We start from the raw sequence: 115,343 nt of genomic DNA on the forward strand, positions 1-115,343 counted from the left end.
CGGAGGGGAACCACGCGTACCCATCTCGAACACGACCGTTAAGCCCTCCAGCGCCGATGGTACTTGAACCGAAGGGTTCCGGGAGAGTAGGACGTTGCCAAGCAGACGAACAAAGCCTTGCTGCATAATGCAGTGAGGCTTTTGTTGTAAACTGCCAGGAAAGCTGGCTTGACATAAAAATTGTGCGTTTGATACTATTGCATATAATATCCGTTCAGGGATGTATCCTGAACTAACGCACAGCAACGAATGGAGCGTCTCTCTGTAGGGTGGACATGCCATTTTTGTAAAAGGTCGATAATAGAAGAGAACATTCGACTAAACCATCATGATTGTCTAAGGGAGGATACGGAAGTGTGGGAGACGAAATTCGCAAAAGAAGGGCTGACGTTTGACGACGTCTTGTTGGTACCCCGCAAATCGGAGGTGTTCGGGGCGAAGCAGGTCGATGTTTCGACTCGCCTCGGCAAGCTGAAGCTAAACATTCCCATGCTTAGCTCAGCTATGGACACCGTAACAGAGGCTGCGTTAGCCATCGCCTTGGCCCGTGAAGGCGGCATTGGCGTCGTTCACAAGAATATGAGCATCGCCCAGCAGGCCGAGGAAGTGGACCGGGTGAAGCGGTCCGAGAGCGGCGTCATCACCAATCCGTTCTCCTTAACCCCGGAGCATCATGTCTACAATGCCGAGGAGCTGATGAGCAAGTACCGGATCTCGGGTGTGCCGATCGTGGACGAGCACAACAAGCTGGTCGGGATTTTGACTAACCGGGATCTGCGGTTCGTGCATGATTTTTCGATTCAGATCAAGGACGTCATGACGAGAGAGAATCTGATTACGGCACCAGTCGGTACGACGCTGGAGCAGGCTGAAGAGATTCTGCAGAAGCATAAGATCGAGAAGCTTCCGCTTGTCGACGAGAACAATGAGCTGAAAGGCCTTATTACCATTAAAGACATCGAGAAGGCGATTCAATTCCCGAACGCGGCGAAGGACGAACAGGGCCGCCTGGTGGTAGGCGCGGCAATCGGCGTGTCCAAGGACGCCATGGAGCGTGCGACTGCACTGGTGGACGCGGGCGTCGATCTGATCGTCGTGGATTCGGCACACGGCCACCACATCAACATCCTCAATACGGTTCGCCAACTGCGGGAGATGTTCCCCGAACTGCTCATCGTGGCCGGCAACGTCGCGACCGGTGATGGAACACGCGACCTGATCGAAGCGGGTGCTTCCGTCGTGAAGGTAGGCATCGGACCGGGCTCGATTTGTACGACCCGGATTATAGCCGGTATTGGGGTACCTCAGATGACAGCGATCTACGATTGCGCATCGGTAGCTCGCGAATACGGCGTTCCCATCATCGCAGACGGCGGCATCAAGTATTCCGGCGAGATTACCAAGGCGCTTGCGGCAGGAGCCGACGCTGTCATGATCGGCAGCCTGTTCGCCGGCACGGAAGAGAGCCCGGGCGAATCGGAGATCTATCAGGGCCGCCGGTACAAGGTGTACCGAGGCATGGGCTCCATCGGCGCCATGAAGGAAGGCAGCAAGGATCGTTACTTCCAGGAGAATGAGTCCAAACTCGTACCGGAAGGCATTGAGGGCCGGGTCGCCTACAAAGGACCGCTCAAAGACATCGTGCATCAAATGATTGGCGGTCTGATTCAGGGAATGGGCTACTGCGGTACCCGCACGCTCACGGAGCTGAAGAACGATACGCAGTTCGTACGCATCACGAATGCCGGTCTGCGCGAAAGCCATCCGCACGACGTGCAGATTACCAAAGAGGCTCCGAACTATTCTCTGTAAGCCGAATAAGCCAAACATGGAACAGGGCGAATCGTCGCCCTGTTTTTTTGTGGCGATTTTGAATCAAATCTTTTCAATAAATTGTAGAAAGTTTCCGGCCATCTGGCTTCTTTTTTGTTGTGAGGAAGCGCTTTGTGTTAAAATGAGACGAGTATATCCATGGGAGTGTGAGAGGTGAAGATTCATTTGGCAATGAGGGGAAACAAGTTGGCATCGGCTCGTAAACAAAAATGGAAGCCCGTCCTGGTGGCGGCATTAGCCTTGTGGATGATCCCATTCTCGCTGCTCGGCAGCAGCGCTAAGGTACAGGCCGCGGAAGCGGTCGATTTGAAGCTCGACGTTCGATCGGCGGTTCTGATGGACGCCTCGACGGGGCAGATTCTCTATGACTTCAATGGAGACGAAGCTCTTCCGCCGGCAAGTATGTCCAAGATGATGACGGAATACATAGTGCTCGAGAAAATCAAAAGCGGCGAGTTGAAGTGGGACGAACAGGTCCAGGTCAGCCAGTATTCGGCCGATGTCATTGGCTCAGGCGACCTGCTTGCGTTCGGTGAGCAGCTGTCGGTCAAGGATATGTTCTCGGCCATGTCCATCTATTCGGCTAACGACGCAACGGTCGCGCTGGCCGAGAAGATCGGCCATACCGAGGAGAACTTCGCCAAGATGATGAATGAGGAAGCCAAGAAAATGGGACTGAGCAAGGATGCGTATTTCATCAACGCGACCGGTCTCACCCGTGGCGATCTCGGCAAATACGCGCCGAAGGAGCTCCAGGGCGAGACGAAGATGTCGGCTAAGGATTCCGCCAAGCTCGCGTATACCATTTTGAAGGAACACAAGGAAGTGCTGGACTTCACGAAGATTCCTGCCCAGAAGCTGAGAGCGTCCGACAAGGCTCCGATGATCAACTGGAACTGGATGCTGGAGGGCAACAAGGATGTCCTCAACTTCAAAAAATACGCTTATCAAGGACTGGACGGGCTAAAAACCGGCCATACCGACGAGGCCGGTTACTGTTTCACGGGAACAGCGGAACGGAACGGCATGCGCCTGATCAGCGTCGTCATGGGCACCAAGTCGGAGCCTAAGCGGTTTGAAGAAACCCGCAAGCTGCTCGATTATGGCTTTAACGGCTTCGAAAAGAAGGTGTTGGTCAAAGAAGGCGGCGAGGTTGCAGCTCTTCCGACCGTCAAGCTGACCAAAGGGGTAAGCAAAACGGTCAAGGCCGTGACAGGCTCCGAGCTTTCTCTCGTTGCGAAAAAAGGGGCGAAGGATGAGGAATTCGTCCAGGAAGCGCAGGCCATCGAGCCGGCCAAGCTGGTGGCGCCGCTGAAAAAAGGGGACAAGGTCGGGACTGCCACCGTCAAGTATAACGATCAGGCGTATACCGTCGATTTGGTAGCCGCCGAGGATGTCGAGAAGGGCAGCTTCCTGCGTTTGTTCTTCCGCGGAATCGGAGAGTTCTTCGCGAACATCGGAACAAGCATTAAAAACCTGTTCTAGCTGGAAAAGCTATTGTATAATTAGTGTTCGTAAGCTTGTACAACATCTGGTAATGCTAATTGACGATATATAGGAGGATCAAGCAGGTATGGAAACAGGAACATCCCGCGTCAAAAGAGGTATGGCTGAAATGCAAAAGGGCGGCGTCATCATGGACGTCATGAATGCGGAGCAAGCGAAGATCGCGGAGGCGGCCGGAGCGGTAGCCGTCATGGCGCTGGAACGCGTTCCTGCGGATATCCGCGCGGCGGGCGGCGTTTCCCGGATGGCAGATCCGACAATTGTAGAAGAGGTCCAAAAAGTCGTATCCATTCCGGTTATGGCCAAAGCACGGATCGGGCATTTTGTCGAAGCTAAGGTGCTCGAGGCGCTGGGCGTTGATTACATCGACGAGAGCGAAGTACTGACGCCGGCCGACGAGGTTTATCATATCAACAAGCATGACTTCACCGTTCCGTTCGTTTGCGGTGCACGCGATATCGGAGAAGCGCTCCGTCGTATCGGCGAGGGTGCCTCGATGATCCGGACCAAGGGCGAGCCGGGAACAGGCAATATCGTCGAAGCCGTGCGTCATATGCGCATGATGATGTCCCAGATCCGCAAGGTGCAAAGCATGTCCAAGGACGAGCTGATGGCCGAAGCGAAGAACGTCGGCGCTCCGTATGAGCTGCTTCTTCAAGTTCACGAAACCGGCAAGCTGCCGGTCGTCAACTTTGCAGCGGGCGGCGTAGCAACTCCATCGGATGCTGCCCTCATGATGCACCTGGGTTCGGACGGCGTTTTCGTCGGGTCGGGGATCTTCAAATCCGACAATCCGGAGAAATTCGCGAGAGCGATCGTGGAAGCTACGACTCACTATACCGATTTCGATCTCATTGCCAAGCTCTCCAAGAACTTGGGCACGCCGATGAAAGGCATCGAGATCTCCAAGCTTGAAGTGACCCAGCGCATGCAGGAACGCGGCTGGTAAGAGGAAAGAAGGTCAAGACGATGAACATCGGGGTACTTGCCCTGCAGGGTGCAGTGGCGGAGCATATCCGGATGGTGGAGCGTGAGGGAGCGGCGGGGGTCGCCGTCAAGCGGACGGAGCAGCTCGCCGACCTCGACGGGATCATCATTCCAGGCGGAGAGAGCACGACGATCGGCAAGCTGATGCGTCTCTACGGCTTTCTAGAGGAGCTGCAGGCATTCGCCAAGCAAGGCAAGCCGATCTTCGGCACATGCGCAGGATTAATCGTGCTGGCCAAAGAGATCGAGGGGCAGGAAGAAGCGCACCTCGGTCTCATGGATATTACGGTTATCCGGAATGCGTTCGGCCGGCAGCGCGAGAGCTTTGAGGCGGACCTGCCGATCAAGGGAGTCGAGGGAGCCGTGCGGGCTGTCTTTATTCGCGCTCCACTGATCGGCCGGGTCGGCCCGGAAGTCGACGTTCTCTGCACGTACCAGGACCAGATCGTGGCGGCGCGCCAGAGCAACCTGCTCGTAGCCTCGTTCCACCCGGAGCTGACCGACGATTCCCGTATGCATGCCTATTTTTTGGATATGGTAAGAGAAGCCCGCGCTTGATCAGCGGGCTTGTCCTATCTTACTGAACTGTTGAAAATTGCCCTCTTAGGGAGGAATACCTTTTGTTTGATGCCAAATTGCTAAGACATGATTACGATCGAGTCGAACAGGCGATGGCCAACCGGAACAAGCCGTTGGACGATATCCGACGGTACACCGGCCTGGATGCCAACCGGCGCGCTCTGCTCCAAGAGGTGGAGCAGCTCAAAAACCGCCGCAACGTGGTGTCGCAGGAAGTGGCCGCCAAGAAAAAGGCTAAAGAGGACGCCGAGCCGCTCATTCTCGAGATGCGCGACGTGTCGGATCGGATCAAGCAGCTTGATGAGGAGCTTCGCGGCATTGAGGAAGAATGCAATGCGATTCTGCTGAGCCTGCCGAATCTTCCGAATGAAACCGTTCCTGTGGGGGCATCGGAGGAAGAGAACGTGGAGGCACGGCGGTGGGGAGAGGTACCGTCCTTTTCTTACGAGGTTAAGCCCCATTGGGATATTGCAACCGATCTCGGCATTCTCGATTTTGAGGCTGCTTCCAAAGTAACCGGCTCGCGCTATGTGTTCTACAAAGGAATGGGAGCACGCCTCGAGCGCGCACTCATCAACTTTATGATGGACCTGCACAGCAATGAGCATGGTTACGAAGAAATGCTCCCGCCTTACCTGGTCAACCGCGACAGCCTGACCGGCACGGGACAGCTGCCCAAGTTCGCTGAGGATGTTTACAAGGTGGAGGACAGCGACGTTTTCCTGATTCCGACTGCCGAAGTGCCGGTGACCAACTATCACCGCGACGAGATTCTGACGGTGGACGACCTGCCGAAGTATTATGTGGCGTTCAGCGCCTGCTTCCGTTCCGAAGCGGGAGCAGCGGGCCGGGATACGCGCGGATTGATCCGCCAGCACCAATTCAACAAGGTAGAGATGGTGAAGCTGGTCAAGCCGGAAGAGTCCTACGCCGAGCTTGAAAAGCTGACAGCCGACGCGGAGCAGGTGCTCCAGCTGCTGAAGCTGCCCTATCGGGTCATGACGCTTTGTACGGGAGACCTTGGCTTTTCCTCGGCCAAAACCTATGATCTGGAGGTTTGGCTGCCGCACAGCGGGACGTATCGGGAAATCTCGTCCTGCAGCAATTTCGAGGACTTCCAGGGCCGGCGCGCGAACATCCGATTCCGCCGCGACGCCAAAGCGAAGCCTGAGTTCGTGCATACGCTTAATGGTTCCGGATTGGCGCTTGGCCGCACGGTAGCCGCCATCCTGGAGAACTACCAGCAGGAGGACGGGAGCGTCGTCATTCCGGACGTGCTCCGGCCGTATATGAACAATGCGGCAGTCATCCGCAAAAAATAACATTGTTGATGTAGAGTCACCTATGCTAATATAAGAGGTGGTTCTTTTGATCACTATCCCTTAGGGGATTGGACCAAGAGGAACCGTCCGCTTGGGCGGATTCCCTTTTTTGGTCGCTTTGGAGAGGTGGTCGAGTGGTTTAAGGCTCTGGTCTTGAAAACCAGCGAAGGGGCAACCCTTCCGTGGGTTCGAATCCCACCCTCTCCGCCATACATAGCCTTATTGCAGATCCAAGCTGCGAAGAGAGTTGCTCTCTTTGCAGCTTATTTTTTGTTTCACATGGAACATTTTGGAAGAAGCCACAGTCTTGAAAGTAAGAAGAAACGTTCCGAGTTCAGGGGATAGGAAAGGATCAAGCGGTTTAGGGGGAGGATCAAGCGTTGTAGGAGCGGAGGCTTGTTCTGAAAAGTATGTGGATGAGCGCTGTCATGTGAAGCCGAGCGCCGCGCACTGGGAGTTTCAGACGAAAGCAATTGGTAAGGAAATGAAGGAGGGAAAATGGAAATGAAGCCTTGGTGGGTGATCGGGCTGCTGGGCCTGATGATCGCAGGAACGAGTGGAGAGACGGAAGAATGGGCCGGAATGGGAGGAAGCTCAGGAAGCATTGGGAAAGGATCATCGGCGCAGGAGGCACCTTTGGACACAAAATCGGGCGACGCGAAGGACCCTTCATCAGCGGGTCACCCGGTCAATATGGACTTAGCGAGAGAGCTGATGGAGCGATCACACGATTATATGGCGGGCGAGGAACCGACTGCGGAGGCATTGGCCCGAATGGCCTCGGATCCAGATCGTCAAGATTACGGGAAGGTGATCGAGGCCTTCAATAGGTCCCGGCTGCACAAGACACTGCTTTCCTACCAAACCGTCAGCACCTCCACGAATCCGCGCTCCGTTCTGGTGGCGACTCGGGAAGGGACCTATTACTTGCTCTTTCTGCAGAAAAATTACCGCTACGGAGGCATTTGGCTGGTGACGAAATACAGTGAGGCGAGCCTGCCGGCGGATGGGCAGGGTCTATATCCCCTCTACCGGACGCTATCCTGGGAGGAAGCGCCGGACGCCGTCCAGAATTGGGCGAAGCCGCTGCAGGCTGAGGGAAGCTGGAAGCAGGAGTGGACAACGTCCGAAGGCAAAACGTATTTGCTGCTCACCACCACTTCCTCCGCCACCGATTCGATTGAGCTGGCTGGTCTTCAGGTCCATGCAGGGGAGTTGTACGTTCAGTACCAGACATTCGTCTATTCGGAAGCAGAGACGGACCTCATTCAGCCGTATGCTTTGGTGGAGGTGGACTTTGCCGATCCCTTCTCAGTTACGTTCACGGAGACCTATTCCACGCTGCGCTAGAGGCGTTTTCTTGCGCTTGATGCAGGGATGATTGGATATTGAGTCATCAGCCGTTCTGGCGCTGCGAAGAGCCGCATAAAAGCATCCCTCCAATCGCATGTTAAGAACGGAGGTGTTCGTAGATGGACAACACGGAATTTCCCTCGCTGCAGGCGGAGAGGCTGAGTGAGGCGTGGCAGGAAGCTCTGCCTAGCGTTCTAAAAGACGGGGACCGCGCGACTGCCCGCGCCGACGAGGCGAACCCCAATGCCGTTCGTGTGACCATTGAGTCTGCCGGCCGTACGGGCTACTCGTTCGACTTTTGCTGCACGTATGTGGATTCCCGCGAGATCAAGGTGGACTTGATCGATGTGGAGAACGACAACCGGCATATCGATGAGCGCAGCGAGCTGGTGCAGCAGCTGACGGACGATTATGTCCGCCATCTGCACGAGTGTGCCCAGAGCCTGCAGCCGCAGACGCACAGTTAGGAGGAGCCGCCATGACCAAAGCCAAAGGTGTCGATAAAAATCTGCAGAACACGGTGAAGGAGCTGGAAGCCGAGGCGGTCAACAGCCACAACGCCCAACAGCTGCAACAGGATAAAAACGACCGCCGCCATCAGGATGCGCTGAACCATGATGACGGTATGAGGGGGATCGGCCATGCCGAAAAATAAAGCAACGCCTGTTAACCCGCCCAGCGGGCCCAACCGCCAAGATGATCGGGAAGGGCAGCCGCAGCAGCCGCTGTCCGGCTCCAAGTCGGTCAAGAATCGCAATCATTCCCGCAGCAATCACGGGGAAGGCAGCTAAGCGTCCGCGACGAAGGGATGGAAGCCAATTTGTAATCCTAAGTAATACTTAGCATTACTTATTAAGTATCATGGGAAGATGACTGCTAGCCATCGGTCTCTCTTACCGACAGCTGATTCTGGTCCCACGCTGCATCTCCCTAAATACGCAAAGGCCGAGGCACTGCCGCCCCGGCCTTTCCCTATATTTAGTCCTGGTAATTGGACTGGTCCTTTTCGGGTATCTAACAGTCTTTCCTGTAGCAATTCACCGGCTCTTCCCGGTATCCGAGAATTTGGCGAGCTTCGCCAGCAGCTTGTCCGCCGACATGTTGGGGACACCGGCGTGAACCCGCACGAATTCGCGTCCGTTTTGTGTATTGATCCCATCGTTGATCGTGGAATAGTACTGAATTCCGGCCTCCCGGGCAATCTCAAGCACGGTTTTGTTGTAAGCGCCAAAAGGGAAGCACAGGATGCTTTGCTCATTGCCCAGCTTTTCTTTTAAAGTCTGTTCGGCGAGCAGCAAATCTTCCTTAACCCGCTTCCGGTATTCCTCCTCCGTCTCCAGCCGGTTCTCTTTATCGAGCCATAGGCGGTTTGTGAGGGCAGGAACCGGTTCCTTGCCGCCATTGGATTTTTTGATATGCAGGTTATACGTATGCGAGTAAAAGCTGAAGCCGTCCTTCTTCATCTCCTGGATCTGGTCCCAGGTCAAATAGGGGAGGCTAGGATTCGGCATATCCACGTAGCTGACGATGACGAAGTTCGTGCCTGTAAAGCCATGCTTCTTCATCTCGGGATAAGCAAAGCGGTAATACGATTCATATCCATCGTCGAAGGTAATAACGACCGCGTTAGGAGGGACGGGCTTGTTCTCTTTCATGAAGCCGATATATTCTTCCATCGAGATGACTCGGTAGCTGGCGTCCTCGAGGGCTTGCATTTGCTGGGCGAAGCGCTCCTGCGTTATCGTAACCCCTTCCTCATTGGGGGAGATATGATGATACATCAGCATAACGACCTTGTCGGTGTAACGAATGTCCGACGGCTTGAGAGCTGGGCGCGGTGTGGGAGTGACGGCAGCTTGTCCCCGTGGTTTATCCTCAGCCGATGAAGAGGGCTGTTGTCCGGCAGCTGTAGGAGAAGCTTCCGGCTTAGGGCTGTTAACGGCCGAAGCCAGAGTTGGCTGCCCTTGTGTTCCTCCACCGGCAGTGACGATGCCCGCCTTGGCCTGGGCGGCCTGCTCGCCGGATGGCGATTCGCTGGGAGGAGCCGACTGGGGGCTGGTGGACGGTGAATAGGTGGGTGAAGTTTCGGCAGACTGAGGCAAGAGAGGGATGGGGGACGTCTGCCTGTCCTTAATAGAGAGTCCGACAGCCGTTACGGCGGCCAGAACAATGCAAGCGGTTGCAAGTCGGGGAATGCTGAATTTCAAATGGCTCCTACTCCTTTTGTGTAGATACGAATTGGGGTAGGTAAATTATACTAGGGGCCCTGCAAGTCCGCTATTGTTTTTTTGGAAAAAACCAGAAAAAATCAACAAAAAAACAGGAACAAAAGTCCTGTTTTGAAGGGCGGAAAAATAGGATTAAGGTCAAAGGAACCGGACTAATGCGTCCGGTCCAACGCTTTGCGTGCGAAGGCCCCGACCACTCGGGCCATCTCCTCAGTTTCCTCGAACATTCCCATGTGGGCCGAATGAGACAAAACGGTTTGCACGCCTGAAGGAGCGGCTGCCGCGAATGCCTTGGCGGGAGGCGCAATGGAATCTCCTTCGCCGGCAATGAGCAGAACGGGGAGAGCAGCCCGCTCGATCACCTGGGAACGGTCCGGCCGGGCTTTCATGCCCTGCAGAGCCGCAATCGCCGCTGCCGGAGACGTCCGCTGAGCCACCTCGGTCATCGCGGCGACCGATTGAGGATTATCCTCCCGATAGGCTTCCGTGAACAGATTCGGAATAAGCCCTTCCGCGAAGGTCTCCATTCCCTTGGAGCGGATCGTCTCGATACTGGCGTCCCGCTTAGCCTTGCCGGCCTTGTCGTCGGGCAGCGGAGTCGAATGAACGAGACCGAAGCCGGCTAGCCACTTAGGCGTCTGTTCCGCAAAGGCAAGCGTGACGTAACCGCCAAGGGAATGGCCGAGCAGGACGACCCGCGTCAGGCCGAGCTCCTCGAAGAGGAGGGCCAAGTCCTCCGCCATTCCTTCCATGGAATACGGCCCTTCGGGAGCCGAAGAATCCCCATGTCCGCGCAGATCGGGGACCAGGACGGGCAGCTCCGGGGGAAGATGGGGGAGAACCGGCTCCCAGTATGCCGAACTGCCACAAAAGCCGTGCAGCAGCACGAGCGCTTCGGAGCCCTCTCCGCGTGTGAGGTAAGCAAGCTCGGTTCCGTTCTTCAGCCCTCGGTTCTTCTTATTCATGCCATCAAGCCTCCTATAGGGGATTTCGGGATATCCGGGTGCGTTCAGTATGTGCCCATTAGCGAGCGATCATCCCGTCAAGCGGGGAGCCGGACGTTCCTCTCCGACGGGGAGATCGCTTATAGAAAGGTACGGAGCGGCAGAGGAGGAGCGGCTTAACCGGACTGAACGCTCAGTCGTTTGCTGCTGCCGGGTCTCCCTCCATGCCCGGGGCACGGAATGAAGCGGCCGCCTTCCGGTAAGCTTCACGGCGCTCCTCCATTCGCGGTTGGGTAGTCCAGAAGATAATCTGGTGGAACTGCGTATCGGTGGCCACAAGCGTATACGCGTAGGCGATCCGGACCTTGTCCACCTCGCCCTTCACTTCAATTTGAAGCGCCTCACGGCCGCCAATTGACGTCTCCTCCGGCTCGGACAGGTCGGCATGCCGGACTACCTCGGACAGCTTCCCTTGCTGAAGGAGGGCCCAGTACTTTTGCAGGCTGGTCCCGGTGGGAAACAAGGCTTTGTTCTCGGACAGCACAATCATGAACTCTTCCTGGGTCCGGTCGGCCGCCTGCAGAGCCGCCTGCTCGTTAAGCGTCTCCTCCTGCTTCCACGAGGAGGGGAGCTCGATCCGCAGCAGGCCGTCGCCGCTCGCCAAAACAGCTGACGGCTCCCTAGAAACAGCCGCCGATGCCAGAGACGCAGGAAGGGGCTTGGACCGGGCAATAGCAGCCGCGGCCAGCATTTCGTTCCAGGCGGTTTCGTCATCCGGCGACCAATTGGCAGGAACCTGCATCGTGACGATGTAAGATGCGTCTGGACCGGGGAGGACCGCTATGTAGCCGATATTGCTGCCGATCGGAACCTTAGCCTGCAAAGCCGGACGGGAGCCGGTAACCGTTCGTGAACGAAGCACCGGTGCAGGTGTCTCGGTCAATGCTTCCTCTCCATCGTGAATGGCCATCCCTTGCCAGGCCAAGGTTACCAGATCGGCTGGCTGGGTGTCTGGAGCCAGCTCTTCCTTCTCGTGCCGCTCAACCGTCAAGCGAGCGCCGCTTTCTCGGTGATTCAGGGTCAACAAGGCGGAAGCGTCCTCCAGCTGCGTCTCTGTCCATCCCCGCCCGTCCAGAGCGGCAGGCTCGGCACTCGGGCTTCGGCCTGCGGAGACGAGGAGGGGCGGGACAGGCATGTCCACAACCGGCCTCTCGGGCGAGCCCAAGGCGGCCTGTTCGCCGGACGACAGGGACGAACAGCCAATCAAGGCGGGCAGCAGTAGGGCCGTCAGAAGGCCCTTCTCGAAGGGACGAATGAAAGGCAGCATAGGGCGATCTCCTCTCCGATCTTATCAAGCGGCACACAGGATGCAGCTTGTTTGACGCCAGGCGTCAAAAGCACCACTACTTACCCATAACGAAGCGGAGCGAAACCAAAAAAAGGAACGGACGCGAAGATCCGTTCCTTTGCCGCATTCCCTTGGCCGCCTTGCCACGGCTCCTTAGCCGACTTGGTTGCGCAGCGCTCGCATTCGTCTCCATTCGGGATACGCAATCCCAGCGAGAATGACGGCGACGCCGATCCATTGCAGCCCGGACACATGCTCCCGCAGGACGAAGCCGGACATGAAGACGGCGGTCGGCAGCTCGGCCGCGCTCAGGATGGTCGCCAGCCCCCCGCCGATGTGAGGGACACCGATGGCGAAGAACAAGGTCGGAATGATAGCCCCGAACAGAGCCAGCAAGAGCGAGAAGGGGAGCAGCCCGTTCAGCAGAGCCCCGTTCGTCAGAAAGACGGGCGGGTAAACGAGCATCACCGTCAGGGCACCTCCGGTCGTCATGATCGCGCTGCGGGTCAAGGAAGGCAGACGGGTCGCCGTCCGGCCGCTGAAGACGATGAAGAGCGTGTACGTCAACGCGGCGAGAAGGCCGAGCAGCACGCCCTTGAGGGGATAGCTCGCGGCCCCCTGGCTGAGGATGTTGCCTGCTAGAACGGTCCCGGCCAGCAGCAGGAGGAGGGACAGGAGCTTATCCTTGCCGGGCAGCGTGCGGGTCAGCAGGGCCTCGAGCAGTACGCCCATCCAGGTGAACTGGAACAGGAGCAGGATGCCGACGGAAGCGGGGACATGCTGGAGAGAATTGTAGTACAGCATGCCTGTCATGCCCGTTGCGCAGCCGACCGCCAGGAGGAGGAGCGTCTCGCGGACGGTAGGCCGCTGCTTCGGAGTTCCCCCGGCGACTGCGCCGCCGCGTCTGCGGGCTATCAGCGCGACGGTCCACATGAGCAGGACGCCCAGCAGCATCTGGCTTCCGCTGACCTCATCGACCGTAAAGCCCCGGTCGTAGGCGATTTTGACAAAGGTGGACAGGATCCCATAGCTGCAGGCTCCCAGAAACACCAGAACAGCGTATCTCATCAAGCTTTCGAATCTCCTTTCGGCGGCTGTTCTCCCTCCGGTGTCCCGGCGGGAGAAGCGGAAGGCCCTTTCTGACCGACTGGGATGGAGGGGAACAGGAGCACGAGCAGCAAGCTCAGGCAGGCGAAGCCGAACACGCCCCAGTAGACATTATGAAGCGATACCACCAGCCCTTCCTGCACGAGCGACACCAGCTGTGGGTCGAGAGCAGCCTTCTTCACTGGATCGAGCAAATCGTTGGCCAAGTCCAGATGGAGAGAGAGGCCGGTCCGGCTCTCCGTTTCGGCGAGGTAAGCGGTCATGCGGCTGTTCAGCAGCCCGCCCAGCAAGGCGGCACCCACCGTATTTCCGAGTATGCGCATGAACATATGGGAAGCTGTCGCCACGCCGCGCTCGGTCCACTGAACGCTATTCTGAATCGATACGATGAATGTGGTGGCGGTGAGCCCCATGCCGATGCCGAGGATGAACGAGCCGATCCCCGGAAAGAGAGGGCCATAATCCGGCTTCATGAGCAGGAAGAAGACGGAGCCCGCTGTGAGCAGAATGCCGCCGGCGACCGCCATGCGGCGAAACCCGATTCGGAGCACCCATCGGCCGCCGAGAGTGGCGGCAAGCGACCAGCCGATCGACATGACGGCGAGCGTAAAGCCGGCTACCGTCGGCGAGCGGTCCATTACCCCCTGCACATAGGTGGGGAGGAAGGTCGACAGGCCGATCAGCAGCGCTCCGGTCGTAAAGGCCGCGGCGTTCGCCGTCGAGATGATGCGGCGCTTCCAGAGATAGAGCGGCATCATAGGCTCGGGAGCCCGTTTCTCCTGGAAGAGGAAAGCGGTGAATCCGGCCGCGAAGAGGACGGCCAGCACGCCGATCGGCCACGATGTCCACGACCAGAGAGAGCCGCCGCCGATCAGGAGCAGCATAAGCGCCCCGACCGAGACGAACAAAAGCAGCGATCCGGCGTAGTCCACCTGCCGCCGGGTCGGCTTCACCTCTTCCTTCAGGAAGAAGACGATCAGGAGGAGCGAGAGGATGCCGATCGGCACGTTCATCCAGAAGACCCAGGCCCAGTGCGTGAATTGAACGAAGAAGCCGCCGAGAGCCGGACCGATGACCGAGGAGACGCCCCACACGCTCGCGAGGTAGCCCTGGATTTTGCCTCGCTCCTCCATTGTGTAGATATCTCCGACGATCGTCGTCGAGATCGGCTGGACCGCGCCGGCGCCAAGACCTTGCAGCATACGGAATAGAATAAGGGCGGTCATGGATTGGCTGAAGCCGCAGGCGATGGAGCCGATCAGGAAGAGCAGGACGCCGATCGCAAAAACAGGCTTGCGCCCATACAGATCGGCAAGCTTGCCGTAGATCGGGATGGTGATCGCCTGCATGAGCAGGTAGCCGGAGAATACCCAGCTGAATACGGCAAAGCCGCCGAGATCGGCGACGATGCTCGGCATGGCGGTGGCGACGATGGTCGCCTCGATGGCCGACATGAAGCCGGCGAGCATGACGCCGGCCAGTATGAACGGCCGTTTGCGGACCGCGGCGCGCGTCTGGGGCTGGGACATGTCCCTCACTCCTTCCTCTGACTGAACAGCATCCGCACTCGCTCCCGCCTCCGGAAGCGTCCCCCCGGCTGTCCGCGGCAAAGCGGCTCGGCTATAGGGTTCCCGAAAGAGGGGGAAGAACGGCAAAGCAGCATGGATCGAAAGCAAAAAAAGGGACCCGCCAAGGAGTCCCTCATAAATTATGTAGTGGTCGAGACGACAGGATTTGAACCTGCGACCTCTTGCTCCCGAAGCAAGCGCTCTACCAAGCTGAGCCACGTCTCGATGATTCTGACTGATTACCCGAACAACCTGCGATAGAAAATGGCGCGCCCGATACGATTCGAACGTACGACCTGCAGTTTAGGAAACTGTCGCTCTATCCTGCTGAGCTACGGGCGCAACAGCAAGATTTATTCTAGCACCAAGTCTCCGTGTATGCAAGAGGGCGGCAAAAAAAAGTTAGTAGAAATAATTGGGACGCCCGCTTATCCGGCAGAAAACAAGCCGCCTGACACGGACAAGCTGCCGGGCGGGGAGCTAGCGTAGCGATCAATTCCATACTCGCATGACTATGTGCGTTTCCGAGTATATTAGCGCAGTGCGGCGGTCCATCGAACTTAGTTGGGGTGCTTTCGTCTAGGCCTCCAACCTCTACTTGGCGGAAACAGGCTGACGCGGTCAACCCTTGCGCCTCAAGTTGCGGAAAAAGTCCGAGAGCAGCGCGCCGCATTCTTCGCGCAGGACGCCGCTAACGATGTCCACCCGGTGATTGAACCGGTCCTCCTGCAGCAGATTCATAAGTGTGCCTGCGCACCCAGCCTTCGGGTCCGGCGCCCCATAGACGACGAGGGGGATGCGGGCCTGGACGATTGCTCCGGCGCACATCGGGCAAGGCTCCAGCGTGACGTACAAGGTGGTATTTAGCTGCCGCCAGGCACCGATGCGCTGGCTCGCCTCGCGGATCGCGATCATTTCCGCATGCGCGGTCGGATCGTGGCCCGTCTCCCGCAGATTGTGGCCCCGGCCGATGATTTCGCCGTCCCGGACGAGAACCGCCCCGATCGGCACTTCGCCGATAGCCTCCGCCTTTTTCGCCTCCCGGATCGCTTCCCGCATCCAATCAATATGCTCTTCCATGCGAATCCTCCCTATCGGATGGTGAAACCGGGCCCAAAACCCGAACATTTATTCCTTGTTAACATGATGTGGATAATACTGTGGATAAGTGTATAAATTGTGGATGGAGCTGCTAATCCATTATACTAAATCAAATTAACTTGCCAACTGGACACAGAGTTATCCACAATTACAGCCGGCAAGACATCGCTCACGGTTTTTGCGGGCGGGCCTTTGGGTATAAATGTGGGAAAGGCTACGGGAGAGGAGACGCCGAGCGTGAAGACCATAACATGCAGGGACAAGCGGCTGAACAGCGCGTTATGCCAGTTTGTATTCCCCTATTCGATCAAGGAAGATGCAGATGTGGACTTCAAGAAGCAGCTGTTGCGCGACGGCTACATTCCTTTTCACTTGAACAATCTGGACCAAGAGACCGCGTACTATGGAGAAGGCTACAAGGTATCGCACCCGAGTATGGAACGGTACTACCTGCCCTTTACAAACGAGGTGCTGTTCCCGCGGAGGGACAACCCCGACTCCTTCCTCCGTTTCTCCAAAGCATGGAAGCTCGAGTGCATCCTGCATGTATACGACGTGAAAATTCCGTTTCGCGTGCACTCTGTCGACCTCATTTTGTGTCCCTTCAATTTGGGATTCATGACGATTCGGACAGAGCTCATGAACGACCAGCTGACCTTGTCGAAAGCATTGGAGTTCGCGGACCGGTTCCGTGTGCTGCAGGATATCAAGATAAGGGACGAGTCGACTTTTTTGGAGGTGGACGGCAAGGTCTACGAAGAGACGGAGCAGTTCATCTTTCAGATGCTGGTCCATAGCGTGCGTCCGTATCTCGACCAGTCGACGATGAAGGGAGCTTATTTTGAGACGCTGCCGTTCTTCGTTGACGAGCGGATGTATGTGCAGGCCACCTATCAACTGGCGGAGGGAGAAGAGTCCGAGCCGTGCGACCTGTACCGGGCCGTCAATCTCAACGGACTGACCGAGCGGAAGCTGCCGAAAATCAATGCGGGCAACCAGGCTTATGTGGAGCATTATCTGGAGCCGATTACCTACACCCGCTGGGCCCCCCACACGTATTTTGTGACCAACGAGCACTCGTTTTGCTGCGTCACCTCCGAGACTGAGGAGGCGGCCGTAGAGCTCGCCAATCATATGTACGGCCAGTACTATTATGGTCTGCTCCTCAATTTGTTCCACAAAATCGCGCTGCTCAAGCTGTCTAACCGGTATTCGAGCGTGCAGATGGAGCAGGATAACCAAGAGATAGAGGATTTGATCCGGGACATCACCAAGTTCTCGTCCAAATATTTTTTCCGCGAGCTTGTCTCGCAATCGCAGGGCAAAGAGATCTTCATCCAGCTGCGGACCGTTTTCGGCAACAGCGAGCTGTTTCAAGACGTCAAGCAGACGCTCAGCGACCTGCATCGATATAAGCAGAATTTCTCGTCGCGTCGGCGGAATTATCTGCTGATGATCCTGACGATCTATACGGTCATCAGCGGCATCTACGGCATGAACCAGGTGATTGACGACCTCGGGAAGCCCATCAATTGGGAGGCGATGACGGACTATTCTCTGTTTGAATATATAGCGCTCTTCGTCATCATGAGCGGGATCGCGGTCGCTTTCACGCTCGCAGGCAACGTCCTGTACAAATTCGCCCGTGAGAAGATAAGAGAATATAAGTACGATAGAGCATGGAAAAGGAGAGCGCAAAGTGATCCGGAATTTGGCTTTTACGAAGAAGGGGACGATTAGGAGGAATCTTCCACTCGAGCATTTAGAGGACGAGGAGATCGCCTGGTACTGGGTCGATTTCCATACCCCCGACGAGGGAGAGTCCAGTCTGCTGGACAGTCATTTTCATTTTCATCCGCTGGCGATCGAGGACTGCCTCCATTTGCTGCAGCGGCCCAAGCTGGAGCATTACGGAGACACCCATTTTTTCGTCGTGCACGCGCTGACCGACGATATCGACGAGGCCGAAGAGGTGAATCTGTTCCTGACGGAGCGGTTCCTCGTCACCTACCACAGGGCCGGGGTGCCGGAGCTGGAGGAGGCGTGGAAAAAGGTGGCGGCCGAGCAGGGGCTCGCGGAGAAAGGGCCGCTGCTCGCGGCCTACACCGTCATCGACAAGCTGGTGGACGGGTATTTTCCGCGTGTCTATGAGCTGGAGGACCGGCTGGACGAGATGGAGAGCAACGTTACGAACAAAACGATCGAGACGCTCATGAACGAGGTATTCGCAGTTCGTTCGAGCCTGCTCAAGCTGCGCCGCACGATTGTACCGATGCGCGACCTGCTGTACCGCATCATCAATTCCCAGCGGATCCGAAGTCTGGAGACGCACCTGTACTACTTCACCGACATCTACGACCATCTGCTGAAGCTGACCGAGATGGTGGAATCGAACCGGGAGATGACGGCGGAGCTGAGGGACAGCTACCTGTCGCTCAACTCCAATCGGATGAACACCATTATGAAAACGCTGACCGTCATCACGACCGTGTTCATGCCGCTTTCGTTTCTGGCGGGCGTGTACGGCATGAACTTTGCCTATATGCCCGAGCTTCAGTGGAAGGGCGGTTATTACGCAGTGCTCGGCATTATGGCGGTGCTGGGCGGCGGAATGATCATCTGGTTTTTACGTAAAGGCTGGTTCCGTTAGCGGACGTTTCACGTGGAACGAAAGGGGAAGCAGCTGTGTATCGGGAGCGGAGGACTATTCTTTTCTCCTTATCTTTGGTATAATATCTTGATGATCTATTAAATACCTGTGGCAGGAACGTCCGTGGACGTTGACTATAGAGAATCGGTAAAGGGAGTTGTCCAATCCATGGCTTTGAAGGCGGGAATCGTCGGTTTGCCGAACGTGGGAAAATCGACTTTGTTTAATGCAATTACTCAGGCGGGTGCAGAATCGGCCAACTATCCGTTCTGTACGATCGATCCGAACGTAGGGGTCGTCGAGGTGCCCGACGAGCGGCTGCAGCGGTTGGCCGAGATCGTCACGCCGAACCGGATCGTGCCGACCGCGTTCGAATTTGTCGATATCGCCGGACTCGTCAAGGGTGCGAGCAAGGGCGAGGGACTCGGCAACAAGTTCCTCGCGCATATCCGCGAGGTGGACGCGATCGTGCACGTCGTCCGCTGCTTCCAGGACGAGAACATTACGCACGTATCGGGCCAGATCGATCCGCTCGACGATATTGCGACCATCAATCTGGAGCTGATCCTCGCCGACCTGGAATCGGTCGAGAAGCGTATCGATCGCTCCCGCAAGAACATGAAGGGCGGGGACAAGAAGTACGCCGCTGAGGTCGAACTGCTCGAGCGGATCAAGGAAGCGCTGCTGGACGATAAGCCGGCTCGCAGCCTGGAGCTGACCGACGACGAGAAGCTGATCATGCGCGATCTCCATCTGCTGACGATCAAGCCGGTGCTGTACGCGGCGAACGTGAGCGAGGACGAGGTAGCTAGTGCGGACGAAAACCCGTTCGTGCAAAAGGTACGGGAGTTCGCCGCCGGCGAGGGCGCCGAGGTCGTGCCGATCAGCGCCAAGGTCGAGGCGGAGATCGCCGAGCTCGAGGGCGAGGACAAGCAGCTGTTTCTTGAGGAGCTGGGCCTGGAGGAATCCGGCCTGAACCGCCTCATTCGGGCGGCCTACAAGCTGCTCGGGCTGTACACGTATTTTACGGCCGGGGTGCAGGAAGTACGGGCCTGGACGATCCGCAAGGGGATGAAGGCGCCGCAGGCGGCGGGCGTCATCCATACCGACTTCGAGCGCGGCTTCATCCGTGCCGAGGTCGTCGCTTACGAGGATCTGTCCGCGGCCGGTTCGATGAACGCGGTCAAGGAGAAGGGCCAGCTTCGCCTCGAAGGCAAGGACTATGTAGTGAAGGACGGCGACGTCATGCATTTCCGGTTTAACGTGTAGCGTAGAACCGGCGTACGATGGGGAAGGAGGAGGGTGGACTCTCCGCCGTCCCCGTCTTGGCGAGCGGCCCCTTCGGGCAGGCCGCGATGCGAGCTTGAAACGAACCATCAAGAGCGCTGTGCGCTCTGCAATATAGAAGGCAAGACCGGAGGCAACCCGCATGTGGCTGCCTCGTGGCGGACGGCCCGCAGGGGACGCCACCGCCGTTGATGCAACAACCGCGTCCCGACCGGACGCTACTTTAACCATTAAGATAAGGGGGAAACCGCCATGTTGGACCGTTTGCAAGCGCTGGCGGACCGCTACGAGAAATTGAGCGAGCTGCTGTGCGACCCGGACGTCGCGAACGACGCGAAGCGGCTTCGGGAGTATTCGAAGGAGCAGTCCGATTTGCAGGAAGCTTATGAGGCCTATACGGAATACCGTTCCGTGCTGGAGCAGCTGGACGCTGCCAAGGCGATGCAGGCCGAGAAGCTCGACGACGAGATGAAAGAGCTCGTCAAGCTGGAGGTCGAGGAGCTGACAGGCCGCAAGGAGGAGCTTGAGGAGCGTCTCAAGGTGCTGATGCTGCCGAAGGACCCGAACGACGATAAAAACGTCATCGTCGAAATCCGCGGAGCCGCGGGCGGCGACGAGGCGGCTCTGTTCGCAGCGGATCTGTACCGGATGTACACGCGGTATGCGGATACGAAGGGCTGGAAGACCGAAGTGCTCGAAGCAAGCCTGAACGATCTGGGCGGCTTTAAGGAAGTCATCTTCATGGTGTCCGGCAAGGGCGCCTACAGCAAGCTGAAATACGAGAGCGGCGCCCACCGCGTCCAGCGGATTCCGGCGACGGAATCGGGCGGCCGCATCCACACCTCGACTTCGACCGTCGCGGTCATTCCGGAGGCGGAGGAAGTCGAGGTCGAGATTAAGGAGAGCGACATCCGCGTCGATACGTTCTGTTCGAGCGGCGCCGGCGGGCAGTCCGTCAATACGACCAAGTCGGCCGTGCGCGTCACGCACTTGCCGACGGGCATCGTGGCGACGTGTCAGGACGGCAAGTCGCAGAACTCCAACAAAGAGAAGGCGCTGCAGGTGCTGCGCGCCCGGATCTACGACAAGTTTCTCCAGGAAGAGCAGGCCAAGTACGATACCGAGCGGAAGAGCAAGGTCGGAACCGGGGACCGCAGCGAGCGGATCCGGACGTACAACTATCCGCAGAGCCGGGTTACCGATCACCGCATCGGGCTGACGCTTCACCGGCTGGACAGCGTGCTGAACGGCGACCTCGAAGAGGTGGTCTCCGCGCTGACCGTTGCGGTACAGGCGGAGCTGCTCGAAAAGGGAGAGTAATCCATGACCACAATGAAGGAAGCCTATCTGCAGGCTTCTTCTTTTTTAGAAAAGCAGGGCGTGCCGGAGGCGGCAAGCTGCGCTGAGCTGCTGCTGCAGCATCTGATGGGCTGGTCCCGTACGGCGTTTTTGCTGAATCTGGAAGAGCCGTTCCCGGAGGAACGGCACGCAGAGTGGACGGGCCTATTGGCCCGCAAGGCCGCGGGGGAGCCGGTGCAGTATATCATCGGAGAGCAGGAATTCTACGGACTGCCGTTCGCCGTCGACCCATCTGTGCTTATTCCCCGGCCGGAGACGGAGCTGCTCGTCGAGGAGATGATCCGCCGGGGCCGCCGGCTCTGGCCGGACGCAGGCACCGATTCGGCATCCACGGGTGGAAGCGGCTGCGCCCCGGCTCCCGTGGCGGCCGACATCGGAGCGGGAAGCGGCGCGATCTGCGTGACGCTGGCGGTCCAGTGTCCGGCTTGGCAGGTGCATGCGGTGGATCTATCGTCCGCTGCGCTGCAGACGGCCCGGCGCAATGCCGAGCGGCTCGGCGCGGACCGGATCGTCTTTCACCACGGCGACCTGCTGGAGCCTCTGATTACCAGCCGGATTGCCGTGGACATACTGGTGTCCAACCCGCCGTATATCCCGTCGGGCGAGGTGCTAGGGCTGCAGCGGGAGGTTGCCGGCCACGAGCCTCATTCGGCGCTTGACGGCGGACCGGACGGGCTTGACCTGTACCGCCGGATGGTTCGCCAGCTGGAGGAGCTGCCGCGGTATCCGCGTCTCATCGGCCTCGAGGTCGGAATGGGCCAGGCGGAGGCCGTCCGCGAGCTGCTTCAGCGGTCCGGGCCGTGGCGGGAGATCGTCATCGTGCCGGATCTGGCGGGCATCGGCCGGCATGTAGTGGCGGAAGCTTAGAAGCTTTAGCACTTCTAGCGGCGAGCGCCAGGGAAAATGATAGATTGCTAGGTTTGCCTCCTCGTCTCTCTGGCCATACTGGTCATTAGAGAGGTCAAGGGATGGGGAGGCTTGAATTTATATGGTCAAATCGGTTTCATTCCGCACTTATAGCCGTTATGCGTATGTGGCGTTTGCTCTTGTCATGCTGTTGCTTTGCTGGGAAATGAACAAAATGAATACGGCGCTTGCGACGGCCGGCATCCCCGAAGAGGCGATCCGGCTGCGCATTCTCGCCAATTCCGATACGGTACAGGACCAGGCTGTCAAACGGCTCATCCGCGACGCTATCGTGGCGGAGATAAGTAGCTGGGTGGCCGGCCCGGCCTCGATCGAGGAGGCACGCGGGCAGGTACTCGCCCATCTGCCGGAGATTCACCTGCTGATTGCGGAGCTGCTCGAGCAGAAGGGCTTTGCCTACACGTTCCAGGTGGAGCTCGGGCAGGCCGATTTTCCGACGAAGCTGTATGGCAGCCGGGTTTATCCCGCAGGCAGCTACGAAGCGCTTAAGGTGACGCTCGGCGGCGGTGAAGGGCAAAACTGGTGGTGCGTCCTCTTCCCGCCCCTGTGCTTCGTGGACGCGGCATCCGGAGAAGCGGTGGCGGACCCGGCGGATAACGGGAAGCAGGCTGCGGTGCAGGCCGGCGAAGAGAACGGGCAGGCGTTTCCACTGCAGAAGAAGCAATACCGGTTCTTCCTGGCGGACGCGCTGCAGGGTCTCATTAGCTCGATCCGCTCCCTGTTTTGAAGCGGATGACGGCAAGCGTCAGCAGTGGCGGGGGCCGCTGAACCGAGAAGCTAGACGAGCGCTCAGGGAGCGGGCCCGCTCCGGGATATGGGCGGGACGGCAATATCAAGGTAAGGATGATGAGAATGACGAATCATTGGAAGGTGCCTCCGGCCGTCGGTCCGGAGGACCCTGGCATCCTCGAGGCGGCGCGCCTGATCCGGGCGGGCGGTCTCGTCGCGTTTCCGACCGAGACGGTATACGGGCTCGGCGCGGATGCCCGGTCCACGGCGGCGGTCGAGGGAATATTCGAGGCGAAGGGCCGGCCTTCGGACAACCCGCTGATCGTGCATATCGCGCAGCGGGAGCAGGTGGATGAGCTGACCGAGGGCGCCGACGAGCTGTCGCGCCGGCTCATGGACGCCTTCTGGCCGGGCCCGCTCACGCTCGTGCTCCCGGTCAAGCCGGGCGCCGTGTCGCCGCGCGTAACGGCTGGCCTCGCCACCGTCGGCGTGCGCATGCCGGATCACCCGGCTGCACTCGCGCTCATCGCCGCGGCGGGCTGTCCGGTGGCGGCACCGAGCGCCAACCGCTCGGGCCGGCCGAGCCCTACGACGGCGGAGCACGTCCTCGCTGATCTCGCGGGCCGCATCGCCGGCGTGGTCGATGCCGGCCCGACCGGCGTCGGCGTCGAGTCGACCGTCGTCGAGGTCGCCGGCGGCGACGTCCACGTGCTGCGCCCCGGAGGCGTAACCGCCGCCCAGCTGCGGACGGTGGTTCCCCGGGTCTCCGCGCCGCACGAAGACGCCGCGGACGGCGGCAGCCCCGCCGCTGCAGCCGAGGAACCGGACCATGCCCCCAAGGCGCCGGGCATGAAATATACGCACTACGCGCCGCAAGGGCGGCTGACGCTGGTGGACGGCGACCCGGAGCGGACGGCGGCCTGGATCCGCGAGGAGCTGCGCCGCGCCAAAGCGGCCGGGGAGCGCACGGGCGTGCTGGCGTTCGACGAGCATCTCGCGCTCTACGATGCCGACGTCGTGCTGTCCTGCGGCAGCAGGGAACGCCCGGAGGAGGCCGCCCGCCGTCTGTACGCGGCGCTGCGCACGTTCGACGAGGAGGGAGCGACGTTCCTCCTCGCCGAGGCGCCGGATAGCCAAGGGCTCGGCTCAGCAGTGCTGAACCGCCTAATCAAAGCGGCCGGGCACCGGCTCGTCCAAGTGTAGCGTCCCGCCCTCGCCTCAAGGCGGGTTGTCCGTTCGGAGGGACGACCGTCAGCATGTTTCCCCCTTTGTCCGCATATCTTGGTGGAGAGTGATGGACAGGGGGGAGACGGATGGAGTTAGCCTCCGCGCAGTGGGGACAATTATTGGCGCTGGTGCTGATGGCAGTGGCGCTCGGGGTGGACGCCTTCTCCCTCGGCATCGGACTCGGGCTGAAAGGGATTCGGCTGCTTAATATTCTGAAGGTGAGCAGCATCGTCGCTTTGTTTCATGTGCTGATGCCGCTGATGGGCATGTTCACCGGCCATTATGTCGGGGAGCTACTGGGCGACGTGGCGACAGCCGCCGGCGGGGGGCTGCTTGTCCTGCTCGGCGCACACATGATCTACAGCTCCATGAAAGGAGACGCCGTTTCCTCGCTGGAATTCCAAACGTTCTGGGGGCTTGTGCTGTTCGCACTCATGGTCAGCATCGACTCGTTCTCGGTTGGCGTCACGATGGGGATCGTAGCGTCCGATCTGCTGCTGACCGTGCTTTTGTTCGGCTTTTTCGGCGGACTGATGTCCGTCTGCGGCCTTCTGCTCGGCCGTCATGCGGGGCGCTGGGCGGGAACCTACGGCGAAGCGGCGGGAGGGGCGATTTTGCTCGTCTTCGGGATACAATATTTGTTATAATGCTACCAAAGACGCATGCTTCCCTTCGGCGAAGCAGTGAGTAAGAAAGCGCCGGCTGCGGTACGCTAACCGGGACTCCGGAGAGAACGGAGAGCGGAAGCCGCAGGACGGCAGCCCGCTTCTCCCCATGGGAGAGCGACCTGAGAAGGAGGAGACGACACGGCCATGAAGCAGATTTTGTTCGTTTGCACAGGGAACACCTGCCGAAGCCCGATGGCGGAAGGACTCCTGCGGACGATGGCGGAACAGGAGGGGATCGACCTCTCGATTCGTTCCGCCGGACTGGCGGCAGTGGAAGGCTATCCGATCTCCGCCTACTCCCTTCAGATTTTGCGGAGCAAGGGGATGAAGGACGACCTGTCGTCGCAGCCGGTATCGACAGAATCGGTCGAATGGGCCGATCTCATTCTGACGATGACCGCCGGTCACAAGCGGTCGCTTGTCCGGCAATATCCGGACGCGGCTGACAAGATCCATACCCTCAAGGAATTCACCGAGGACGACCCGGCCGTGCTGGAGGCGCTCCGGGAGAGGGGGCAGCTCAGCGCCGAGCTGGAGATCAAGCGGGCGCTTGGGCAGCCAATCTCCGACGAGGAGAAGCAGCGGCTCGCCGACCTCGACCGGTTCGCCATGGAATACGATACCGATATCGACGATCCTATCGGCGGGTCGCTGGAGGCTTACAAGTGCTGCGCGGACGAGATTGAGGACTGCCTGGCTAAGCTCCTGGCTTACCTGCGGGGTGAGAACGGGAACAAATAGAAGCGGCGCTTCCAGGGAAAGCCCGTTGGACACACACTTTTGACTGCCGGGCGGCAGGGCCGGGGAGGTCTCGCTCCCGCTTAACCGGGACGCCGCCCTGTTTGGACGCTTCCTCTTTACACTCGGGAGGCCGTAGGGTATGATAAAGGAAACAACAGACCCGATGTAACTGGCGACGAGTGGATCCAACCACAAGGGAGCATCGGGATAACGGCCGGTCGCCTGGGCAAAGAGCAAACGACGTGCGTGCTGCACGCGTCTGCTCTTTTTCTGTTTTCCGGGGATAGGGTATACTGGGGGAGGAAGATTGTCTCATTCAATCGACTTCACTAGAACAACAGCCAAAGAGGCGTTGCCCTCGCCGCAGCTGGCGGCGGCGCACGTCCCGGAAGGAGGAAGAGGTAGGCATGAAAATCGCAATGGGGTCCGATCACGGCGGGTTCCGTCTGAAGAACGAGATCAAGGCCATGCTGGAGAGCATGGGGCACGAGGTAGAGGATTACGGCTGCACCTGCGCCGATTCGGTTGATTATCCGGATTATGCGCTGGAGGCTTGTGAGCGGGTGGCGTCCGGAGACGCGGACCGCGGCATTCTCATCTGCGGCACGGGCATCGGCATGTCGATCGCGGCCAACAAGATCCCCGGCATCCGCTGCGCCCTCGTGCATGACATGTTCTCCGCCAAAGCGACGCGGGAGCACAACGATACGAATGTGCTGGCCATGGGCGAGCGCGTCGTGGGCCCTGGACTCGCACAGGAAATCGTCAAGATCTGGGTCGAGACGCCGTTCTCCGGCGAGCCGCGCCACGAGGGGCGGATCCGCAAGCTGAAGGCGATCGAGGACCGGTTCACCGTTCATCCGTAAGCAGACTGACAAGGAAGGCGGGGATGGCGATGCCAGAGGAGAAGCGGGAGGAGGTTCCGGTTAACATCCCCTTGGCGGGGGGCGCGGCCGGCAGTGAGGCCGACGAAACCGGGACTATTCACACGATTGCGGAAGCAGTCGAGTCCATTCTGCTGGAGCTGACCGAGGCCGGCCGAATTAGGCCCGGACAGATTGTCGTGATCGGGACGAGCACAAGTGAAGTGGCGGGCCGGCGAATCGGCACGTCGGGCATGAGTGGAGTAGCCGAGCGCATCTTTGAGGGTGTCCGGCTCGCGCGGGAGCAGACGGGCTTCTATCCCGCCTTCCAATGCTGCGAGCATCTGAACCGGGCGCTCGTGGTGGAGAGGGAGCTGCTGGACCGTTATCCGCTGCTCGAGCCGGTGTCCGTCGTACCGGCGCCCAAGGCGGGCGGCTCGATGGCCGCTTACGCCTACCGGCAGTTTCACGATCCGGTGGTGGTCGAGACGATCTCCGCGCACGCCGGGCTCGATATCGGCGAGACGCTGATCGGCATGCATCTGCGGAGGGTGGCGGTGCCGTACCGCCCTTCGATCCGGCAGATCGGCCGCGCGCGGGTCACCGCCGCGTTCACGCGGCCGAAGCTGATTGGCGGCGAGCGGGCCGTCTACCGGCTGGAGCCGGCTCCCCAGACGGAGGAGACCGGCACTTGCGAGTAGACGCTTCAGGCAGACAGGAAGAGGATCGCCCCGCCGGGGCGGTCCGGTGGAGCAGGAGATTATTTCAGGGGACCGAGAGTGTCCGATTAGGAGGCCGATTGGAATGGAACAACTGAGGAAACAAGACGAGGCGATACTGAGCGCAATGAGCCGGGAGCTCGGCCGTCAGCGCGACAAGATCGAGCTTATCGCTTCTGAGAACTTTGTAAGCGAAGCGGTTATGCAGGCGATGGGTTCGGTACTGACGAACAAGTACGCCGAAGGCTATCCGGGCAAGCGTTACTACGGCGGCTGCGAGTATGTCGACGAGGTGGAGACACTGGCGATCGAGCGGGCCAAAGAACTGTTCGGAGCCGAGCATGCGAACGTGCAGCCCCACTCGGGCGCGCAGGCCAACATGGCCGTGTACCTGGCCGTGCTTAAGCCGGGCGATACCGTTCTCGGCATGAACCTCGCACACGGCGGCCACCTGACGCACGGTCATCCGGCCAACTCCTCGGGGGTCCTTTACAACTTCGTGGCGTACGGTGTGGATTCCGAGACGTTCCGCATCGACTACAACGAAGTCCGCAAGGCGGCCTTCAAGCATCGGCCGAAGCTGATTGTAGCCGGTGCGAGTGCCTATCCGCGCACGATCGACTTCGAAGCCCTTGCCTCCATTGCGAATGACGTGGGCGCGCTGCTCATGGTCGACATGGCGCATATCGCCGGTCTGGTAGCCGCTGGTCTCCATCCGAGCCCGGTGCCCCATGCGCATTTCGTCACCACGACGACGCACAAGACGCTGCGCGGACCGCGCGGCGGCATGATCCTGTGCCGCAAGGCTTGGGCCAAGGAAATTGACAAGGCGGTCTTCCCTGGCTCCCAAGGCGGTCCTCTCATGCACGTCATCGCGGCCAAGGCCGTGTCGTTCGGAGAAGCGCTGCAGCCTTCGTTCAAGACCTACAGCGAGAACATTGTGAAGAACGCCCAGACGCTGGCGGAGACGCTCATGAGTGAAGGTCTTGACGTCGTGTCCGGCGGCACCGATAACCATCTGATGCTCGTCGATCTGCGCAGCATCAACCTGACCGGCAAGGAAGCGCAGCATCTGCTGGACGAAGTTGGCGTTACGGTGAACAAGAATGCGATTCCGTTCGACACGGCTAGCGCCTTCGTCACGAGCGGCATCCGGATCGGCACGCCGGCGGTCACCTCCCGCGGCATGGATCAGGAAGCGATGAAGACGATCGGCCAGATCATCGCCTTGACGCTCAAAAATCCGGAGGACGCAGCGGTCCACGAGCGCGTCCGCGGCATGATCAAGGAACTCACCGACCGGTTCCCGCTCTATCCGGAGCTTGTATACTAATCGGCTGGCTTGCCGCCAGCTTGGCGCCCTCTGCTTCCCTTCGCCCGGGACGGAGGGCTTTTTTACGGGTTGGGGAGGGCGGAATCCAGGCAGTCCATCGGGAAAACCGCGTCTTTTCTTCGTCCCTGAAGGAGCTCCGCCCGCCATACCGAAGGCTGTCCGGCACTCAGCCGGACAAAGCCTTTTTAGGTGCCGCAGAGGAAGGAAAAATTGCCGGGAGAGACTTTCCGGGCGATACGTGTATCGTTCGGATTTTGTGGTATAATGTACAGGGTTTGTGGCAAAAGTGGTGAGAGATAGACCACTTTCGACATTATTCAACGGAATATGCCGCACGGCAGTTTTCTCTAATCACCTGCAATGGGAGGGCACACAATGGGCAGGGTTTTCGTATGCGATCATCCTCTAATCCAACACAAATTGACATTCATACGGGACGAAGCCACTAGGACCAAAGATTTTCGCGAGCTGGTCGACGAAGTGGCGACGTTAATGGCGTACGAAATTACGAGGGAGATCCCTCTGGAGAACATCTCGGTCAAGACCCCGGTCGCGACCGCCGAATGCAAGATTATCTCCGGCCGGATGCTCGGCCTCATTCCGATTCTCCGCGCCGGTCTCGGCATGGTCGACGGCGTACTGAAGCTGCTCCCTGCGGCCAAAGTGGGCCATGTCGGCCTGTACCGCGATCCGGAGACGCTGCAGCCTGTCGAATACTACACGAAGCTTCCGACGGACGTAACCGAGCGCGAGCTTATCGTCATCGACCCGATGCTGGCGACGGGCGGCTCGGCCAACGCGGCTATCGACGTTCTAAAGCGGCGCAACTGCACGCAGATCAAGCTGATGTGCCTCATCGCGGCTCCCGAGGGAGTCAAGGCGGTGCAGGAAGCGCACCCGGACGTCGACATTTACGTAGCGGCTATCGACGACTATCTGGACGAGCATGGGTATATCATCCCGGGGCTCGGAGACGCGGGAGACCGGCTGTTCGGCACGAAGTAACGAGAGAGTAGGAACGGGAGAGAAGGGGGAGACCGGAAGTGAAACGCTTGAAGGTCATGACCGTGTTCGGGACGCGTCCCGAAGCGATCAAGATGGTGCCGCTGATCGAGGAATTGAAGAGGCATCCCGAAGAGATAGAGTCGCTGGTCTGCGTAACGGCCCAGCACAGGGAAATTATGGACCAGGTGCTCGAGACGTTCCAGATCAAGCCGGATTACGATCTGGACATCATGCGGGAGCGCCAGACGCTCAATGAGCTGGCCGTCCGTGTGTTGTCGGGTCTGGACGGCGTGCTGAGGGAGGCCAAGCCGGATATCGTGCTCGTGCACGGCGACACATCCACCACGTTCCTCGCCAGCTACGCGGCGTTCCTGCAGCAGATCAAGGTCGGACATGTCGAGGCGGGGCTCAGGACGTGGAACAAGCTGTCGCCGTATCCCGAGGAGATGAACCGCCAGCTGACCGGCGTGTTGTCCGATCTGCACTTTGCCCCGACCGACTGGTCCGCAGGCAATCTGCGCAAGGAGAACAAACCGGAAGAGGCCATTTTCGTCACCGGCAACACGGTTACCGACGTGCCGCAATACACAGTGCGCGACACCTATACCCACCCTGTGCTCGACTGGGCCAAGGGCAGCCGCCTCGTGCTGATGACCGCTCACCGGCGCGAATCGCAGGGCGAACCGCACCGGAATATTTTCCGGGCCGTCCGCCGAATCGCCGACGAGTACGAGGATATCAAGATCGTCTATCCCGTACATCCGAGTCCGGCCGTTCGCGAACCGGCACACGAGATGCTCGGCGATCACCCGCGGATTAAGCTGATTGAGCCACTGGACGTTATCGATATGTATAACTTCTACCCGTATACCCACCTGATCGTTACCGACTCGGGGGGCGTGCAAGAAGAAGCTCCTTCTTTTGGAATACCGACTCTTGTCTTGCGTGAAACTACGGAGCGTCCCGAAGGGATCGAAGCCGGAGTTCTCGAGCTGGTCGGCACGGACGAGCAGTATGTCTACAGCCGCATGAACGCGCTTCTTTCCGATCACGAGCTGTACGACAAGATGAGCAAAGCGGCGAATCCTTATGGCGACGGGCAAGCCTCCAAGCGGATCGTCCAGGCCATTTTGTACCATTTCGGTCTCGCGACCGAGCCGCCTGCACCTTTCGGCTCCTAGGACTGGACGGGAAGTGAACACCATACAGTTTCGCTGTCTGGTTTGGATCTCGAAAAAAGCCAGGGAATTCAAGGGTTTTTCGAGATCCGTTCACATAATGTTTGGATTTATTACAATTGACAAACCTAACATTCCTTTATTAAAATGAATGAGGATTTATAGCAGAATAGTGGGCATATTTTGTCCCCTGGCACTAGTTTCCTGCCACCCGTTTTTTGGTGATGGCGGTTGATTGCGGATCGCTTTGCACACGCTCCCGATTAAGGAGGGGGTTATGAAGAAGTCCGGATTTGACAACAGTCCCTGGCGGGCCGCGGGCCTGGTCGGCGCCGTAGGTATCGACATCGTCGTCTGCATGCTGCTCGGCTATTTCGCCGGCTCCTGGATGAGCGGGTACATGGGAGGAAACAAGCTTTGGATCGCCGGAGGATTGCTCGCCGGTCTTTTTATTGGAATCCTCAATGTCATTTTCTTGATCAAGTTTTTCCTGGAGGAAACGAATGAATGAGTTGTCTGCCTATGTCAGGCGGATTGGCCGGGTTGTCCTGCTGATCGTGGCAGCGGAGCTGATGGTATATGCACTGTGGCCTGAAGCGAAAGCCCTTGCAGCCGGTCTGCTGCTGGGGACAATCGTCAGTTTCCTTAACGCTCTGCTTCTTCGACTGCGAATCGAGCGTCTGTCCGAGCTGATGGCTGGCATGCAGCCCGGCAAGAAACGGCCCTCGCTTGCTTTCGTCTCCAGAATTTGCATGAGCCTGCTGGCTGTCATGACAGCGGTGAAATTTCCCCAATTCGATCTTGTGGGCACTATTATCGGATTGTTTATCGTACAGTTTGTTGCTTTGCTAGGACTCGCCTTTGTCAAAAAATGAGTCATCGGAAAGGGGTGAATTTAGAAGATGCATGAATACCCGATATGGGAAGTAGGGCCCTTTAACATTGATCTCTCGACCTTCCTGGGCATTATCGTAAGCTTCGTGGTTGTGTTCGTATTAGCGAGACTTGCCGTCCGCAACCTCTCTGTCGACAATCCATCCAGAATGCAGAACTTTATGGAATGGGTCATTGAGTTTGTTCAGAACCTGGTGGCAAGCACCATGGATCTCAAGAAAGGCAGACCTTACATTGCGCTTGGGATTACGCTGATCATGTTCATTCTCGTTTCCAACCTTCTCGGCTTGCCGTTCGCTATCGTGACGGGACACCAGGAAGAAGTTACGTTGCTGGGCTACCCGGTTGTGTCCGAAGCGACCATCAGCGCCGCTCACGGCGAGCATGGAGCAGAGGTGGTATGGTGGAAATCGCCTACCGCGGACCTTTCCGTTACCTTCGGGCTAGCTATCATGGTGTTCGTCTTGACGAACTTCCTTGGGCTCACCCGGAACACGAAGCATTATCTGAAACACTTTGTTGAGCCTTACCCGATTTTCCTTCCGCTGAATATCATCGAGCAGCTGGCCAAACCTTTGACACTCGGCCTTCGTTTGTTTGCGAATATTTTTGCGGGCGAGGTCCTGATCGCCACGATTGTTATGGCCGGTTGGTTCGGCATACCGCTGCTTGCCGCATGGCAGGGCTTCAGTATATTTGTCGGCGCCATCCAGGCGTTCCTGTTTACCATCTTGACCATGGTGTACATAGCGCAAGCGAGTGTGCACGAGGAGCATTAAGGAAGTTATGATCGACCTGCGTCCGGGTTTGACGGAAACGAATAGCCTTCTGGACGGGATCAAATAAAAATTCAGAACGAATCTTGAGGAGGATTTCACTAATGGAATTTTTAGCAGCAGCTATTGCAATCGGTCTGGGTGCCCTTGGCGCCGGTATTGGTAACGGTCTGATCGTCAGCAAAACCGTAGAAGGCATCTCCCGTCAGCCGGAACTTCGCGGAACCTTGCAAACCACCATGTTTATCGGTGTTGGTATCGTCGAGGTCGTTCCGATCATCGCGGTCGTTATCGCGTTCCTGATCTACTTCGGCGCTTAATTTCCAATAGGACCAGGTTTGGCGGGGAAGGCCTAAGCCATCCACGCCTTACTTTTGCTTTTCCTAACCTATAGCAAGGCTTTCCAGGAGTATAGAAGGGAGTGACACCGTTTGTCTTTTCATTGGGAATCGTTAGTATTTGCGATGCTCGCGTTTCTGATCCTTTACTGGTTGCTTAATAAATACGCGTTCGGCCCTCTCTTCGGCATTATGGAGCAGCGCCGGAAGCTTGTGCAGGACCAACTGCAATCCGCAGAGCAAAACCGTACCCAATCCGAGCAGCTTCTTGCCGAGCAGAAGCAGGCGATTGAAGAAGCGCGCAAGGAAGCGTACAGCATTATCGAACAGGCGAAGCAAACGAGCACGCGGCAGGCGGACGAAATCATGTCTGCGGCAAAAGCGGAGGCGAACCGCCTGAAAGAAGAAGCTGTCAAAGAAATCGAGAACGAGAAGAACAAAGCGGTCGGTGCCGTTCGCAGCCAGGTCAGCGGTCTGGCCGTTATGATCGCATCGAAGATTATCGAGAAGCAGGTTGACGCCAAGGCGCAGGAAGAGTTGATTGACCAATACCTGAATGAGGTAGGGGGCAAACAATGAGCGGCGAAGCGATCGTAGCGAAACGTTATGCCAAGGCGCTGTTCGATGTGGCTCTGGGCCAGCAGCAAGTCGCCCAGGTGGAGGAGCAATTGAAGCTGGTTGCGGATTCGCTGAAGAGCAATCCGGAGTTCGATAAGCTTCTGCGCCATCCGAACATCGACACGTCCGCCAAAGTCGACATGCTGCAAGCCGTGTTCCAGAATGGCGTATCGGAATCCGTTCTGAACACCATCTCCCTGCTGATTGAGAGAGGCCGTGCCTCTATCCTTGCTTCGCTTACGGACGAATATATCAAGATTGCGAACGAGGCGCTCGGCCAAGCGAAGGCCGTCGTCACGTCCCCCGCTCCGCTGACGGAGCAGGAGCAATCGGAAATCGCCGCCCGCTTCAGCCAATTGACCGGCAAGAAGATCGTGCTCGAGAATGTCATCAACCCGGCACTCATCGGCGGCCTGCAGGTACGGATCGGTGACCGCTTGTATGACGGCAGCTTGTCCGGCAAGCTCACCAGGCTCAGCAAATCGTTGTCTGCTTCTCAAGCACTATAGATAGGGGTGAACGTAGTTGGCTATCAGACCTGAAGAAATCAGCACTCTGATCAAGAGTCAAATTGAACAATATAAATCGGTCGTTCAAGTCGTGGACGTAGGCACCGTTATCCAGGTAGGGGACGGAATTGCGCGCGCTCACGGTCTTGAGAACGTCATGGCCGGAGAGCTTCTCGAGTTCTCCAACGGCGTCATGGGGATGGCTCAGAACCTCGAGGAAGATAACGTAGGTATCATCATCCTCGGACCGTACCAGGACATCCGCGAAGGCGACCAAGTCAAGCGGACTGGCCGCATCATGGAAGTTCCAGTCGGCGACGAGTTGCTCGGCCGCGTTGTGAACCCGCTCGGCCAACCGGTAGACGGTGCAGGTCCGATCAACACGACTCAGCTGCGTCCGATCGAATCCCCGGCTCCGGGCGTTATGGACCGGAAATCGGTATTCGAACCGATGCAAACCGGCATCAAGGCGATTGACGCGATGATCCCGATCGGCCGCGGCCAGCGGGAACTCATCATCGGCGACCGCCAAACCGGTAAAACCCAGATCGCTATCGATACGATCGTTAACCAAAAGGGTAACGGCGTTATCTGTATCTACGTAGCGATCGGCCAGAAGCAGTCCACCGTCCGCGGTGTTGTTGAGACGCTCCGCCGCAATGGCGCCCTCGACTACACGATCGTCGTAACGGCGAGTGCTTCCCAGCCTGCTCCTCTGCTGTTCCTGGCTCCTTATGCAGGCTGCTCGATGGGCGAATACTTCATGTACCAAGGCAAGCACGTCCTCATCATCTATGACGACTTGTCCAAGCAAGCTGCCGCATACCGCGAGCTGTCCTTGCTGCTCCGCCGTCCTCCGGGCCGCGAGGCTTATCCGGGCGACGTCTTCTACCTGCACTCCCGTCTGCTCGAGCGCGCAGCCAAGCTGAGCGACAAGCTCGGCGGCGGATCGCTGACCGCTCTGCCGTTCATCGAGACCCAAGCCGGCGACATCTCGGCTTACATCCCGACGAACGTTATCTCGATTACCGACGGCCAGATCTTCCTGGAGTCCGACCTGTTCTACTCCGGACAGCGTCCGGCGATCAACGTCGGAAACTCGGTATCCCGGGTAGGCAGCTCGGCTCAGATCAAGGCGATGAAGAAGGTAGCCGGTACGCTGAAGCTGGACCTGGCTCAATACCGGGAGCTCGCCGCTTTCGCCCAGTTCGGTTCCGACCTGGACAAAGCGACCCAAGCGCGCCTGAACCGCGGCTTGCGTACTCTCGAACTGCTGAAGCAGGGCGTTAACGTTCCGCTGCCGGTCGAGAAGCAGGTTGTGTCGATCTATACCGTAACCAAAGGCTTCCTCGACGAAATGCCGGTGGAAGATATCAGACGCTTTGAAAGTGAATTCCTCGACTTTGTCGATGCCAACCATCCTGAAATTTTCGCATCGATCCGTGACACGAAGGACTTGACTTCGGATAACGAAAATGCCCTAAAAGATGCGATCCATAAATTCAAAAAATCGTTTGCCACTTCGGCCTAACAGAAGGGGTGGTGAAACAGCATGGCAAAAGGAATGCGCGAGATCAAGCGCCAAATAAAGAGCAAGCAGAATATGAAGCAAATCACCAAGGCCATGGAATTGGTGGCTGCTTCGAAACTGAGACGTGCCCAGGAAAGCGCGGAAGCGGCTCGTCCCTATGCCGACAAGATTAAAGAAGTGATCGGAAGCATTGCGGCCGGTACCAAAGGGGTCCAGCATCCGATGCTTCAGGCAAGAGAGATCCGCAAAACCGCTTATCTGGTCATCACCTCCGACCGCGGACTTGCAGGCGGCTACAACGCGAACGTGCTGCGGAAGCTTGTTGCCACCATCCGTGAGAACCACCGGTCGGAAGACGAGTATTCCGTATTCGTGATCGGCCGCAAAGGCCGGGATTTCCTCCGTCAGCGGAAGATTCCGATTGTCGAGGAAGTGACCGGACTGAGTGATTCCCCCAAGTTTTCCGATATCAAGGCGATCGCAAGTTCTGTCGTCTCCAAATTTGAGGATGGCACGTACGACCGGTTATACCTCTTGTATAACCAGTTCGTGAATGCCCTGACACAAATTCCGGTGATGAAGCAGCTGCTGCCGCTCGCCGATATGGAGCAGACAGGGGCCGTCGCGAATTACGAATACGAGCCGTCGCCGGAAGGCGTGCTCGACGTACTGCTCCCGCGTTATGCCGAGACGCTGATCTTCAGCTCCCTGCTGGAAGGCAAGGCGAGTGAGTTCGGTGCCCGGATGACCGCCATGGGCAGCGCGACGAAGAACGCGACGAAGATGATCAACAACTTGACGCTTGTCTACAACCGTGCCCGCCAGGCGGCCATCACGCAAGAAATTGCGGAGATCGTCAGCGGAGCGAACGCACAGCAATAATAGACCATGCGGCAGCCCGCGCTTGCGGGCAGCCGGCCGCATGAAGGCAGCACAATCTGTAAGGAGGGACAGGAATGAGCAAAGGGCGCGTAATTCAGGTAACCGGTCCGGTCGTCGACATCGAGTTCGAACGCGGTCATTTACCTGAAATCTTGAACGCTATTACAATAGAACGCAAAGCGCAGGCAGCCGGTGAGCGTGACATCAATCTGACGGTGGAAGTGGCCACTCATCTGGGTGACAACCAAGTCCGCTGCGTAGCTATGTCCAGCACCGACGGTCTTGTCCGCGGCTTGGATGCAATCGATACCGGTGCTCCGATTACTGTACCGGTAGGTCCGGCAACGCTGGGCCGGGTTTTCAACGTACTGGGGAATCCGATCGACGAGAGGGAAGACGTGGACCGCACGCACACGAACCCGATCCACCGTTCGGCACCGGTCTTCGAAGAACTGTCGACCCAGCAGGAAATGCTGGAAACCGGCATCAAGGTTATCGACCTGCTCGCTCCGTATGCACGGGGCGGTAAAATCGGCCTGTTCGGCGGTGCCGGCGTAGGGAAAACCGTAACGATGCAGGAGCTCATCAACAACATCGCCCAGGAACACGACGGGATCTCCGTATTCGCAGGCGTCGGCGAGCGTACTCGTGAGGGGAACGACCTGTACCACGAGATGAACGACACCGGCGTTATTAACAAGCTGGCGATGGTGTTCGGCCAGATGAACGAGCCGCCGGGCGCACGTCTTCGCGTCGCTCTGACAGGCCTGACGATGGCGGAATACTTCCGTGACGAAGAAGGCAAGGACGTTCTTCTCTTCATCGACAATATCTTCCGCTTTACCCAAGCGGGTTCCGAGGTTTCCGCCCTTCTCGGCCGGATGCCTTCGGCGGTAGGTTACCAGCCGACGCTGGCTACCGAGATGGGTCAATTGCAAGAGCGGATCACCACCACCAAGAAAGGTTCGGTTACCTCGATCCAGGCGATCTACGTTCCTGCGGACGACTACACCGACCCGGCTCCGGCAACGGCGTTCGCTCACTTGGACGCAACGACGAACCTTGAGCGGAACATCGCGGCAATGGGGATTTTCCCGGCGGTTGACCCGCTTGCATCCTCGTCCCGTATCCTTGCTCCGGAGATTCTCGGAGATGAGCATTACAATGTAGCCCAAGGCGTTAAGCAGATTCTGCAGCGCTATAAGGAACTCCAGGACATCATCGCCATCCTCGGAATGGACGAACTGTCCGAGGAAGATAAAGTAACGGTTAACCGCGCAAGACGGATCCAGCTGTTCCTGTCCCAGCCTCTGCACGTGGCAGAAGCGTTCACCGGACAGCCTGGCATCTACGTGCCGGTTAAGGAAACCATCCGCAGCTTCAAGGAAATCCTCGAAGGCAAGCACGACAACCTTCCGGAACCGGCGTTCCACAACGTGGGAACCATCGAGCAAGCGGTCGAAAAAGCCAAAACGTTGGTTTAATGGCAACGCGGCATGAGCCTGCATAGGAGCTCTCTCCGAGAGCTCCCTGCATGGTTGACGAAGAGAGTTTCCTGACGCAAGCTCCGTCCCGGTTTGCCGAGGCGGACTTGCCCGGGAATTCTTAGGAGGTATCGGTGTGAGCACATTTTTATTGGAAATCGTTACCCCGGAGCGGAAAATGTACGCGGAGCCCGTGAACATGGTCAGCGTGAAAGGGGTCGAAGGGGAGCTGGGCATTCTGCCTAACCACATTCCGTTGGTTACTCCTTTGAAGATCGCCCCGGTTACCATTAAAAAAGGGAATACTTCGGAAGTGCTGGCTGTCAACGGCGGCTTCATGGAAGTCCGGAAGGACAAAGTCGTGATTCTTGCCGAGAGCGCAGAATTCCCGCAAGACATTGATGTGGAGCGGGCGCAAGCGGCGAAGCAGAGAGCGGAAAGCCGTCTGAAAGCCAAGCAGGATGAGTATGACTTCCGCCGGGCGGAACTGGCGATGCAGCGGGCAATGAACCGTTTGGACGTCGCAAACCGGTAATCGAAAGCGTAAGGGAACCGATCCCTTGCGCTTTTTTTGTTGTCGGTATATTGTCGCAAAATAGGAAAAAATGCCGGTTAAGCCCCTATCTTCCGAAAGCCCGTCAGGTCAGGCGGGACAAGCCTGACAACGCTTTCTTTTCGTGGACATATTTTCCCATCGTTGTTATAATTGTGAAAGATTTGAACACCACAGCGAGGAGGGGGTCCAGCGATGATGTATACCAATAATTATGTCATTGTCGCCATCTTTGCAGCGTTGGCCGTTTTTCTTCCGGTCGCCGCTCTGACGGTAGGCAAGCTTCTCCGGCCAAGCCGGCCGCTCGAGGAGAAGCTCACTACGTATGAAAGCGGTAACGAGCCGGTAGGGGAAGGACAGGTGCGGTTCAACATCCGCTACTATCTGTTTGCGCTGATGTTTGTTGTGTTCGATGTGGAGACGGTGTTCCTGTATCCATGGGCGGTCGCTTATAACCAGCTCGGGTTGTTCGCCCTCGTGGAGATGTGTATTTTTGTATCACTTCTGATTGTCGGTCTTCTCTATGCCTGGAAGAAGAAGGTGCTGCAATGGACCTCAGTTTAGAATCGATCTCTCCGGAGGAGAGACAGGAGCTTGACCGGAATGTGTTCATGACGACGCTGGAGCAGCTCAAGGCTTGGGCAAGGAGCAATTCGCTCTGGCCGCTCACGTTTGGGCTTGCTTGCTGTGCCATCGAAATGATGGGGACAGGAGGCTCCCATTACGACCTCGACCGGTTCGGCGTCATCTTCCGGACCTCGCCCCGTCAGTCCGACGTAATGATCGTAGCGGGAACGGTAACGAAGAAGATGGCGCCTCTGCTGCGCCGTCTGTACGAACAGATGCCCGAGCCCAAGTGGGTCATCGCGATGGGCTCCTGCGCGACGGCTGGAGGGCCCTATGTGAAGTCGTACGCCGTCGTCAAGGGAGTGGACCAGGTGGTCCCGGTCGATATCTACATACCTGGCTGTCCGCCGAATCCGGCGGCGCTGATCTACGGCATCAACAAGCTGCAGGAGAAGATTCGCTACGAAGCGAAAACCGGGAAGCAGGTGACGAGCCGATGAGCGACGAGCGCAAGGACGTCACGCCGCCGCCAGGCGACGCTGGTGAGGATGTGACGGAGGAGAAGCACAGCGAGAAGACCGCTGCCGAATCGTCCGCAGCCTCGGCGGGTGCTTCGGCTGCGGGCGCGGACGCGGAGGAGCAGGCAGCCAAGGAAAAGGCTGCTCAGGCAGGAGGCGCGGCAGAGGCAGGCGAGCCCGCGGCAGATGCGGCGCCGGCCGAGGGAGCAGAGCGTCCCCGGCGGGTCGAGACGCCGGAGGAGAAGGAGGCCCGCCGGGCAGCGGCGCGAGCGGCCCGTGATGCCGCCAAGGCGCAGGCGGCCAAGGAAGCGGCCGCCCAGGCGGGAGGCGCGGCAGAGGCGGGCGAGCCCGCGGCGGATGCGGCGCCGGCCGAGGGAGCGGAGCGTCCCCGGCGGGTCGAGACGCCGGAGGAGAAGGAGGCCCGCCGGGCAGCGGCGCGAGCGGCCCGCGATGCCGCCAAGGCGCAGGCGGCCAAGGAAGCGGCCGCCCAGGCGGGAGGCGCGTCAGAGGCGGGCGAGCCCGCGGCGGATGCGGCGCCGGCCGAGGGAGCGGAGCGTCCCCGGCGGGTGGAGACGCCTGAGGAGAAGGAGGCCCGCCGGGCAGCGGCGCGAGCGGCCCGCGATGCCGCCAAGGCCGGAGCCGGCGGCGGTGCTGCTGGCGCTGCGCCGGCGGCCAAGCCGGAAGCCCCCGCTGCGCCGAAGGAGCCGTCGCCGAACCAGCCGCTGCTTGACCGGCTGGTTGCCATCATCGGCGAGCGGGTCGGAGCGGATGCGGTAGAGGAAGCGTTCCTCAACGAGCGGGACGCCGACGTACCGACGGTGATCGTCAAGCCAGCCCATTGGCGGCAGACGGCGGAGGTGCTCCGGGAGCATCCGGAGCTGAAGCTGGACTACCTGCGCAATGTGAGCGGGGTCGACCAGGAGACGCATCTGGAGGTCGTTTATCATCTGATCTCGTTCGTTTTGAAGCAGAATTACTGCTTCAAGGTGAAGACAGACCGGGAGACGCCGAGCGTCCCGTCGATCACACCTGTCTGGGAGACGGCCAATTGGAACGAGCGGGAGATATTCGATCTGCTTGGCGTCGATTTTCCGGGCCATCCCGATCTGAGACGGATCATGATGCCGGATGATTGGGTCGGTCATCCGCTTCGCAAAGACTACCAACCGATTGACCCGGAGGTGTAGCAAGTGATACGGACCGAAGAGCTGCTGCTGAACGTAGGCCCCCAGCATCCGAGTACGCACGGTGTCTTCCGCATTGTCGTAAAGCTGGACGGGGAGATCATCATCGAGGCGGACCCCGTGATGGGGTACCTGCATCGGGGGACGGAGAAGCTGGCCGAGGAGCTGACCTACACTCAGATCATTCCCTATACCGACCGGATGGACTATGTGTCGGCGATGACGAATAACTATGTGCTAGTGAATGCCGTCGAGAAGCTGATGCAGATCGAGATTCCCGAGCGGGCGCAGTTTTTGCGGCTTATCGTCATGGAGCTCCAGCGGATCGCCAGCCACCTCGTCTGGTGGGGCACCTACCTGCTCGACATCGGGGCGATGAGCCCGTTTCTGTTCGCCTTCCGCGACAGGGAGATTATCATTAATCTGTTCAACGAGCTGTGCGGCGCCCGGCTGACCTACAATTACATGCGGGTAGGCGGCGTCAAGTGGGATGCTCCGGACGGATGGCTCGACAAGGTGAGGGACTTCCTCCCCTATATGCGCAAGAAGCTGGATGAATACGACACGCTCGTGTCCGGCAACGAAATCTTTCTCGCCCGGATTAAGGGAGTCGGCGCTTATGATGCAGACACCGCCATCCAGTATGGGCTCAGCGGAGCCAATCTGCGCTGTACCGGCGTCGATTGGGATCTGCGCAAAGCGCAGCCCTACTGCATCTACGATCGGTTCGAATTCGACGTCCCGCTCGGGCGGAGCGGCGATTGCTACGATCGTTATCTGATCCGTCTTGAGGAGATTCGCCAGTCGATCCGCATACTCGAGCAGGCGCTCGAGCAGTTCCCGGAGGGCGGCGAGACGATGGGCAAGGCCCCTCGGGTGCTTCGGGCTCCCGAAGGGGAGATCTACTCGGCTATCGAATCGCCGCGCGGCGAGATCGGCTGCTACATTGTTTCACGTGGAAAAGATAAGCCCTACCGGCTGAAGTTCCGCAGGCCGTCCTTCGTCAATTTGCAGATTCTCCCGAAGCTGCTCGTCGGCGAAACGATGACCAACCTGATTACGATTCTCGGCGGCATTGATATTGTAGTCGGGGAGGTAGATTGCTGATGACCGATTTGCTGCTGGAGGATTTGACCTGGCGCAGCTTTTCGCTCTTTCTGCTGGCCGGCGTCCTCATGCTCGTGCTGATTCTCGGGTTCGTCACGTACGCGATCTATTTCGAGCGCAAGGTTATCGGCTGGATGCAGATGCGCATCGGCCCGAACCGGACAGGACCGCTCGGGCTGCTGCAGAGCGTAGCCGACGTCACCAAGCTGCTGATCAAGGAAGACACCATTCCGAAGAAAGCGGAGCGTACGCTGTTCATCCTGGCGCCGGTCATTACTTTCATCCCTTCGTTCATGGTGCTGGCGACGATCCCGTATACGCCGAGCCTACATTTTGCCGACCTCGATGTCGGAATCCTCTATTATGTCGCGCTGTCCGGCGTCTCGACGATCGGCATCGTGCTGGGAGGCTGGGCATCGAACAACAAGTACGCGCTCCTCGGCGGCATGCGCTCGGCCGCACAGATGATCTCCTATGAGATCCCGTTCGTCATCTCGGTGGTCGGCGTCATCATGCTGTCGGGCAGCATGCAGCTGTCCACGATCGTCGAGAACCAAGGCGGCGGATTCTGGCATTGGAACTTCCTGCCGCAGATCATCGGCTTCGTTGTATTCGTCATCGCCGGCGTATCGGAGCTGAACCGTACCCCGTTCGACCTGCCGGAGGCGGAATCGGAGCTGGTCGCGGGCTATCACGTCGAATACAGCGGCTTCCGCTTTGCGTTCTTCATGCTGGCGGAATACGTCTACGTCTTTGCCATCGCCGCGCTGACCACCGTGCTTTTCCTCGGCGGCTGGCACGCGCCGTTTCCGTTTTTGGACTTTATTCCGGGCATCATTTGGTTTTTGCTTAAGTTTGCTTTCAACGTCTTCTTCCTGTTCTGGATCCGCGCCACTCTGCCGCGTGTCCGGGTCGATCAGCTAATGGGTCTTGGCTGGAAGGTGCTGCTGCCGTTGTCTCTTCTCAACATTTTCATAACGGCGGTCTATTACGAGCTGTTTATCCGATAACGCGAGTAACGCGAGCAAAAGGGGGGAACGGGATGAAGGGGATTTTCAAAGGAATGGGCGTTACGTTCAAGAACATGACGTCCCCCAAGGTCACCTATGCATATCCCGACGTTCCGCTCGAAATGCCGGACCGCTTCCGCGGCATTCAGCATTTCGACCCGGACAAATGCATCGTCTGCAACCTGTGCGCCAAGGTCTGTCCGACCGACTGCATCACGCTGACGGGCAAGCCGAATCCGGATCCGGAGAAGCGCGGCAAGGTCATCGACACGTACGACATCAACTTCGAAATCTGCATCCTGTGCGACCTGTGCACGGAAGTGTGCCCGACCGAAGCAATCGTCATGACGAACAATTTTGAGCTCGCCAGCTACAGCCGCGACGACCTGTTCAAGGACAAGGAATGGCTGACAGATAACAACACGAACGTCCGGCAGGAAAACAATTCGGCGATGCCGAAAGGAGGCGCGAAGAAAAGTGCTGAGTAATCTCGCCTCCTTTTTTTCCAGCGGCGCGAATCTCGTCTTCTTTGTCTTCGCCTTGCTCACGATCGGTGGGGCGGTCTTCATGCTCAGTTTCACCAAGGTCGTCCATATGGTGCTTTCTCTGGCGTTCACCTTCATCAGCCTGGCGGGACTCTATGTGCTGCTCGAGGCGGAGTTCGTGGCCTTCGTCCAGATTCTCATCTATGCCGGAGCGGTGACGATTCTAATGATCTTCGGCATCATGATGACGAAGCACCGGGACGGGCAAGGGGAGGAAGCGCCCAAGAAGCCGGTCCACAACCTGCTTCTCGGCATCGGCGTGCTCTGCCTGTTCGGCATTCTGTTCTATGGGATCCAGACTAGCACGTTTCCGGGCACGACCGAGCCGCTCGCAGAGGACAACTCGCTCGAGATCGGCAAGCTGCTGTTCAACCGCTATGTCATTCCGTTCGAGCTCATGTCCGTGCTGCTGACGGTAGCCTTCATCGGTGCGATCGTCGTGGCGAAGAGAGAGGAGGATTAGCGTGAGCAGCATCGTCTCTCCTTATTTGACACTAGGCGCCATTCTGTTCTGCATCGGCCTGTACGGCGCGTTATCCAAGCGCAACGCCGTCGTCGTGCTGCTGTCGATCGAGCTGATGCTGAACGGCGTCAATCTGAACCTGATCGCATTCTCCAAACTGGGCGTCAATCCATCGCTGACCGGCCAGATCTTCTCGCTGTTCACCATTACGGTGGCAGCGGCGGCGGCGGCGGTCGGCATCGCGCTGCTGATTGCTCTCTACCGCAACAAGGGGTCGGCGGATGTCACCGAGATGGATTCGATGAAGCACTAAGCAACGCCAGTCTGGGGAGGTTGTACCCCGGCAGGCGATAAGGAGGATCAAACATTCCCATGGGTTCGGACTTCTCATCCTACGCGTGGATCATCCCGCTGTTCCCGCTCTTCGCCTTCCTAGTGCTGATCTCGATCAGCCGGCAGACAAAGGCGGGTCCCGTGCTCGGCACCCTGGCGGCCGCCGTTTCGCTTGTCCTCTCGCTGCTCGTCTTTGTCAGCCGGCAGGGGGCGGAGACGGAGAGCTATATCGGAAACGGAATACAGTGGCTCAAAATCGGCGATTTCACCCTCACGATGGGCTACGAGGTGACCAATCTCAATGCGCTCATGCTGGTCATTGTCACCTTGGTCAGCCTTCTGGTGAATCTGTACTCGATCGGTTATATGCGGGGCGACGAGCGGATCAACGTATTCTTCGGTTACGTAGCGCTCTTTACGTTCTCCATGCTTGGCCTCGTCATCTCGGTGAATTTGCTGGAGCTGTACATTTTCTGGGAGCTGGTCGGCGTTTGCTCGTTCCTGCTCATCGGCTTCTGGTACCAGAAGCCGGAGGCGCGGGCTGCGGCCAAGAAGGCCTTTATCGTGACGAGGGTTGGCGACGTCGGTCTCTTCCTCGCCATTCTGCTGCTGTTCTGGTACATGCCGGGGCATGCGCTGGACTTCTACTCCATCAGCAAAGTGTTTGAATCGGCGAACCCGGGTATCGGCCCGGGGATCATTACTCTGATCGCCATCCTGCTGTTCGTCGGCGCCATGGGCAAGTCCGGGCAGTTCCCGCTGCATACGTGGCTGCCGGACGCCATGGAGGGTCCGACTCCGATCTCCGCCTTGATTCACGCCGCGACGATGGTAGCGGCGGGCGTGTATCTGGTCGCGCGGATGTATCCGGTCTTCCTGGCGTCGCCGGATGCACTGACCGTGGTCGCGATTGTCGGAGCGGTTACCGCGCTCTTCGCCGCGACGATCGGCACGGTGCAGAATGATATCAAGCGGGTGCTCGCCTATTCGACCGTCAGCCAGCTCGGTTATATGATGATGGCGCTCGGCATCGGCACCTGGGCGGCTTATAACGCCGCTATCTTCCATCTCTTCACGCATGCGTTTTTCAAAGCGCTGCTGTTCCTCGGAGCCGGCAGCGTCATCCACGCCGTACATACGAACGATATTAACCAGATGGGCGGCTTGGGGCGGAAGATGAAGGTCACCGCCTGGACGTTCGGCATAGGCGCACTGGCTCTGGCCGGTGTCGTCCCGCTCTCCGGCTTCTGGTCGAAGGACGCCATCTTGACCGAAGCGTACCATCACAGCGCCTGGCTGTTCGGCATCGGGCTGATCGCCGCGTTCTTCACCGCCTTCTACATGGCCCGCCTCTTCTTTCTGGTCTTCTCGGGACCATCCCGTACCGGGGAAGACGTCAAGGAGTCTCCCTCCGTGATGACGGTGCCTCTGCTCGTCCTGGCGGTGCTTGCCGTAGCAAGCGGAGCCGTTTTCATCCCAGGCGTATCGCCTTGGCTCGGAGAATGGCTGACGGACGGGACTGCCGAGGAGACCGTCCAATGGCTGGTCGTCCTGTTGTCCCAGCTCGCTGCCTTTGCCGGCATTGCGCTCGGCTGGGCCGTTTACAGGCGGGGAGCCGTATCCCGCGACGCGCTGCCTTCGGCGATGCCGTGGCTGTACCGGCTGCTAGAGCGCAAATATTACATCGACGAAATCTACCAGGGCGTGTTAGCCATTCCGCTGCGCGGACTCGGCCAAGTGCTGGAATGGTTCGATCGTTATGTTGTCGACGGTCTGGTCCGGCTGGTTACCTGGGCCGTTCTGCAGTTGGGCAGGGCGGGCACCCGACTGCAAAACGGCCAGGTTCAGACCTATGGCCTCGTCATGCTGCTCGGCTTCCTGATTCTCATCGCTGCTTTGGCGGGAAGGAGGTTCCTCCATGTTGGCTGATTGGATCTTGAGCCTAATTGCCTTCTCTCCGCTGGTGGGCGTCCTGGTGCTTCTCTTCATCCCTGGCACGAACGGTCGCTGGATCAAGCGGGTCGGCATGGCAGCCACACTGCTTCCGCTTCTGCTGGCCGGATGGCTGTACGCCAATTTCGACGAGCAGGCGAGCGGCCTGCAGTTCGCAGAGCGGCATGGCTGGATCGATATCCCGCTCAATATCGAATTTTTGGATCAATTGAAATCATTCCATCTTACGTTTGATTACAATCTGGCGGTTGACGGGCTGTCGCTGCCGATGATCTTCCTGACCGCGTTTTTGGCGACGATGGCGGCGCTAGCCTCCTTCACGATCAAGAAGAGGTGGAAGCTGTACTATATCCTGTTCCTTGTTCTCGAGACGGGCATGTTCGGAGTCTTCATGGCGCAGGATGTCTTCCTGTTCTTCTTGTTCTTCGAGGTGACGCTTGTCCCGATGTTCTTCCTGATCGGCATCTGGGGATATGCGAACCGGGAAAAAGCCGCCCACCACTTCCTGCTGTACAACGGAATCGGCTCGGCGCTTCTTCTCATCGGCTTCCTCGCCCTGGTGGTGACGGCGGGCTTTGCCCAGCAGGAAACCGCCGAAGGCGTCACAATCTCGCTCTCGGGCGCTCTTCAGGACATCACGAACAATCTATTCGCCGATCCCAACTCGTACGTCAACGCGGAGGATCCGCAAAACCCGTTCTTCCTGACGGCGGCCATGAAGACAGGGCTATTCTTCCTTCTGCTCGTCGCGTTCGGCATCAAGCTGCCGATCTTTCCGTTCCATACCTGGATGCTCAAGGTGCACGTCGAGGCTCCGCCGCCCGTCGTCATGATCCACTCGGGCATCCTGCTCAAAATGGGCGCATACGGTCTGATCCGCTTCGGTATCCTGCTATTTCCTCAGCAGGCGAAGGAATGGGCGGTCGTGCTGGCCGTGCTGGGGATGATCAACATTCTGTACGGAGCGGTGCTCGCCTTCGTGCAGCGGGACTTAAAGCTAGTGCTCGCCTATTCGTCCATCAGCCATATGGGCATCGTCCTGCTCGGGCTAGCCGCCTTCAACCAGATCGGCCTGCAGGGAGCCGTCTTCCAGATGGTCTCGCATGGCCTGATCTCGGCGCTGTTGTTCCTGCTAGTGGGAAGCATCTACGAGAGGACGCGGACGTCCATGCTGGAGGAGCTGGGAGGTCTCGCCGCATCCGTGCCGTTCATGAGCGGGATTCTGCTGTTCGCCGGGCTCGCTTCGCTCGGTCTGCCCGGACTGTCCGGCTTCATCAGCGAATTCCTCGCGTTCCTGGGCCTGTTCGGCTCCATGAAGGTGGTGACGGCGATCAGCGCGATTGGCATCATTCTCGCTGCGGTCTACGTCCTGCGCGCCGTGCTTAAGATTACGTACGGGCCGCTGCCGCCAAGGTACGCCGAGCTGCGGGACGCCCGTCTGATCGAAGTCATTCCGATGATTGCGCTGGTCGCCTTCATCCTGCTGATCGGGGTCTATCCAAGCATCCTGAGCCAGCCGCTGCATGCGACCGTCAGCGAATTCGACCAGTTCATTCAACAAGCTGCCAAACTAGGAGGGTAGACCAATGGAACAAGCGATCCAATTGAGCGATCTCGGCCATCTCGCTCCGGAGCTGACATTGGTCATCTCCGCCGTCCTCATCTCGTTGCTCGATCTTTTCCTGCCCAGCCGGGCGGGCAGGGGCTGGCTCGCCTGGCTGTCGATAGCCGGCATTGCGGTCTCCGCCGTCTTCGTCCTGTTGGCCCTTGGGCTTGAGGAGCCGGTGCAGCTGCTGGGCCAGAGCTACCGGGTGGACGATTATGCGAACCTGATCAAGCTGGTCCTGCTCGGAGCAACGGCGTTGACGCTGTTCATGAGCATCGGCTCCGTGAAGGAGGAGGAGATCCCTCACCGGAGCGAATTCTACTATCTCTTCCTGCCCGCGCTGCTGGGCGGGATGATCATGGCCTCCTCGGCCGATCTCATCACCTTGTTCGTCGGACTCGAGCTGCTCGGGATCACGTCCTACATCCTGGTCGGGATGAGCAAGACGAGATCGGTCTCGAACGAGGCGGCATTCAAGTACATTGTGCTCGGCGGCGTCTCGTCCGCCATCATCCTGTACGGCATGTCGTTCCTGTACGGCATGACCGGCACCACCAACCTCGGGGAAATTCACGACGGGCTGGCGGCGAACGCAAGCTCGTTCGGAGCGCTCCTCTACGTATCGTTCTTCCTGCTGCTCGCCGGCTTCGGCTTCAAGATCGCGGCGGCGCCGTTCCACGCTTGGGCGCCGGACGTCTACCAGGGGGCGCCGACGCCTGTCGCGGCGTTTCTCGCGGTCGTGTCCAAGGCGGCCGGATTCGCGATTCTGTTCCGGATCGTCTACTCGGTCTACTTCCAGCTGTCGACCACCTCGGAGCTGCCGCTCAGCCAGGATGCCTTCCTGTCGCTTAGCGTGCTGGCCGCCGTCTCGATGATTGCGGGCAACTTTATGGCGCTGCGCCAAAAAAACCTGAAGCGGCTGCTGGCCTATTCGGGAATCGCCAACGCGGGATACCTGCTGGTCCCGATCGCGGTTTCCTTCGCACTCGTACATTACAGCAATTTCTCGGAATTTTATTATTATCTGATCGCCTACGCACTGATGAATCTGGGCGTATTCGCCCTTATCCTCATGCTGGAGGGAACGGCGGGGCATGCCGAGACGAGAGGACTGGCCGGCCTGTATCACCGGGCCCCCTGGACGGCGGCGGCCGTCGTGCTGGTCGTCCTTTCGCTGGCGGGCTTCCCAGTAACCGGCGGCTTCTTCGGGAAGATCTTCATTCTTCTCGGCGCACTGGAAACCAAGGCTTACTGGCTCGCTTTCGTCATGATCCTGACGAGCGTGGTCTCGTTCTACTATTACTTCGGCCTTGTCCGGCAAATGTTCATGCGGACGGGCGACGACGAGAAGCCATGGCGCGCCACTGTTCCCCAGCGGGTGACGCTGTGGATTTGCGCCGGGCTGGGCGTCCTGCTCGGCTTCTTCCCGGGAACGGTGCTGGACGCCGTCCAATCCGTTTTCCGGCTGGGCGTCGATTTGTTCGTCTATTGAGCCGGCGGTGCAGCTCTCACCCCGGTTCTCGCCGATGCGGCCGGCATCCGAAGGTCGTCCGTCTTGTCCGGCCCAAGAGTCCTCCCTTTCCTAGGGAGGGCTTTTTTGCCTGCCTATCTAGGACTTAATACCCTTATTGCATCGGAGAGGAAGGGAAGGGAGGCGGGCTCGCGAAATATATTGTATGATACTTGTAGAATCCCCAGAAAGCACAAGAGAGCTTGGCGGATTGCCCCCTCTGCACCGCCGGCTTCCATCAAATATTATCTGATAAAGGACCATGCAAATGGATTGGAAACGAAAATGGATCTCGCTTGGAATGGCGGCTCTGCTGCTGCTGTCCGCCTGTCTGCTCCCTAACGAGGCCGAATCTCAAGTCCCCCCGCCGGATACCCGTCTCTCCGAGTCCGCCCTGTCCTGGATCATTCATTGGAAAGATGAGAAGGCCCCTGAGCTGAAGGATCTCAGCCTCCTAGATGCCGATTACCCTGAACACGGGCTCTCGGTCGCCCGCCCCCTATCGGGCAAGGCGAACGACGGCTGGCTGCAGCATTGGCAGGCCTCCCCCTATGTGGATTACATAGAACCGAATCAGACCTATCAAGTAGCGCGGACCGTTACCGATCCGCTCGCCGTCGACCAAACTTATCTAAAGCAGATCCATGCCGAGAAGGCGTGGGATTACGTCACGTCCAATACCCATATTACGATCGCGGTGGTCGACACCGGGATCGACCTGACGCACCCGGATCTGAAGGCGAATTTGGTCGCCGGGACGAACCTGGTGAATCCGAATTTGCCGCCCCGCGACGACAACGGGCATGGGACGAGTGTCGCCGGGATTCTCGCCGCCGTCGCCAACAACGACAAAGGAGTAGCGGGTCTCTTGTGGAATGCCCACATCATGCCGATCAAAGCGCTTGAGGCGAACGGCAACGGAGACGAAATCAAGCTGGGCGAAGGCATCCGCTATGCGGTGGACAACGGAGCCAAGATCGTCGTCCTGTCGCTCGGTCTCAACAAGCCGTCCGAGTATATGCGGTCGATCGTCCGCTACGCGGAAGAAAAAGGCGTTCTCCTCGTGGCCGCCTCCGGCAACGAAGGCAACGCCGTGAAATACCCGGCTGCGTATCCGACCGTTCTCGCGGTAGGCGGGGCTACCCGAGACAACCTGGCCGACAAGCGCAGCAACTACGGACCGGAGCTCGACCTCGTGGCGCCTTGGGACGTGTATACGACGCTGCCCGAGGGCGATTACGGAACCCGGGAGGGCACATCGATGGCTGCTCCCCAAGTCGCGGCGGTAGCCGCCATGATCCTCACGAAGTACCCCGACATGAAGCCGTATCAGGTCAGAAGCATGCTCCGGCAGTCCGCCCAGGACCTCGGCACGTCCGGCTGGGACACCAAAACCGGCTATGGGCTGCTGCGTGCCGATCGGGCGCTGACGATGGAGTACCGGCAGGATTTTCTGGAGCCGAACGACCGGCCCGAGGATGCAAAGCTGATCTCCATCTCCAAACAGACCGACGCCGTGCTTGCCGACAGCAAGGATGTCGACTGGTATGCGGTCGATGCGCCGTATGACGGCACCTTGAGCCTGGTGGTGGAGAGCGCTGTGGAGGGAAGCATCCGGCTGACGCACTATCCGACGCTGAAGAGCAAGGGAGACAGCTATGTCTCCCAGGCGGCCGTCGGCGTCAACATCCCGGTGAAGAAGGGGCGCAGCTACTTCAAGCTGGAATCGGCGGTTGCGCTTGCCCAGCCGCTGACGTATCATCTGACCACCAAGTTCCTGATCTATGAAGATCCGTTCGAGAACAACGATCGTCAATTCCTGGCTTACACGCTGCCGCCGCGCAGCACGGAGATCAAAGGAACGCTACACAAGCAGCTGGACGAGGACTGGTTCGTCATGCATGTCGATACCGACGGCATCCTAAGGCTTAAGCTTTCCGTGGATACGGCCCGCATCGATCCCGTCCTGCTCATCCAGCAGCGGGGCGAGCGGGAGATTATCCTGGATCAGAAGGGCGACGGCGAGACGGAGACTTCCGCGCCGATTGCCGTGACACCCGGCACCTATTACTTCCGGATCAGCAACATAGCGGGGTATACGTCGCCTGTAGTGGGAGAGTATACGTTCACCATCGATTACTCGGCCAGCTACGTCGACCCGAACGAGCCGAACGACCGGCCGTTTGAAGCCTCCGTTCTGCTGCCCGGCGAGGAGTATACGGGACTGGCGGAGACCGATGAAGACGTCGACTGGTTCCGGCTGAAGGTCGAGGAACGGAGCGTCGTGGACTTTACGCTGAACGACGTTCCGGCGAGCATCTCCATGCGCATGGCACTCTATGACCAAGCGCTCAAGCCTATTCAACAGACCAATGCGCTCAAGGGCAATCAGGCAGTCATCCGCCGACAGCTCGAGCCCGGCACTTATCTGTTGAAGCTCACTCCGAGCAAGGCGTTCCAAGACCAGCTGTACCGCCTGAAGGCGACGGTGACGCCAGTCGGCGCTCCGCAGAACAGTCCGCCTGCGGGTCCTGGCAAGGTCCGCGCTGCGGAGCCCCGCGCATCCGCCGTGCTGACCGGTCCTTAGCCGGCTCGCCGGCCTGGGACCAGCGGCTTGCTATAGCTGGGACCCGAAGCCCGGGTGCCGGCGTACGGGCCGGGTCTATCGGACGGCTTTTTATGAGAAGCGGATTGTTTCACTTAAGGCAAAGCTGTTGAATTATAACTAGTGATGGGAAAGAAGGGAACGAAAGCTTGGACAACAAGGATTCTTTGGCCGCTTCCCTGGCGATCGACGGACTGACGGGCATCGGCATTACTTTGGTGTGCATCGTGCTCGCTTGGTTCGGCATCCAGCAGCTCCGTCTCGACAAATTCATCAAGCAGCCAAAGAGTCCGGCCGGAATCGTGCTGCAGGTGTTTCTGTCGCTGGCGCTCGGGTATCAGGTCGCCCGATTCCTCCTCGACTACTTAAGCTGGTCGGGGATGCTCAAAGGGATGTTTTAGGTCGAAATTCGCATAACGGTGTCCCTTTCTGTCAACAATGGAAACATCAAACAAGGGAAGGCTTACCGGTACCAAACGGCGCGATTCCCCCGAACGTTATTTTTAGTACCTTGTCCGAATCCGTCTCGCGTTCGGCACAAAAATAGAGAAATGCAAGAGACCAGTAGAGAGCAAATAATGAGAACGCGGAGGGACCCAGATGAGCAAAATAATCGTCCGCGGTGGCAATCGACTATCGGGAAAAGTAAAAATTCACGGAGCCAAAAACGCTGTGCTCCCCATCATAGCCGCTTCCTTATTGGGAGAGGAAGGGGTCAGCGTCATCAAGGACGCTCCGCCGCTGGAAGACGTGAAGACGATCTACCGGCTGCTGGACAGTCTTGGCCTCCCCATCGACTATCATAATGAAGCGATCAGCATCGACGCCAGCCAGCTGAGGACATACGAGGCCCCTTATGAGCTTGTTCGCAAAATGCGAGCTTCGTTCCTCATCATGGGACCGCTTTTGGCCCGGCTGGGGCGTGCCAAGATTCCGCTCCCGGGAGGCTGCGCCATCGGCACCAGACCGATCGATCAGCATCTCAAAGGATTCGAGGCGATGGGGGCGGAGATCGAGCTCGGCCAGGGCTTCATTGAAGCAAGAGTGAACGGCCGTCTGCGCGGGGCCAAAATTTATCTGGACGTCGCCAGCGTAGGTGCGACCGAAAACATCATGATGGCGGCTGCGCTCGCGGAGGGCACCACTCATATCGAGAACGCGGCGATGGAGCCGGAGATCGTCGATCTCGCCAACTACTTGAACGCGATGGGCGCCCGGATTCGCGGGGCGGGCACCGGTCTCATCCGGATCGACGGCGTATCGATGCTGCGGGGCGTCGTGCATACTGTCATCCCCGACCGGGTAGAAGCGGGAACCTATATGGTGGCCGCCGCAATGACGGGCGGCAATCTGTTCATCGAAGGCGCGATCGCCGATCATTTGAAGCCGGTCATCTCCAAGCTGCGGGAGATGGGAGTCCGGGTGGAGGAAGAGGAGAACGGCCTGCGCGTCAGCGCGGACGGTCCTCTCAGAAGCGTGGATCTGAAGACGCTGCCGCATCCGGGCTTCCCGACTGACATGCAGGCCCAGATGATGGCGCTGCTGCTCAAGGCGGAGGGCACGAGCCTCGTTACCGAAACCGTCTTCGAGAACCGGTTCATGCACGTCGACGAGCTGAAACGGATGAACGCGGATATCCGCGTCGACGGCCGGACCGCTGTCGTGCAGGGCGGATTGGCGCTCGTCGGCGCCCCTGTGGTTGCCACGGATCTGCGGGCAGGCGCTGCGCTTATCCTGGCAGGCTTGGTGGCGGAGGGAGAGACGGAGATTACCGGCCTCCACCATATCGACCGGGGGTACGTGGGCATCGTCGACAAGCTGCGGCTCGTCGGCGCGGACATTCGGCGGACCGTGGCGGTCGAAGTCCGGCAGGAAGAAGTGGAGAGCGAGGTCGGCTTCTTCGCTGTCCAGCCGACCTGGGCATAAGCTTAAGAGAGACCGCGGGTGGCATGCCCGCATGATAAGGATAGGAAGAGGAGAAAAACCAGACGGAGCCATCCGGCTGGTTTTTTGCCGTTCCTGCTTCCCGCTCTCGGCTCCTTCCGGTCTGTCTGTCCCGGGTGACGGAGACGGCAGCCGCTTGTTCTAGCAGACCCCGCCATCTCATAGGATAGGAGAGAGACGCCGCTATCCTATGAGGCGGTCAACTAGAGGAGGTCGCCGATATGAACAAACGGACAGTCCAGCTGCTGTACAAGCGCTTGGCGCGGGCGATGAGAAGCAGGCGGGGAAGGTGGTGGACCTGGCTCGGCCTGTGGGTGGCCGGATCGATGGCGGTCACCATTCTGCTGCCGGGGTTTCTGGCCGTCTCTCCCGCAGGCGGTGCTGCTGGGCCCGGAGCCCGGTCGGCCGAGCAGGGGGCTGCGCCCAGCGGCGGGGGACCGGGAACGCAACCGGGTGAGTCCGCGGCGGCTCCGCCCGTCATTCCCGTCTACCTGACGAAGGAAGCCCGGATCGACCAGGTGGAGCTGGAGACGTACGTCCGGGGCGTCGTCGCCGCCGAAATGCCGATCGAATTCGAGCTCGAGGCGCTCAAGGCCCAGGCGATGGCCGCCCGCACTTATATCGTCCGGCGCTGGCTCGCCGGCGATCACAGCAACGTTCCGGCCCCTGAAGCATTGGTGACCGACACGGTGGCCCACCAGGTTTACCTAACCGATGAGCAGCTGCGCCAGCAGTGGGGAGCAAATGCCGACCGCTACTTCGACAAGCTGCAAAAAGCCGTTCAGGCGACCAAGGGCTGGATTCTGACTTACGAGGATCAGCCGATCGAAGCCTTTTTCTTCTCGACTAGCAACGGGTATACCGAGAATTCGGAAGACTATTGGGGGAAGGCGATTCCCTATCTCCGGGCAGTAGAGAGTCCGTGGGACAAGAATAGCGCGCCGAAGTTTCGCGAGACGGTCACGATGCCCTACCAGGAATTCGCCGCCAAGCTAGGCATTCCGTCCACATATTCGGCCTCGGCGACGATTACGGGAAGCCGGATTCTCAAGCTGACGGACGGCCATCGGGTCGCGTCGGTCCGAATCGGGGGGAAGACACTCACTGGACGGGAGGTTCGGGAGAAGCTGAAGCTCAATTCCACCCAGTTCCAATGGTCGCTTAAGGGCTCGACGGTCGAGATCGCGACCACCGGTTACGGGCATGGGGTTGGGATGAGCCAATGGGGCGCCAACGGCATGGCCAAGGAGGGCAGCTCGGCCGAGCAGATCGTCGGCCACTACTATACCGGCGTTACCGTCTGGAAGAATGGGGATTATAGCAAACTAAAAGAATAGCAATGCCGGCCTCACGCCCATGTTTAAAACCTAGCGTTCTGGCAACAATGGGTGGTGAGGTGATATAAGATGAATGATCAAAACAAAGTCAATCCGACCAAGAAAGAGGCTCCTCAATCGCTAGAAGGAGTCCAACCTGTAACCCCGCATTCTCCATGGCGCAGGCTGCTTGCCAAGAAATGGGCTTTCCCGGCGCTTTACATGGCAGCGGCGGCTATCATCTTAACGTTAATGCTGGTCTATCAGAATTCGGCCAAGAACACCTTGTCCGAGGACCAAGTGGGCCTCGGCGTAGAGAAAGCCAAGACGAACGCCGAATCGAAAGACCAGCCGGTCGCCACCGCCCAGGAAACGCTGGCATGGCCCGTAAGCTCCCGCAGCGAGCTGTCGGTCGCTCTTCCGTTCTTCGACAGCAAGGCCGAGCCTTCGGTCAAGCAGGCCGCCATGCTCCAATACGGAGACACGTTCACGCCTCACGTCGGCATCGACCTGGCGAGAGAGGATAAGCAGGCGTTCGACGTACTGGCGGCAGGCAGCGGCAAAGTCATCAATGTAGAGAAGCATATGCTCGCCGGCAACATCGTCGAGATCGCCCACCCGAACGGCATGGTCACCGTCTATCAAAGCCTGGGCGAGGTGAAGGTGGCCAAGGACCAGGAAGTCAAGAAGGGCGACCTGATCGGCAAAGCCGGCAGCAGCGAGCTCGAAAAGGATCTGGGCAGCCATCTCCACTTCGAAGTGCGCCAAGGGCAGGACGGTGCCGCACTCAATCCGGACGCCATTCTCTCCGACAAGTAACAATCGCCTCCGAGGAGGCACTGGAATCGGTCAGCCGGTTCCAAGCGGGAACAGGATCTTTGCAGGGAACCCCAAGGTTCCCTGCTTTTTTTATGGAGAGGGTCGCAGGGCGGGGGCGGCAAGGCAGAGAGCGATGGAGCATCCGGACCCGATGCGGCGGACAGCTCTGTCCTGAGCGTATCAACATAGGGCGATTTCGCAAGAAAAGGCCCGTCCCCCGGGCGCTCGCGCCGGGAAACAAAGAATATATAGGCACGCTCCTCATATACTGTACCAAACTATCTCGAGTAGGGAGGCGAGGGGAGTGCACGATTACATCAAAGAGCGAACCATTAAAATCGGACGCTGCTTAGTGGAGACCAGGAACACGGTTCGCACCATTGCCAAGGAATTTGGTGTATCCAAAAGCACGGTGCACAAAGATCTCACCGAAAGGCTGCCGGATATCAACCCGGAGCTGGCCAATCAAGTGAAAGTTATATTGGAATATCACAAATCAATCCGGCATCTGCGGGGAGGAGAAGCCACCAAAATCAAATACAAAAAAACGAGAAGCCCGAAAGCAGGCCAGCCCGATCTCATGGTCTCCGCCAAATCCTAATAACCGATTCCTCCAGCCGTTGCCTGATTCTTGCTAATAACTAACGGATAAAGGAGGAATTTGTTTATTTTTGGCGAATCTATGCTAGAAAAAGAGCAGTAGACGGATTCGCCGGTCCGCCGAAAAGGCGGGCCCGGGAACGCATACGGTCGGGGAGGAACGGCAGAGATCATGCTGGGCAGGGACATTGGGATCGATCTGGGCACCGCTAACGTGTCCATATATGTGAAAGGCAAAGGCGTTGTCCTCGACGAGCCTTCGGTTGTCGCGGTGGATTGCGAGTCGGGACGCGTGCTGGCGGTTGGCGAGGAAGCCCGCCGAATGGTGGGGCGGACACCGGGTAACATTGTGGCCATTCGGCCGCTGCGCGACGGAGTCATCGCTGATTTTGAGATGACGGAGATGATGCTGAAATACTTTTTGAACAAGGTCGGCGGACGCAGCTGGTTCCGTTCTCCGCGGATTCTGATCTGCGCCCCGACCAACATCACCTCGGTGGAGCAGAAGGCGATTCGCGAAGCGGCCAAGCGCTGCGGCGCGAAAACCGTCTTTCTTGAAGACGAACCTAAGGCTGCCGCGATCGGCGCCGGAATGGAAATATTCGAGCCGGGCGGCAATATGGTAGTGGACATTGGGGGAGGCACAACGAATGTATCCATCCTGTCGATGGGTGACCTCGTAGCCTCCTCCTCCATCAAAATCGCGGGGGACAAGTTTGACGAAGCGATTATCAAATATATTAAAGCGCAGTACAAGCTCTTGATCGGAGAGAGAACGGCGGAAGAAATAAAAATGAGGATCGGAACAGTGTCGCCGAGCGGCCGTTCTGCCGATATAGAGATAAGAGGGCGGGACATGGTGTCCGGCTTGCCCATGTCCGTCACCGTCCGTTCGGACGAGGTGAAAGAGGCTTTGGCCGAATCGGTGGCCGCCATCGTGCAATCGGCGAAGAAGCTGCTCGAGCGCACGCCTCCCGAGCTGTCGGCGGATATTATCGACAAAGGCGTCGTGCTGACCGGCGGCGGAGCGCTGCTTCACGGTATGGACGAGCTGCTCGCGGAGGAACTGCTCGTGCCCGTTCTGGTCGCGGAAGACCCGATCCATTGCGTGGTTCGGGGAACGGGCGCGATGCTGGACAACTTGAACCGCGGGTCGTCCAAGTCCGCCAGCTATGCTGGTCTGGGCAAATAAAGGAGGAACATCATGCTTAGAGGGTTATATACATCGGCGTCCGGCATGTTGACACAACAGCGCAAGCATGACACGATTACCAATAATATCGCCAATCTCAATACGGCCGGGTTCAAGCAGGGCAACGCCGTCTCGCGGGCGTTTCCGGAGATGCTGATCTCGCTCGTAAACGGTGAACCGGGGCAGAAGACCAGCCAGTCGATTGGCCGCCTTAATGCTGGCGTCCTGGTAGAAGAGGACGTGCCGACCTTCGGGCAGGGAGCGCTCCAGGAGACGGGCAATTCGCTTGATCTAGCGCTCGTCTCGGACATTCGTGTGCCCGGTCGGCAGTTTGACGCGTCCGGCAAAGAGGTGCTGGCCGACGGCACATGGGTCTTCCAGCCCCAGGCGTTCTTTACCGTCGCGGACGGTCAGAACAACCGCTATTATACGCGCGACGGCAAGTTTACCGCGAGCGAGCTCGGACAGCTTGTAACGGCAGAGGGATTCCGGGTGCTGGGCCGGGATGGACAGCCCTTGACGCTGCGCGCGCAAGACGGAACGCCGCTTAGCAATGTGCGGATTACCGAGACGGGCGAGCTGGTAGGGCTTGACAACCAGCCGGTTGTCGATGCCGCCGGAGAGCCCGTCGGCGTCTTGCTGTCGGTGGTGGGTAATCCAAACCGGCTTATCCGCGAGGGCAACAACGTCTTCCGGCTGAACGAGGAGGATGCCCGGGAAGTGCGGCAGGCCGACCCGGCGGAAGGCGTGCAGGTGAGACAGGGCTTCGTCGAGCGGTCTAATGTCGACGCGGCGCAGTCCACCGTCGATATGATGGCGGCGTTGCGTGCTTATGAGGCGAACCAGAAGATGGTTCAATTTTACGATAAAAGCTTGGAGAAGGCCGTCAACGAAGTCGGCCGTGTGTAACGGCGTCCGCCGCCGGGCAAGGGAGGAACGAGCAGGATGAACCATTCGATGATTAGCGCCATGGTCTCCATGAACGCGATGCAGCAAAAGCTCGATGTCATCGCGAACAACATGGCGAATGTGAAAACAGTCGGCTACAAGAAGAAGGAAGCTTCGTTCGAGGATATTCTGACGAGCCGGCAGCAGCAGCCCCCGCTGTTTCAACGGGAAGGGCGGCTCAGCCCGGCCGGTCTGAACCAGAGCTGGGGCGTGCGGCTTGGGGGCATCCAGATGAACCTCACCCCGGGCCCGCTGGAGTCTACGGGCAACGAGACGGACATCGCCATCGCGGGAGACGGCGTCTTCGAGCTGGTGCGCACCTATACCGACGCAAACGGCAACAAGGTTAACGAATCGATGTATACGAGAGACGGCGCCTTTCAGCTCGGCATCAATCCGGCCGATCCGGACAACCTGTACCTTGCCTCGGCGGAGGGCTATTGGGTTCGGGGAACGGACGATCAGCCGATCCGGATCCCCAAAGGCTTCAAGATGGCCGTTGACGAGGAGGGCCGGGTAACAGCCCAGAATCCGGCCGACCCGACAGCTCCGGAACGAGACGCCGGGGTTATCAAAGTGCAGCGCGTGCTGCGCCCGCAATATTTGCAGGAAATCGGCAACAATAAGTATGGCCTGCCCGCTGGCGTGGCAGCGGGCAACGTCCTGCAGGACGGCTACACGGACAACAACGGCCGTGCGGTCAAGAATGTCCTGCAGCAGGGCTATCTGGAGCAGTCCAATGTGGACCTGAGCACCGAAATGACGGAACTGATGACCGTCCAACGGGCGTTCCAGCTCAGCTCCCGAGCCGTCTCTTCCTCCGACACCATGATGCAGCTGGCGAACAATCTAAGAGGATAACGAAGCGAGGGATGGCCAGTGACTGACACGAAACCGACTCCCGCCCCAACCCGGAAGAAGTGGGCCAAGCGGACCTGGGCTATCATTCGGCCCTTGTTAGTACCGCTCGCCTGCCTCCTTGCCCTTTGGGTGGGGATGGTGGCGGGATACGTCTACGTAGGCAAACAGCCCATGTCCGAGGTCTGGAATCTGCAGACCTGGAAACATCTGTTTGACCTTGTTTTCTGATTCAAAAGGACCGCTTGCGTGGTAAGGGATAAGGACCCTTGCCCGATGCGTCCCGAAGCTCCCTCCAGGGGAGTTTTTTTTTCGTCCCATCAACGCTATAATGAGGAAACGTGAGGCCTCCCCTAACAAACCGTGAGGAGGGAGCCTCCACGTCCCGGCATGCGCGGGAATACATACCGCTTGTTCATGGCCCGCTTGGACGGGCTGTTGGGGAAAAGGGCACGTCTCCGAGAAGCCCAAAGGCGCGTCCGGAGAAATGCCCTCTTATATCAACCTTCACAGCTGCAGACCATGAAGGGACATCCTCTAGTTTTCTTGATTGGCGTTGCTTTTATACTATATCGGGTGCAAAGGAGCCTAGCTATGCTGAATGTGGATCAAATTAAGGCCATTATTCCCCACCGGTATCCGTTTTTGCTCGTAGACCGGATTCTCGAGATGGAGGAGGGCAAACGGGCCGTCGGGATCAAAAACGTGACGATCAACGAGGAGTTCTTCAACGGACACTTTCCCGGCTATCCGGTCATGCCCGGCGTGCTTATTACGGAAGCGCTGGCCCAGGTAGGCGCGATCGCCATGCTGAGCATGGAGGCGAACAAAGGGAAGCTTGGCATGCTGGCCGGGCTGGACGGCTTCCGGTTCCGGGGCCAGGTGAGACCGGGTGATACCTTGCGGCTCGAGGTCGAGATTATCCGGTTGAAGGGCTCTATCGGCAAAGGACGCGGCGTCGCCAAAGTCGACGACAAGATCGTAGCGGAGGGCGAGATCATGTTCGCTCTGGCGGACCGAGAATAAAGAGACCGTTCCGCCGGCGGGCGAGGATCGAGGAGTCATCATCTGAACGACATAGGGGGAAGCGAATGATGGAGTTGACCAATCACGGAACACTTTATGAGCAGTGGCTGCAGAATCCCGGGATAGATGAAGAGACCAAGGCGGAACTTCGCGCGATAGAGGGACAAGAGAAGGAAATTGAGGATCGTTTCTATAAAGAGTTGGAGTTCGGCACCGGCGGCCTCCGCGGCGTCATCGGAGCCGGCACGAACCGGATGAATCTCTATACGGTGGGCAAGGCGACCCAGGGGCTTGCCCAATATTTGCTGCGGCAGGGAGGGAATTCTCCTTCCGTCGCTATCGCCTACGACTCCAGACACCGCTCGCCCGAGTTCGCGCTCGAGGCGGCACTGGTGCTGGCGGGCAACGGCGTGAAGGCGTACCTGTTCGAATCGCTGCGGCCGACGCCGGAGCTGTCGTTCGCCGTTCGCCACTTCGGCTCTTCGGCCGGCATCGTGGTAACGGCGAGCCACAACCCGCCTGAGTACAACGGTTATAAGGTGTATGGCCCGAATGGCGGCCAGCTGACGACCGCTGCGGCAGGTGAGGTGACAGCCGAGATCCGCTCGCTCGACTTCGCAGACATTCGCCGTCTGACCAGGGAAGAGGCGGAGGCGAAGGGGCTGCTTGAGTGGCTCGGCGGGGAAGTGGACGAGGCGTTCGTCACGGCCGTGACCTCGGCGAGCCCGAATCCACAGGCAGCTCAGGCGAACGGCGGCGCCCTCAAGATCGTGTATACGCCGCTGCACGGTGCGGGCAATGTGCCGGTACGAGAGGTGCTGCGGCGCGCGGGCTTCCCGCATGTCGCCGTCGTACCGGAGCAGGAGCTGCCGGACCCCGACTTCTCGACCGTGAAGTCGCCGAATCCGGAGGAGAAGGAAGCCTTCCGGCTCGCGATCGAGCTGGCCAAGAAGGATGACGCGGACCTGATTATCGGAACCGATCCGGACTGCGACCGGATGGGCGCGGTGGTGAAGAACCCCGAAGGCGACTATTTCGTGCTGACCGGCAACCAGTCCGGCGCGATCATGATCCATTATTTGCTGGACAGCTTGAAGGAGCAGAACAAGCTGCCGGACAACGGGCTGGTCATCAAGACGATCGTCACGAGCGAGATGGGGGCGGACATCGCCCGCAGCTACGGAGTCGAGGTCATGAACACGCTGACCGGGTTCAAGTACATCGGCGAAAAAATGACGGAATACGAGGATGGCCGCTATACCTTCCTGTTCGGCTATGAGGAGAGCTACGGCTACCTGGCGGGCACGTATGCCCGCGATAAGGATGCCGTCGTTGCGTCCCTCTTGATCAGCGAGGCGGCCGCCTATTACAAGAGCCAGGGCAAGACGCTCTATGATGTGCTGCAGGAGCTGTACGGCCGATTCGGGCATTTCCTGGAGGCGCTCGAGTCGCGTACGCTCAAGGGCAAGGACGGCTTGGAGAAAATCGGCCGCATTATGGACGCCTGGCGAAACGAGCCTCCTGCCGAGGTAGCGGGCAAGGCCGTCACGCAGGCACTCGATTATTCGCAAGGGCTCGACGGCCTGCCCCAGGAGAATGTGCTCAAGTATACGCTTGAGGACGGCTCCTGGTTCTGCCTGCGGCCGTCGGGCACCGAGCCGAAGATCAAGATTTACTTCTCGGTCAAGGGGGAGACGGCGGAGCAGTCGGCGAGCGAGCTGGAAGCACTGCGCCGGGCCGTCATGAGCCGGATCGACGAGTAGCAACGATACGTTTTGGATAGGAGTGGACAGTTTGATTCATTGGTACACACGCTGGAACCGAAAAGCGTCCAGACTGCTGTGGTGGCTCGTCATCGTAGCCCTGCTGGCTTCGCTGCCGCTCGCCTACGAGCGGGTTCGCACGGAGACCTCGGCGAAGCATGTCGAATTTGTTTTTGATTACAGGGATTTGCTGGATATCTCCGAGTTCAAGCCAAACCCGCAGCAATACATCGATCAGCAGCTGGATGCGATGAAAAAAGCCGGCGTCCAGTCGATGGCCGTTTATGAGAGCACGTTGAACGAGCTTCGACAGGCCAAGCGGATCGATCTGTACTCTTCCCGGGAGATTGCCGTCTTCGACCAGAAGCCGGCCCCGCCCGGCGAGAATGCCACGTATGTTTTGTTTGCCGACTCGCAGGCCCAGCAGCGTCTTGCGCCGATCATCGAGCGGGCGTTCCAAAAATACCAGATCAAAACCGAGCCTTGGTCGTACGGCGGCCGTCAGGGGCTGAAGCTCGCCGTTCCGCCGGAGGAAGCTTCTCTGAAGGTGCTGGATCCGGATCCGTTCGCGCTGGAACAGATCAAGCAGAAGGGGCTGCGCGTAGTGGCCCGGCTGTCCAACCGCAGCCTCCCCTTCTCGGAGGCCGATATGGACCGGGTGCTGTCCGCCTACAAGCAGGCGGGAGCGAGAACCGTTATTTTTGAAGGAGAGGCGGTTCCGGGCTATGACGGCAAGGAAAACTCCGACTCTCTCAAGACAATGGCGGGTCTTCTGAACAAATACCAGATGACACTGGCCAATATCGAACTGCTTAAAGCTCCGCAAAAGGGCTTCAATACCCTTGCCAAAGAGCTCAAATACCGGGTGATTCGGCTGCATTCGTTCACGGAAGCGGAAGCGGACAAGCTGACCGGCAATTTAACCGAGCAGGAAATGAAGGACAAGGTGCAGGCGACCTCAGACCGGTTCGTCCTGGCCGTCAAGGACCGGAACATTCGGATGGTATTCCTGAACGCTAGGCCATCCAAAAATCCGGAGAAGGCAAGCTATACCGATCCGGTCGACCAGGTCCTCGCGAGCCTGAACGGCGAGGACGGCGCTATTCCGCGCATCAAGAAGGCAGGGTACTCATCTGCTCCGGCAGAAGCATTCGCCATCTACCAGTCGTCCTGGCAAAAGTTCCTCAAGCCGATTACGGTGGCAGGCGCGGTGGCGCTCGTCGCCCTCACCATCGGTGCGTTTCTGCCGTGGGCAACGCTCGGCAGCTTTGCCATCGGGCTCGTCGGCTCGGCCGGCCTGTATCTGGTCGCCAACAGCCTGCTTCTGAAGATGATCGCCCTCGGGGCGGCCATCTGTGCACCGACAATCGCTACGATTCTCGCAATTCAGCGGGCGCGCCGGCGCTCGGCGGCACAGGAACGCCTGTCTCCGATCGGCTTCACGGTCAATCTGTTCGTGCGGACCGTCGGGATTACGTTGATCGGCGTCGTGTTCGTCATCGCCCTGCTGAACAATGTTATTTACAGCCTGGTGATCGACCAGTTCCGGGGAGTCAGCCTACTTCACCTCGCCCCGATACTATTGGTGGGACTCTATCTGGTGCTGTTCAGCGAGGGACTCAGCGGCCGTCAGATCGTGGACCGCGCCAAGACGCTGCTGTCCATGAATATCCGCGTGCTGTGGGTCGTGCTCGCCGCGATTTTTGCAGTTGCCATTATGTACTATCTGTCCCGCACAGGAAATGAGGGCCAAGCGTCGGCGTTCGAGAAGTTCTTCCGCTCGTTCCTTGAGAACACGCTGCGCGTCCGGCCGCGGTTCAAGGAATTCCTGATCGCCCATCCGCTGTTCCTTCTGGGGGGTTATCTGGCGGTGAAATATCGGCCGTCGGCCCTGTACCTGCTCGTCCTAGGTGTCATCGGCCAGTTGTCGATCGTCGATACGTTCTGTCACCTGCACACCCCGGTTGTCATTTCGGCGATCCGTGTCGGCTACGGCATTCTGTTCGGCGTCATCATCGGCTTGATCTACATCGGCATTTGGGAAATTCTCGTTAGGGGTTGGAAACGATGGGTACGCCTCTGAAGCGCATTGTGCTGTCCGGTTATTACGGCTTCAAAAACAGCGGCGACGAAGCGGTGCTGCAGTCGATTCTCCTTGCTCTCGAAAGCGAGGGCAAGCGGCAGGGCGTAACGATCGAGCCTATCGTGCTGTCGATAGATCCGGCCTGGACGGAGCGGATGTACGGCGTCCGGGCCGCTCATCGGATGAAGCCCGGCGCAGTCTGGCAGGCGATTCGCTCAAGCGACGGCTTGATCAGCGGGGGCGGCAGCCTGCTCCAGGATGCGACGGGGAGCAAGACGATCCCGTATTACCTGGCCATCCTGAAGCTCGCCCAGTGGCTGCGGAAGCCGACTTACATTTACTCCCAAGGCATTGGGCCGGTGAACCGCCGTCAGTTTGATTCGTGGATTGCCGGGGTGTTCCGTGAATGCCGCTATGTGTCGGTACGCGATGCCGAATCGGCGCAGCTGCTGAAGAAGATGGGGCTCCAGGGAGTGCCGGTCGAGGTGGTGCCGGATCCGGTCATGGGGCTTCCCCTTCGCAGCGAGTCGGAAGACAGTAAGAAGAGCCGCCCGGTCGTCGGCGTATCCGTCCGCTACTGGAAGGAGGACCGGAGCGATCTGCAGCGAGTGGCGGCCTGGCTCCAAGAGCTGGAGAGAAGCAGGGATGTCGAGATCCGCTTCCTGCCGTTCCACCTGCCGTCCGACCGGACGGCCTCGGAGGAGACGATCCGGTTCATGGGTGCGGAAGGCAAGGAGAACGTCGGGATTGCCGAGGATGTACATCATCCTCAGGATATGCTGGCGGAGGTGAGCCGCTGCGACCTCATGATCGGCATGAGGCTTCACTCGCTGATCTATGCCGCCTCTCAGTACGTACCGGTCATGGGCATCTCGTATGACCCCAAAATCGACCAGTTTCTCCAGAGGCTCGGGCTGAAGCCGGCGGGAACGACAGAGACGCTGGATAGCTCGGCGGCAGCGCGGGAATCGATCCGTCTGCTGCAAAACCGGGAGCAATGGGTAGAGGAGAAGCGCAGCTTCATCGACAGCCTGAAGCAGGAAGCGCATCAGCCGGCCAAGCAGATCGTCGCTTCCCTGCTGTAGCGGGCAATCTGGCCCGGCATGCGTAGGCTGCCGGGCTTCCTTGCTTCCTGTTCTATCAATAAAAATAGCAATTCCCTATCGAAATTTAGTAGGAATAGGGGAAAATGCTAGAAAAAAAGGTTGAGTTAAGCCCCAAAACGGGTATAATCTATTGCGTATGCAGCATCAGAGAGAAATAAGGGGTTGTTAAACTTATGAATTGGTGGTTGTGCGTAATCGGACTGGTTGCCGCCTGCCTGCTTGCCGTCGTACTTACTCCGCTGGTTAAGAAACTGGCTTTTTGGGTCGGCGCCGTGGACATACCGAATCACCGTTCCGTCCACTCGAAGCCGATGGCCCGTCTTGGCGGACTGGCGATTTTCCTGGCCTTCGTAGGAGCTTATTTCATTATTGCCCCGGCCACACAAGACTATGACATGCATGTCGCTTTAGGGATGCTCTTGGGAGGAACGATTATCGTTCTTGTCGGTGCCCTGGATGACCGGTTCGATTTGTCGCCGAAGGTGAAGCTGATCGGTCAAATTGCGGCGGCTGCCGTTGTCGTATCGTTCGGACTCAAAGTAGATTATCTTACGCTGCCGTTTGGCGATTCTATCGATTTGAACAATTGGGTCAGCATCCCGATTACTATATTGTGGATCGTGGGCGTGACCAATGCGATTAACCTGATCGACGGACTGGACGGGCTCTCTGCCGGCGTATCCGGCATTGCGACCGCCACCATACTGGTTTTGGCCATCATGATGGGCAACGTCACGGTTATTCTGCTGAGCGTCGTGCTGCTCGGCAGCATTATCGGCTTTCTCTTCTATAACTTCCATCCGGCCAAGATCTTTATGGGAGATTCCGGCTCTCTATTTCTCGGCTTTAGTCTAGCGACACTATCTGTGCTAGGTTACAAGTCGGCGACCGTCGTTACCTTCCTTGTCCCGATTGCGATTCTCGGTGTGCCGCTCGGCGATACGTTCATCGCGATCGTTCGGAGGAAACTGCACAGGAAACCGATTTTTACCGCGGACAAGGGGCATCTGCACCATTGTCTGATGAGCCTCGGGTTCAGCATGAAGAAGACGGTTCTGATCATTTACGGGATTGCGACGCTCTTCGGAATATGTGCTGTTCTGCTCTCCCAGACGTCACAGTGGGGGACCATTGTCGTCACTGTTATCATTCTCTTAATTATGGAGGTAGGGGCAGAGGCGATAGGCATCATCAGCAAGAGCCGCAAGCCGGTGCTGCAGTTCATTCAGCGCACCATCGCCATGACCCGTTCCCGCGCATCCAAATAAGGACAAGTCAAAGTCCTCTCCGTCTTGGACGGAGAGGGCTTTTTTGCTGTCTATAAACTCTTCCTAGATCCCTTGGTCGAATCGGCTTGGCAAGCTAACAATTTCTGGTCGGCAAGCCGATAACCAAGATAAAGACCAGTTTTTGAAGGAGGAACTCCCTTGAACACCAGAATGACCCGATGGACTAGCCTGCTGCTGGTTCTGGCGCTGCTGCTCAGCATGCTGCCCGCTATGTCCGCTACGGTCCAAGCCGCCACGCCCAATTATTTTATTCCTGACGACTCGGCGCTTGCGAGCAAGGCGAACCCTGCCAATCCGGAAACGTTGACGAGAGCCGACGCCTATGTGGCGAACGGCAAAACGATGTCCATCAAAGGAACGTTCCAATACGTATCGGCCGATTCGCTGACGATCCGTGTGGAGCAGATGAAATATGAGAAATCGAAATGGGTCCCGGACCCGCAGCGGTTCTTCAATTCGACCGTCAATGCGGTATCGAGCAACCGGTTCGAGATTTCGAGCCTCGAACTGTTCTCGGGCTTTAACAAGGTCACCATTACCGGCAAGCAGGGAAGCACGGAACGGTCGGATACGTTCTACGTGATCTACGACGACGTCCCGTACCTGCAATCTCTCAAAGTAAGGGCCGACCAGAACGCTTCGATTCCGCTGAACGAAGGCACCAGTATCGTGCTCGAGAAGCCGGCTACCCAAGACCCGAACTATGTCATGCAGATCTATCTGGATGGTGTAGCGAACAATACAAGCCAGGTTACGGTGAACGGCTCCAAGGCGAACGTTATGGAGGACGGGGCGTTCTTCGTTCCGCCGATCAGCGTCAAGCCTGGCAAAAACGAGATTCAGCTCGTGTTGCAGAACGGCTCCAATACCATTACCGTCAACCGTACGATCTACTATTACGATCCGAGCGAGCCTTTCTATTCCCTTGAGATCATGCACGGCTCCGACGGCAGCCAGAAGCTGCTCGGCAACATCCCGACGCTGACCGACCCGCAGACGACGGCCAGTCTCAAGGTCGGGATGATTCTGCCGTATCATGCGACTCCGTTTGACAGCTCGATCCCGGTCAGCGTCTTCGACCCGAACCAGCCGGGCAACAACCCGTCGCCGGTCGGCATCAACGGGGCGGTCAAGACGATCGACATTCCGAGCGAAGACGGCACGACCAATAAGTACAAGCTGGTCGAATTCCAGACCCATGCGTACAACTTGACTACAACCGGCCTACCGGAAACGGGCCGCCAGTCAGTCACGCTGTCTCTCGATTACAACGGCGTTACCTATACGGGCACCAAGTCCTTTAACTACTTGAGCGGACAGGTTCTGATCAAGAGCCTTTCGCTTGTCGAGAAGAACGGGTCTTCCTATCTCGTCACCCGGGATCTGAACAACAGCGAGGTTCTAAACTCTTCCTATTATATCCAGGTCGAAACCAATAAAGATTTCGATCCGGCCGTCTCCAAGCTGATCGGGGAGATTCTGCCCGCCGGTTCTCTGGAAGTCAGCTTTGTCGAGAAAATCGGAACGAACAAATATATCTATCAAATCACGAACTTTCCGAGCGGGGAGCAAAAGCTCCGCTTCCACATCGAGGGGTCGAACGCATTCGTCCAGGCGACGGTCAACTACGTCTCCAAGAACTATATTTACGTCGAGAACCTCTACGACGGACAGACGATTACCATTGACTCGCGCGAGACGAACCGGGCGATCAGCAACATCAAAGGCAAGCTGGTCGGTTTCGATGCGAAGCCGTTCGCCGAGTATTCGATCAACGGCAAGACGACTACGCTTGCCATTAACGACGATTTCTCGTTCTACCTGCCGACGCTCTATGTCGACAACCAGCCCGGCAGCCTGAACTACGGGGAGAACCGTCTTCAATTCCGCGTGCGCTATACGGACAACGAGGGCACCATCAGCCGCGATGTCGTGAAAGAAATCCGGTTGTACATCGTAGACGTGAACGCTTCGACGGTCGAGAACTTCACGCCGGTCATCATCCCGAGCGGCGGCCGTGCGCCGGTGGACGGGACGACCTGGAACGATAGCAGCAAGGTTTTCATCGATTCGCCGTTGATTCAATTCAAAAACAACAAGTTTACGACAAGCGAGAAGAAGATCGACCTCGCCGTCAAAGCGGGTGGGGCGAACTACGTCAAGATTACGCAGGCGGGCACCACGCTATTCGAGTTCAAAACGATTGGAGACGGGGTAACCAATCCGTACGACGATTCGATTCCGTCCTACAGCTACCTCTCGTCGGGACAGCCGTCGGATCCCTTCCTCGGCTATGTCGTTAGCAACCCGTCCAATGTAGCGTACGATTATTACGGCAAGGCCCGGAACTTTGTCATCCGAATCAAGGATATCGATATTAGCAAGACCGGCTCGTATCCGTTCATGATCGAGCTGAAGAATAAGGTCGGCGCGACGATCACCCAGCGGATTGAGGTCGTCCGCGAGGTGTCCGATTACCGGATTCTCGCTCCTCAGCCGACTGTCGGCAATCGGATCGTCGTGAACAAGAACTTCGTCCGCTTCGATATCGAGGCCGAAGGCGCGACCGGTGTGACTATCGGCGGAGAAAAGGCAGAGAAGCGGCCTGACTTCAACGACCGGTTCGTCTATGAATATGTCGGACTGAAGCCTCAGAAGGACAACGCCATCAAGGTTACGATCAACCGGCCTAGCGGAGATTTGCAGGCCACGGTCAACGTGTTCTACGCGAACAGCACCGAAGTCGGCGCACAGTATATGGAGAAGCTCGGAACCAAGCACAGCATGTTCGACAAAGGTCTCGAGCTCACCTTCCCGAAAGGGACGATGCTCAAGCGGGCTTACCCGTCCATGAACGGCGGCGTTCAGCAGTACTACAGCGACACGAAGCTGCTGTTCGGCCTGGCCGATCCGGGAGACGGCGCCGTCGAGCGTCAGAACGATTACGGCAACCTGCTCGGCTACCAGACCGATCAGAGAACCGATGCGCGCACCGGGCAGCGGATCATTCCGATTGAGCCCCGGCTGTCCATTCCGTTTACCAGCCAGCTGAACCGCGAGCGGTTCACGCCGATCTCCCAGGTTTATTGGATCCACGGAGGCGTAGGCGAGCTTGGAACGAAAAACACCGGCTACTTCAAGCCGGCTACGAACGGACTCAATCCGTATTCGGTAGAAGGAACCTTTACGCAATTCGAGCCGACGCGCAAGCTGGTTCCGACCAACCGCGGCGAGCTGAAGATCAAATACAACGAGTCCGTCGTAACCGACGCCGGTACCGTCGTGACCGTGTTCCATTTCAATGACCAAGGGCAATGGGTGAATATCGGCGGAGAAGTGGATACCAAGAACAATACGATCAAGGTTCCGTTTGACGACTTCGGTTATTACATGGTGGCCAAGCTGCGTTACGGCTTTGACGACGTAACCAATCATCCGTGGGCGCGCAATGTGCTCGAAGCGCTGTTTGCCAAGGGGATCATGCCGAATCTTCGTACCGAGGATTTCGGAACGGATGACTATACGACCCGCGGGGAGTTCGCGACGCTGCTCGTCAAGTCGATGAACATTCCGCTCAACTACGAAGGCAAGAATACGTTCTTCGATGTTCGTCCGGAAGACCAAGCAGGGGTGACATGGAATTACAAGTACATCGAGACCGCTGCGCGGGCAGGGATCGTGACGGGGCTCGACAACGGCTATTTCGGCGCCAAGGAGCGGCTGTCGCGCGAGCAGGCAGCGGCCATGATCTCGCGTGCGCTTAACTTGAAGACGTCCGTCAACGACGCCAAGCTGCTGGCCAGCTTGACCAAGGCGTTCACCGATGCCGAAGATATCCAGTATTATGCGCTGCCGCTTGTCGAGGCCGTGTATAAGAAGGGGATCATGGTGGGTCTCGACAACCCGCCAAAGGAAGGCCAGAAGAAGCCGACCTTCCGTTTTGAGCCGAAATCCCCGCTGACCCGGGCCCAGGCCGGGCAGATCGCGGTGCGGCTGCTTCAGGATTCGACAAAGATTTTTCCGTCAAATCTCAATTAACGACAGGTTTCATAGAGTCCGTCCGATGCCGGACGGGCTCTACTTCTTGGTAATAATTGCTGAATGACGGAGTAGAATATTCCTTGTATACTAAGATTTGCCTAGGAAGAAATAGGACGGGCCCGTCAAAGTGCGGGAGATCGCGTTCAGAAACCGGTAAAAAATCGCCGGAAATTTTTTTGCGGCACGCGCAACTTTTTCCGAGACGGGACGTTTAATACAGTGAGTCATCACAAACAGGCTCGACTCCTTGTCGACTGGTTATTTTTCTCAAAAATACTCTTTACGACAAAGAGGGTCCATTGTATAATGTTAAAGTGGCATTGAGTCTATTATTTCCCATGCTTCCTTAGTTTACTAGTTTCTGTGACTCACATCAGGTTACAGACATCCATTTATAGAATGCCGCTCAACTTCGGAAAGGGGGTGAATCACTGAATGAGGGAAACGAGCTCCAACTATTCTAGACAACGCACTCATGAAATTCGAGGAGGAGAAAAAAAGGTTATGAAGAAAAGTTTATCCGTAGTACTTAGCACTGCGATGGCTTTCTCCATGTTCGCTTCCGTAGCAGCCGCTGCTGAACCGACAACAACACTGGAGAAGTACGAAGCACTGAAAGCACAAGGGATCTTCGAAGGTACAGATGGAGACAAACCAGCCCTCGAAGACGCAATGACACGCGCTCAGTTCGCGAAAATCATCAACAAGCTGAAAGGCTTGAACGAAGATGCAGCAGCAGCTGCAGCATACACTGACCTGGAAGGTTCCGGCTGGGCAGCAGGCTTCATCGGCGCTGCTACCAAAGCTAACCTGATGGAAGGCGTATCCGATGTACCGCTCAAGTTCCTGCCGACTGGCAACGTAACTGTTGAGCAACTGGCTACCGTTCTGGACCGCGCATTCGGAATCGCTCCGACTCCTGGTGCTAGCGTATCCGGCAACGTATCCAACTGGGCTGAAGGCTATGTAGCAGCAGCTATCGCAAACGGCCTCATCGCTAAGCAATCCGATTACACTGCTCCTGCACTCCGTGGCCAACTCGTTGACGCTACGTACACTGCTTGGCAGATGATCGAGGACGCTCAGAAGGTTTCGCTGAAAGAAGTGAAAGCAGCTGGCGTTCAAAAGGTAACGGTTAGCTTCAACAAAGCAGTTGACACTGCTAAAGCTCAACTGTCCCTGAAGAAAGGTTCGACGATCGCAGTCGCAACTTCCGTTAAGTGGGCAGACGACAAGAAATCCGCTACGCTGACTCTGACCAACACTAAGCTCTCCGCTGGTCAATACACCGTAACACTGGGTGGCTATGAGTCCTCCGCGGTTGGCACAACTTCCCTGAGCTTCGACGCTCAAGACGAAGCTGTCCAAAAAATCGAGTTCCTGACTACTAGCGACTACATCGCTCAAGCTAGTAAGTCGATCGTCAAGTTGAAAGCAACCAACCAGTATGGTGAGAATGCATCCTTCTCTGCCGGTTCTTACAACGCTTTTATTAGCCCGAATATTACTTATAGTCTGACCAAAGGTGATGATGGGCTGCTCAACCTGAGTCTTGATACCGAAGCACTTCGCCCTAATCTCGATATTGTGTCGGTAAATATTTACCATACGGACAATCGGGCTACCGTTAGCAAAAACTTCACTGTGGGTACTGCGCCCTTCGTCCAAAAGATGGAGCTTGGCGATGTGAAGTATTCTGTAGATTCGGCTATCAATAAAAGAGGCGAAACAGCTACTTTCGATCTGAAACTGTACGATCAATACGGTAACATTGTGCCCCACAGTGTCGAAGTTGAAAAGAACGTACAAGTGCTGTTCACACCATTTGAGAACAAGCTGGAATACAACGTCAAGGATCATAATAGTGACGGCATCACAGATGTTCGCGTATCGCTGAATAAGGAAGTTGATAAATCAGGCACATACACGGCTCAAGTGTACTACCAAGGCGCTTCGGCTACTGCCACGATTAATGTTAATTCTTCCAAAGTAGCTACTAAGCTCGAAATCGGCGAACTGGGCGACGTAATCGCTGCAGGCGACCAAGATGTTTACATTCCGCTGATCGCTTATGACGCCAATGGCAACCAACTGAGCACTGAGGATCTGATTAGTGATACAAATGCAAAGCGCATTGAACTCTCTGTTTCGGGCGCCAAATCTGTAGAGCTGATGACTTCTGGTGAGAATAAAGGAAAGATTCATCTTTCTGAAATTACGGCTCAGTCTAGAAGCATGGTTTCGGTAACAGCTTATATCCCAACTGTACCTAACAGCTATGTTTCCAGACAATATACTGTTAATAATGTGCGTACTCCTGATCATCTGGAAATCACAACTGAGCCGAGCAAGAAAATCGTTGCCGGTGCCTATTCCAAATTTGTCGTTAAGGTCATCGACCAGTATGGCAAGAGCATGGACACGGCTAAAGATGTCGCGGGTGCCTCCTATATTGCTAAATTGGTTCAGAAGGACACCAACGGTGATACCAAGTTTATTGCAGAAGATGCTTCTCCTACAGATATTCTTAAGCCGAAAGCTGGAGAGACTAGCATTGTGTATGACAATAAGGGTGACAACACATTCAAACAACTTAGCAAAACGAAGCGTTTTGTTACCACGGCTGGTGCAACAGATACCATGAGCTTTACTGTGGAACTATATAAAGTCGTAGGCGGCAATCCAACACTTCTGAACAGTGTTTCCCGTCAAGTCGAAGTGGTTCCTTCCGATGAGACTGGTCTGACTTACCAAGTTGACGCTGTACAACCGCTGTTCAACGCTGGTGACTCCAGCTCGGTAACTGGTGTAACTTACGGTTACAACGCAGACAAAACTGAACAACAAATCACTCTTGCTGAACAGCGCAAAGCTTCGGTAAGTAAGTTTGCAAGACAAGTCATTGTAAGTGCAACAAGCCCGTCCGGCGACAAGGTTGCCCTGCCTGACACCATCACGGCTATCACTTCCTCCAACACTAGCGTAGCTAACGTTGAGCTGGTTGGCAATAAAGCGTACGTGATCGGCAACAAAGCAGGCACTGCTACGCTGAACGTAAGCTTCAAGACCGTAAACGGTCTGACGAAGCAAGCTACTGTAGAAGTTACCGTTAAGAGCGACTCCATCTCCGTAACGAAGGTTGCTGCAGGCAACACTAGCGTTCAACCAATCAAGGCTACTGGCGATAACGCATTCGTTGTTATGAACCTGGACGTAACGGACAACTACGGCGTAGTGTACAACAAAATGAACGCTGCTAAGTACAACTACCTGCTGGCTGTTAACTTCTCCGTAAGCAACGTTCAAGGTGGAAGCGTAACTGTTGACCAGTACGGTCAAATCTCCGTTACTGCGAACGCAGATAACAAAACTGGCGAAGTAACCTTCGATCTGACTGCGACTTCCGCAACTGGTAAGTCCGCAACTACTCCGATCAAAGCTAGTACTAAGTAATAAGTAACAAGCTTTCGAAAAGAAGGCCCCTCGGGGTCTTCTTTTTTATGCTCAAGAACAACAAACTAGCAAAACAAGAGTATAAACTAGAGAGAGTTAGATGGAAAAGCAGTAGACAAGGAAATCAGACCAGAGGTGAAGCGACTTGATTAGAAAACGTTGGGCCCTATTGGCGGCTCCCGTTGCATTGGGAGCAGGCTTGTGGCTCGGCTCCATCGTCGTGACGAATGCGGATGCGGGCACGCAGCCAGGTTCGATTGACGATCCGGCCGTAACGAAAAGCTATGTTGATCAGAAGATAAAAGAAGCGTTGGGCCAAGCTGGCGCGGGTACCCCTTCGGCCACGCCGACTCCGGTGACGCCGCCTTCCAATTCCGGAAACGGCACCGTTACCGTCGTGGAGCTGCAGGCGGGACAGCAGCTGTATGCGGCTGCGGGAACAGAAGTTATCGTACGGAATGGCAAAGCCATCGCAATCAGCAACGACGACAACACGATTCCGGATGTGACGGCCGGCAAGGATTTGGTGGCCGGCACAACCGTCTCGACGAACCATTTGCTCCTCTTCCCGAGGGAAGGGCGCGGTATCAAAGCAGACCCGTCGAACAAAACCATCGTTTATGTGATGGTGAAGGGCAGCTATCTCCATTTGAATGCGGACGGCACGCCGGTTAAGTAGATGTGGGACTTGCTACCGTTTAGAAGTTCGGACAGCAGCAAGAAAAGGGAGAGGGCAGGCTTTCAGAAAGCCGCGCCCTCTCCTTGCCGTTCCTTGATTTTCCCCCGGGTGGCAGGATCTTATACGAGTGGCCCGATTCCCGGGTGCCATACTAACGGTACATTGCTGAATCAAAAGGAGATGAACCCTAATGGCCAAATCGAATCACAAGCTTGTCCCTGCAAGCAAGCAAGCATTGGATCAGATGAAGTATGAGATTGCGGCCGAGCTTGGACTCCCTGTAGGCAACCCCTATGCTGCACTCAGCGACGCCAATACGGAGTTTGCCGGCGAGCTTGGCTCGATCGGTACGGCAAGGAAACAAGAGGAGTATTGGGGCCATATTGCCTCGCGTGACGCAGGGGCGGTAGGCGGTCATATTACGAAGCGACTGATCCAAAAAGCGGAAGAAGCCCTTTTTACTTTATCCTAACGTCATCAATTGACAGCCTTAGACAAATCAAGTACTATGTTCTAGAAAGTTCGTACGAAACCCGCCTCCTCCTATTGGAGAAGGTTGGTTTTTTGTGTAAATCAACTATATTCTTGAATGAGGAGGTCGAGACGAGTGGCGACTTCAAATAATAGACGCTTGTTCACGTCGGAATCGGTAACCGAAGGTCATCCGGATAAAATCTGTGACCAAATTTCCGATGCGGTGCTGGATGCGTTTTTGAAGGAAGACCCGAATGCCCGTGTAGCCTGCGAAGTATCGGTAGCTACAGGGCTTGTGCTTGTCATTGGTGAAATTTCCAGCCGTGCGGATTATATCGATATCCCGGCGATTGTACGCAATACGATCAAGGAGATCGGCTACACACGTGCGAAATATGGGTTTGATTACAAAACCTGCGCCGTTCTGACGTCGTTGAACGAGCAGTCCGCCGACATCGCGCAAGGGGTTGACCGTGCTCTCGAAGCACGCGAAGGCCAAATGACCGATGAAGAGATTGAAGCGCTTGGCGCAGGTGACCAAGGCCTCATGTTCGGCTTCGCGGTAAACGAGACTCCCGAACTGATGCCGATGCCGATCGCTCTGTCGCACCGTCTCTCCCGCCGCTTGTCCGAAGTACGCAAGAACGGCACGCTGCCTTACCTTCGCCCGGACGGCAAGACCCAAGTGACGGTCGAATACGAAGGCAACCGCCCGGTGCGTGTAGATACCATTGTAGTATCTACCCAACACGCGGAGGAAATAACACTCGAGCAAATCCAAAACGATATCAAGGAGCACGTCATCAAGCCGGTCGTTCCGGTTGAGTTCCTGGATGCCGAGATCAAATATTTCATCAACCCGACCGGCCGCTTCGTTATCGGTGGACCGCAGGGCGATGCCGGCCTGACCGGCCGCAAAATCATCGTCGATACGTACGGCGGCTATGCCCGTCATGGCGGCGGCGCCTTCTCCGGCAAGGATCCGACAAAGGTTGACCGTTCCGCGGCTTACGCGGCCCGCTACGTGGCCAAGAACGTGGTAGCGGCTGGTCTTGCCGACAAGTGCGAGATCCAACTCGCCTATGCGATCGGCGTCGCACGTCCGGTTTCCATTAGCGTAGATACATTCGGCACCGGCAAAGTAAGCGAAGAGAAACTGGTCTCGCTCATCGAGAAGCATTTTGACCTTCGTTCCGCCGGCATTATCAAGGAGCTGGAGCTCCGTCGTCCGATCTACAAGCAAACGGCTGCTTACGGACACTTCGGCCGCACGGATGTCGACCTCCCTTGGGAGCGCACCGACAAAGCCGAGATCCTCAAGCAAGAAGCGCTCGCCTAATCGAACGCTTTCCATACGTACTAATACGTCCTTTTGGGGCAAAAGGAGCCATCTGCGCAGCAGATGGCTCTTTTTTTGGGCGAATACGTAACTTTTTGGTGAAAAAACGGTCTAATAGTAAGAGCAAAGCTAGAGAAATAGCTAGAAAGCTAGATTTGGAGGAGAAACTGGAATGAAGCAGCAAGCCAAGAAAGACGGGAAGAGGCGTCTACGCAAAGCCGCAGGACTCGTCCTCGCCTTCGCTCTCGCCTTTCAAACCGTATCCGTGACCACTGCACCGAATCAAGCTTCAGCTGCCGGAACGGTAGCTTACTTGGGGCAGGATATCATCACCTCGGGCGCCATCGTCAAGAAGTACCAATGGACAGGCACCCGCAGCGGCAAATCGGTCCAAGTGAAGGCCAACGTCATTGAGGTGGCGCTGGACAACCCGCTTGTGAAGCTCGACGTCATGACGGCCAAAGGCAAATTCACCAATAAGCAAAACGTCAAGAACATGGCGACCGAAAGCGGCGCTATAGCAGGAGTAAACGGAGACTTTTTCAACACGCAATCGTCCGGTTCTCCCATGGGTCCGCAAATTTCGAACGGCAAGCTGATGGCCACGCCGGATGACCTCCCGGGCTTCTACAGCTTCGCGCTGACGAAGGATAACAAGCCGGTGATCGATTTGTTCACGTTCACGGGCTCGGTGACGGCGGCCGACGGCGCCAGCTTCAATCTGGGCGGCGTGAACAAGACCTATTATTGGTTCGAGCCGAGCGGTCAGCACAGCATGATCGACAGCATCTTCTTGTACACCGACGCTTGGGGCAGCGAAGACCGCGCGAACGACGGCGTGACGAACCCGACCGAGGTGCTCGTCAAGAACGGTGTCGTCCAAGAGATCAAGCAGCACGATATTTTCCGCCAGACGCCGCCTGCGGACGGCTACATCCTGCGTTCGGCCGGCAAAGGCGCGGATTGGGTCATGGCTCACCTGAAGCCAGGCGATAAGATCAACTCAACCTATGCGATCGTGCCGAGAGACCCGTCCAAATCTTACGACACCGCCAACTTCAAAATGATGATCGGCGGGCACACCATTCTGGTCGACGGCGGCAAAGCCACCTCGTTCTCCAGAACGGATGCCGATTATAAAGGATACCGGGCGCGTACCGCGATCGGATACTCGAAGGATCAGAAGTTTGCTTACTTGATCAACGTGGAAGACAATGCCGGCAGCGTTGGCATGAGCTTCGCCGAGATGCAGGATCTGATGGTTCAGATCGGCGTTTGGAAGGGCATGAACCTCGACGGCGGAGGCTCCTCGCAAATGGTCGCCCGTCCGCTCGGCGAGAATCAGGTCGAGCTTGTCAGCGCGCCGGAGTCGAACTACCAGCGGCCGATCGTGAACGGGGTCGGCGTCTGGACGCTCGCTCCGAAGGGGGAAGCGCTCGCTCTAGACATCAAAGGCGCAACCAATCTGTTTATCGGCGAGAAAGCTTCGTACACCGCAGCCGGCTATGACGTCTACTACAACCCGCTGGCTTCGCTCGACGGCCCAGCGACCTGGTCCATCTCGGGCGGCATGGGCACGTTCCAGGACAATGTCCTGACGGCAGCCAAAAAAGGGGATGCGACCATTACGGTCAAGTCGGGAAAAGCGACGCAAACCAAGAAGGTTCACATCGCCGGACGCGAAGATATCGAGAGCCTGACGATTCAGCCGTCCAGCAGCATTTTAATGGACAACGCGGCTATCAAGCTCTCGGTGCGCGCCAAGATGAAGGATGGCACAGAGAAGGTCGTTCCGGCCGAGTCGTTCCAATGGGAGACCAGAGGCTTCCCGGGAACGTTCAAAGGCGATACGCTGACGGTCGGCTCGCTTGCGGGCGCCACGTCGGGACAAATTATCGCCAAGTATGACGGGTTCAGCACGATAGCCAATCTGTCGATGGGAGCCCAGAAGGTATGGGCCGACTTCGACAAGGCGAATCCCGCAACCAGCTTCAGCGCTACGCAAGGCGTGAAGGGCTCGGTGGCCGTCGCTCCCGGTCTGCAGGGACTCGCAGCGACCAACCAGGCTCTGCAGCTGAACTATGAGCTTCCGCTGACAGGCGGTACGCTGGCCGCCTATGCGAATTTCGGAGATGGAACCGGCGTCGCCGTAGAGGGCGAGCCGCAATCGATCAGCGCCAAAGTATGGGGCGACATGAGCCTGAACTGGCTGCGCGCCGAGCTGGTGGATGCGAAGGGCGCGATCCATCGCGTCGATTTCACCAAAGCGATCAACTGGAACGGCTGGCAAACGGTCAGCGCCAACCTGTCCGCCCTGAAGCCGGCCTACCCGGTCAAGCTGAAGCGGATCTACATCGCCGACATCGAGGAAGGACGCGACGAGCGGGCGAGAAAAGGGACGGTCATCCTCGACGATATCAAATTCGAGTACAAGAACAGCGGCCCGCAAACCTCGCTCAACCAAGTGAAGCTGACGATCAACAAGCCGCAAATCACCGTCAACGGCAAGACGATGACGATCGACCAGGCGCCGGTGCTCATCGCGGGCAACACGCTCGTGCCGATCCGTTTCGTAACGGAAGCGCTTGGCGGAGAGGTCGTTCCGTGGAAAGAAGGAGAAGAGCGCAAGGTCACGATCTACAAGGACGGCCAGATGGCGGAGTTCTGGCTCGATCAGCTCAGACTGAACGTGAACGGAACGGCTATCACCGCAGAGGTGCCGCCGCAGCTCATCAACGAGCGGACCATGGTTCCTCTCCGCGTCCTGACCGAGAACATGGGATGGAAGGTCAGCTGGGACCAGCCTACTTTAACCGTTACGCTTGAATAGGGTTGGAAAGTTGTGCTGTGGCAAAATAGGGCTAGGGGAACCTTTCAAACGGCCGGAAATATGTTACACTGTTACAAATAGAGCATAGGCCAATGAAGGGGTCTGGAAGAACGTGCAAGTAGATGCCATTGATCGCGTCATCAAGAATGCGATAGAAGTGATGGAAAGCAGCAAATACGAAATCTACGAAATCTGCGAGAGTGCCCGCAACGAATTGGAGTCTCTTAACAAAGAGCTGCAATCCGTTCTCGAGCAAACGTCTCAGGCGATCGACCAGGTGGACAAGCTGGAGGCGCAGTATCGCCAGTCGCGGATGCGGCTGACGGAGGTTAGCCGCGATTTCCAGCGCTATACCGAGGTGGACATTCGAATCGCCTACGAAGCGGCTACGCATCTTCAGCTTCAGCTCAGCATCAACCGCGAGAAGGAGAACCATCTCAAAGCTCGCCGGGACGATCTGAACAAGCGGATCCGCAACGTGGAACGCCAAGTCGAGCGCGCCGAGATGCTGGTCTCGCAGATGAACGTAGTACTGGAGTATTTGTCGGGCGATCTCAATCAGGTTACGCGGATGCTCGAATCGGCCAAGAACCGGCAGATGCTTGGCCTCAAGATCATCATGGCCCAGGAAGACGAGCGCAAGCGGATCGCCCGCGAAATCCATGACGGATTGGCGCAATCAATGGCACATGTCGTTCTTCGCACGGAAATTGCCGAGAGAATGCTGGGACAGCAGCTCTATGAATCGGTAAAAGACGAATTAGTGGACCTGAAGGAACAGGTGCGTGGCGGCCTGGAAGAGGTCCGCCAAATTATATTTAATCTTCGTCCTATGGCTCTGGACGATTTGGGTCTCATCCCCACCGTTCGCAAGTATGTCCAGGATTTCGAGGACAAATCGAAAATCCGAACCTCGATCAAGTTGGCCGGCAAGGAAACCAGACTGCCGTCGGGCATGGAAGTCGCCATCTACCGGCTCATTCAGGAGGCGTTCTCCAACGCGCTGAAGCATGCGCACGCTTCTTATATCTCCCTTCATATCACCTTCCAGAAGCAGATGGTCAAGATTGCCATCCAGGACAATGGAGTCGGGTTCGATGTGAAGCGGCTGGAGAGCAAGCAGCTCCAGCATTCGGGCAATCACTACGGCCTGATGGGCATGAGGGAGCGAGTGGACTTGCTGGAAGGACGGCTCGACATCGTATCAGGCAAGGATGAGGGAACCAAAATCGTCATGTTGATCCCGATTAGTCCTGAACATAGGGAGGAGTAACAGGATGGCCATAACGGAAAACCCGAAAAAAACCGTCAAACTGCTGCTTGCGGACGATCATCAGCTGTTTCGTGAGGGCGTCAAGCGAATTATCAATATGGAAAGCGATCTGGAAGTGATTGGGGAGTGCGGCGACGGCATTCAGGTTATTGAGCTGTGCAACGAGCTGCAGCCGGATATCGTCCTGATGGACATCAATATGCCGGTCGAGAACGGCGTCGTGGCGACCCAGAAGCTGAAAGAAATTTTTCCATCTATTAAAGTCATCATTCTCTCGATCCATGACGACGAAAGCTATGTGTTCGAAACATTGCGCAAAGGTGCTTCGGGCTACCTGCTGAAGGATATGGAGGCCGAGTCGCTGATCAATGCCATTCGTTCCGTCGTATCGGGACATGCCTATATTCATCCGAAGGTAACGGGCAAGCTGATCAACCAGCTGCGCAAGATGACGTACCTGGACGAAACGGGCGTCGCGCTCGACAACGGCCACGTGAAGGAAGCCGGCGTCAAGTACATACATTCTCCTAATAGCCCGCTGACCAGACGCGAAGCGGAAGTGCTGCGGCTCATGGCGGAAGGCAAGAGCAACAAGGCAATCGGAGAATTTCTATTCATCAGTGAGAAGACAGTCAAAAACCACGTTAGCAGCATTCTGCAAAAGATGGAGGTCGACGACCGGACACAAGCGGTTATTATCTCTATCAAGAACGGCTGGGTGACGTTGTAGGAACCCGATCTCTCATGGCGGCATATACTGTCCTCAAAAGGGGGTATCCGCGATGGGGATTGGGTTGCTTCTCATTCTCGGCATCTACGGCCTCAGCATCGCCGTCATGCATGCGGTATTCCGCGGCCGGCGGAACAAGCGGCAGGAGCCGGAGCATGTCGTTCTCGTAACCCGCAACAATGAGCAAATGATCGAAGGCTATCTGGCTTCTCTCTATGCCGTCAACAGGCTGAGAGGCAGGCAGGTGGCGGTCACTATATTTGATAACGGATCGACGGATGAGACTCGGGCGATTATCGAGCGCTGTGCCGGCCGGTACGAATCGATCACGTATGAGACGACGACCGACAGGCTGGATGCGTTCCTGGCCGAACACCAGGAGCATATGGTCAAGCTGGTCCGACTCGAGCAGGCAGCAGCGAACCGGGATTTGTCCGCCGCACGCTGGTAACCGCTTACAAAGGAGCGGGGAATAAATGCAAGGTGTGGTTTATGCCGTCCGGATTCGGCAGCGCTGGATCTGGCGCGTTTCTTTGCACGCGAAGACGGATGCGGCGTATTGGCGGGGGCTTCTTCAGAAGCCGGTGCGCATGCTGCGGATTGAACCTGCACTGTCGTGGGGACAGGCGGGATGGCTGCGCGAGGGGTTGGAAAGGACAGCTGGCGATGGCAGGCTGGACAAGCCTAAGCTGGCCAAAGCGTTGGCGGCTCTTGAGCCGGGATTGCCGGGATTAGGCCCCCATTCCCGCAAGTCCCTGAGGCTGGAGGACTGGCAGGACGAGCCGGGTCCTCGGCTGGAGGAGCGGGAAATGGAGGCTCGGCTACCGGCCGCGTATCGCATGGCGGCGGGACTAGCCGGCCGCTCGCTGCTCGAAGAGGAGTGGCGGCAGTGGCTGGAAGTCCAGCAGGAGGAAGAACGGGCGGCAGAGGCAGATAGGTTGTCTCTACTGCAGCTCGCGAATTTGCAAGGCTGGCTGGAATTGACGACCGGGTTATCCTGCGGTGATCCCGGGAAGGCAGCAACCAAACAAGACCGGAAGCACCGGTGCAGACGCTGTGGAAGCGGCGAGGCATCGATGTCCCGGTCTTTTTGTTTGGCCTGCGGAGGCGACTGCGCCTATTGCGAGGCTTGCCTCGGCATGGGGCGTGCCCGCTTCTGCACGCTGCTGATCCGCGGTCAGGCTCGGAGAAAGGCCGGTGATACGGGGACGTATGGGAGGTCGGTGCTGGGCGTCCGGCATAAGGAAGAGCTCGCCACCGCGCAAGGAGCTCGGGATGGCAGCGGAGGGCGGCTGGGAAGAACAGCGGCGGCGGGCGAGGTGGGGCACGGAGCGCAAGGAGCCGAGAAGCTGGCGAAGTGGGGGTTAAGCCCTGCCCAGACGGAAGCAGTTCTAGCCGCGCTAACGTTCCTGGAGCAGGAGGGACAAGCGGGGGGCCCGGCGTCCGTGGGCTGGCGCGGGAGACTGGCCTCCCTGCTGCCGAGGCGACGGCAGGGGAAAGACGGCGAGGCCGGCCGCTTCCTGCTCTGGGCCGTGACGGGAGCGGGAAAGACGGAGATGATCTTTCCGCTTCTCGAGAGGGAGCTGAATCGGGGAGGGCGGGCGCTGGTGGCGACACCGCGCCGGGATGTCGTGCTGGAGCTCCTGCCCCGTCTGCGCAAAGCGTTCCCGGACCGGACAGTCGTCGGCCTGTATGGCGGGAGCGAGGAAAGGTGGGAGAGTGGTGACATCACCTTGGCGACGACTCACCAGCTGCTCCGCTTTCACCAGGGCTTCGGCCTCGTCATTATCGACGAGCTGGACGCGTTTCCCTATCACAATGATCCTATGCTGCAGTATGCGGCCGAGCAGTCGGTCCGGCCGGGCGGCCAGTTCGTCTTCCTGTCCGCCACGCCGCCGGCCGGCTTACAGCGCGAAGCTCGTGCGGGACATCTCCCGCATGTTCGGGTGCCGGTTCGGTTTCATCGGCACCCGCTGCCGGTCCCCCGCTGTCTCGGCATGAAGCCGCTGGAGCAGCATCTCGCCAGGCGGCGGCTGCCTGCCGCACTGCGGAGAGAGCTTGCCGTCTCGCTCAAGCGGGGAGCGCAGATTTTTCTGTTCGTTCCGAAGATCAAGGTGGTGCCGGCTGTCGTGCAGCTGCTGCGGACGATGTATCCGGATATTATCATTGATGGAACGTCCTCGCAGGACGAAGAAAGGGCGGAGAAGGTGATCGCGTTCCGGGAGGGCCGCATCCGTCTGCTCGTGACGACGACTATTTTGGAGCGGGGTGTCACGGTACCCAAGACGGACGTGTTCATCGTAGGGGCCGAGAGTGCTTTGTTCGACGAGGCGGCGCTTGTCCAAATGGCGGGGCGGGCCGGCCGCTCCAAGGACGACCCGAAGGGGCGCGTGCTGTTCGCGGGAGCCGCGCGCACCCGTTCCCAGACGGGAGCGATCCGGCAGATCAAGCGGATGAACCGGATCGCTCGGGCGAAGGGCTATCTCCTGGAGGAACAAGGGAGGGAGAGACAATGAATAGACTTTCGGACAGCTGGGCGGCACGCCTCCTTCGCGCATCGGCGGGGTTGCTCGCTCCGCCGATTCATCGCTGCGCCGCGTGCGGCAACGAGTACCGGGAGCGGACGAACCCGATCGGCCTGTGCAGGAGCTGCTATGCAGCGGCCCCCTGGATTCTCCGCGTCCGCTGCCCTGTCTGCGGCCGGGCGGAGGCTTGTCCGGATTGTCCGGCCCGCGAGGCGACGTGGTTCCGGCTGAGCCGCAGTTCCGTACGGTACGACGACACGATGAAGGAGTGGCTGGCGCAGTACAAATACCGCGGCAGCGAGCGGCTCGGCAGCTTGTTCGGGGCCATGCTGGTGCACGGCTACCAATTGCTCCGCCAGCAGGCGGCGGAGCAGGAGGGGTGCCTCGTCACGTTCGACTGCGTGACGTACGCGCCCGTGCACCCCGAGCGCCTGGCCGAGCGCGGCTTCGACCAGGCCGCGCAGCTCGCCGCCGAGCTCGGCCGCCGGGCGGGCCTGCCCGTGCTGCCGCTGCTCGCGCGGGTGCGCCACACGCCCAAGCAGAGCCATCATGCGCGCCGGGAGCGCATGGTGGCTCTGCAGGGGGCGTTCGCGCCCGACGCCGCGGGGTGGCGGCAGCTGCAGGCCCGCTGGGCCGCCGGGAACGCTGCTGCGCCCGGCCGCGGCAATGCCGCGCGGTCGGGGGCGGCCGGGCCGGCGGCGAGGAGGCGGCTGCGCGTGCTCGTCGTGGACGACGTCTACACGACGGGGAGCACGATGAACGAGTGCGCGCGGCTGCTCGCCGAGAACGGCCCTATCGACGTCTACGGCCTCACTTGGGCGAGGTAGCGCTGCTGTCCTATCCGACAGAAGCATGCCGGACTTGTGACCATTTTCCAAATCCGTCCATGCCAGGGTGTACAAAAGGAATTCCGATACGGTAAACTAGAAGGCAAATCAAGACTTGGCCGGTTGCCCGGCAAGCAGGAGGGTGACCGTCCAGGTGAACGTAGACAATTGCCCAAGATGCGGCAAGCTGTATGTGAAAGGCTTCCAAGATGTATGTCCGGCCTGCGTGAAGGACATCGAGAGGATGTACGAGGCGTGCATCGACTATTTGCGGGAGAACCGCCAATCGACGCTGCAGGAGCTGCACGAGGAAACCGAGGTGCCGATCCGGCAAATTCTCAAGTTTATCCGCGAAGGCAGAATTTCGCTGAAGAGTCTGCCCAACCTGACCATTCCCTGCGATGTGTGCGGGGCACCGATCCGCGAGGGATCGATGTGCGACAGCTGCCGCCAGCGGCTGACCAACGATCTGAAGCAATCGCTGGAAGCGCGGGGGGGCCGCCAGAGCCAGGAGGACCAGTTCGGGTACAACATTCAGGACCGTTTGCGCAGACGCAACAATTAAATCTAAACTATCCCATAAAAGTGGCCGATAAAGACAGTAATCCGTTTTATCGGCTTTTTCCATTCCACGGACAAGAGGTGAAGAACCGTGAAGATCAACGAAACCCAGCGCATCGGCGCTATCCACTCGTACAACCGCAGCCAGCAGCAGGCCCAAGCCCAAGCGGAGCGCAAGAAGCAGAAGGACGAGGTGCATATCTCCGCCGAAGCGAAAGAGCTGCAGCAATCGTCCGGAGCGGGGGCCAGCCAGGAGGCCCGGCGTGAACAGATCGAAGCCTTGAAGAAAGCGGTCTCCTCGGGTACTTACCATGTGGAGGCAGGCAAGATTGCCGAGAAGCTGCTTCCCTATTTGAAATAAGAGCGTCTAGGGCGTTCATACGGAATCAGGTGAAACGATGACTATTCAACAATTGACCGACACCATGGATACCATGATTTCCATACAGGATGAGCTTCTGGAGCTGGCCGCGGCCAAGACGGACGTCCTCGTAGCGAACGACGTGACCGAGCTGAGCCGCATCACCCAGAAGGAGACCGCGCTCATGAAGCGGCTGGCCGAGGCCGAAGAGGCAAGAAGAGCGGCGGTGAACGGAATCGTCACGCAGAAAGGCTATATGCCGAGCCCCAAAATTACGGTAACCGAGCTGGTCCGGTTCCTCTTTAAGGCGGAGGACAAGCAGGAAGTGACGAACCGCCAGCGGATTCTCGCGGACAAGGTCGAGCGGCTGAAGGCGGTCAACGACAAGAACCAGGAGCTGATTCGGGCGTCGCTAACCTATATCGGACATGCTCTCGATTTGGTGTCCGGCACAGGTGCGGACGAGGCGACATACCGGAATCCTCAGCATCAGCAGCCGGGTGTCCCCGGAAGGATTCACCGCTTTGATACAAAAGCGTAAGAGAGCAGCTAGAAAGGGGACAAGACCATGAGATCCACCTTTAGCGGGATCGAGCTGTCCAAGAGAAGCTTGTTCGCCCAACAGGCCGCACTGGCGACAACCGGCCATAACATAGCGAATGCGAACACCAAGGGATATTCCAGACAGACGGTCAACATGACGGCTGCGCGTCCTTTGGAAGCGGTGGGGCTTACCCGCAGCACCGCCGCCGGCCAAATGGGACAGGGCGTGGAGATCCAATCCATTGCCCGCATCCGGCAGCAATTTCTGGACGACCAATTTTATGGGGAGAACCAGAACTTGGGCGACTGGTCGATCAAGCACGATACGCTGGATAAGCTGGAGGCGATCGTCAATGAGCCGTCCGATACGGGACTAACCAAGGTCATGGAGAATTTTTGGAACGCCTGGCAAACCGTCAGTAAAGATCCGGAGAATCTGACTTCCCGGTCGGCGCTTAAGGAAAGTGCCCTTGCCATGACAGATGCCTTCAATAACATCTCCAAGCAGCTGACTGAGCTGACGAAGGACCTTACATCGAACCTCGATATAAAGGCCAAGGAAGTCGCTTCGTATCTGGACCAAATTGCCGGACTGAACCAGGAAATTTACCGAGTAGAGGGGCTCGGCAACAACGCGAACGATCTTAGGGACCAGCGCGATCTGCTGGTAGACAACTTGTCCAAGATCGTGAACATTACGGTAACGGAAGAAGACCGCGGCTATACTATCAAGCTTGGCACGGTTGACCTGGTGCAGGGCCGAGAAGTACAGACCAAGGTAGACGCCCAAGTGTTGGAGGAAGCCAAGAAGTCGGGCAGCTTGAAGAGCGGTGAAGCGAACGGCATTCTCGTTTCCCGCGACGACTATCTGGTCAAGTACAAGTCTCAGCTTAACTCGATGGTCAAATCGCTTGTAGAGGGAGACGTAACCGTCACTCTTCCCAAGGGAACCGTCATTCCGGAGGGAGCGACCTTCGGCGGCAAAACCTATAACGGCACGGTAGAGCAGCGCACGATCCAGGAGGAGAAGGGGATCACGGCGACGGTGAAAGGCTTGAACGGCTTGCATGAGCTAGGCTATACGCTATCCGATCCTCCGGGATCCGGCATTCCGTTCTTTACCTTGTCGGGAGATGCGACAGAGTTCAATGCCGCTACCATTACCGTGAATCCCAAAATCGTCAGCGACGTATCGAACATTGCCGCCTCGGGCCGCGTAGAGACGGTGGACGGCAAGACGAAGCTTATCAAGGGCAACAACGATATTGCACTCGCGCTGGCCGGACTCAGCAACGAGAAGTTCAAATACGTTCCGGATGGAACGGGCGGGCCTACGACCAATCTGCCGGACGGCACAATCGGCGAGTTCTTCCGCTCCATTGTCGGTCAGCTGGGCGTACAGAGCCAGGAAGCGCGCAGACAGCTGGAGAACCAGATGATTCTCGTGGATCAAGTCGAAACTTGGCGTCAATCGGTAAGTGGAGTTTCGCTGGATGAAGAAATGGCCAATATGATTAAGTTTCAGCACGCCTATAGTGCCGCGGCCCGGGCGATGACAGTGTTCGATGAGATGCTCGACAAGGTCATTAACGGCATGGGCGTCGTAGGCAGATAACGGAATGAGCAAGGAGGAAGCGATATGATGGGACGCGTGACGCAGGGGATGATGAACGCGCAGCTTCTGCGAAATTTGAACACCAACCTGAACCGGATGAATAATGAATCCAACCAATTATCGACGGGCCGCAAAATCAACAAACCGTCGGACGATCCCGTAGGGCTGACGTTCGCCCTTCGCTATCGCAGCGAGCTGGCCGCGAACGAGCAGTACCAAAAGAATGTAGATTCCGCCTTGTCTTGGCTGGAATATACGGATACGACGTTGGATCAGGCTGGGAGTGTGCTGCAGAGAGCACGGGAACTTGCCGTCAATGGAGCGAACGGAACCAATCCGCAGGAGGCTCTTGATTCCATCAAGAGCGAGATGGGCCAGCTATACAACCAGCTGGTCTCGATCGGCAACAGCCAGTTCAACGGCAAATATGTGTTCAATGGCCAGAAGACGGACATCCCTCCTTACTCGGTGGATAACGCCACGAAAGACAAAACAGACAACAGTGCGATCCAGTATGAGATAGGAGCCGGCGTGAAGCTGCCGATTAACGCGACGGGTGAGCAGGTGTTCGGCAAGGCGGATTCTCCGGACAATGCGTTTCAGGTACTGCAAGACTTGATGGGTGCGTTGGAAAAAGGAGAAACCGGAAAGGTTTCCGAGCTGATCGGCAAGATTGACCAACGGATGGATTCGTTTCTTCAGATTCGGTCAGACATCGGGGCCAAAACCAATCGGGTGGAATTGGCGCAATCGCGCCTGAAGGATATCAACATCAACCTGCAGGATCTTCAGTCTAAGGTGGAAGACGCCGATTTCGCGGAAGTGATCACCAAACTGCAGGTGAGCGAGAACGTATACCAGGCTTCTCTCTCCATGGGAGCCAAGTTAATTACGCCGACCTTGGTGGATTTCTTACGTTAAGATAGAGGTGTTGTCGTGAAGGTGCAGCCTCAAATCCAAATTCGCCAGCAGTACGCCCAGATCGGGATCGACGCGGACCCGGGCACATGGGAGATGAAGCAGCCCCAAGCTGCATTAGAGATACAGACAGAACCGCTGCGTCTCGAGATCACTTCGCCACCCGGCGAATTAACGATTGACCAAAGCAGAGCCCGGGCAGCGCTTGGGCTGGAAGGCAACTTGGAGTGGAGCCAAAAGATTTATTCGCAAAGCAAGGAGATTGCGCTGCAAGGGGTCGCCCGCCGGGCCCAGGAAGGGAATCGGATGGCGGCCATTCATAAGGGCGGCAATGTGATTGCAGAGATAGCCCGAGAGAGCCGCTTTCGGGAATCTCCTATGGATGTGCGGGAACCGGCTTCCTTCGATAATGTAGACATAGAGTACGTGGCGCACAAGCCGGACATCGTCGTCATTCCTGGACAAGTTCAGATCGAGGTGCAGCCTCACCGTCCGGAATTGAGCTACAACAGGGGGAAGCTGGACATCTATATGAGACAGTACAATTCCGTCCAGATTATCCCTCCGCAATTGGACTTGCAGCTATAATAGAGCTAGTGATGCTCTGTTATAGCTGTTTATTTTTTACTTGAAGAAGAAGGAGCGAAACGAGAATGCAAATAGAGACCGTTCGATTCGGGCAGTTGGAGGTAACGGAGGACTCCATCTATACGTTCCCACAGGGCATACCGGGATTCGAGGAGCTTCATCAGTACGTGCTGCTACAGGCTTACGAGGCACTGCCGTTCGTCTACATGCAGGCCGTGGAGGAGAGCCATCTGACGTTCCTCTTGACCGATCCTTTCCGGTTCTATCCGGATTATGAATTTACGTTGAGCGATGAAGTCAAAGGCGAGCTGGGAATTGAGGAGGAGGGGCAGGTCCGGGTATGGTGCATCGTGACCGTTAAGGACAGCTGGGAGACGGCTACCCTCAATCTGCAAGCGCCCCTTGTCTTCAACGAACAGGCGCGTCTTGGCAAACAAGTCATCTTACACGAGACAAGCTACGGCCCGAAGCATCATCTGATCCAACAATCGGCAAGCCGGAAGGAGGACTGAGCATGCTCGTCTTGACGCGCAAGCTTGGGCAGTCGCTCATGATTGGGGACGACGTGGAGGTAGTCATCCTGGGAACGGAAGGCGATCAGGTCAAGGTAGGGGTAAGGGCTCCGCGGGAGGTCCAGATCTTCCGGAAAGAAGTCTATGACAGTATCAAAGAGACCAATCAGGAGGCCGCGTCGCTTAGCGGCAGCTTGTCGGTAGAGGACTTGCGGAAAATGATCAAGCCGTGAAGTTTGAGAAAAAAATTCAAATTTGTATCTGTAACCTATTCAATCTTTCCTCCGAGCGGTCGATATAGATAGTAGAAGCTAGTCGAGAGGGCGGCCGACCCTCGGATAGCTCACCACAAGGATGTGGGAACCGAACCTTCAAGGAGGAATTTTGAAATGAGAATCAACCATAACATCGCTTCGCTCAACACGTACCGTCAGTTGAACACAAACTCTGCTGCAACTGCAAAAAACATTGAGAAATTGTCTTCTGGTCTTCGTATCAACCGTGCTGGCGATGACGCTGCCGGGTTGGCGATTTCTGAAAAAATGCGTGGGCAGATTCGTGGTTTAGATATGGCCTCCAAAAACGCACAAGACGGTATCTCTATGATTCAAACTGCTGAGGGTGCACTAAATGAAACTCACAGCATTTTGCAACGTATGCGTGAACTCGCTGTACAGTCTGCCAGTGATACCAACAATGACAATGACCGTGCGGAGCTTCAAAAAGAAGTTGCACAGTTAAAGGGTGAAGTAGACCGTATCCGTGATACAACCGAGTTTAATACGAAGAAGTTGCTAAACGGAGACTTAGGTGTTAACACATCTCTGGACGCAACTAATGCAGCAAAACTTGGGGCTACTGTTACTATTAACAACGATAACCTTGCTACCGATATTTACAAGTTTGATACTGGTGGAACCGGGAAAATTACTACTTCTACAACTCTTGACAGCTCCACAATTGGTGGATTCACAGCAGCTGCAGGTGACTTTGACCTTGCAGCTGGAAAGTCAGCTAACTTGAAATTCGGAACTTATACGCTAGAAGCTAAAGCTGCAGGTGCTAACTTTGACTTGTCTTTAAAAGACGTTAATGGAAATGTTGTTGCTTCTTTGAATAATGCGGACTGGAAAGGTGGAGACGTTGCTTTAGTAGGTGCAGGTGGTGAGAAACTTACACTTACGGCAAATGCTGCTGCAACTGCTGGTGAATCGAAATTCTCCATCGAAGCCAAAATGGTAGATAACTCTGTCACCCTGAAATCTCAAAATGGTGGCGCTAATGCCGCAACGCTTTACACAAGTACTGCTAATGAAACCACTAAGAACGGTAAAATTAATTTAGGTGACATTACAGTCGAATTAGATATTAATTCCGTTCAAGCAGCTGCTGCACAAGTAACATCTAGCATCACTGTAAATAACAAAGCCGCAGAATATCAAATTGGTGCTAACCAAGGACAATCTACAAAGCTTGGTTTTGCCGATATGAGCACAAAAACATTAGGAATTGACAAAGTTGATATTTCAAGTCGCGCTGGTGCACAAGATGCTATCACAAAAATCCAAGCATCTATTGAACGTGTATCTTCCGAGCGTTCCAAGCTTGGTGCTATGCAAAACCGTTTTGAACACACCATCAACAACCTGAACACTTCTTCCGAGAACCTGACTGCAGCTGAATCTCGTATCCGTGACACAGATATGGCAAAAGAAATGATGGAGCAAACTAAAAACAACATTCTTGCACAAGCAGCCCAAGCCATGCTTGCTCAAGCTAACCAACAGCCGCAAGGCGTACTGCAACTGCTCCGTTAATTTTTGGGTTATCAAAGAGACCTTAGTTTACCTAAGGTCTCTTTTTTATTAGATTTTTCTTTCCGCTAAGACTGTTACAATTACCGCTAGTCCTACCGATATAATAAACAAAGATGGTTTTCGGTAAAAAATAACTCAAGAAGGTGATGGAAATGGTAATGCGAATTGGTGGTCTCGTAAGTGGCATGGATACCGATACAATCGTAAGGGACCTGATGAAAGCAAGACGATTACCTCTAGATAAGCTTAAACAAAACAAACAATTGCTCGAATGGAAACGAACCGATTATCGAGACATGAATAGCAAACTTACGAGCTTCCGTGATCTTGTTTTCAATATGAAGTTGCAAGGAACCTTCATGGCTAAGAAAGCGGAGTCTTCAGACGATAAAATTCTAACTGTAGGCTCTAGTACTAGTGCTAATGCCGGCACTTATACAATTCGTATTGATGAGCTTGCCGAAGCTGCTTCACTGACATCCGGTGCCTTGGAGAAAAAGGATTCGACAACAACAATGGCAAGCCTCGGCTTGCTGACAGACACAAAATTAACGATAACAGGGGAAAAAGGGACAGAAACAATAGATGTAGCAACAACAGATTCCATTTCAGGACTCATCAATGCGATCAATGCCAAGTCTACTACTACCGGGGTCAAAGCAAGTTATGATGAGAATCTAGGTCGTTTGTTTTTTACCTCAACGACAACGGGGGAGAAGGCCAAGGTAGAACTTACTAGTGACGATAAAACATTCCTCTCCGGAAAGCTCAAGCTTGCTCAAACAACTGCGGAGGGAAAAAACGCAAAGGTTACCTACAATGGAGATATTCCCGCGGAATTTGCTAGTAATACTTTTACCATTAATGGGATTTCATTCACAGCCAAACAAGCCCAGATGGAAGGCGCTCCACCTATCCGAGTAACCGTTAACCAAGATGTTGACAGTGCCTTCAATACGATAAAGTCTTTCGTAGAAAAGTATAACGAGCTAATTAGTACGATCAATACGAAGGTAACAGAGACTCGTTATCGAAACTTTGCCCCTCTTTCCGACGAACAAAAAGAGGCTATGAAAGACAAGGAAGTTGACCTTTGGGAGGATAAAGCAAAAAGCGGTCTTCTCAAGGGAGACTCCACACTCTCCTCTATTCTTAATAGTATGCGGGTGGCATTATCCACACCGGTGACCGGATTACCAGACAAGCAGATAAACCAACTAAGTCAAATAGGGATTAAGACGGGCGCCTATCAAGATAAAGGAAAGCTATACCTCGACGAAGCAAAATTAAAACAGGCAATTAGTGAAAATCCGGATCAGGTTATGGCTTTGTTTACCGCTTCAGACGGAAAAGACACATCCAGTTCTGCTGATGGTCTCGCTTTTCGGCTATATGACGAAGTTAATGGGGCTGTTAAAGCTCTCACCGAAAAGGCGGGTACTGCCGCCTATCTAACTGACAACAGCCTGATCAGCAAAGACCTAAGAGATATAGACGATAGAATAACCGCACTAACCAACCGACTCACAGACATTGAATCCCGCTATTACCGTCAGTTCAGCGCCATGGAAGCCGCCATGAACAAAGCCAATGCCCAAAGCTCTTCCCTGGCTCAGTATTTTTCAACCGGAAGATAAACAATTCGGTATCTTAGGAAAGGAGAGGCTCTATTGAGCGTACAATTTCCGGCAGGTGAAGGAGTACCCGTAACCGGGGGAAGCGTGTCGTCACGCAAGAATGAAGGAGGGGAAGCAGCCGCGGCTTATGCGAATCCCACTCTGCAATCGATCCAAACTTTGAAGGATCTCAAGCTCGCCGAGCTTCATGGGGATCGCATTACGATCAGCGATCAGCAATTGATCAAAGCGATCGATCGAGCGATTAAGGCCACCCAAGGCCGCCATACCGCTCTTGACGTGAGCGTGCACGAGAAGACCAAGACCATCATGATCAAGGTGATGGACTCCGATACGGGCGATGTTATTCGGGAGATTCCTCCGGAAAAAAGCTTGGACTTTATTGCCCGCATATGGGAATTGGCAGGCTTAGTCGTCGACGAAAAACGATAATTCGTGAAGATAAAATGTAACCTCAGCATTTGAATACCTTACTTGTTTAGGAGGCAACCGTAATGATACAGGCCCAACTCCAGCGCAGCAAATACCTCGAAACCACTGTATCGACCGCCACCCCTGCCCAGCTGCTGCTCATGCTCTTTGACGGCGCTATCCGGAATTGCCGCGCCGGCATCGAAGCGATCCAGCAGAACCGTCCGGCAGACGCCCATAACGCCTTCTCCAAGGCGCAGGACATCATCTCCGAGTTCACGATCACGCTTGACCGGGAAGCGCCGATTGCTGCCGATCTGTTGAAGCTGTATGAATACTTCCAGTTCCGATTGATCGAAGCGAATACCAAGAAGCAGGCGGAACCGGCGGAAGAGGTTCTGCAGCACTTGCAGGAGCTCAAGGAAACGTGGTACCAAGCGTCCAAGCTGCTCGCGCATGCTCCGGTTGCCGCGCAAGCCGAGGCCGTCCATGGATAACCTACTGGCTGCCCTGGAGGAGCTGACCGTTCGCTGCGCCTCGTCCGCCGAGCAGATGGACTACCTGGACATCGAGCGGTTCGTGGAGGAACGCGGCCGCATTCTGGCGTCCATCCAGGCGACTCCCGTCCCGGATAAGAGCCGCTACCAAGAGCAGGTGGAGCGGATTCTGCGCTACGATCCGATCATCCTTGCCCGCATGGAGCAGCTCAAGCAGGAGGCGGCGGACGCGCTGGGGAAGCGATCCGACGCCCGGCGGCAAAAGAGCGCCTATGAGGTAGACTATACACCGGATGCGGTCCTGTTCGACCGCAGAAAATAGAGAGGGCTCTGCTCCCGCTGTCTATTCCAGAACACTGCCGGATGGCGGTGTTTTTTCTTTTATTTATTTTTTCCTACTATTATATAGGCAAATGATGAGCAGACTCGCGGCGGCGGGAGCAAAGAAGCAAAAAATTGGGACGGGACATCGAAAAAAACGGGACGGAAGGCGGATGCGCCGGCCTTGACGGCGCCTCCCGAACCCTGTCGAACGCAGGTCATCCCGTGACGAAAGTTCAGGTCTTGCGATGCATTTTTCCATTCCCATCCAGTGACATACTCACAACTCGGGGACTGTCCCCACTTGTGGATAATGTGCATAACTTTGTGAATAACTAATGAAAACAAGCTTTCACGTTGTGAACAAAACCGTTGACGGAATGTGAATTGTGTATTTTCAGACTATTTTTAGCGGCTTTGCGTTCATTGACAGCCCCTTCTGGCCAGTGGTATAGTCAGGTTGTGAATAAGATGTTCACATTCATTTGATAATGAAGGGAATGTGTCGAATGCAAGGTAAAGTTAAATGGTTTAACGCAGAAAAAGGATACGGTTTCATTGAAACAGAACAAGGCGGGGACGTATTCGTTCACTTCTCTGCAATCCAAGCCGATGGCTTCAAATCCCTTGACGAAGGTCAAGAAGTCGAGTTCGACATTGTGGAAGGCGCACGCGGACCGCAAGCAGCTAACGTAATCAAATTGTAATCCTTTCGGCCGCTTGGCTGATGGCATACATAAGGCATGATTTCGGTAGCGGAAACCCCCAGAATCCTGGGGGTTTTTTCGTGTTCGCCGGATCGTAACCGTTCCGCCGCGGAATGTTCGGAAGCGCTTTTGTAACGGTTCGGTAAATCGTATATAATGAAGGCAGAGAGGAGGAATTAGACCATGCACTATAACATTCGCGGGACCAACCTGGAGATCACCGAACCGCTGAGAGAGTATGTGGAGAAGAAGCTGGGCAAGCTGGAGCGCTACTTCGAGCAGCCGATCCAATCGGAGGCGAACGTCAAGATGAGCGTGCTGAAGGACAGGCAGAACGTGGAAGTCACCATTCCGCTGTCCGGTGTCCTGCTTCGAGCCGAGGAGAAGGGCAACGACATGTATGCCTCGATCGACCTCGTCGTAGACAAGCTCGAACGGCAGATCCGCAAACACAAAACCAAGGTGAACCGGAAGATCCGCCAGGAGAACGACGTGAAAACCCTCTTTATTGAAGACCCGGTCGCCAATGAGCAGCAGCCCCACGAGGAGGAGGAACCGTTTGAGCTCGTGAAGACGAAACGGTTCACGCTGAAGCCGATGGATGTAGAAGAGGCGATCCTGCAAATGAATATGATTGGTCATAATTTCTTTGTCTTCTCCAACAGCGCCGACGCGGAGCAGGTCAATGTCGTGTACAAGCGGCATGACGGCACGTACGGTCTGATCGAACCCGCCAAATAAGCGGCGCAGGCATTCCCTTTCTCTAACCCGGATACATGCTAGTGAGCCTGGCCCGCGAAGGGCCGGGCTTTTTCATACTTGGTCGGCATTTGCTCGGCCGCATGGGAGACCGCTTGCGGGAATGGTTATTCCTTCCTCCTGCTCGCGGTTGTTGCGGCTGCACTTGCAAACTGTTACAATTTCTGTATACTCGATTTTTTGTGGATTTTTGATTGCGAAAGGGGCAGACCCAATGCTGGGACTCGTTAAGAAGATGTTCGGCGATTCGAATGAACGTGAAATAAAAAGATATTTGCGCACGGTAGAGACCATAAACGCGTTGGAACCGGAGATGCAGGCGCTGTCCGATGAGCAGCTTCGGGGGAAGACCGATGAATACAAAGAAAGACTAGCCAAGGGCGAGACGCTTGACGACCTGCTGCCCGAAGCGTTCGCGACGGTACGGGAGGCTTCCCGGCGGGTGCTGAACAAGCGCCATTTTGACGTGCAGATGATCGGGGGCATGGTGCTGCACGAAGGCAAGATTGCCGAGATGAAGACAGGGGAAGGGAAAACCCTCGTAGGTACGCTTCCCGTCTATCTGAACGCGCTCACCGGTAAGGGCGTGCACCTCGTCACCGTCAACGATTACCTGGCGACGGTCGGCATGCAGGAGATGGGGCAGATTTATACGTTCCTCGGCATGTCCGTCGGCCTCAACCTGAACAGCATGGACCATGACCAGAAGCGGGAAGCCTATGCCTGCGACATTACGTACGGCACGAACAACGAATACGGGTTCGATTACCTGCGGGACAACATGGTCTTGTATAAAGAGCAGATGGTGCAGCGTCCGCTCTACTTTGCCATTGTCGACGAAGTGGACTCGATCCTGGTTGACGAAGCCAGGACGCCTCTCATCATCTCCGGACAAGCCGCCAAGTCGACCGAGCTGTACACGACGGCCGACCGGTTCGTCAGCAAGCTGAAGGAAGAAGAGGACTACACGATCGACGTGAAGCTCAAAACCGTCACGCTGACCGAGAAGGGGGTGGAGAAGGCAGAGCGGGCGTTCGGCATCGAGAACCTGTTCGACCACCAGAACGTCATGATCAACCACCACGTGACCCAGGCGCTCAAGGCGCATGCGATCATGAAGCGCGACATCGATTATGTCGTGCAGGAAGACGAGGTCGTTATCGTTGACGAGTTCACGGGACGCCTCATGACGGGCCGCCGGTACAGCGACGGGTTGCACCAGGCGATCGAGGCGAAGGAGCATCTGAAGGTGCAGAACGAGAGCATGACGCTCGCCACCATCACCTTCCAGAACTACTTCCGGATGTACCGCAAGCTGGCCGGCATGACCGGTACGGCGAAGACCGAGGAAGAAGAATTCAAGAAGATCTATGGGCTCGACGTCGTCGTCGTTCCGACCAACCGACCGATGATCCGCAAGGACATGCCGGATATCGTCTACAAGTCGGTTGGCAGCAAATTCCGCGCCGTCGTCGACGAGATCGCCAAGCGGCACGCGAACAACCAGCCGGTGTTGGTCGGTACCGTATCGATCGAGAACTCGGAGCGGCTGTCCGAGATGCTGCGGAAGAAGGGCATCTCGCACAAGGTGCTGAACGCCAAGTACCACCGTGAGGAAGCGGAGATCGTCTCCCTGGCGGGACAAGCCAGCGCAGTGACGATCGCGACGAACATGGCGGGCCGGGGGACGGATATTCTCCTCGGCGAGGGAGTCGACGAAATCGGCGGCCTGCATATAATAGGAACCGAGCGGCATGAGAGCCGCCGGATTGACAACCAGCTCCGCGGCCGTGCCGGCCGTCAGGGAGACCCGGGCTCGTCCCAGTTCTACCTGTCGCTCGAGGACGAGCTGATGCGCCGCTTCGGCGCCGAGAACATCATGGGCATGATGGACAAACTGGGCTTCGAGGAAGACCAGCCCATCGAGAGCCGGCTCATCTCCCGGGCGATCGAGTCCGCACAGAAGCGCGTCGAGGGCAACAACTTCGACGTCCGGAAGGTCGTCCTGCAGTATGACGACGTCATGAACCAGCAGCGGAACATCATCTACAAGCAGCGCAGGGAAGTGCTCGAGTCCGAGAACATCCGCGAAGTGACGCTGAACATGATCTACCCGGTCATCGAGCGGATCGTCGAAGCGCACTGCCCGGCCGACCTCGTGCCGGAGGATTGGGATCTGGAAGCGGTCGCCGACTATGCGAACGGCACCTTCCTCGTGGAAGGCGGCGACGTCAGCAAGGATGAGCTGTGGGGCAAGGAGAAGGAAGAGGTTATCGAATACCTCAAATCGCGTGTGGATGAGCAATATGCCGCCCGTGAGCAGCAGATCGGCGAAGAGAGCATGCGCGAATTCGAGAAGGTCGTCGTGCTCCGCGCCGTCGACAGCAAGTGGATGGACCACATCGACGCGATGGACCAGCTCCGCCAGGGCATTCACCTGAGAGCGTACGGCGGCACCGACCCGTTGCGCGAGTACCAGTTCGAAGGGTACGAGATGTTCCAGGCGATGATCGAGAGCATCCAGGAAGAAGTCGCCAAATATATTATGAAGGCTCACGTCGAGACCAACCTGGAGCGCCAGGCGGTTGCCGAAGGCCAGGCGGTCGACCCGAGCGGAGAGCCCGCAGCCAAGAACCCGGTCGTGCGCCAGGACGACAAGGTGGGACGCAACGACCTCTGCCCGTGCGGCAGCGGCAAGAAATACAAGCAGTGCTGCGGCAAGTAAGCCGCATCGCCGAATCTACATGAAGAGGTGTAACGGATATGATCGACAGCGGAGTGAAACACAGCTTGAAGGACATGGCAAGGCGACTTTCGGAACTTAGGGGGTCTCTTTGACTTAGATTTCAAGCTGGAACAAATCGCCGATTACGAGCAAAAAATGAGTGCCCCCGACTTCTGGGACGACAATGAACGGGCCCAGAAGCTCATCGCGGAGCTGAACGCCATCAAGGACGTCGCCGCCGAGTTCGAAACGCTGTCCTCCGATTACGAGGATCTCGAAGTGATGCTCGCGCTCGCGGAGGAAGAGAACGACGAAAGCCTTGGCGCCGAGCTGGCGACCGGAGTGGAGAGCCTCGCGAACCGCATGGCCGCGTACGAGCTGCAGCTGCTGCTGAACCAGCCGTACGACCGGATGAATGCGATTCTCGAGCTGCACCCTGGGGCGGGAGGCACCGAGTCCCAGGATTGGGCCGAGATGCTGCTGCGGATGTACCGGCGCTGGGCGGAGAAGCGGGACTTCAAGGTTGAGGTGCTCGATTACCTGCCGGGCGACGAAGCCGGGGTCAAGAGCGTTACGCTGCTGATCAAGGGCTTCAACGCATACGGCTACCTGAAGGCGGAGAAAGGCGTTCATCGGCTCGTCCGCATCTCGCCGTTCGACGCGTCGGGCCGCCGGCATACCTCCTTCGTCTCGTGCGATGTCGTACCGGAGATCGACGACGACGTGGAGATCGAGATCCGCAGCGAGGATTTGAAGATCGACACGTATCGGGCGAGCGGCGCAGGCGGCCAGCACATCAACACGACCGACTCGGCCGTGCGGATTACGCACATCCCGACCGGTGTCGTGGTGACGTGCCAGACCGAACGCTCGCAGATCAAGAACCGTGAGCGTGCGATGAAGGTGTTGCGCTCCAAGCTGTACGAGAAGAAGATCGAGGAGCAGCAAAAGCAGCTGGCCGACATTCGCGGCGAGCAGTCCGATATCGCCTGGGGCAGCCAGATCCGCTCCTACGTCTTCCACCCGTACAGCATGGTGAAGGATCACCGGACTCAGGCCGAAACCGGGAACATCGGCTCCGTCATGGACGGGGAGATCGATTTTCTGATCGATGCCTATTTGCGCAACCAGATGGACGCGGGCAAGAACAAGGAAAGCTGATAAAGAACCAACTATGGGAACATCCTACACGTCGAGTGTAGGATGTTTTTTTACCCGTCGGGCGGGTAACGAAAGGCGAAAGCGCCGCCGCTTGAGAAGGAGGAGGGCATCATGGACAAACGGCAGGATCAAACGCCGGGGGAGCAGGAGCCAAAAGGGACAGCTTCGTTAGAGAAAGCGGAGGACATGCAGGAGCGAGTGGACCAGTCCAAGCTGGTCAAACCGGAGGAGATGCGAGAGCGAGTGAGCCAATCCCCGCTGGTCAAGCCGGAGGAGATGGGGGCGATCCTGCGGGCCAAAGCGGCGATGGACGCGGCTCCCAAAGGACGGGGAAAGAGACGCCGGCGACTGCCCGGCGATTCGCGTTATCAGCTGGGGCTGGAGTATGCAGGACTCCTGCTCGGGTCGCTGATCGTGGCGGCCAGCTTCAATCTGTTCCTGAATCCCAATCACGTCGCGTCGGGCGGGGTAACCGGCATCTCCATCATTGTGAACCACCTAACCGGCGTCCAGCCGGCCTATATTCAATGGCTGCTCAATATTCCTCTGTTCCTGCTCGGGCTGCGGCAGCTCGGACGGTCTTTCGGCCTCAAGACGCTCGTCGGCTCGATCGCGCTGCCGCTGTTTGTCCTGCTGCTGAGCGGGCTGCCTCCCGCCACCGACAACCTGCTGCTCGCCACCATCTATGGCGGTATCGGGGTCGGCCTCGGCCTAGGAATGGTCTTCCGCTCCAGGGGATCGACAGGAGGCCTCGATCTCGCCGCCCAGCTGGTGCACCGCTGGACAGGCATCAGCCTGGGGCTCGCCGTGCCGCTCCTGGACGGGATGGTTATCACGGCGGCGGGATTCGTGTTCAATCCCGAGAAAGCGCTCTTTGCGCTGATCGGCCTGTACGTGACCGGCAAGACGATCGACTTCCTTCAGAGCGGGATATCGGTGTCGCGGGTCGCATTCATTATCTCCGGCCGGACCGAGGAGATCTCGCAGGCTATTCTCGTCGATCTGGACCGCGGCTTGACCAAGCTGAGCGGGGAAGGCGGGTATACGGGCACCGAGCGGATGGTGCTCATGGTCGTGCTGCGCTCGACGGAGGTGAGCCGGCTCAAAGCGATCGTGAAGCGCGTTGATCCGAATGCGTTCGTCATCATCAGCGATACGAAGGAAGTTTTGGGAGAAGGCTTCCAACCCCCTGGATAAATCATGTACAATAAACCGGACAGGGATATTTTTGCATTGAATTTTTATTCTTGCGGCTGTATAATCATACATATCTTTTTTATGGAACGTCGCATGGAACGAGGGGGAAGGAACATGGCGGCCAAGATCAGAGCAGCCATTGTCGGGTCGACCGGCTATGGCGGCGTGGAATTGATACGTTTGCTGCTCAGGCATCCTCACGTGGAGATTACTTCGGTCATCTCCTCGTCAACGGCAGGGGTGCCTATTTCTGATGGTTTTCCGCATTTGAATGCGATCCTGACGGACAATCTGGACGCGGTCGACATTCCGCTCATCAAGAGCAAGGCGGACGTTGTATTCGCCGCCACCCCGCACGGTGTCAGCGCGGCACTCGTGCCTCAGCTGCTGGAAGCGGGGCTCAAAGTGATCGACTTGTCGGGCGATTTTCGGCTGAAGAGCGGAGACGTCTACAAGGAATGGTACAAGAAAGACCCGGGACCGGCCGATCTGCTAGAGAAGGCAGTATACGGTCTCGCAGAGGTGTTCGGTGACGAGGTGAAGGGCGTGGAGTTCATCTCGAATCCGGGCTGCTACCCTACCGCGACGCTGCTCGGCCTCATTCCGGCCGTCAAGGCGGGCTGGATCGACGCCGATTCGATTATCGTGGACGCCAAATCCGGAGTGTCCGGCGCCGGGCGCGGACTCAGCATGACCTCGCATTATTCCGAAGTGAACGAGAACTTTTTCGCTTATAAAGTAAACAAACACCAGCACACCCCAGAGGTGGAGCAAGTGCTCGGATGGGCGGCCGGACGCCCGGTGACGACTACGTTCACGACGCATTTGGTGCCGATGACGAGAGGGATTCTGTGCACGATGTACGCGACGCTGACCGAAGCGAAGAGCGAGGAGGACTTCCTGGAGCTGTATCGGGAGTTCTACAGCGGCCGTCCGTTCGTTCGAATCCGTCCGCAGGGTAAAGTCCCGGCGACCAAGGAAGTATGGGGCTCGAACTATTGCGATATCGGCTTCGCGGTTGACCGCCGGACGAATCGGGTCACTATCGTCTCGGTCATTGATAACTTGATGAAGGGCGCTGCCGGTCAGGCGGTTCAGAACCTGAACCTGATGATGGGCTGGGAAGAAACGGCCGGGCTCGAGATGGCCCCCGTGTATCCGTAACGATAGAGGATAGGTGAGCAGGATGAAAAAGGATCAATTTACGGTCGTGACGGATGGCGGCATTACGACGCCCAAGGGCTTTCGGGCCGGGGGGCTGCACTGCGGTCTCAAAAAAACCGAGCGCAACGACCTCGGCGTCATCGTCGCCGATGAGCCGGCGGCTGCGGCCGCTGTGTATACACTGAATGCTTTTCAGGCGGCGCCGTTGAAGGTGACCAAGGAGAGCATCGGCGCAGGCGGCCGCCTGCAGGCGATGCTCGTAAACAGCGGCAACGCGAACGCCTGCACCGGGCAGCAGGGCGAGGAGGACGCGCGGCGGATGCGCGCCGAGATGGCCCGCGTGCTCGGCATCGACGAGCATCTGGTCGGCGTGACGTCGACCGGCGTGATCGGCGAGCTGCTGCCGATGGAGAAGGTGGAGGCGGGCATCGCCTTGCTGCCCGAAAAGCTGTCGGCGGCTGGCAGCGACGACTTTTGCCAGGCGATTCTGACGACTGACCTCGTACGGAAGATGGTATGCGTCAGCGTGACGGTGGGCGGCGAGACGGTTCACATCGCCGGAGCGGCCAAGGGCTCGGGCATGATCCATCCGAACATGGCGACCATGCTCGGCTTCCTGACCACCGACGCGGAGCTGGACGCGGAGCAGCTGCAGGCGCTGCTCGGCGAAGTAACCGACACGACCTTCAATATGATTACCGTGGACGGCGACACGAGCACGAACGACATGGTCGTGGCTATGGCGAGCGGCCGCGCGGGAGGCGGCAAGCTGACGCCTCAGCATCCCCACTGGGAGGCGTATAAGGCGGGATTCCGCTATGTGAGCGAATATCTCGCCAAAGCGATCGCGCGCGACGGCGAAGGCGCGACCAAGCTGATCGAGGTGCAGGTGGCGGGAGCGGAATCGCTGGAGGCGGCCCGCGCCATCGCCAAGACGGTGATCGGCTCGAGCCTCGTCAAGTCGGCCTGCTTCGGCGCCGATGCGAACTGGGGGCGGATCATCGCCGCCGTCGGACGCGCAGGCCAGCAGGTGAACACCGAGACGGTCGATATCCGGCTCGGCGACATCTCGGTGCTTGAGCAGTCGAGACCGGTACGGTTCGACGAAGAACGGGCGGAGGAGTATTTGAAGGGCGAGCTCGTGCAAATTTTTGTGAACTTGCATATGGGCGAGCAGCAAGCAACGGCATGGGGCTGCGATCTGACTTACGACTACGTGCGGATCAACGCTGCGTACCGGACTTAGGAAGCGCGCGGACGGGACCGGACGGCGGTCCCGGACGATCACGATAAGGAAGCAAACCGGACCTTCGGAAGAGGAACCGGTAGGAAAGCGGGTATAGCGATGAACGGGAATTGTTTTGTCATCAAATGCGGGGGCAGCACGCTCGCGGCGCTGCCGGATTCCTTCTTCGCCGACATGAGGCAGCTGCAGGCGGACGGCCGGATTCCGGTCATCGTCCACGGCGGCGGGCCGGCGATCTCCGATACGCTGACGAAGCTCGGCATCGAGACGGAGTTCGTCGGCGGCCTCCGCAAGACGAACGAAGCGGTGCTGGACGTGGTGGAGATGGTGCTCGCAGGTCAGATCAACAAGGAGATCGTCCGCAAAATCCAGGCGAGCGGCGCCAAAGCGCTCGGCCTGTCGGGCATCGACGGGCAGCTGATCACGGCACGCCCGGTCGTGAATAGCGACCAGGTAGGGCTCGTCGGCGACGTGACGGCGGTCAATGCCGGGCTTGTGCAGGGCATTGTCGACATGGGCTATATCCCGGTCATTGCGCCGGTCGGCCTGGACGAGAACGGAAGTCAGCGGTATAACATCAATGCGGACACGGCCGCAGGCGCGGTTGCGTCGCATATCGGCGTCGAGCGGATGATCGTCGTTACCGACGTCCCCGGCATTCTGAAGACGGTGGACGGAAGCAAGCAGGTGCTGCCGTCCGTCACGGTCGCCGAGATCGGCGAGATGATCGAATCGGGCGAGATTTACGGCGGCATGATCCCCAAGGTGAAGGCGGCCATCCAGTGCATTCAGGGCGCAGTGAAGGAAGTCGTCATCGTCGACGGCTCCGTACCGGCGGTGCTCAGCCAAGTGCTGGCGGGAGACGCCATCGGAACGCGCATTATCCGATGAGGCTGTCTGTCGGCGCATGACGTCTCACTCGTTATGCTTGGCGGGAGGGGCGGACCGGAGAAAGCCGGTGCCGTATCTAGTTCCGCGGGCTTGAAACGGGTCGGGGCAAGCGGCTGAGAAAAGAACCTCAGCAGCAGGCCGGCAGGCAGGCACGGACCGCGTTCATGGCATAGTCAATAGTTCATTCCTGCAGGGAGGGAAAAGCGGTATGGAGCAGCAAAGCAGTTCTTTGTTTCCGACGTACGCCCGGTATCCGATCACGATTGTCAAAGGAAAGGGCAGCCGGCTGTGGGACGACACCGGCAAAGAGTATTTGGACCTGATGAGCGGCCTCGCCGTCACCAGCCTCGGGCACTGCCCGGAGGCGGTTAAGCAGGCGCTCGTTGCGCAGCTCGACGAGCTGTGGCATGTGAGCAATCTGTTTCACATTCCGAACCAGGAGAAGCTCGCCGGGCTGCTGACGGCAAACTCGTGCGCCGATCGCGTCTTTTTCTGCAACAGCGGAGCGGAGGCGAACGAGGCGGCGATTAAGGCGGCGCGACGGTATCACCAGAAGGTGCTCAACACGGGGCGTTACGAGATTATCACGTTCCAGCAGTCGTTCCACGGACGGACGCTGGCTACGCTGACGGCGACCGGGCAGGCGAAGGTGCAGGAGGGCTTCCTGCCGCTTCCCGAAGGGTTCGTGTACGCGCCCTTCAATGACGCCGAGGCGCTCGAAGGCTACATTACGGACAAAACATGCGCGATCATGCTGGAGATGGTGCAGGCCGAAGGCGGCGTCATCGTCGCGGATCCGGCTTTCGTGCAGGAAGTGAAGCGGCTGTGCGAGAAGCACAATCTGCTCCTCATCGTCGATGAGATTCAGACCGGCATGGGACGGACCGGCAAGCTGTTCGCCCATGAGCATTACGGTATCGAGCCGGACATCTTCACCGTCGCGAAGGCGATCGCGAGCGGCTTCCCAATGGGCGCCATGCTCGGCAAGGAAAAGCTGGCGGAAGCCTTCACGGCCGGCAGCCACGGCTCGACGTTCGGCGGGACGCCGATCGCCATGGCGGCGGCCATCGCGACCGTCGAGACGATCGTGGGCGACAAGCTGGCGGACCGGGCGGAGGAGCTTGGCCGCTATGTGACGGAGCAGCTGCGAGAGAAGCTGGGCGGCCATCCGCTGGTGAACGAGGTGCGCGGCAAGGGCCTGATCATCGGGATTGGCTGCAAGGAGCCGGTGGCGGACCTGATCGCCGCCATTCATGCGCGCGGCGTGCTGGTCGTGACCGCGGGACCGAACGTCATTCGGCTGCTGCCGAGCCTGCTCGTCACGAAGGAAGAGCTTGATCACGGCATAGAGGTCATTGCCCAAGTGCTTGCGGAACGGACGGCGGCAGTTTAGACGCCGGAACAACCGGCAGGAGCTAGTGGTTACCCCAAAGGAGTGAGGAAATGGCAGAGCAATTGAACATAGAGCTGAGAACGGATCTGAAGGGACGGGACTTCATCGGACTGGTGGATTACTCCCCGGAGGACATTCAATATTTGATCGATCTGGCGGTCGAGCTGAAGCGCAAAACCAAGGCGGGCGAGCCCTACCAGCCGCTGAAAGGCAAGACGCTCGGCATGATCTTTGAGAAATCGTCGACGCGGACACGCGTTTCGTTCGAGGTCGGCATGTACCAGCTGGGCGGACACGCGCTCTTCCTGAGCCGCAACGACCTGCAGATCGGGCGCGGCGAGCCGATCATGGACACCGCGCAGGTGATGTCGCGTTATCTCGACGGCATCATGATCCGCACATTCGCGCACCGCACGGTCATTGATCTGGCGCGGGGGTCAACCGTACCGGTCATCAACGGCTTGTCGGATCTGTCCCACCCGTGCCAGGCGCTGGCCGATTACCAGACCATCTTTGAGCACAAGGGCAGCCTGAAAGGCCTCAAAATCGCCTACATCGGCGACGGCAACAACATGGCGCACTCGCTCATGATCGGCGCCGCCAAGCTCGGCATGACCATTGCGGTCGCGACGCCGGAAGGCTACGGCCCGGACAAGGAAGTGCTTGCCGCCTCGCAGGAAGCCGCCCAGCAAAACGGCGGCGCCTGCATCGTCACCCACGATGCGCGGGAGGCAGTCGAGCAGGCGGACGTCGTCTATACCGACGTCTGGGCAAGCATGGGCTTCGAAGCCGAGCAGAAGGAGCGCGAGAAGGCGTTCCATGCGTTCCGGGTGAACGAGGAGCTGACCAAGTACGCGAAGCCGGATTACCTGTTCATGCACTGCCTGCCCGCCCACCGCGGCGAGGAAGTGAGCGAGGGCGTCATCGACGGCAAGAACTCGATCATCTTCGATCAGGCGGAGAACCGGCTGCACGCGCAAAAGGCCATTATGGCCGCGATTATGTAAAAACCCGCGGGAGGCGGACGGAGCATCCGCCCGCCTTTCGGTGCGGATAGATTCGGAAGGGCGGCCCGACGGGGAGAAAGAGCCGGTGAAGGGCCGGTCCCCGCTGACGCCGCCCGCCTAAGCGGAATGCAAAATCATTTTATGGGGAAAAAGGTGGAGAGCTTCATGGCGAAAGATAAAATTGTACTCGCCTATTCCGGCGGGTTGGACACGTCCGTCATCCTGACATGGCTGAAAGAGACGTATGACGCGGAGATCATTACCTTCACGGCCGATATTGGCCAGAAGGACGAGCTGGACGGACTGGAGGAAAAGGCGCTTCGCACCGGTGCCTCCAAGGTATACATCGACGACCTGCGTGAGGAATTCGCGAAGGACTTCATCTTCCCGATGTTCCAAGCGGCTGCTCTGTACGAAGGCCAGTACCTGCTCGGCACAAGCATCGCCCGTCCGCTGATCGCGAAGCGGATGGTCGAGATCGCGCGCAAGGAAGGCGCCATTGCCATCGCACACGGCGCGACCGGCAAAGGCAACGACCAGGTGCGCTTCGAGCTGACCGCTGCCGCTCTGGCGCCGGAGATCGGTGTCATTGCACCGTGGCGGCTGGACGCGTTCCGCGAGCAATTCCCGGGCCGCGCCGAGATGATCGCCTACGCCGAGAAGCACGGCATTCCGGTGCAGGCGACGGCCTCGAAGCCGTATTCGACCGACCGCAACCTGCTTCACATCAGCTTCGAGAGCGGCATGCTCGAGGATCCGTGGTTCGATGCGAGTGCGGAATCGAACGAAGACATGTATGTGCTCAGCGTGTCTCCGGAGAGAGCGCCCGACCAGGCCGAGTACCTGGAGCTCGAGTTCGAGCAGGGCAACTGCGTAGCGCTGAACGGCGAGCGCATGGAGCCGCTGCAGGTGATGGAGAAGCTGAACGAGCTGGGCGGCAAGCACGGCGTCGGTCGGATCGACATGGTGGAGAACCGCTTCGTCGGCATGAAGAGCCGCGGCGTGTACGAGACGCCGGGCGGCACGATCCTGTTCCAGACCCACCGCATGATGGAGTCGCTGACGATGGATCGCGACGTGATGCATCTGCGCGACTCGCTCATCAGTAAGTATGCTTCGCTCGTGTACAACGGCTTCTGGTTCGCTCCGGAGCGTCTCGCGCTGCAAGCGCTGGTGACCGAGAGCCAGAAGAACGTGACGGGTACGGTCCGCGTGAAGCTGTACAAAGGCAACGTGATCGGAGCCGGCGTGAAGAGCCCGGTCAGCCTGTACAACCCGGACATCGCGACGATGGAAGCCGACCCGACGCAAGCTTACGACCAAGGCGACGCGACCGGGTTCATCCGGCTGAACGCCCTGCGCCTCAAGGTGGGCGCCGGCGTCGCGCAAAACGCGAAATAAGAACATGTCGGGGCCGCTGGCAGGCGGCCCTTTTGCTGGTAAGGGAACATAGGGAACAACCCGGTCTTCGGGATACAGAAAGGAGCATTCACCGTGTCGAAGCTATGGGGCGGGCGGTTCACCAAAAAAACGGACCAGCTCGTGGAAGAATATACGGCCTCCATCTTGTTTGACAAGGAGCTGGCTGAGGAGGACATTCAGGGGAGCCTCGCGCATGTGACCATGCTGGGCAAATGCGGCATCATCCCGCAGGAGGACGCTGCCAAGATTCAGGAAGGGCTGCGCCAGGTGCTGGACCGGATTCGCAGCGGAGGTTTGACGTTCTCGGTCGAGGACGAGGACATCCACATGAACATCGAAAAAGCATTGATCGAAACGATCGGGCCGGTAGGCGGCAAGCTGCATACCGGGAGGAGCCGTAACGACCAGGTTGCTACCGACATGCACCTGTACCTGCGCCGCCGCGTAATCGAATTCGTCGGCCTGCTGGACAAGCTGCAGGAAGCGCTGCTGGAGCAGGCCAGGGCGAACCTGGATACCATCGTCCCGGGCTATACCCACTTGCAGCGGGCGCAGCCGATTCTGTTCGCGCATCACCTGATGGCGTACGTGTCGATGTTCCAGCGGGATATCGAACGGCTGCAGGACAGCTACAAGCGGATCAACGTGCTGCCGCTCGGCGCCGGGGCGCTGGCGGGGACGACGTTCCCGATCGACCGGCATTTCGTCGCCGAGCAGCTCGGCTTCGATGGTGTCTACGAGAATAGTCTTGATGCCGTCAGTGACCGCGATTTCATCGTGGAGTTTCTGGCGAACGCGTCGCTGATCATGACGCATCTGTCCCGCTTCTGTGAGGAGCTGGTGCTCTGGTCGAGCACTGAGTTCGCCTTCATCGAGCTGGACGACGCTTTCTGCACGGGCAGCAGCATCATGCCGCAAAAGAAGAATCCAGACGTCGCCGAGCTCGTCCGCGGCAAGACGGGACGCGTGTACGGCAACCTCGTCGGCCTACTGACCGTCCTCAAGGCATTGCCGCTCGCCTATAACAAGGACATGCAGGAAGACAAGGAAGGCATGTTCGACACGGTGAAGACGCTGCAGGGCGCCCTCCAGCTGTTCGCTCCGATGGTCACCACCATGAAGGTGAACAAGAACCGGATGCGCCAAGCGGTCAATCAGGACTTTTCGAACGCAACCGATATCGCCGACTTCCTCGTGAACAAGGGTCTGCCTTTCCGGGAGGCGCACGAGATCATCGGCAAGACGGTGCTGTACTGCATCCAGCAGGGCAAATACCTGCTTGACCTGTCGCTGGATGAGTTCCGGCAGTTCTCGCCGCTCTTCGACGAGGGCATCTACCCGGTGCTGCAGCCTGAGCAGGTCGTCAATGCCCGCAACGTATATGGCGGTACCGCCTCCGCGCAAGTTGAAGCTGCCGTTGGCCGTGCCGAACAGAAGCGGGGCGAAACGACGGCTTGGCTGGAGCGGTACGAGTCCGCCGGTTTGTAGTCTTTTTCATCAGTCCCGGCCTTGATCCAGTTGGACAGGCCGCTCGAACATCCCGCTAGGCAGGATGCGGCTGGGGGGCACTCCGGCTTCCCGTCCTGCAGACAAAGAACCGCCCGCTGCTATGTGCAGCGGGCGGTTCTCTTTTGCGGATAAGGCGGGACGGCACTGACGCTTAGCGCAGGCTGTTCACGGCCACGCTGCCAATGTCGTTGGTCAGCTTGATGAGCGGGCCCCCGTCACCGTTAGTGGCCGCCCAGCGCCGCCTCTCCTTTTGCTCGAACGAGAGGCCGGGCAGATTGGTGTTAAGGCTGCCGATGTCGGTCGTCGCCTCGAGCCGGAAGCCGGCGTCTTCCTTCACCTGGATCCGGATGCTGCCCGTGTCGCTGTTCGCTTCTACGCCTCCCGCGAGAACCGGGAGATCGAGCTGGATGCTGCCGGTATCGCTGACGGCGCGAAGCTCCGCCTCGATGTTGGAGCCCCGAATGGCGCCGGTATCGGTCTGCAGGACGGCGTCCTTGCCGCGGAAATCGCTCAGCTCGACCTTGCCGGTGCCGAGCTTGATCAGGAGCGTATCCGCCTGCAGGCCGGACATCCGGACGGCTCCCGTGTCGGCGCGCAGATCCAGACGCTCGTAGACCTTGTCGGGCAGGCTCACCTCCAAGGTAGGCCATTGGACCCGGCCGTCGGCGATGAGAGCGAGAATCTGGGTCAGGTCAATGCCGATATGGAAGGTCTTGTTGGAGCGGGCATCGACGACCAGCTCACCGTCGGGCGACAGCTTGGCATCGAGCCGCGCGTAGTCTTTGTTCGCCTCCGCCATGCTTCCGGTCAGCCGCAGCTTCACATCGGACCCTGTCGACTTGGTGACGACAACGTTGCTCGTCCCCGCGCTCAGCCGCATGCTCTTCACTTTGTCGGCTTCGAACGTCTTCTCGATCTCGATGGGAACCAGGCCGATCTGCTCCGGCTCGGACAGCCGGAACTCCTGGAGGCTCCAGGCAACGCCGATGCCTCCGACCAAGATGCACAGCACGGCGAGGCTGATCAGTAATTTGAATCCGATTTTCATCTGCTATTGCCCCTTAATCAATCGAATGTTCATACGAGTGTATTTCTTCACGCCCAGCAGGAACCATTTGTTCAAGCGGCTCACGAGCAGCAGGAGCAGCAGGCCGACCCCGAAGGCAAAGAGGGCTCCGAACACCTCGAGCTTTAGAATGATGATCGTCTGGGGAATCCCCGTCCCGAGCAGGATGAAGACCGGGCTGAACACGAGCACGATCGAGACGACGGTGACGGCGAAGAGACTGGCGGCGACGGCCACAACCGGAGCGAGGACGAACACCAGGTTGAAAAAGCCGAGCAGCAGGGCGGACAAGAGCGGCCGCCAGCTGTTCTCCTGTGGTGCAGCGGCGGCCTTCTCGTAGCGGCCTTCGGGCGGGTATGGCTCCTCGCTTCCGGGCCGGAAGCTCTGCCAGCCGGCCCCCGGCTTTTGGCCGGCGGAAGCGCCGCCGAAGCGAGCGGCATCGCCGTGCGGCTGGCCGGCAGAAGCGCCGCCGGAGCGTGCGGCATCGCCGTGCGGCTGGCCGGCGGAAGCGCCACCGGAGCGTGCGGCATCGCCGTGCGGCTGGCCGGCGGAAGCGCCACCCGAGCGAGCGGCATCGCCGTGCGGCTGGCCGGCGGATGTGCCGCCGGAGCGAGCAGCGTCGCCGTGCGGCTGGCTGGCGGATGTGCCGCCGGAGCGAGCAGCGTCGCTGTGCGGCTGGCCGTCGGAAGCGCCGCCGGAGCGAGCCGCATCCTGCGAGGGGCGACTGAAGCCGATGATCCGGCGGGAGCCGGTCGGCGGCTCCTCCGCAGGCGGCTTTTCGGCTGTGCCGCCCTTCGGCTGGTAGCCGAGCGACTGGGCGACTTCATGCTCGCTTTTGCCGTTCTCCAAAGCCTTTTGAAACAGATCCTCGTAGACTTTGCGGATCTGCTTGCGCTCCTCTTCGGGGAGGCGTTTTAACTTTATATCGAGGTCCTGGAAAAACTCTTCTTTCGACATGAACATGCACCTTCTTCTTTCATGGCTGACTCCTTGCTCCTAACAATACAGCAACCCGGTCACGCTTACCTAGTATCCGAAGTCATATGACCTGTCACAAGATAATTGGTTCGGAGCGGCTGCTGGAATTGGGGACCAATGACCGCTATCGTCCGCCGAATGGCAGAACAAAGAAGCCCTTGGCGGTGGCCAAGGGCTTGTGATTGTCAGGCGGTTAGCGGGGGGCAGGCGCGGCGATGGTTTGCAGGCCGTCCTCGATTAGGGAGGGGGCGGGGTAAGGGGAGGAAGGCGTACGGGGTGTCTCCTCAGAGGTGGCGACGATCCGGGGCTGAGGGGGATACGTGTCTTTGGAAATAAGGGATGACGACAGCAAAGCACCGCCATATCGCGTATCGCGGTAGGTCTCCACGACGAAGCCCGGCTTCCCCACGCTTACGAGAGCCGTCCCTCCTTTCGGCAGCGCGCTGTCGGTCACATAGCGAACGGGCGGCTCCAGCGTCTGGATAATTTGAGAGCGCAGCTCATAGACGAAGGGGCGTTCAGGTGTCCGGCCATATAGTTTGACCGTCAACTGTTCATTGGTAACGAATGTTTTGACGAGCAGATAGGCGTCCGTTTCATTGCGGAACCGGAAGTTGATGGCCCCCTCCGCGAAGGTCGCGTCCTGGCCGAGTGGTACGTAAGAGACGGGCAGCGAATGGTTGCGTCTCTCGAGCGGCCGGAAGCCGGCGAGCAAAAGGGTGTTGTACAGCGTCGTGGACACTTGGCAAATGCCGCCGCCGATCCCCGGGACGAGCTTCCCATTCAGGATAACGGGCGCCTCCCGAAACCCGTATTGCGTCTCCGCCTGTTTGACCAGGCGGCCGTAGTCGAACAGCTCGCCCGGCGCGAGGAGGACGCCGTCGGCCGCTGCCGCTGCCGCCCGGATGTTATGCGCCCGGCCTTCTCCGCTTCCGGAGAAGGCGGTCGTGTACTCGGCCAGCTTGGCTTCGACACGCTGCAGACGAAGCGTTGCAAGCGTAACACGAGGCTCGACCGTTTTGAGCGGGACTGTCGTATCCAGGGGAGCTGCGCTGTCGCTTGCCGTCAATAATTGCGCGGGAAATAATCTGTCCATGCTCTCTCCGAACGTTTCCCAGTCCACCCGCTTGACCGCCTGGCCGTCTACGAGCTCGAGCCGGTCGTCCGGATGAACGATCCGGACGGCATTTTTCGGCTGGCTGTTGGCGAGCGGAGGCCAGGCCAGCAGCATCTGCTGCTGCGTTGCATTCCCGTCACGCGATAAGGTAAGATAAAAGGATGTTCCTCTCAGCTTCCATCGGGACCAGGCTCTTGCCAGCGCCGGTCCCTTTTCGAGTTTCTCCCGAGCCGTGTCGAATTCCGGCCAGTCCAGCCTATATCCGAGCTCGCCGGCCGTCCGTTCCGCCGGCGGGTAAGCGGAGTCGTCCGGGATGAGACGAATGCGCTTTCCGGCGAGCGCTTCCGCTGCCTTGCGCAGCTCGTTTTCAGCTTCTTCCCAAGTGCGGACGGAGGCGGAGACGCCTTCGATCCGGACACCGGCCGGCAGTGTCTCAAGCGCAGCATACATTTGGACACCGGTCATCCCGCCCAGCAGCGTCAACGCACCCGCTGCTGCCATCCATAAGAGAGAGAGTTTGGGCCTTTTCATCCCGGGGCCTCCTTTCCCGTCTGCCTGTTTTCTACAGTCTATGTAGACAGGCCGGCGATTCATGCCGGATACGGCGGCTCGAACGGTGCGGACAAAGAAGTTGTTATTTTGTGAAAAATTTGCGATTTGGCTGGTTTCGCAAAGGATTCTTGTCTATTATGTCGAAGTATAAGAAGGCTACTACAAACAGGATGTGATATAATGATAGAAATGCAGGACGTCTGGAAAACTTACCCAGACGGCACGCACGCAGTTCGCGGAATCGACCTGAAAGTGAATGCGAATGAGTTCGTGTATGTCGTCGGTCCTTCGGGTGCCGGTAAATCGACATTCATGAAGATGATATATAGGGAAGAACGGCCGACCAAAGGCCAGATTTTCGTCAACGGGTTCAATCTAGAAAAGCTCAAACCCCGCAAGATTCCTTATGTCAGACGCAATATCGGCGTCATCTTTCAAGATTTCCGACTTCTCCCCAAGTTGACGGTTTACGAGAATATAGCATTTGCCATGGAAGCGATCGAGGCGCCCAAGAAGCTGATCAAGAAGCGGACGCTCGAAGTGCTCGACCTGGTCGGACTGAAAAACAAAGTAGCCAGCCTGCCGACCCAACTGTCGGGCGGAGAGCAGCAGCGGGTCGCTATCGCGCGAGCCATCGTCAACAATCCGGCCGTCATCATTGCGGACGAGCCGACCGGCAACCTGGATCCAGAAACATCCTGGGGCATTATGAACCTGCTCGAGGAGATCAATTATAGAGGCACCACCATCATCATGGCCACTCACAACAAAGAGATCGTCAATACCATCCGCAAGCGGGTCATCGCGATCGAAAAAGGCGTCATCGTGCGTGACCAGGCGAGAGGGGATTACGGGTATGACGATTAATACGATCGGCCGCCATTTTCGCGAAGGCGGCAAGAACGTCATCAGGAACGGCTGGATGACCTTCGCCTCCGTCAGCTCGATTGCCATATCGCTGCTGATTCTTGGATTGTTCCTGATCCTGTCGCTTAATGTGAACTACTTGTCCCAGCAAATCGAGAAGCAGGTGGAGATCAAAGTCTTCCTGCAGACGAACGTCAACGACGAAACCCGGACGGCCATTCAATCGAGCATTCAGGCCATGCCGGACATCAGCAAGCTCACCTACGTGTCCAAGGAGCAGGGACTGGTCGAGCTTCGGCAGCGGATGGGCGAGAACGGAAAAGCCTTCCTTGAGGGACTGGATGGGGAAAACAATCCGCTGAACGACGCGTTTACCGTCGAGGTCAAGGAGCCTCGCCAGGTGGCGCAGACCGCTGAGAAGATTCAGGCGCTGAACGACGGCAAGAATCCCGCACCGATCCTGCGCGTCAGCTACGGCAAGGGGACGGTCGAGCAGCTCTTCAAGATTACGAGCATCATCCGCAACATAGGGCTCTTCCTCGTGGCGTGTCTCGCGCTCACCGCCATGTTCCTGATTTCAAATACGATCAAGCTCACCATCATGGCTCGGAACCGGGAAATCAAGATCATGAAGCTCGTAGGGGCAACCAATGGCTTCATCCGCTGGCCTTTCTTCATAGAAGGGGCACTCCTCGGAATCTTCGGCTCCATCCTGCCGGTAGCGGCGCTAACCTACGGGTATTGGGAGCTTATGAACTCCGTCACTCTGAATACGAGCGTCTTAATGGTTAAATTCAAGCCGTTCCTGGAAATTGTCTATCCGGTAGCCGGTCTGTTGATCGGCATCGGTCTGGTGATCGGCATTTGGGGAAGCACCATCTCCGTACGCAAATATTTGAAAGTTTAGGAGGAATCTCTTTTGAAAAGAGTTTCACTGGCCCTTCTCGCCGCGGTAACCGCAGTCGGCATATCGATTCCGACAATCGGGCATGCCGCATCTATGGACGAGATCAACAAGAAACTGGAACAGATCCAGCAGCAGGAGCAGCAAGCAACCCAAAAACGGAAGGAAGCAGATAAGCTCAAGAGCTCTATCTCGCAGCAAAAAGGCCAGGAAATTATCAGCATGAACCAGCTT

General features: G+C 57.8%; 107 protein-coding genes, 3 tRNA genes, 1 rRNA gene and 1 riboswitch (1 of these 112 running past the window's edge). Of the genes, 100 read left to right on the forward strand and 11 right to left on the reverse strand.

From position 1 onward, the window contains the following. The 11 genes from rrf to KJS47_RS20480 form a co-directional block, all read left to right on the forward strand. Positions 1–103: ribosomal RNA gene (gene rrf, locus KJS47_RS20430) — 5S ribosomal RNA — on the forward strand; the annotation flags it as partial. A 251-nt stretch (positions 104–354) separates the two neighbouring features. Continuing rightward, positions 355–1,812 (forward strand): IMP dehydrogenase, encoded by a 1,458-nt coding sequence (gene guaB / locus KJS47_RS20435; protein WP_213527197.1) that lies wholly within the window; start codon positions 355–357, stop codon positions 1,810–1,812. 174 nt (positions 1,813–1,986) lie between these two features. After that, a complete protein-coding gene (locus tag KJS47_RS20440; protein WP_249716606.1) occupies positions 1,987–3,318 on the forward strand; it encodes a D-alanyl-D-alanine carboxypeptidase family protein in 1,332 nt (443 codons plus the stop codon). 88 nt (positions 3,319–3,406) lie between these two features. Next, positions 3,407–4,288, forward strand: coding sequence for a pyridoxal 5'-phosphate synthase lyase subunit PdxS (gene pdxS, locus KJS47_RS20445; protein WP_213527199.1), 882 nt, complete (start codon positions 3,407–3,409; stop codon positions 4,286–4,288). Positions 4,289–4,308: 20 nt separating this feature from the next. Next, positions 4,309–4,884 (forward strand): pyridoxal 5'-phosphate synthase glutaminase subunit PdxT, encoded by a 576-nt coding sequence (gene pdxT / locus KJS47_RS20450; RefSeq protein WP_213527201.1) that lies wholly within the window; start codon positions 4,309–4,311, stop codon positions 4,882–4,884. A gap of 62 nt (positions 4,885–4,946) precedes the next feature. After that, entirely contained in the window at positions 4,947–6,227 is a 1,281-nt protein-coding gene (gene serS / locus KJS47_RS20455; protein ID WP_213527203.1) for a serine--tRNA ligase, read from the forward strand. Positions 6,228–6,347: 120 nt separating this feature from the next. Continuing rightward, positions 6,348–6,437 (forward strand) — tRNA-Ser (locus KJS47_RS20460). A gap of 294 nt (positions 6,438–6,731) precedes the next feature. Continuing rightward, on the forward strand, positions 6,732–7,577 hold the full coding sequence (locus KJS47_RS20465; protein ID WP_213527205.1) for a hypothetical protein: 846 nt from the start codon (positions 6,732–6,734) through the stop codon (positions 7,575–7,577). A 122-nt stretch (positions 7,578–7,699) separates the two neighbouring features. Further along, positions 7,700–8,047 carry a hypothetical protein gene (locus tag KJS47_RS20470; protein WP_213527207.1) on the forward strand — a complete coding sequence of 116 codons (348 nt, stop codon included), beginning with the start codon at positions 7,700–7,702 and terminating at the stop codon, positions 8,045–8,047. Positions 8,048–8,058: 11 nt separating this feature from the next. Continuing rightward, complete coding sequence (locus KJS47_RS20475; protein ID WP_213527209.1) at positions 8,059–8,235, forward strand: hypothetical protein; 177 nt, start codon at positions 8,059–8,061, stop codon at positions 8,233–8,235. Beyond that, positions 8,222–8,371, forward strand: coding sequence for a small acid-soluble spore protein P (locus tag KJS47_RS20480; protein WP_213527210.1), 150 nt, complete (start codon positions 8,222–8,224; stop codon positions 8,369–8,371). The genes KJS47_RS20475 and KJS47_RS20480 overlap by 14 nt, the downstream gene beginning before the upstream one ends. 246 nt (positions 8,372–8,617) lie before the next feature. On the opposite strand, the gene KJS47_RS20485 is transcribed toward KJS47_RS20480, so the two are convergent. The 8 genes from KJS47_RS20485 to tadA form a co-directional block, all read right to left on the reverse strand. Further along, entirely contained in the window at positions 8,618–9,361 is a 744-nt protein-coding gene (locus tag KJS47_RS20485) for a polysaccharide deacetylase family protein (RefSeq protein ID WP_213527212.1), read from the reverse strand. Positions 9,362–9,960: 599 nt separating this feature from the next. Further along, complete coding sequence (locus KJS47_RS20490; RefSeq protein WP_213527214.1) at positions 9,961–10,773, reverse strand: alpha/beta fold hydrolase; 813 nt, start codon at positions 10,771–10,773, stop codon at positions 9,961–9,963. 172 nt (positions 10,774–10,945) lie between these two features. Beyond that, a complete protein-coding gene (locus tag KJS47_RS20495) occupies positions 10,946–12,079 on the reverse strand; it encodes a hypothetical protein (protein WP_213527216.1) in 1,134 nt (377 codons plus the stop codon). Positions 12,080–12,253: 174 nt separating this feature from the next. Next, positions 12,254–13,168, reverse strand: a complete 915-nt coding sequence (locus KJS47_RS20500; RefSeq protein ID WP_213527218.1) for an EamA family transporter — start codon at positions 13,166–13,168, stop codon at positions 12,254–12,256. Continuing rightward, positions 13,168–14,736: an MDR family MFS transporter gene (locus KJS47_RS20505; RefSeq protein WP_213527220.1), complete on the reverse strand. Its 1,569-nt coding sequence runs from the start codon at positions 14,734–14,736 to the stop codon at positions 13,168–13,170. The genes KJS47_RS20500 and KJS47_RS20505 overlap by 1 nt, the downstream gene beginning before the upstream one ends. 187 nt (positions 14,737–14,923) lie before the next feature. Continuing rightward, positions 14,924–15,000 (reverse strand) — tRNA-Pro (locus KJS47_RS20510). Between the two features lie 40 nt (positions 15,001–15,040). Then, positions 15,041–15,117: transfer RNA gene (locus tag KJS47_RS20515), tRNA-Arg, on the reverse strand. Positions 15,118–15,396: 279 nt separating this feature from the next. Continuing rightward, positions 15,397–15,855: a tRNA adenosine(34) deaminase TadA gene (gene tadA / locus KJS47_RS20520; protein ID WP_213527222.1), complete on the reverse strand. Its 459-nt coding sequence runs from the start codon at positions 15,853–15,855 to the stop codon at positions 15,397–15,399. Positions 15,856–16,113: 258 nt separating this feature from the next. On the opposite strand from tadA, the gene KJS47_RS20525 reads away from it, so the two are divergent. From KJS47_RS20525 to argH, 86 genes are all read left to right on the forward strand, one after another. Continuing rightward, complete coding sequence (locus KJS47_RS20525; protein ID WP_213527223.1) at positions 16,114–17,616, forward strand: magnesium transporter CorA family protein; 1,503 nt, start codon at positions 16,114–16,116, stop codon at positions 17,614–17,616. Beyond that, entirely contained in the window at positions 17,576–18,526 is a 951-nt protein-coding gene (gene corA, locus KJS47_RS20530) for a magnesium/cobalt transporter CorA (RefSeq protein WP_213527225.1), read from the forward strand. Before KJS47_RS20525 ends, corA begins: the two co-directional genes overlap by 41 nt. Before the next feature lie 168 nt (positions 18,527–18,694). Beyond that, positions 18,695–19,795, forward strand: a complete 1,101-nt coding sequence (gene ychF, locus KJS47_RS20535; protein ID WP_213527227.1) for a redox-regulated ATPase YchF — start codon at positions 18,695–18,697, stop codon at positions 19,793–19,795. A 270-nt stretch (positions 19,796–20,065) separates the two neighbouring features. Further along, positions 20,066–21,133 (forward strand): peptide chain release factor 1, encoded by a 1,068-nt coding sequence (gene prfA, locus KJS47_RS20540; RefSeq protein WP_213527229.1) that lies wholly within the window; start codon positions 20,066–20,068, stop codon positions 21,131–21,133. Positions 21,134–21,136: 3 nt separating this feature from the next. Then, complete coding sequence (gene prmC / locus KJS47_RS20545; protein ID WP_213527232.1) at positions 21,137–22,039, forward strand: peptide chain release factor N(5)-glutamine methyltransferase; 903 nt, start codon at positions 21,137–21,139, stop codon at positions 22,037–22,039. A gap of 121 nt (positions 22,040–22,160) precedes the next feature. Next, positions 22,161–22,826, forward strand: coding sequence for a stage II sporulation protein R (gene spoIIR, locus KJS47_RS20550; RefSeq protein WP_213527234.1), 666 nt, complete (start codon positions 22,161–22,163; stop codon positions 22,824–22,826). Between the two features lie 119 nt (positions 22,827–22,945). Then, on the forward strand, positions 22,946–24,031 hold the full coding sequence (locus KJS47_RS20555; protein WP_374707053.1) for an L-threonylcarbamoyladenylate synthase: 1,086 nt from the start codon (positions 22,946–22,948) through the stop codon (positions 24,029–24,031). Between the two features lie 110 nt (positions 24,032–24,141). Further along, entirely contained in the window at positions 24,142–24,702 is a 561-nt protein-coding gene (locus KJS47_RS20560; RefSeq protein WP_213527237.1) for a manganese efflux pump MntP, read from the forward strand. A gap of 165 nt (positions 24,703–24,867) precedes the next feature. Then, positions 24,868–25,464, forward strand: coding sequence for a low molecular weight protein arginine phosphatase (locus tag KJS47_RS20565; protein WP_213527239.1), 597 nt, complete (start codon positions 24,868–24,870; stop codon positions 25,462–25,464). A gap of 155 nt (positions 25,465–25,619) precedes the next feature. Beyond that, positions 25,620–25,699, forward strand: a riboswitch (ZMP/ZTP riboswitch). Positions 25,700–25,871: 172 nt separating this feature from the next. Continuing rightward, positions 25,872–26,330, forward strand: a complete 459-nt coding sequence (gene rpiB / locus KJS47_RS20570; RefSeq protein ID WP_213527241.1) for a ribose 5-phosphate isomerase B — start codon at positions 25,872–25,874, stop codon at positions 26,328–26,330. 23 nt (positions 26,331–26,353) lie between these two features. Further along, positions 26,354–27,028 (forward strand): TIGR01440 family protein, encoded by a 675-nt coding sequence (locus KJS47_RS20575; protein WP_249716610.1) that lies wholly within the window; start codon positions 26,354–26,356, stop codon positions 27,026–27,028. A gap of 103 nt (positions 27,029–27,131) precedes the next feature. Further along, the gene (locus KJS47_RS20580; RefSeq protein WP_213527243.1) at positions 27,132–28,379 is read left to right on the forward strand and encodes a serine hydroxymethyltransferase; all 1,248 of its coding nucleotides are present in this window, start codon (positions 27,132–27,134) and stop codon (positions 28,377–28,379) included. 375 nt (positions 28,380–28,754) lie between these two features. Continuing rightward, complete coding sequence (upp, locus tag KJS47_RS20585; RefSeq protein ID WP_213527245.1) at positions 28,755–29,384, forward strand: uracil phosphoribosyltransferase; 630 nt, start codon at positions 28,755–28,757, stop codon at positions 29,382–29,384. A gap of 38 nt (positions 29,385–29,422) precedes the next feature. Beyond that, the gene (wecB, locus tag KJS47_RS20590) at positions 29,423–30,565 is read left to right on the forward strand and encodes a non-hydrolyzing UDP-N-acetylglucosamine 2-epimerase (RefSeq protein WP_283772100.1); all 1,143 of its coding nucleotides are present in this window, start codon (positions 29,423–29,425) and stop codon (positions 30,563–30,565) included. A gap of 274 nt (positions 30,566–30,839) precedes the next feature. Continuing rightward, positions 30,840–31,073, forward strand: coding sequence for an AtpZ/AtpI family protein (locus KJS47_RS20595; RefSeq protein WP_213527246.1), 234 nt, complete (start codon positions 30,840–30,842; stop codon positions 31,071–31,073). After that, complete coding sequence (locus tag KJS47_RS20600) at positions 31,066–31,437, forward strand: ATP synthase subunit I (protein WP_213527248.1); 372 nt, start codon at positions 31,066–31,068, stop codon at positions 31,435–31,437. The genes KJS47_RS20595 and KJS47_RS20600 overlap by 8 nt, the downstream gene beginning before the upstream one ends. Positions 31,438–31,464: 27 nt before the next feature. Next, positions 31,465–32,235: a F0F1 ATP synthase subunit A gene (gene atpB, locus KJS47_RS20605; protein WP_213527250.1), complete on the forward strand. Its 771-nt coding sequence runs from the start codon at positions 31,465–31,467 to the stop codon at positions 32,233–32,235. Positions 32,236–32,336: 101 nt separating this feature from the next. Then, complete coding sequence (gene atpE / locus KJS47_RS20610; protein WP_213527251.1) at positions 32,337–32,552, forward strand: F0F1 ATP synthase subunit C; 216 nt, start codon at positions 32,337–32,339, stop codon at positions 32,550–32,552. A gap of 111 nt (positions 32,553–32,663) precedes the next feature. Beyond that, positions 32,664–33,149, forward strand: a complete 486-nt coding sequence (atpF, locus tag KJS47_RS20615) for a F0F1 ATP synthase subunit B (RefSeq protein WP_213527253.1) — start codon at positions 32,664–32,666, stop codon at positions 33,147–33,149. Then, on the forward strand, positions 33,146–33,697 hold the full coding sequence (locus KJS47_RS20620; RefSeq protein WP_213527255.1) for a F0F1 ATP synthase subunit delta: 552 nt from the start codon (positions 33,146–33,148) through the stop codon (positions 33,695–33,697). Before atpF ends, KJS47_RS20620 begins: the two co-directional genes overlap by 4 nt. A gap of 16 nt (positions 33,698–33,713) precedes the next feature. Then, entirely contained in the window at positions 33,714–35,228 is a 1,515-nt protein-coding gene (gene atpA / locus KJS47_RS20625) for a F0F1 ATP synthase subunit alpha (protein ID WP_213527257.1), read from the forward strand. Positions 35,229–35,249: 21 nt separating this feature from the next. Further along, positions 35,250–36,110, forward strand: coding sequence for an ATP synthase F1 subunit gamma (atpG, locus tag KJS47_RS20630; protein ID WP_213527259.1), 861 nt, complete (start codon positions 35,250–35,252; stop codon positions 36,108–36,110). Between the two features lie 74 nt (positions 36,111–36,184). Next, positions 36,185–37,594, forward strand: a complete 1,410-nt coding sequence (gene atpD, locus KJS47_RS20635; RefSeq protein WP_213527261.1) for a F0F1 ATP synthase subunit beta — start codon at positions 36,185–36,187, stop codon at positions 37,592–37,594. A 136-nt stretch (positions 37,595–37,730) separates the two neighbouring features. After that, entirely contained in the window at positions 37,731–38,129 is a 399-nt protein-coding gene (locus KJS47_RS20640) for a F0F1 ATP synthase subunit epsilon (protein WP_213527263.1), read from the forward strand. Positions 38,130–38,345: 216 nt separating this feature from the next. Further along, on the forward strand, positions 38,346–38,711 hold the full coding sequence (locus tag KJS47_RS20645) for an NADH-quinone oxidoreductase subunit A (RefSeq protein WP_213527428.1): 366 nt from the start codon (positions 38,346–38,348) through the stop codon (positions 38,709–38,711). Next, the gene (locus tag KJS47_RS20650; protein WP_213527266.1) at positions 38,696–39,214 is read left to right on the forward strand and encodes a NuoB/complex I 20 kDa subunit family protein; all 519 of its coding nucleotides are present in this window, start codon (positions 38,696–38,698) and stop codon (positions 39,212–39,214) included. Before KJS47_RS20645 ends, KJS47_RS20650 begins: the two co-directional genes overlap by 16 nt. Beyond that, positions 39,211–40,419, forward strand: coding sequence for an NADH-quinone oxidoreductase subunit C (locus KJS47_RS20655; protein ID WP_213527268.1), 1,209 nt, complete (start codon positions 39,211–39,213; stop codon positions 40,417–40,419). Before KJS47_RS20650 ends, KJS47_RS20655 begins: the two co-directional genes overlap by 4 nt. A gap of 3 nt (positions 40,420–40,422) precedes the next feature. Next, positions 40,423–41,523 carry an NADH-quinone oxidoreductase subunit D gene (locus KJS47_RS20660; protein WP_213527270.1) on the forward strand — a complete coding sequence of 367 codons (1,101 nt, stop codon included), beginning with the start codon at positions 40,423–40,425 and terminating at the stop codon, positions 41,521–41,523. Next, the gene (gene nuoH, locus KJS47_RS20665) at positions 41,523–42,533 is read left to right on the forward strand and encodes an NADH-quinone oxidoreductase subunit NuoH (RefSeq protein ID WP_213527272.1); all 1,011 of its coding nucleotides are present in this window, start codon (positions 41,523–41,525) and stop codon (positions 42,531–42,533) included. The genes KJS47_RS20660 and nuoH overlap by 1 nt, the downstream gene beginning before the upstream one ends. Positions 42,534–42,565: 32 nt before the next feature. Then, positions 42,566–43,021, forward strand: a complete 456-nt coding sequence (gene nuoI / locus KJS47_RS20670) for an NADH-quinone oxidoreductase subunit NuoI (protein WP_213527274.1) — start codon at positions 42,566–42,568, stop codon at positions 43,019–43,021. Then, positions 43,011–43,541 (forward strand): NADH-quinone oxidoreductase subunit J, encoded by a 531-nt coding sequence (locus tag KJS47_RS20675; RefSeq protein WP_213527276.1) that lies wholly within the window; start codon positions 43,011–43,013, stop codon positions 43,539–43,541. The genes nuoI and KJS47_RS20675 overlap by 11 nt, the downstream gene beginning before the upstream one ends. A gap of 1 nt (position 43,542) precedes the next feature. Further along, positions 43,543–43,854 carry an NADH-quinone oxidoreductase subunit NuoK gene (nuoK, locus tag KJS47_RS20680; RefSeq protein WP_213527278.1) on the forward strand — a complete coding sequence of 104 codons (312 nt, stop codon included), beginning with the start codon at positions 43,543–43,545 and terminating at the stop codon, positions 43,852–43,854. A 59-nt stretch (positions 43,855–43,913) separates the two neighbouring features. Then, entirely contained in the window at positions 43,914–45,803 is a 1,890-nt protein-coding gene (gene nuoL, locus KJS47_RS20685; RefSeq protein ID WP_213527279.1) for an NADH-quinone oxidoreductase subunit L, read from the forward strand. Then, positions 45,793–47,409 carry a complex I subunit 4 family protein gene (locus KJS47_RS20690; RefSeq protein WP_213527281.1) on the forward strand — a complete coding sequence of 539 codons (1,617 nt, stop codon included), beginning with the start codon at positions 45,793–45,795 and terminating at the stop codon, positions 47,407–47,409. The genes nuoL and KJS47_RS20690 overlap by 11 nt, the downstream gene beginning before the upstream one ends. Before the next feature lie 4 nt (positions 47,410–47,413). Further along, positions 47,414–48,925, forward strand: a complete 1,512-nt coding sequence (locus tag KJS47_RS20695; RefSeq protein ID WP_213527283.1) for an NADH-quinone oxidoreductase subunit N — start codon at positions 47,414–47,416, stop codon at positions 48,923–48,925. A 286-nt stretch (positions 48,926–49,211) separates the two neighbouring features. Continuing rightward, a complete protein-coding gene (locus KJS47_RS20700; protein ID WP_213527285.1) occupies positions 49,212–51,530 on the forward strand; it encodes a S8 family serine peptidase in 2,319 nt (772 codons plus the stop codon). Positions 51,531–51,697: 167 nt separating this feature from the next. Beyond that, positions 51,698–51,949, forward strand: a complete 252-nt coding sequence (locus KJS47_RS20705; protein ID WP_213527287.1) for a DUF1146 family protein — start codon at positions 51,698–51,700, stop codon at positions 51,947–51,949. Positions 51,950–52,148: 199 nt separating this feature from the next. Continuing rightward, positions 52,149–53,474, forward strand: a complete 1,326-nt coding sequence (gene murA / locus KJS47_RS20710; protein ID WP_213527289.1) for a UDP-N-acetylglucosamine 1-carboxyvinyltransferase — start codon at positions 52,149–52,151, stop codon at positions 53,472–53,474. A 239-nt stretch (positions 53,475–53,713) separates the two neighbouring features. Beyond that, entirely contained in the window at positions 53,714–54,829 is a 1,116-nt protein-coding gene (gene spoIID, locus KJS47_RS20715; protein ID WP_249716612.1) for a stage II sporulation protein D, read from the forward strand. Between the two features lie 69 nt (positions 54,830–54,898). Next, positions 54,899–55,627: a M23 family metallopeptidase gene (locus KJS47_RS20720; protein WP_213527291.1), complete on the forward strand. Its 729-nt coding sequence runs from the start codon at positions 54,899–54,901 to the stop codon at positions 55,625–55,627. A 304-nt stretch (positions 55,628–55,931) separates the two neighbouring features. Then, the gene (gene spoIIID / locus KJS47_RS20725) at positions 55,932–56,228 is read left to right on the forward strand and encodes a sporulation transcriptional regulator SpoIIID (protein WP_213527293.1); all 297 of its coding nucleotides are present in this window, start codon (positions 55,932–55,934) and stop codon (positions 56,226–56,228) included. 171 nt (positions 56,229–56,399) lie between these two features. Beyond that, on the forward strand, positions 56,400–57,419 hold the full coding sequence (gene mreB, locus KJS47_RS20730) for a rod shape-determining protein MreB (RefSeq protein ID WP_213527295.1): 1,020 nt from the start codon (positions 56,400–56,402) through the stop codon (positions 57,417–57,419). A 12-nt stretch (positions 57,420–57,431) separates the two neighbouring features. Then, positions 57,432–58,328, forward strand: a complete 897-nt coding sequence (locus tag KJS47_RS20735; RefSeq protein WP_213527296.1) for a flagellar hook-basal body protein — start codon at positions 57,432–57,434, stop codon at positions 58,326–58,328. Positions 58,329–58,364: 36 nt separating this feature from the next. Beyond that, positions 58,365–59,228 carry a flagellar hook-basal body protein gene (locus tag KJS47_RS20740; RefSeq protein ID WP_213527298.1) on the forward strand — a complete coding sequence of 288 codons (864 nt, stop codon included), beginning with the start codon at positions 58,365–58,367 and terminating at the stop codon, positions 59,226–59,228. An 18-nt stretch (positions 59,229–59,246) separates the two neighbouring features. Next, positions 59,247–59,456 (forward strand): DNA-directed RNA polymerase subunit beta, encoded by a 210-nt coding sequence (locus KJS47_RS24300; protein WP_213527299.1) that lies wholly within the window; start codon positions 59,247–59,249, stop codon positions 59,454–59,456. A 363-nt stretch (positions 59,457–59,819) separates the two neighbouring features. Next, a complete protein-coding gene (gene fabZ, locus KJS47_RS20750) occupies positions 59,820–60,251 on the forward strand; it encodes a 3-hydroxyacyl-ACP dehydratase FabZ (protein WP_213527301.1) in 432 nt (143 codons plus the stop codon). A gap of 65 nt (positions 60,252–60,316) precedes the next feature. Next, positions 60,317–62,014, forward strand: a complete 1,698-nt coding sequence (locus tag KJS47_RS20755) for a phospho-sugar mutase (RefSeq protein ID WP_213527303.1) — start codon at positions 60,317–60,319, stop codon at positions 62,012–62,014. Between the two features lie 22 nt (positions 62,015–62,036). Further along, entirely contained in the window at positions 62,037–64,097 is a 2,061-nt protein-coding gene (locus tag KJS47_RS20760; RefSeq protein WP_483874602.1) for a DUF5693 family protein, read from the forward strand. Beyond that, on the forward strand, positions 64,082–65,182 hold the full coding sequence (csaB, locus tag KJS47_RS20765) for a polysaccharide pyruvyl transferase CsaB (RefSeq protein WP_213527307.1): 1,101 nt from the start codon (positions 64,082–64,084) through the stop codon (positions 65,180–65,182). The genes KJS47_RS20760 and csaB overlap by 16 nt, the downstream gene beginning before the upstream one ends. Positions 65,183–65,376: 194 nt before the next feature. Beyond that, entirely contained in the window at positions 65,377–66,471 is a 1,095-nt protein-coding gene (locus KJS47_RS20770) for an MraY family glycosyltransferase (RefSeq protein ID WP_213527309.1), read from the forward strand. Between the two features lie 159 nt (positions 66,472–66,630). Next, positions 66,631–70,530 carry an S-layer homology domain-containing protein gene (locus KJS47_RS20775; protein ID WP_213527311.1) on the forward strand — a complete coding sequence of 1,300 codons (3,900 nt, stop codon included), beginning with the start codon at positions 66,631–66,633 and terminating at the stop codon, positions 70,528–70,530. 507 nt (positions 70,531–71,037) lie between these two features. Continuing rightward, complete coding sequence (locus KJS47_RS20780; protein WP_213527313.1) at positions 71,038–73,986, forward strand: S-layer homology domain-containing protein; 2,949 nt, start codon at positions 71,038–71,040, stop codon at positions 73,984–73,986. Between the two features lie 145 nt (positions 73,987–74,131). Further along, a complete protein-coding gene (locus tag KJS47_RS20785; RefSeq protein ID WP_249716613.1) occupies positions 74,132–74,665 on the forward strand; it encodes a hypothetical protein in 534 nt (177 codons plus the stop codon). 190 nt (positions 74,666–74,855) lie between these two features. Beyond that, entirely contained in the window at positions 74,856–75,137 is a 282-nt protein-coding gene (locus KJS47_RS20790; RefSeq protein WP_213527315.1) for an alpha/beta-type small acid-soluble spore protein, read from the forward strand. A gap of 117 nt (positions 75,138–75,254) precedes the next feature. Then, positions 75,255–76,478, forward strand: a complete 1,224-nt coding sequence (metK, locus tag KJS47_RS20795; RefSeq protein ID WP_213527317.1) for a methionine adenosyltransferase — start codon at positions 75,255–75,257, stop codon at positions 76,476–76,478. A 172-nt stretch (positions 76,479–76,650) separates the two neighbouring features. Then, on the forward strand, positions 76,651–79,308 hold the full coding sequence (locus KJS47_RS20800) for a stalk domain-containing protein (RefSeq protein WP_213527319.1): 2,658 nt from the start codon (positions 76,651–76,653) through the stop codon (positions 79,306–79,308). Between the two features lie 112 nt (positions 79,309–79,420). Beyond that, positions 79,421–80,581 (forward strand): sensor histidine kinase, encoded by a 1,161-nt coding sequence (locus tag KJS47_RS20805; RefSeq protein ID WP_213527321.1) that lies wholly within the window; start codon positions 79,421–79,423, stop codon positions 80,579–80,581. 4 nt (positions 80,582–80,585) lie between these two features. Then, positions 80,586–81,311, forward strand: coding sequence for a response regulator (locus KJS47_RS20810; RefSeq protein ID WP_213527323.1), 726 nt, complete (start codon positions 80,586–80,588; stop codon positions 81,309–81,311). A 52-nt stretch (positions 81,312–81,363) separates the two neighbouring features. After that, positions 81,364–81,762 carry a glycosyltransferase gene (locus tag KJS47_RS20815; protein ID WP_213527325.1) on the forward strand — a complete coding sequence of 133 codons (399 nt, stop codon included), beginning with the start codon at positions 81,364–81,366 and terminating at the stop codon, positions 81,760–81,762. A 25-nt stretch (positions 81,763–81,787) separates the two neighbouring features. After that, a complete protein-coding gene (locus KJS47_RS20820) occupies positions 81,788–83,827 on the forward strand; it encodes an ATP-dependent helicase ComFA (protein ID WP_213527327.1) in 2,040 nt (679 codons plus the stop codon). Continuing rightward, positions 83,824–84,663 carry a ComFC family protein gene (locus KJS47_RS20825; RefSeq protein ID WP_213527329.1) on the forward strand — a complete coding sequence of 280 codons (840 nt, stop codon included), beginning with the start codon at positions 83,824–83,826 and terminating at the stop codon, positions 84,661–84,663. The genes KJS47_RS20820 and KJS47_RS20825 overlap by 4 nt, the downstream gene beginning before the upstream one ends. Positions 84,664–84,817: 154 nt before the next feature. Then, on the forward strand, positions 84,818–85,228 hold the full coding sequence (locus KJS47_RS20830) for a TIGR03826 family flagellar region protein (protein WP_213527331.1): 411 nt from the start codon (positions 84,818–84,820) through the stop codon (positions 85,226–85,228). An 87-nt stretch (positions 85,229–85,315) separates the two neighbouring features. Beyond that, positions 85,316–85,585, forward strand: coding sequence for a flagellar biosynthesis anti-sigma factor FlgM (gene flgM / locus KJS47_RS20835; protein ID WP_213527333.1), 270 nt, complete (start codon positions 85,316–85,318; stop codon positions 85,583–85,585). Between the two features lie 37 nt (positions 85,586–85,622). Further along, a complete protein-coding gene (locus KJS47_RS20840) occupies positions 85,623–86,126 on the forward strand; it encodes a flagellar protein FlgN (RefSeq protein ID WP_213527335.1) in 504 nt (167 codons plus the stop codon). Positions 86,127–86,153: 27 nt separating this feature from the next. Next, the gene (gene flgK, locus KJS47_RS20845; protein ID WP_213527337.1) at positions 86,154–87,743 is read left to right on the forward strand and encodes a flagellar hook-associated protein FlgK; all 1,590 of its coding nucleotides are present in this window, start codon (positions 86,154–86,156) and stop codon (positions 87,741–87,743) included. A gap of 24 nt (positions 87,744–87,767) precedes the next feature. After that, positions 87,768–88,664, forward strand: coding sequence for a flagellar hook-associated protein FlgL (flgL, locus tag KJS47_RS20850; RefSeq protein WP_213527339.1), 897 nt, complete (start codon positions 87,768–87,770; stop codon positions 88,662–88,664). A 15-nt stretch (positions 88,665–88,679) separates the two neighbouring features. Beyond that, positions 88,680–89,249: a DUF6470 family protein gene (locus KJS47_RS20855; RefSeq protein WP_213527341.1), complete on the forward strand. Its 570-nt coding sequence runs from the start codon at positions 88,680–88,682 to the stop codon at positions 89,247–89,249. A gap of 65 nt (positions 89,250–89,314) precedes the next feature. After that, positions 89,315–89,761 (forward strand): flagellar assembly protein FliW, encoded by a 447-nt coding sequence (gene fliW, locus KJS47_RS20860; protein ID WP_213527343.1) that lies wholly within the window; start codon positions 89,315–89,317, stop codon positions 89,759–89,761. A gap of 2 nt (positions 89,762–89,763) precedes the next feature. Next, a complete protein-coding gene (csrA, locus tag KJS47_RS20865; RefSeq protein ID WP_213527345.1) occupies positions 89,764–89,994 on the forward strand; it encodes a carbon storage regulator CsrA in 231 nt (76 codons plus the stop codon). A gap of 156 nt (positions 89,995–90,150) precedes the next feature. Further along, on the forward strand, positions 90,151–91,578 hold the full coding sequence (locus tag KJS47_RS20870; RefSeq protein WP_213527347.1) for a flagellin N-terminal helical domain-containing protein: 1,428 nt from the start codon (positions 90,151–90,153) through the stop codon (positions 91,576–91,578). Between the two features lie 152 nt (positions 91,579–91,730). After that, complete coding sequence (locus KJS47_RS20875; protein ID WP_213527349.1) at positions 91,731–93,215, forward strand: flagellar hook-associated protein 2; 1,485 nt, start codon at positions 91,731–91,733, stop codon at positions 93,213–93,215. Between the two features lie 33 nt (positions 93,216–93,248). Then, positions 93,249–93,647, forward strand: coding sequence for a flagellar protein FlaG (locus KJS47_RS20880; RefSeq protein WP_249716615.1), 399 nt, complete (start codon positions 93,249–93,251; stop codon positions 93,645–93,647). Positions 93,648–93,709: 62 nt separating this feature from the next. After that, entirely contained in the window at positions 93,710–94,123 is a 414-nt protein-coding gene (gene fliS / locus KJS47_RS20885) for a flagellar export chaperone FliS (protein WP_213527351.1), read from the forward strand. Continuing rightward, positions 94,116–94,445, forward strand: a complete 330-nt coding sequence (gene fliT, locus KJS47_RS20890) for a flagellar protein FliT (protein ID WP_213527353.1) — start codon at positions 94,116–94,118, stop codon at positions 94,443–94,445. Before fliS ends, fliT begins: the two co-directional genes overlap by 8 nt. A 508-nt stretch (positions 94,446–94,953) precedes the next feature. Beyond that, a complete protein-coding gene (locus tag KJS47_RS20895) occupies positions 94,954–95,151 on the forward strand; it encodes a cold shock domain-containing protein (protein ID WP_213527355.1) in 198 nt (65 codons plus the stop codon). A gap of 183 nt (positions 95,152–95,334) precedes the next feature. After that, complete coding sequence (gene hpf, locus KJS47_RS20900) at positions 95,335–95,892, forward strand: ribosome hibernation-promoting factor, HPF/YfiA family (protein ID WP_213527357.1); 558 nt, start codon at positions 95,335–95,337, stop codon at positions 95,890–95,892. A 232-nt stretch (positions 95,893–96,124) separates the two neighbouring features. Beyond that, entirely contained in the window at positions 96,125–98,635 is a 2,511-nt protein-coding gene (secA, locus tag KJS47_RS20905) for a preprotein translocase subunit SecA (protein WP_213527359.1), read from the forward strand. A 38-nt stretch (positions 98,636–98,673) separates the two neighbouring features. After that, positions 98,674–99,796 (forward strand): peptide chain release factor 2 gene (gene prfB, locus KJS47_RS20910; RefSeq protein ID WP_213527361.1). Its coding sequence is split into 2 segments (ribosomal slippage): positions 98,674–98,745 and positions 98,747–99,796, totalling 1,122 coding nucleotides; the frame shifts between segments, so codons are not numbered across the junction. Positions 99,797–100,102: 306 nt separating this feature from the next. Further along, positions 100,103–100,993 carry a YitT family protein gene (locus KJS47_RS20915; protein ID WP_213527436.1) on the forward strand — a complete coding sequence of 297 codons (891 nt, stop codon included), beginning with the start codon at positions 100,103–100,105 and terminating at the stop codon, positions 100,991–100,993. Between the two features lie 114 nt (positions 100,994–101,107). Then, positions 101,108–102,157 carry an N-acetyl-gamma-glutamyl-phosphate reductase gene (gene argC, locus KJS47_RS20920; RefSeq protein ID WP_213527363.1) on the forward strand — a complete coding sequence of 350 codons (1,050 nt, stop codon included), beginning with the start codon at positions 101,108–101,110 and terminating at the stop codon, positions 102,155–102,157. Positions 102,158–102,179: 22 nt separating this feature from the next. Then, positions 102,180–103,403: a bifunctional glutamate N-acetyltransferase/amino-acid acetyltransferase ArgJ gene (argJ, locus tag KJS47_RS20925; RefSeq protein WP_213527365.1), complete on the forward strand. Its 1,224-nt coding sequence runs from the start codon at positions 102,180–102,182 to the stop codon at positions 103,401–103,403. Positions 103,404–103,502: 99 nt separating this feature from the next. Then, positions 103,503–104,294, forward strand: coding sequence for an acetylglutamate kinase (gene argB, locus KJS47_RS20930; RefSeq protein WP_213527367.1), 792 nt, complete (start codon positions 103,503–103,505; stop codon positions 104,292–104,294). 208 nt (positions 104,295–104,502) lie between these two features. After that, on the forward strand, positions 104,503–105,687 hold the full coding sequence (locus KJS47_RS20935; protein ID WP_213527369.1) for an acetylornithine transaminase: 1,185 nt from the start codon (positions 104,503–104,505) through the stop codon (positions 105,685–105,687). A 50-nt stretch (positions 105,688–105,737) separates the two neighbouring features. After that, on the forward strand, positions 105,738–106,694 hold the full coding sequence (argF, locus tag KJS47_RS20940) for an ornithine carbamoyltransferase (protein WP_213527371.1): 957 nt from the start codon (positions 105,738–105,740) through the stop codon (positions 106,692–106,694). A 165-nt stretch (positions 106,695–106,859) separates the two neighbouring features. Next, complete coding sequence (locus KJS47_RS20945) at positions 106,860–108,095, forward strand: argininosuccinate synthase (protein WP_213527373.1); 1,236 nt, start codon at positions 106,860–106,862, stop codon at positions 108,093–108,095. Positions 108,096–108,188: 93 nt separating this feature from the next. After that, positions 108,189–109,604, forward strand: a complete 1,416-nt coding sequence (gene argH, locus KJS47_RS20950) for an argininosuccinate lyase (RefSeq protein ID WP_213527375.1) — start codon at positions 108,189–108,191, stop codon at positions 109,602–109,604. 172 nt (positions 109,605–109,776) lie between these two features. Here argH and KJS47_RS20955 read toward each other — a convergent pair whose 3' ends face one another. The 3 genes from KJS47_RS20955 to KJS47_RS20965 all read right to left on the reverse strand — a co-directional run bounded on the left by KJS47_RS20955 (position 109,777) and on the right by KJS47_RS20965 (position 113,317). After that, entirely contained in the window at positions 109,777–110,673 is an 897-nt protein-coding gene (locus KJS47_RS20955) for a DUF4097 family beta strand repeat-containing protein (RefSeq protein ID WP_213527377.1), read from the reverse strand. Between the two features lie 3 nt (positions 110,674–110,676). Beyond that, positions 110,677–111,648: an HAAS signaling domain-containing protein gene (locus tag KJS47_RS20960; protein ID WP_213527379.1), complete on the reverse strand. Its 972-nt coding sequence runs from the start codon at positions 111,646–111,648 to the stop codon at positions 110,677–110,679. Between the two features lie 214 nt (positions 111,649–111,862). Further along, positions 111,863–113,317 carry a VanW family protein gene (locus tag KJS47_RS20965; protein WP_213527381.1) on the reverse strand — a complete coding sequence of 485 codons (1,455 nt, stop codon included), beginning with the start codon at positions 113,315–113,317 and terminating at the stop codon, positions 111,863–111,865. Between the two features lie 201 nt (positions 113,318–113,518). Between KJS47_RS20965 and ftsE the strand changes: the two genes are divergently transcribed. The 3 genes in view from ftsE to KJS47_RS20980 are tightly spaced (at most 12 nt apart) and all read left to right on the forward strand, a layout consistent with a single transcriptional unit that may run on beyond the window. Beyond that, a complete protein-coding gene (ftsE, locus tag KJS47_RS20970) occupies positions 113,519–114,205 on the forward strand; it encodes a cell division ATP-binding protein FtsE (protein WP_213527383.1) in 687 nt (228 codons plus the stop codon). Continuing rightward, a complete protein-coding gene (gene ftsX, locus KJS47_RS20975; protein WP_213527385.1) occupies positions 114,195–115,112 on the forward strand; it encodes a permease-like cell division protein FtsX in 918 nt (305 codons plus the stop codon). Before ftsE ends, ftsX begins: the two co-directional genes overlap by 11 nt. Positions 115,113–115,124: 12 nt before the next feature. Then, on the forward strand, positions 115,125–115,343 hold the start of the coding sequence (locus KJS47_RS20980; RefSeq protein ID WP_213527387.1) for a murein hydrolase activator EnvC family protein. 1,029 nt of this gene lie beyond the right edge of the window; 219 of the gene's 1,248 nt are visible here — the first part of the coding sequence; it begins with the start codon at positions 115,125–115,127; its stop codon lies beyond the right edge, outside the window.

The organism is Paenibacillus sp. J31TS4 (assembly GCF_018403265.1).
GTDB lineage: Bacteria > Bacillota > Bacilli > Paenibacillales > NBRC-103111 > J31TS4.

Coding starts and splice junctions, on each gene's coding strand:
- pdxS (WP_213527199.1), top strand. CDS start 3,407: ATGGAAACAGGAACATCCCGCGTCAAAAGAGGTATGGCTGAAATGCAA.
- pdxT (WP_213527201.1), top strand. CDS start 4,309: ATGAACATCGGGGTACTTGCCCTGCAGGGTGCAGTGGCGGAGCATATC.
- KJS47_RS20465 (WP_213527205.1), top strand. CDS start 6,732: ATGAAGCCTTGGTGGGTGATCGGGCTGCTGGGCCTGATGATCGCAGGA.
- KJS47_RS20470 (WP_213527207.1), top strand. CDS start 7,700: ATGGACAACACGGAATTTCCCTCGCTGCAGGCGGAGAGGCTGAGTGAG.
- KJS47_RS20475 (WP_213527209.1), top strand. CDS start 8,059: ATGACCAAAGCCAAAGGTGTCGATAAAAATCTGCAGAACACGGTGAAG.
- KJS47_RS20480 (WP_213527210.1), top strand. CDS start 8,222: ATGCCGAAAAATAAAGCAACGCCTGTTAACCCGCCCAGCGGGCCCAAC.
- KJS47_RS20485 (WP_213527212.1), bottom strand. CDS start 9,361: ATGTATCATCATATCTCCCCCAATGAGGAAGGGGTTACGATAACGCAG.
- KJS47_RS20490 (WP_213527214.1), bottom strand. CDS start 10,773: ATGAATAAGAAGAACCGAGGGCTGAAGAACGGAACCGAGCTTGCTTAC.
- KJS47_RS20495 (WP_213527216.1), bottom strand. CDS start 12,079: ATGCTGCCTTTCATTCGTCCCTTCGAGAAGGGCCTTCTGACGGCCCTA.
- KJS47_RS20500 (WP_213527218.1), bottom strand. CDS start 13,168: ATGAGATACGCTGTTCTGGTGTTTCTGGGAGCCTGCAGCTATGGGATC.
- KJS47_RS20505 (WP_213527220.1), bottom strand. CDS start 14,736: ATGTCCCAGCCCCAGACGCGCGCCGCGGTCCGCAAACGGCCGTTCATA.
- tadA (WP_213527222.1), bottom strand. CDS start 15,855: ATGGAAGAGCATATTGATTGGATGCGGGAAGCGATCCGGGAGGCGAAA.
- ychF (WP_213527227.1), top strand. CDS start 18,695: ATGGCTTTGAAGGCGGGAATCGTCGGTTTGCCGAACGTGGGAAAATCG.
- prfA (WP_213527229.1), top strand. CDS start 20,066: ATGTTGGACCGTTTGCAAGCGCTGGCGGACCGCTACGAGAAATTGAGC.
- prmC (WP_213527232.1), top strand. CDS start 21,137: ATGACCACAATGAAGGAAGCCTATCTGCAGGCTTCTTCTTTTTTAGAA.
- spoIIR (WP_213527234.1), top strand. CDS start 22,161: ATGGTCAAATCGGTTTCATTCCGCACTTATAGCCGTTATGCGTATGTG.
- KJS47_RS20555 (WP_374707053.1), top strand. CDS start 22,946: ATGAGAATGACGAATCATTGGAAGGTGCCTCCGGCCGTCGGTCCGGAG.
- KJS47_RS20560 (WP_213527237.1), top strand. CDS start 24,142: ATGGAGTTAGCCTCCGCGCAGTGGGGACAATTATTGGCGCTGGTGCTG.
- KJS47_RS20565 (WP_213527239.1), top strand. CDS start 24,868: ATGAAGCAGATTTTGTTCGTTTGCACAGGGAACACCTGCCGAAGCCCG.
- rpiB (WP_213527241.1), top strand. CDS start 25,872: ATGAAAATCGCAATGGGGTCCGATCACGGCGGGTTCCGTCTGAAGAAC.
- KJS47_RS20575 (WP_249716610.1), top strand. CDS start 26,354: ATGGCGATGCCAGAGGAGAAGCGGGAGGAGGTTCCGGTTAACATCCCC.
- KJS47_RS20580 (WP_213527243.1), top strand. CDS start 27,132: ATGGAACAACTGAGGAAACAAGACGAGGCGATACTGAGCGCAATGAGC.
- upp (WP_213527245.1), top strand. CDS start 28,755: ATGGGCAGGGTTTTCGTATGCGATCATCCTCTAATCCAACACAAATTG.
- KJS47_RS20595 (WP_213527246.1), top strand. CDS start 30,840: ATGAAGAAGTCCGGATTTGACAACAGTCCCTGGCGGGCCGCGGGCCTG.
- KJS47_RS20600 (WP_213527248.1), top strand. CDS start 31,066: ATGAATGAGTTGTCTGCCTATGTCAGGCGGATTGGCCGGGTTGTCCTG.
- atpB (WP_213527250.1), top strand. CDS start 31,465: ATGCATGAATACCCGATATGGGAAGTAGGGCCCTTTAACATTGATCTC.
- atpE (WP_213527251.1), top strand. CDS start 32,337: ATGGAATTTTTAGCAGCAGCTATTGCAATCGGTCTGGGTGCCCTTGGC.
- KJS47_RS20620 (WP_213527255.1), top strand. CDS start 33,146: ATGAGCGGCGAAGCGATCGTAGCGAAACGTTATGCCAAGGCGCTGTTC.
- atpG (WP_213527259.1), top strand. CDS start 35,250: ATGGCAAAAGGAATGCGCGAGATCAAGCGCCAAATAAAGAGCAAGCAG.
- atpD (WP_213527261.1), top strand. CDS start 36,185: ATGAGCAAAGGGCGCGTAATTCAGGTAACCGGTCCGGTCGTCGACATC.
- KJS47_RS20645 (WP_213527428.1), top strand. CDS start 38,346: ATGTATACCAATAATTATGTCATTGTCGCCATCTTTGCAGCGTTGGCC.
- KJS47_RS20650 (WP_213527266.1), top strand. CDS start 38,696: ATGGACCTCAGTTTAGAATCGATCTCTCCGGAGGAGAGACAGGAGCTT.
- KJS47_RS20655 (WP_213527268.1), top strand. CDS start 39,211: ATGAGCGACGAGCGCAAGGACGTCACGCCGCCGCCAGGCGACGCTGGT.
- nuoH (WP_213527272.1), top strand. CDS start 41,523: ATGACCGATTTGCTGCTGGAGGATTTGACCTGGCGCAGCTTTTCGCTC.
- nuoI (WP_213527274.1), top strand. CDS start 42,566: ATGAAGGGGATTTTCAAAGGAATGGGCGTTACGTTCAAGAACATGACG.
- nuoL (WP_213527279.1), top strand. CDS start 43,914: ATGGGTTCGGACTTCTCATCCTACGCGTGGATCATCCCGCTGTTCCCG.
- KJS47_RS20690 (WP_213527281.1), top strand. CDS start 45,793: ATGTTGGCTGATTGGATCTTGAGCCTAATTGCCTTCTCTCCGCTGGTG.
- KJS47_RS20695 (WP_213527283.1), top strand. CDS start 47,414: ATGGAACAAGCGATCCAATTGAGCGATCTCGGCCATCTCGCTCCGGAG.
- KJS47_RS20700 (WP_213527285.1), top strand. CDS start 49,212: ATGGATTGGAAACGAAAATGGATCTCGCTTGGAATGGCGGCTCTGCTG.
- murA (WP_213527289.1), top strand. CDS start 52,149: ATGAGCAAAATAATCGTCCGCGGTGGCAATCGACTATCGGGAAAAGTA.
- spoIID (WP_249716612.1), top strand. CDS start 53,714: ATGAACAAACGGACAGTCCAGCTGCTGTACAAGCGCTTGGCGCGGGCG.
- KJS47_RS20720 (WP_213527291.1), top strand. CDS start 54,899: ATGAATGATCAAAACAAAGTCAATCCGACCAAGAAAGAGGCTCCTCAA.
- mreB (WP_213527295.1), top strand. CDS start 56,400: ATGCTGGGCAGGGACATTGGGATCGATCTGGGCACCGCTAACGTGTCC.
- KJS47_RS20735 (WP_213527296.1), top strand. CDS start 57,432: ATGCTTAGAGGGTTATATACATCGGCGTCCGGCATGTTGACACAACAG.
- KJS47_RS20740 (WP_213527298.1), top strand. CDS start 58,365: ATGAACCATTCGATGATTAGCGCCATGGTCTCCATGAACGCGATGCAG.
- fabZ (WP_213527301.1), top strand. CDS start 59,820: ATGCTGAATGTGGATCAAATTAAGGCCATTATTCCCCACCGGTATCCG.
- KJS47_RS20755 (WP_213527303.1), top strand. CDS start 60,317: ATGATGGAGTTGACCAATCACGGAACACTTTATGAGCAGTGGCTGCAG.
- csaB (WP_213527307.1), top strand. CDS start 64,082: ATGGGTACGCCTCTGAAGCGCATTGTGCTGTCCGGTTATTACGGCTTC.
- KJS47_RS20770 (WP_213527309.1), top strand. CDS start 65,377: ATGAATTGGTGGTTGTGCGTAATCGGACTGGTTGCCGCCTGCCTGCTT.
- KJS47_RS20780 (WP_213527313.1), top strand. CDS start 71,038: ATGAAGAAAAGTTTATCCGTAGTACTTAGCACTGCGATGGCTTTCTCC.
- KJS47_RS20790 (WP_213527315.1), top strand. CDS start 74,856: ATGGCCAAATCGAATCACAAGCTTGTCCCTGCAAGCAAGCAAGCATTG.
- metK (WP_213527317.1), top strand. CDS start 75,255: ATGAGGAGGTCGAGACGAGTGGCGACTTCAAATAATAGACGCTTGTTC.
- KJS47_RS20800 (WP_213527319.1), top strand. CDS start 76,651: ATGAAGCAGCAAGCCAAGAAAGACGGGAAGAGGCGTCTACGCAAAGCC.
- KJS47_RS20810 (WP_213527323.1), top strand. CDS start 80,586: ATGGCCATAACGGAAAACCCGAAAAAAACCGTCAAACTGCTGCTTGCG.
- KJS47_RS20815 (WP_213527325.1), top strand. CDS start 81,364: ATGGGGATTGGGTTGCTTCTCATTCTCGGCATCTACGGCCTCAGCATC.
- KJS47_RS20820 (WP_213527327.1), top strand. CDS start 81,788: ATGCAAGGTGTGGTTTATGCCGTCCGGATTCGGCAGCGCTGGATCTGG.
- KJS47_RS20825 (WP_213527329.1), top strand. CDS start 83,824: ATGAATAGACTTTCGGACAGCTGGGCGGCACGCCTCCTTCGCGCATCG.
- KJS47_RS20840 (WP_213527335.1), top strand. CDS start 85,623: ATGACTATTCAACAATTGACCGACACCATGGATACCATGATTTCCATA.
- flgK (WP_213527337.1), top strand. CDS start 86,154: ATGAGATCCACCTTTAGCGGGATCGAGCTGTCCAAGAGAAGCTTGTTC.
- flgL (WP_213527339.1), top strand. CDS start 87,768: ATGATGGGACGCGTGACGCAGGGGATGATGAACGCGCAGCTTCTGCGA.
- fliW (WP_213527343.1), top strand. CDS start 89,315: ATGCAAATAGAGACCGTTCGATTCGGGCAGTTGGAGGTAACGGAGGAC.
- csrA (WP_213527345.1), top strand. CDS start 89,764: ATGCTCGTCTTGACGCGCAAGCTTGGGCAGTCGCTCATGATTGGGGAC.
- KJS47_RS20870 (WP_213527347.1), top strand. CDS start 90,151: ATGAGAATCAACCATAACATCGCTTCGCTCAACACGTACCGTCAGTTG.
- KJS47_RS20875 (WP_213527349.1), top strand. CDS start 91,731: ATGGTAATGCGAATTGGTGGTCTCGTAAGTGGCATGGATACCGATACA.
- fliS (WP_213527351.1), top strand. CDS start 93,710: ATGATACAGGCCCAACTCCAGCGCAGCAAATACCTCGAAACCACTGTA.
- fliT (WP_213527353.1), top strand. CDS start 94,116: ATGGATAACCTACTGGCTGCCCTGGAGGAGCTGACCGTTCGCTGCGCC.
- KJS47_RS20895 (WP_213527355.1), top strand. CDS start 94,954: ATGCAAGGTAAAGTTAAATGGTTTAACGCAGAAAAAGGATACGGTTTC.
- hpf (WP_213527357.1), top strand. CDS start 95,335: ATGCACTATAACATTCGCGGGACCAACCTGGAGATCACCGAACCGCTG.
- secA (WP_213527359.1), top strand. CDS start 96,125: ATGCTGGGACTCGTTAAGAAGATGTTCGGCGATTCGAATGAACGTGAA.
- KJS47_RS20915 (WP_213527436.1), top strand. CDS start 100,103: ATGGACGCGGCTCCCAAAGGACGGGGAAAGAGACGCCGGCGACTGCCC.
- argC (WP_213527363.1), top strand. CDS start 101,108: ATGGCGGCCAAGATCAGAGCAGCCATTGTCGGGTCGACCGGCTATGGC.
- argJ (WP_213527365.1), top strand. CDS start 102,180: ATGAAAAAGGATCAATTTACGGTCGTGACGGATGGCGGCATTACGACG.
- argB (WP_213527367.1), top strand. CDS start 103,503: ATGAACGGGAATTGTTTTGTCATCAAATGCGGGGGCAGCACGCTCGCG.
- KJS47_RS20935 (WP_213527369.1), top strand. CDS start 104,503: ATGGAGCAGCAAAGCAGTTCTTTGTTTCCGACGTACGCCCGGTATCCG.
- argF (WP_213527371.1), top strand. CDS start 105,738: ATGGCAGAGCAATTGAACATAGAGCTGAGAACGGATCTGAAGGGACGG.
- KJS47_RS20945 (WP_213527373.1), top strand. CDS start 106,860: ATGGCGAAAGATAAAATTGTACTCGCCTATTCCGGCGGGTTGGACACG.
- KJS47_RS20955 (WP_213527377.1), bottom strand. CDS start 110,673: ATGAAAATCGGATTCAAATTACTGATCAGCCTCGCCGTGCTGTGCATC.
- KJS47_RS20960 (WP_213527379.1), bottom strand. CDS start 111,648: ATGTCGAAAGAAGAGTTTTTCCAGGACCTCGATATAAAGTTAAAACGC.
- KJS47_RS20965 (WP_213527381.1), bottom strand. CDS start 113,317: ATGAAAAGGCCCAAACTCTCTCTCTTATGGATGGCAGCAGCGGGTGCG.
- ftsE (WP_213527383.1), top strand. CDS start 113,519: ATGATAGAAATGCAGGACGTCTGGAAAACTTACCCAGACGGCACGCAC.
- ftsX (WP_213527385.1), top strand. CDS start 114,195: ATGACGATTAATACGATCGGCCGCCATTTTCGCGAAGGCGGCAAGAAC.